104 protein-coding genes and 1 tRNA gene (2 of these 105 cut by a window edge) are annotated in these 115,343 nt (G+C 63.8%); 60 read left to right on the forward strand and 45 right to left on the reverse strand.

Translation table 11 applies throughout. From position 1 onward, the window contains the following. The 4 genes from tkt to GGR23_RS01565 form a co-directional block, all read left to right on the forward strand. On the forward strand, positions 1-1,719 hold the 3' portion of the coding sequence (gene tkt / locus GGR23_RS01550; RefSeq protein WP_183364347.1) for a transketolase. 258 nt of this gene lie to the left of the window's left edge; 1,719 of the gene's 1,977 nt are visible here — the last part of the coding sequence; its start codon lies off the left edge, out of view; it ends in the stop codon at positions 1,717-1,719. An 80-nt stretch (positions 1,720-1,799) separates the two neighbouring features. Then, positions 1,800-2,801, forward strand: a complete 1,002-nt coding sequence (gene gap / locus GGR23_RS01555) for a type I glyceraldehyde-3-phosphate dehydrogenase (protein ID WP_183364348.1) — start codon at positions 1,800-1,802, stop codon at positions 2,799-2,801. 203 nt (positions 2,802-3,004) lie between these two features. Continuing rightward, on the forward strand, positions 3,005-3,955 hold the full coding sequence (locus tag GGR23_RS01560; RefSeq protein ID WP_183364349.1) for a flagellin N-terminal helical domain-containing protein: 951 nt from the start codon (positions 3,005-3,007) through the stop codon (positions 3,953-3,955). 136 nt (positions 3,956-4,091) lie between these two features. Further along, positions 4,092-5,294 (forward strand): phosphoglycerate kinase, encoded by a 1,203-nt coding sequence (locus tag GGR23_RS01565; protein WP_183364350.1) that lies wholly within the window; start codon positions 4,092-4,094, stop codon positions 5,292-5,294. A gap of 67 nt (positions 5,295-5,361) precedes the next feature. Here the strand turns inward: GGR23_RS01565 and GGR23_RS01570 are convergent, their stop codons facing one another. Beyond that, positions 5,362-7,683 carry a methyl-accepting chemotaxis protein gene (locus GGR23_RS01570; protein ID WP_183364351.1) on the reverse strand — a complete coding sequence of 774 codons (2,322 nt, stop codon included), beginning with the start codon at positions 7,681-7,683 and terminating at the stop codon, positions 5,362-5,364. A 243-nt stretch (positions 7,684-7,926) separates the two neighbouring features. Here GGR23_RS01570 and ruvC point away from each other — a divergent pair, with 243 nt between their 5' ends. From ruvC to GGR23_RS01685, 23 genes are all read left to right on the forward strand, one after another. Beyond that, positions 7,927-8,442, forward strand: a complete 516-nt coding sequence (gene ruvC, locus GGR23_RS01575; RefSeq protein WP_183364352.1) for a crossover junction endodeoxyribonuclease RuvC — start codon at positions 7,927-7,929, stop codon at positions 8,440-8,442. 12 nt (positions 8,443-8,454) lie between these two features. Then, positions 8,455-9,075, forward strand: coding sequence for a Holliday junction branch migration protein RuvA (gene ruvA / locus GGR23_RS01580; protein WP_183364353.1), 621 nt, complete (start codon positions 8,455-8,457; stop codon positions 9,073-9,075). Between the two features lie 54 nt (positions 9,076-9,129). After that, entirely contained in the window at positions 9,130-9,390 is a 261-nt protein-coding gene (locus tag GGR23_RS01585) for an AbrB/MazE/SpoVT family DNA-binding domain-containing protein (protein WP_183364354.1), read from the forward strand. Beyond that, positions 9,387-9,785, forward strand: a complete 399-nt coding sequence (locus GGR23_RS01590) for a type II toxin-antitoxin system VapC family toxin (protein WP_183364355.1) — start codon at positions 9,387-9,389, stop codon at positions 9,783-9,785. Before GGR23_RS01585 ends, GGR23_RS01590 begins: the two co-directional genes overlap by 4 nt. Then, positions 9,782-10,825: a Holliday junction branch migration DNA helicase RuvB gene (gene ruvB, locus GGR23_RS01595; RefSeq protein ID WP_183364356.1), complete on the forward strand. Its 1,044-nt coding sequence runs from the start codon at positions 9,782-9,784 to the stop codon at positions 10,823-10,825. The genes GGR23_RS01590 and ruvB overlap by 4 nt, the downstream gene beginning before the upstream one ends. Further along, positions 10,822-11,730 carry a metallophosphoesterase gene (locus tag GGR23_RS01600; RefSeq protein WP_183364357.1) on the forward strand — a complete coding sequence of 303 codons (909 nt, stop codon included), beginning with the start codon at positions 10,822-10,824 and terminating at the stop codon, positions 11,728-11,730. The genes ruvB and GGR23_RS01600 overlap by 4 nt, the downstream gene beginning before the upstream one ends. Next, on the forward strand, positions 11,727-12,230 hold the full coding sequence (locus GGR23_RS01605; RefSeq protein WP_183364358.1) for an NUDIX hydrolase: 504 nt from the start codon (positions 11,727-11,729) through the stop codon (positions 12,228-12,230). Before GGR23_RS01600 ends, GGR23_RS01605 begins: the two co-directional genes overlap by 4 nt. Before the next feature lie 73 nt (positions 12,231-12,303). Beyond that, complete coding sequence (gene ybgC / locus GGR23_RS01610; protein ID WP_382340602.1) at positions 12,304-12,768, forward strand: tol-pal system-associated acyl-CoA thioesterase; 465 nt, start codon at positions 12,304-12,306, stop codon at positions 12,766-12,768. A 263-nt stretch (positions 12,769-13,031) separates the two neighbouring features. Beyond that, positions 13,032-13,751, forward strand: a complete 720-nt coding sequence (gene tolQ, locus GGR23_RS01615; RefSeq protein ID WP_183364359.1) for a protein TolQ — start codon at positions 13,032-13,034, stop codon at positions 13,749-13,751. A 23-nt stretch (positions 13,752-13,774) separates the two neighbouring features. Then, positions 13,775-14,227: a protein TolR gene (tolR, locus tag GGR23_RS01620; RefSeq protein ID WP_183364360.1), complete on the forward strand. Its 453-nt coding sequence runs from the start codon at positions 13,775-13,777 to the stop codon at positions 14,225-14,227. Between the two features lie 8 nt (positions 14,228-14,235). Beyond that, positions 14,236-15,354, forward strand: coding sequence for a cell envelope integrity protein TolA (gene tolA / locus GGR23_RS01625; RefSeq protein WP_183364902.1), 1,119 nt, complete (start codon positions 14,236-14,238; stop codon positions 15,352-15,354). Positions 15,355-15,499: 145 nt separating this feature from the next. Further along, positions 15,500-16,774, forward strand: a complete 1,275-nt coding sequence (gene tolB, locus GGR23_RS01630) for a Tol-Pal system beta propeller repeat protein TolB (protein WP_382340597.1) — start codon at positions 15,500-15,502, stop codon at positions 16,772-16,774. A gap of 190 nt (positions 16,775-16,964) precedes the next feature. Continuing rightward, the gene (gene pal / locus GGR23_RS01635; RefSeq protein ID WP_183364363.1) at positions 16,965-17,507 is read left to right on the forward strand and encodes a peptidoglycan-associated lipoprotein Pal; all 543 of its coding nucleotides are present in this window, start codon (positions 16,965-16,967) and stop codon (positions 17,505-17,507) included. A 192-nt stretch (positions 17,508-17,699) separates the two neighbouring features. Next, complete coding sequence (gene ybgF / locus GGR23_RS01640) at positions 17,700-18,605, forward strand: tol-pal system protein YbgF (protein ID WP_183364365.1); 906 nt, start codon at positions 17,700-17,702, stop codon at positions 18,603-18,605. A 1-nt stretch (position 18,606) separates the two neighbouring features. Continuing rightward, complete coding sequence (tilS, locus tag GGR23_RS01645) at positions 18,607-19,917, forward strand: tRNA lysidine(34) synthetase TilS (protein ID WP_183364367.1); 1,311 nt, start codon at positions 18,607-18,609, stop codon at positions 19,915-19,917. Between the two features lie 181 nt (positions 19,918-20,098). After that, on the forward strand, positions 20,099-22,039 hold the full coding sequence (gene ftsH, locus GGR23_RS01650) for an ATP-dependent zinc metalloprotease FtsH (protein ID WP_183364369.1): 1,941 nt from the start codon (positions 20,099-20,101) through the stop codon (positions 22,037-22,039). Positions 22,040-22,290: 251 nt separating this feature from the next. After that, positions 22,291-23,643 carry a phosphoglucosamine mutase gene (gene glmM / locus GGR23_RS01655; protein ID WP_183364371.1) on the forward strand — a complete coding sequence of 451 codons (1,353 nt, stop codon included), beginning with the start codon at positions 22,291-22,293 and terminating at the stop codon, positions 23,641-23,643. A gap of 256 nt (positions 23,644-23,899) precedes the next feature. Further along, entirely contained in the window at positions 23,900-24,736 is an 837-nt protein-coding gene (locus GGR23_RS01660) for an outer membrane protein (protein ID WP_183364373.1), read from the forward strand. A 268-nt stretch (positions 24,737-25,004) separates the two neighbouring features. After that, a complete protein-coding gene (locus GGR23_RS01665) occupies positions 25,005-25,772 on the forward strand; it encodes an outer membrane protein (RefSeq protein ID WP_246364834.1) in 768 nt (255 codons plus the stop codon). Positions 25,773-25,970: 198 nt separating this feature from the next. Next, positions 25,971-27,146, forward strand: coding sequence for a phosphoserine transaminase (locus GGR23_RS01670; protein WP_183364377.1), 1,176 nt, complete (start codon positions 25,971-25,973; stop codon positions 27,144-27,146). Positions 27,147-27,237: 91 nt separating this feature from the next. Next, complete coding sequence (serA, locus tag GGR23_RS01675) at positions 27,238-28,833, forward strand: phosphoglycerate dehydrogenase (protein WP_183364379.1); 1,596 nt, start codon at positions 27,238-27,240, stop codon at positions 28,831-28,833. 614 nt (positions 28,834-29,447) lie between these two features. Continuing rightward, positions 29,448-30,644 (forward strand): tRNA 2-thiouridine(34) synthase MnmA, encoded by a 1,197-nt coding sequence (mnmA, locus tag GGR23_RS01680; protein ID WP_183364381.1) that lies wholly within the window; start codon positions 29,448-29,450, stop codon positions 30,642-30,644. 154 nt (positions 30,645-30,798) lie between these two features. Further along, positions 30,799-30,875, forward strand: a tRNA-Met gene (locus GGR23_RS01685). Between the two features lie 204 nt (positions 30,876-31,079). Here the strand turns inward: GGR23_RS01685 and GGR23_RS01690 are convergent. The 3 genes from GGR23_RS01690 to GGR23_RS01700 all read right to left on the reverse strand — a co-directional run bounded on the left by GGR23_RS01690 (position 31,080) and on the right by GGR23_RS01700 (position 32,368). Further along, positions 31,080-31,415 (reverse strand): hypothetical protein, encoded by a 336-nt coding sequence (locus tag GGR23_RS01690; protein ID WP_183364383.1) that lies wholly within the window; start codon positions 31,413-31,415, stop codon positions 31,080-31,082. A gap of 75 nt (positions 31,416-31,490) precedes the next feature. Continuing rightward, positions 31,491-32,045: a L,D-transpeptidase family protein gene (locus GGR23_RS01695; RefSeq protein ID WP_183364385.1), complete on the reverse strand. Its 555-nt coding sequence runs from the start codon at positions 32,043-32,045 to the stop codon at positions 31,491-31,493. Further along, on the reverse strand, positions 32,042-32,368 hold the full coding sequence (locus GGR23_RS01700; RefSeq protein ID WP_183364386.1) for a hypothetical protein: 327 nt from the start codon (positions 32,366-32,368) through the stop codon (positions 32,042-32,044). The genes GGR23_RS01695 and GGR23_RS01700 overlap by 4 nt, the downstream gene beginning before the upstream one ends. A gap of 147 nt (positions 32,369-32,515) precedes the next feature. On the opposite strand from GGR23_RS01700, the gene GGR23_RS01705 reads away from it, so the two are divergent. From GGR23_RS01705 to GGR23_RS01730, 6 genes are all read left to right on the forward strand, one after another. Beyond that, a complete protein-coding gene (locus tag GGR23_RS01705) occupies positions 32,516-32,806 on the forward strand; it encodes a hypothetical protein (RefSeq protein ID WP_183364387.1) in 291 nt (96 codons plus the stop codon). Beyond that, positions 32,791-33,126, forward strand: coding sequence for a hypothetical protein (locus GGR23_RS01710; RefSeq protein ID WP_183364388.1), 336 nt, complete (start codon positions 32,791-32,793; stop codon positions 33,124-33,126). The genes GGR23_RS01705 and GGR23_RS01710 overlap by 16 nt, the downstream gene beginning before the upstream one ends. Positions 33,127-33,203: 77 nt before the next feature. Further along, positions 33,204-35,273 carry a M13 family metallopeptidase gene (locus GGR23_RS01715; protein WP_246364837.1) on the forward strand — a complete coding sequence of 690 codons (2,070 nt, stop codon included), beginning with the start codon at positions 33,204-33,206 and terminating at the stop codon, positions 35,271-35,273. Positions 35,274-35,302: 29 nt separating this feature from the next. Beyond that, on the forward strand, positions 35,303-35,989 hold the full coding sequence (aqpZ, locus tag GGR23_RS01720; RefSeq protein ID WP_183364389.1) for an aquaporin Z: 687 nt from the start codon (positions 35,303-35,305) through the stop codon (positions 35,987-35,989). A gap of 73 nt (positions 35,990-36,062) precedes the next feature. After that, positions 36,063-36,590: a hypothetical protein gene (locus tag GGR23_RS01725; RefSeq protein ID WP_183364390.1), complete on the forward strand. Its 528-nt coding sequence runs from the start codon at positions 36,063-36,065 to the stop codon at positions 36,588-36,590. 198 nt (positions 36,591-36,788) lie between these two features. Further along, positions 36,789-37,685, forward strand: coding sequence for a LysR family transcriptional regulator (locus GGR23_RS01730; RefSeq protein ID WP_183364391.1), 897 nt, complete (start codon positions 36,789-36,791; stop codon positions 37,683-37,685). Positions 37,686-37,762: 77 nt separating this feature from the next. Here the strand turns inward: GGR23_RS01730 and GGR23_RS01735 are convergent, their stop codons facing one another. Further along, the gene (locus GGR23_RS01735; RefSeq protein WP_183364392.1) at positions 37,763-38,650 is read right to left on the reverse strand and encodes a DMT family transporter; all 888 of its coding nucleotides are present in this window, start codon (positions 38,648-38,650) and stop codon (positions 37,763-37,765) included. A gap of 195 nt (positions 38,651-38,845) precedes the next feature. Here GGR23_RS01735 and GGR23_RS01740 point away from each other — a divergent pair, with 195 nt between their 5' ends. After that, the gene (locus GGR23_RS01740; RefSeq protein ID WP_183364393.1) at positions 38,846-40,144 is read left to right on the forward strand and encodes an adenylosuccinate synthase; all 1,299 of its coding nucleotides are present in this window, start codon (positions 38,846-38,848) and stop codon (positions 40,142-40,144) included. Between the two features lie 57 nt (positions 40,145-40,201). After that, positions 40,202-43,003: a ribonuclease E domain-containing protein gene (locus GGR23_RS01745; protein WP_183364394.1), complete on the forward strand. Its 2,802-nt coding sequence runs from the start codon at positions 40,202-40,204 to the stop codon at positions 43,001-43,003. Between the two features lie 90 nt (positions 43,004-43,093). On the opposite strand, the gene rpoH is transcribed toward GGR23_RS01745, so the two are convergent. Next, positions 43,094-43,996, reverse strand: coding sequence for an RNA polymerase sigma factor RpoH (gene rpoH / locus GGR23_RS01750; protein WP_183364395.1), 903 nt, complete (start codon positions 43,994-43,996; stop codon positions 43,094-43,096). 173 nt (positions 43,997-44,169) lie between these two features. Then, positions 44,170-45,192, reverse strand: a complete 1,023-nt coding sequence (locus GGR23_RS01755; RefSeq protein ID WP_183364396.1) for an RluA family pseudouridine synthase — start codon at positions 45,190-45,192, stop codon at positions 44,170-44,172. A gap of 87 nt (positions 45,193-45,279) precedes the next feature. Here GGR23_RS01755 and GGR23_RS01760 point away from each other — a divergent pair, with 87 nt between their 5' ends. Together GGR23_RS01760 and GGR23_RS01765 are read left to right on the forward strand one after the other, a co-directional pair. Continuing rightward, positions 45,280-45,660, forward strand: a complete 381-nt coding sequence (locus GGR23_RS01760; protein ID WP_183364397.1) for a hypothetical protein — start codon at positions 45,280-45,282, stop codon at positions 45,658-45,660. A 4-nt stretch (positions 45,661-45,664) separates the two neighbouring features. After that, entirely contained in the window at positions 45,665-46,498 is an 834-nt protein-coding gene (locus tag GGR23_RS01765) for a TrmH family RNA methyltransferase (protein WP_183364398.1), read from the forward strand. A 9-nt stretch (positions 46,499-46,507) separates the two neighbouring features. Here GGR23_RS01765 and GGR23_RS01770 read toward each other — a convergent pair whose 3' ends face one another. Both GGR23_RS01770 and GGR23_RS01775 read right to left on the reverse strand, forming a co-directional pair. Beyond that, a complete protein-coding gene (locus tag GGR23_RS01770; RefSeq protein WP_183364399.1) occupies positions 46,508-47,650 on the reverse strand; it encodes a coiled-coil domain-containing protein in 1,143 nt (380 codons plus the stop codon). A gap of 126 nt (positions 47,651-47,776) precedes the next feature. After that, positions 47,777-48,388: a DUF1134 domain-containing protein gene (locus GGR23_RS01775; protein WP_183364400.1), complete on the reverse strand. Its 612-nt coding sequence runs from the start codon at positions 48,386-48,388 to the stop codon at positions 47,777-47,779. Between the two features lie 301 nt (positions 48,389-48,689). Between GGR23_RS01775 and chpT the strand changes: the two genes are divergently transcribed. Together chpT and GGR23_RS01785 are read left to right on the forward strand one after the other, a co-directional pair. Continuing rightward, positions 48,690-49,334, forward strand: coding sequence for a histidine phosphotransferase ChpT (chpT, locus tag GGR23_RS01780; protein WP_183364401.1), 645 nt, complete (start codon positions 48,690-48,692; stop codon positions 49,332-49,334). 113 nt (positions 49,335-49,447) lie between these two features. Then, complete coding sequence (locus GGR23_RS01785; RefSeq protein ID WP_183364402.1) at positions 49,448-49,810, forward strand: response regulator; 363 nt, start codon at positions 49,448-49,450, stop codon at positions 49,808-49,810. 164 nt (positions 49,811-49,974) lie between these two features. Here GGR23_RS01785 and ctrA read toward each other — a convergent pair whose 3' ends face one another. Next, positions 49,975-50,676, reverse strand: coding sequence for a response regulator transcription factor CtrA (ctrA, locus tag GGR23_RS01790; protein WP_183364403.1), 702 nt, complete (start codon positions 50,674-50,676; stop codon positions 49,975-49,977). Positions 50,677-51,118: 442 nt separating this feature from the next. On the opposite strand from ctrA, the gene GGR23_RS01795 reads away from it, so the two are divergent. Then, positions 51,119-51,469, forward strand: a complete 351-nt coding sequence (locus tag GGR23_RS01795; protein ID WP_183364404.1) for a flagellar export protein FliJ — start codon at positions 51,119-51,121, stop codon at positions 51,467-51,469. Between the two features lie 266 nt (positions 51,470-51,735). Here the strand turns inward: GGR23_RS01795 and sciP are convergent, their stop codons facing one another. The 3 genes from sciP to cysQ all read right to left on the reverse strand — a co-directional run bounded on the left by sciP (position 51,736) and on the right by cysQ (position 54,367). After that, positions 51,736-52,011, reverse strand: a complete 276-nt coding sequence (sciP, locus tag GGR23_RS01800) for a CtrA inhibitor SciP (protein WP_018327815.1) — start codon at positions 52,009-52,011, stop codon at positions 51,736-51,738. A gap of 409 nt (positions 52,012-52,420) precedes the next feature. Then, complete coding sequence (locus GGR23_RS01805; protein ID WP_183364405.1) at positions 52,421-53,455, reverse strand: DUF2793 domain-containing protein; 1,035 nt, start codon at positions 53,453-53,455, stop codon at positions 52,421-52,423. Positions 53,456-53,560: 105 nt separating this feature from the next. Then, a complete protein-coding gene (gene cysQ, locus GGR23_RS01810; RefSeq protein ID WP_183364406.1) occupies positions 53,561-54,367 on the reverse strand; it encodes a 3'(2'),5'-bisphosphate nucleotidase CysQ in 807 nt (268 codons plus the stop codon). Positions 54,368-54,762: 395 nt separating this feature from the next. Between cysQ and GGR23_RS01815 the strand changes: the two genes are divergently transcribed. From GGR23_RS01815 to GGR23_RS01875, 13 genes are all read left to right on the forward strand, one after another. Beyond that, positions 54,763-56,016, forward strand: a complete 1,254-nt coding sequence (locus tag GGR23_RS01815) for a sarcosine oxidase subunit beta family protein (protein ID WP_183364407.1) — start codon at positions 54,763-54,765, stop codon at positions 56,014-56,016. A 12-nt stretch (positions 56,017-56,028) separates the two neighbouring features. Continuing rightward, on the forward strand, positions 56,029-56,316 hold the full coding sequence (locus GGR23_RS01820; protein WP_183364408.1) for a sarcosine oxidase subunit delta: 288 nt from the start codon (positions 56,029-56,031) through the stop codon (positions 56,314-56,316). Next, a complete protein-coding gene (locus GGR23_RS01825) occupies positions 56,313-59,312 on the forward strand; it encodes a sarcosine oxidase subunit alpha family protein (RefSeq protein WP_183364409.1) in 3,000 nt (999 codons plus the stop codon). Before GGR23_RS01820 ends, GGR23_RS01825 begins: the two co-directional genes overlap by 4 nt. Beyond that, positions 59,309-59,857, forward strand: a complete 549-nt coding sequence (locus GGR23_RS01830) for a sarcosine oxidase subunit gamma (protein WP_183364410.1) — start codon at positions 59,309-59,311, stop codon at positions 59,855-59,857. The genes GGR23_RS01825 and GGR23_RS01830 overlap by 4 nt, the downstream gene beginning before the upstream one ends. Before the next feature lie 280 nt (positions 59,858-60,137). Beyond that, on the forward strand, positions 60,138-62,564 hold the full coding sequence (locus GGR23_RS01835; RefSeq protein ID WP_183364411.1) for a GcvT family protein: 2,427 nt from the start codon (positions 60,138-60,140) through the stop codon (positions 62,562-62,564). Between the two features lie 466 nt (positions 62,565-63,030). Next, complete coding sequence (locus GGR23_RS01840) at positions 63,031-63,939, forward strand: branched-chain amino acid ABC transporter permease (RefSeq protein ID WP_183364412.1); 909 nt, start codon at positions 63,031-63,033, stop codon at positions 63,937-63,939. A gap of 100 nt (positions 63,940-64,039) precedes the next feature. Continuing rightward, positions 64,040-65,320, forward strand: a complete 1,281-nt coding sequence (gene livM / locus GGR23_RS01845; RefSeq protein ID WP_382340797.1) for a high-affinity branched-chain amino acid ABC transporter permease LivM — start codon at positions 64,040-64,042, stop codon at positions 65,318-65,320. Continuing rightward, complete coding sequence (locus tag GGR23_RS01850) at positions 65,320-66,201, forward strand: ABC transporter ATP-binding protein (protein ID WP_183364414.1); 882 nt, start codon at positions 65,320-65,322, stop codon at positions 66,199-66,201. The genes livM and GGR23_RS01850 overlap by 1 nt, the downstream gene beginning before the upstream one ends. Then, on the forward strand, positions 66,198-66,926 hold the full coding sequence (locus tag GGR23_RS01855; protein ID WP_183364415.1) for an ABC transporter ATP-binding protein: 729 nt from the start codon (positions 66,198-66,200) through the stop codon (positions 66,924-66,926). Before GGR23_RS01850 ends, GGR23_RS01855 begins: the two co-directional genes overlap by 4 nt. Positions 66,927-66,950: 24 nt before the next feature. Then, a complete protein-coding gene (locus GGR23_RS01860; protein ID WP_183364416.1) occupies positions 66,951-67,304 on the forward strand; it encodes a DUF6867 family protein in 354 nt (117 codons plus the stop codon). A 118-nt stretch (positions 67,305-67,422) separates the two neighbouring features. Continuing rightward, a complete protein-coding gene (locus GGR23_RS01865) occupies positions 67,423-68,541 on the forward strand; it encodes a branched-chain amino acid ABC transporter substrate-binding protein (RefSeq protein WP_183364417.1) in 1,119 nt (372 codons plus the stop codon). Positions 68,542-68,693: 152 nt separating this feature from the next. After that, positions 68,694-69,119, forward strand: a complete 426-nt coding sequence (locus GGR23_RS01870) for a lysozyme inhibitor LprI family protein (protein ID WP_183364418.1) — start codon at positions 68,694-68,696, stop codon at positions 69,117-69,119. Positions 69,120-69,799: 680 nt separating this feature from the next. Next, entirely contained in the window at positions 69,800-70,645 is an 846-nt protein-coding gene (locus GGR23_RS01875) for a GGDEF domain-containing protein (RefSeq protein WP_183364419.1), read from the forward strand. Between the two features lie 66 nt (positions 70,646-70,711). Here GGR23_RS01875 and GGR23_RS01880 read toward each other — a convergent pair whose 3' ends face one another. The 11 genes from GGR23_RS01880 to GGR23_RS01930 all read right to left on the reverse strand — a co-directional run bounded on the left by GGR23_RS01880 (position 70,712) and on the right by GGR23_RS01930 (position 84,233). Continuing rightward, positions 70,712-71,401: a Crp/Fnr family transcriptional regulator gene (locus GGR23_RS01880; RefSeq protein ID WP_183364420.1), complete on the reverse strand. Its 690-nt coding sequence runs from the start codon at positions 71,399-71,401 to the stop codon at positions 70,712-70,714. A 278-nt stretch (positions 71,402-71,679) separates the two neighbouring features. Then, positions 71,680-74,979, reverse strand: a complete 3,300-nt coding sequence (locus tag GGR23_RS01885; RefSeq protein WP_183364421.1) for an efflux RND transporter permease subunit — start codon at positions 74,977-74,979, stop codon at positions 71,680-71,682. Between the two features lie 12 nt (positions 74,980-74,991). Further along, positions 74,992-76,185 carry an efflux RND transporter periplasmic adaptor subunit gene (locus GGR23_RS01890; protein WP_183364422.1) on the reverse strand — a complete coding sequence of 398 codons (1,194 nt, stop codon included), beginning with the start codon at positions 76,183-76,185 and terminating at the stop codon, positions 74,992-74,994. A 558-nt stretch (positions 76,186-76,743) separates the two neighbouring features. Then, complete coding sequence (locus GGR23_RS01895; protein ID WP_183364423.1) at positions 76,744-77,736, reverse strand: ABC transporter substrate-binding protein; 993 nt, start codon at positions 77,734-77,736, stop codon at positions 76,744-76,746. 25 nt (positions 77,737-77,761) lie between these two features. Continuing rightward, positions 77,762-78,646 (reverse strand): ABC transporter permease, encoded by an 885-nt coding sequence (locus tag GGR23_RS01900; protein WP_183364424.1) that lies wholly within the window; start codon positions 78,644-78,646, stop codon positions 77,762-77,764. Beyond that, a complete protein-coding gene (locus GGR23_RS01905) occupies positions 78,643-79,527 on the reverse strand; it encodes an ABC transporter permease (RefSeq protein WP_183364425.1) in 885 nt (294 codons plus the stop codon). Before GGR23_RS01905 ends, GGR23_RS01900 begins: the two co-directional genes overlap by 4 nt. 3 nt (positions 79,528-79,530) lie before the next feature. Continuing rightward, positions 79,531-79,866, reverse strand: a complete 336-nt coding sequence (locus GGR23_RS01910; protein WP_183364426.1) for a hypothetical protein — start codon at positions 79,864-79,866, stop codon at positions 79,531-79,533. A gap of 10 nt (positions 79,867-79,876) precedes the next feature. Then, positions 79,877-80,665 (reverse strand): ABC transporter ATP-binding protein, encoded by a 789-nt coding sequence (locus GGR23_RS01915; RefSeq protein ID WP_183364904.1) that lies wholly within the window; start codon positions 80,663-80,665, stop codon positions 79,877-79,879. Between the two features lie 167 nt (positions 80,666-80,832). Continuing rightward, a complete protein-coding gene (gene hydA, locus GGR23_RS01920; RefSeq protein ID WP_183364427.1) occupies positions 80,833-82,287 on the reverse strand; it encodes a dihydropyrimidinase in 1,455 nt (484 codons plus the stop codon). A gap of 134 nt (positions 82,288-82,421) precedes the next feature. Beyond that, positions 82,422-82,814, reverse strand: coding sequence for an endonuclease domain-containing protein (locus GGR23_RS01925; protein WP_183364428.1), 393 nt, complete (start codon positions 82,812-82,814; stop codon positions 82,422-82,424). Positions 82,815-82,979: 165 nt separating this feature from the next. Next, on the reverse strand, positions 82,980-84,233 hold the full coding sequence (locus GGR23_RS01930) for a Zn-dependent hydrolase (protein WP_183364429.1): 1,254 nt from the start codon (positions 84,231-84,233) through the stop codon (positions 82,980-82,982). Between the two features lie 379 nt (positions 84,234-84,612). Here GGR23_RS01930 and rutR point away from each other — a divergent pair, with 379 nt between their 5' ends. After that, the gene (gene rutR, locus GGR23_RS01935; RefSeq protein ID WP_183364430.1) at positions 84,613-85,275 is read left to right on the forward strand and encodes an HTH-type transcriptional regulator RutR; all 663 of its coding nucleotides are present in this window, start codon (positions 84,613-84,615) and stop codon (positions 85,273-85,275) included. Between the two features lie 6 nt (positions 85,276-85,281). Here the strand turns inward: rutR and GGR23_RS01940 are convergent, their stop codons facing one another. Beyond that, the gene (locus GGR23_RS01940; protein ID WP_246364841.1) at positions 85,282-86,193 is read right to left on the reverse strand and encodes a DMT family transporter; all 912 of its coding nucleotides are present in this window, start codon (positions 86,191-86,193) and stop codon (positions 85,282-85,284) included. A 106-nt stretch (positions 86,194-86,299) separates the two neighbouring features. Next, on the reverse strand, positions 86,300-86,494 hold the full coding sequence (locus GGR23_RS01945; RefSeq protein ID WP_183364431.1) for a CopG family ribbon-helix-helix protein: 195 nt from the start codon (positions 86,492-86,494) through the stop codon (positions 86,300-86,302). Positions 86,495-86,687: 193 nt separating this feature from the next. Here GGR23_RS01945 and GGR23_RS01950 point away from each other — a divergent pair, with 193 nt between their 5' ends. Beyond that, positions 86,688-87,233, forward strand: a complete 546-nt coding sequence (locus GGR23_RS01950) for an NADPH-dependent FMN reductase (RefSeq protein WP_183364432.1) — start codon at positions 86,688-86,690, stop codon at positions 87,231-87,233. Between the two features lie 31 nt (positions 87,234-87,264). On the opposite strand, the gene GGR23_RS01955 is transcribed toward GGR23_RS01950, so the two are convergent. The 3 genes from GGR23_RS01955 to GGR23_RS01965 all read right to left on the reverse strand — a co-directional run bounded on the left by GGR23_RS01955 (position 87,265) and on the right by GGR23_RS01965 (position 90,492). Then, on the reverse strand, positions 87,265-87,492 hold the full coding sequence (locus GGR23_RS01955; protein WP_183364433.1) for a helix-turn-helix domain-containing protein: 228 nt from the start codon (positions 87,490-87,492) through the stop codon (positions 87,265-87,267). Positions 87,493-87,795: 303 nt separating this feature from the next. Next, entirely contained in the window at positions 87,796-89,112 is a 1,317-nt protein-coding gene (gene preA / locus GGR23_RS01960) for an NAD-dependent dihydropyrimidine dehydrogenase subunit PreA (RefSeq protein ID WP_183364434.1), read from the reverse strand. Between the two features lie 27 nt (positions 89,113-89,139). Next, entirely contained in the window at positions 89,140-90,492 is a 1,353-nt protein-coding gene (locus GGR23_RS01965; RefSeq protein WP_183364435.1) for an NAD(P)-dependent oxidoreductase, read from the reverse strand. A gap of 414 nt (positions 90,493-90,906) precedes the next feature. Between GGR23_RS01965 and GGR23_RS01970 the strand changes: the two genes are divergently transcribed. Further along, entirely contained in the window at positions 90,907-91,299 is a 393-nt protein-coding gene (locus tag GGR23_RS01970; protein WP_382340552.1) for a DUF2325 domain-containing protein, read from the forward strand. A 6-nt stretch (positions 91,300-91,305) separates the two neighbouring features. Here the strand turns inward: GGR23_RS01970 and GGR23_RS01975 are convergent, their stop codons facing one another. The 3 genes from GGR23_RS01975 to GGR23_RS01985 all read right to left on the reverse strand — a co-directional run bounded on the left by GGR23_RS01975 (position 91,306) and on the right by GGR23_RS01985 (position 92,949). Continuing rightward, entirely contained in the window at positions 91,306-91,620 is a 315-nt protein-coding gene (locus GGR23_RS01975; RefSeq protein WP_343066593.1) for a DUF423 domain-containing protein, read from the reverse strand. Further along, positions 91,617-91,976, reverse strand: a complete 360-nt coding sequence (locus GGR23_RS01980) for a group II truncated hemoglobin (protein ID WP_183364436.1) — start codon at positions 91,974-91,976, stop codon at positions 91,617-91,619. Before GGR23_RS01980 ends, GGR23_RS01975 begins: the two co-directional genes overlap by 4 nt. A 109-nt stretch (positions 91,977-92,085) precedes the next feature. Continuing rightward, positions 92,086-92,949: an FkbM family methyltransferase gene (locus GGR23_RS01985; protein WP_183364437.1), complete on the reverse strand. Its 864-nt coding sequence runs from the start codon at positions 92,947-92,949 to the stop codon at positions 92,086-92,088. 73 nt (positions 92,950-93,022) lie between these two features. Here GGR23_RS01985 and GGR23_RS01990 point away from each other — a divergent pair, with 73 nt between their 5' ends. Together GGR23_RS01990 and GGR23_RS01995 are read left to right on the forward strand one after the other, a co-directional pair. Continuing rightward, the gene (locus GGR23_RS01990) at positions 93,023-94,108 is read left to right on the forward strand and encodes a glycosyltransferase family 4 protein (RefSeq protein WP_183364438.1); all 1,086 of its coding nucleotides are present in this window, start codon (positions 93,023-93,025) and stop codon (positions 94,106-94,108) included. Then, on the forward strand, positions 94,105-94,851 hold the full coding sequence (locus GGR23_RS01995) for a polysaccharide deacetylase family protein (RefSeq protein ID WP_183364439.1): 747 nt from the start codon (positions 94,105-94,107) through the stop codon (positions 94,849-94,851). The genes GGR23_RS01990 and GGR23_RS01995 overlap by 4 nt, the downstream gene beginning before the upstream one ends. Here GGR23_RS01995 and GGR23_RS02000 read toward each other — a convergent pair. After that, positions 94,848-95,678 (reverse strand): MBL fold metallo-hydrolase, encoded by an 831-nt coding sequence (locus GGR23_RS02000; protein ID WP_183364440.1) that lies wholly within the window; start codon positions 95,676-95,678, stop codon positions 94,848-94,850. The two genes, GGR23_RS01995 and GGR23_RS02000, sit on opposite strands and share 4 nt — an antisense overlap. A 229-nt stretch (positions 95,679-95,907) precedes the next feature. Between GGR23_RS02000 and GGR23_RS02005 the strand changes: the two genes are divergently transcribed. After that, on the forward strand, positions 95,908-97,557 hold the full coding sequence (locus tag GGR23_RS02005) for a metallophosphoesterase family protein (protein WP_183364441.1): 1,650 nt from the start codon (positions 95,908-95,910) through the stop codon (positions 97,555-97,557). 7 nt (positions 97,558-97,564) lie between these two features. On the opposite strand, the gene GGR23_RS02010 is transcribed toward GGR23_RS02005, so the two are convergent. The 12 genes from GGR23_RS02010 to GGR23_RS02065 all read right to left on the reverse strand — a co-directional run bounded on the left by GGR23_RS02010 (position 97,565) and on the right by GGR23_RS02065 (position 114,441). Continuing rightward, a complete protein-coding gene (locus GGR23_RS02010) occupies positions 97,565-98,026 on the reverse strand; it encodes a cyclic nucleotide-binding domain-containing protein (RefSeq protein ID WP_183364442.1) in 462 nt (153 codons plus the stop codon). Between the two features lie 76 nt (positions 98,027-98,102). Next, on the reverse strand, positions 98,103-100,817 hold the full coding sequence (locus GGR23_RS02015) for an ABC transporter transmembrane domain-containing protein (RefSeq protein WP_183364443.1): 2,715 nt from the start codon (positions 100,815-100,817) through the stop codon (positions 98,103-98,105). A gap of 111 nt (positions 100,818-100,928) precedes the next feature. Further along, a complete protein-coding gene (locus GGR23_RS02020; protein ID WP_210296806.1) occupies positions 100,929-102,071 on the reverse strand; it encodes a glycosyltransferase family protein in 1,143 nt (380 codons plus the stop codon). Next, entirely contained in the window at positions 102,068-103,318 is a 1,251-nt protein-coding gene (locus GGR23_RS02025; RefSeq protein WP_183364445.1) for a glycosyltransferase, read from the reverse strand. The genes GGR23_RS02020 and GGR23_RS02025 overlap by 4 nt, the downstream gene beginning before the upstream one ends. Positions 103,319-103,326: 8 nt before the next feature. Then, entirely contained in the window at positions 103,327-104,541 is a 1,215-nt protein-coding gene (locus GGR23_RS02030; protein ID WP_183364446.1) for a glycosyltransferase family protein, read from the reverse strand. Between the two features lie 13 nt (positions 104,542-104,554). Then, the gene (locus tag GGR23_RS02035; protein WP_183364447.1) at positions 104,555-105,745 is read right to left on the reverse strand and encodes an ABC transporter permease; all 1,191 of its coding nucleotides are present in this window, start codon (positions 105,743-105,745) and stop codon (positions 104,555-104,557) included. Beyond that, positions 105,742-106,740 carry an ABC transporter permease gene (locus GGR23_RS02040; protein WP_183364448.1) on the reverse strand — a complete coding sequence of 333 codons (999 nt, stop codon included), beginning with the start codon at positions 106,738-106,740 and terminating at the stop codon, positions 105,742-105,744. The genes GGR23_RS02035 and GGR23_RS02040 overlap by 4 nt, the downstream gene beginning before the upstream one ends. Positions 106,741-106,742: 2 nt before the next feature. Continuing rightward, on the reverse strand, positions 106,743-108,653 hold the full coding sequence (locus tag GGR23_RS02045; protein WP_183364449.1) for an ABC transporter substrate-binding protein: 1,911 nt from the start codon (positions 108,651-108,653) through the stop codon (positions 106,743-106,745). Beyond that, positions 108,650-110,560 (reverse strand): ABC transporter ATP-binding protein, encoded by a 1,911-nt coding sequence (locus GGR23_RS02050; protein WP_183364450.1) that lies wholly within the window; start codon positions 110,558-110,560, stop codon positions 108,650-108,652. Before GGR23_RS02050 ends, GGR23_RS02045 begins: the two co-directional genes overlap by 4 nt. A 242-nt stretch (positions 110,561-110,802) precedes the next feature. Beyond that, entirely contained in the window at positions 110,803-111,780 is a 978-nt protein-coding gene (locus tag GGR23_RS02055) for a polysaccharide lyase family 20 protein (RefSeq protein ID WP_183364908.1), read from the reverse strand. Continuing rightward, complete coding sequence (locus GGR23_RS02060; RefSeq protein ID WP_183364451.1) at positions 111,780-113,129, reverse strand: adenylate/guanylate cyclase domain-containing protein; 1,350 nt, start codon at positions 113,127-113,129, stop codon at positions 111,780-111,782. The genes GGR23_RS02055 and GGR23_RS02060 overlap by 1 nt, the downstream gene beginning before the upstream one ends. 154 nt (positions 113,130-113,283) lie before the next feature. Beyond that, positions 113,284-114,441, reverse strand: coding sequence for a DUF3095 domain-containing protein (locus GGR23_RS02065; protein ID WP_183364452.1), 1,158 nt, complete (start codon positions 114,439-114,441; stop codon positions 113,284-113,286). A gap of 172 nt (positions 114,442-114,613) precedes the next feature. Here GGR23_RS02065 and GGR23_RS02070 point away from each other — a divergent pair, with 172 nt between their 5' ends. Then, positions 114,614-115,343, forward strand: the 5' portion of a protein-coding gene (locus GGR23_RS02070; RefSeq protein ID WP_183364453.1) for a DMT family transporter. It continues 161 nt past the right edge of the window; only the first 730 of its 891 coding nucleotides appear in the window; it begins with the start codon at positions 114,614-114,616; the stop codon falls past the right edge of the window.

A 115,343-nucleotide genomic window follows, 5' to 3' on the forward strand; every position in this document is an offset into this window, starting at 1 on the left:
ACCATCGACGAGATCAAGAACTTCCGTCAGATGGGCGCAAAGACCGCCGGTCACCCGGAATATGGCCATGCCACCGGCATCGAGACCACCACCGGCCCGCTCGGCCAGGGCATCGCCAATGCCGTCGGCATGGCAATTGCCGAGAAGAAGCTTTCGCAGGAATTCGGCTCCGATCTGCAGAACCACTTCACCTTCGTTCTCGCCGGCGACGGCTGCCTCATGGAAGGCATCAGCCAGGAAGCGATCTCGCTTGCCGGCCACCTGAAGCTCAACAAGCTGATCGTCATCTGGGACGACAACAACATCTCCATCGACGGTCCGATCTCGATTGCCGACTCCACCGACCAGCACATGCGCTTCCGCGCCTCCGGCTGGAACACGGTTGCCATCGACGGCCATGATCCGGATGCGATCTTCGAAGCCATCGAAAACGCCAAGAAATCCGACAAGCCGACCCTCATCGCGGCCAAGACCGTGATCGGCTTCGGTGCGCCGAACAAGGCGGGCACCCACAAGGTGCACGGTTCGCCGCTCGGCGCGGAAGAAATCGCCGCAACCCGCGTGGCGCTCGGCTGGGATGCGGAAGCCTTCTCGGTTCCCGAAGACGTGACCGCCGCCTGGCGCGAGGCCGGTGCCCGTGGCGCCGCCGTTCGCGCCGACTGGGAAACGCGCCTTGCCGCCTCCGACAAGAAGGCCGAGTTCGAACGCCGCTTTGCCGGTACGCTGCCCGGCACGCTTGCCGGCGCGATTGCCGACTACAAGAAGAAGCTCGCCGAGGCGAAGCCGACCGTCGCCACCCGCAAGGCCTCCGAGGATGCGCTCGAGGTGATCAACGGCGTGCTGCCCGAGACCATCGGCGGATCCGCCGACCTCACCGGCTCCAACAACACCAAGACCAGCCAGACCAAGTCGATCACGCCGACCGATTTCTCCGGCCGCTACCTGCATTACGGCATCCGCGAGCACGGCATGGCGGCTGCCATGAACGGGATTGCGCTCCACGGTGGCCTCATTCCCTATTCCGGCGGCTTCCTGATCTTCTCGGATTACTGCCGTCCCTCGATCCGCCTCGCCGCGCTCATGGGCATCCGCGTCATCCACGTGCTGACGCATGACTCCATCGGCCTTGGCGAAGACGGCCCGACCCATCAGCCGGTCGAGCACATGGCGGCGCTGCGCGCCATCCCGAACCTCCTGATGTTCCGCCCGGCCGATGCGACCGAAACCGCGGAATGCTGGCAGATCGCTCTGGAAAACCAGCATCGGCCGTCCGGCCTGGCGCTGACCCGCCAGAACCTGATGGCAATCCGCACCAGCTATTCCGAGCGCAATCTCTGCGCGCTCGGCGCCTATGAGGTCGCAAGCGCCGACAACGCGCCTGTCACCATCTTCGCCTCCGGCTCGGAAGTGGAAATCGCCATCAAGGCGAAGGATCTGCTCGCCGCCAAGAACATTGCCGCCCGCGTGGTATCGGTGCCCTGCTTCGAGCTCTTTGCCGAGCAGGACGAGGCCTACCGCAAGTCGGTGATCGGCAATTCGCCGGTCAAGATCGCGGTGGAAGCCGCCATCCGCCAGGGCTGGGATACCTTCATCGGCTCCGACGGCACCTTTGTCGGCATGAGCTCCTTCGGCGCCTCCGGGCCGTACAAGGAGCTCTACAGCCACTTCGGCATTACGCCGGACCACGTCGCGGAAGCCGCGATCGCCAAGCTTGCATAACGGAGCGCGCGGGGCCAAAAGCCCCGCGCGTTTTGCCATCGACCCAAGACGAAGCTTTGATTAAGCGGGAGAGTGTGAACATGACTGTTAAAGTAGGCATCAACGGATTTGGCCGTATCGGCCGCAACGTGCTGCGCGCCATCATCGAATCCGGCCGCACCGACATCGAAGTCGTTGCCATCAACGACCTGGGCCCGGTCGAGACCAACGCTCACCTCATCCGCTACGACTCGGTCCACGGCAAGTTCCCGGGCACCGTCACCGTCTCCGGCGACACGATCGATGTCGGCCGCGGCCCGATCAAGGTCACCGCGATCCGCGATCCGAAGGAACTCCCCTGGCAGGGCGTCGACATCGCCATGGAGTGCACCGGCCTCTTCACGACGAAGGAGAAGGCATCGGCCCACCTCTCCAACGGCTCCAAGCGCGTTCTCGTTTCCGCGCCCTGCGACAATGCCGACAAGACGATCGTCTTCGGCGTCAACCACGGCACGCTGACGAAGGACGACCTGGTCGTCTCGAACGCCTCCTGCACCACCAACTGCCTGGCGCCGGTCGCCTATGTCCTGCACAAGGCCTTCGGCATCGAGAAGGGCTACATGACGACGGTTCACTCCTACACGGGTGACCAGCCGACCCTCGACACAATGCACAAGGACCTCTACCGCGCCCGCGCAGCCGCGCTGTCGATGATCCCGACCTCCACCGGTGCCGCCAAGGCCGTCGGCCTCGTGCTGCCGGAACTGAAGGGCAAGCTCGACGGCTCGGCCATCCGCGTTCCGACCCCGAACGTCTCGGTCGTCGACCTGAAGTTCATCCCGTCGAAGAGCGTCACCGCCGAAGAAGTCAACGCCGCCGTGAAGGCTGCCGCCGAAGGCGAGCTGAAGGGCATCCTCGGTTTCGTGGAATCGCCGCTCGTTTCCGTCGATTTCAACCACGATAGCCATTCCTCGAGCTTCGCCGCCGACCAGACCAAGGTACTCGAGGGCAACCTCGTGCGCATCCTGTCCTGGTATGACAACGAGTGGGGCTTCTCCAACCGCATGTCGGACACCGCAGTTGCCATGAGCAAGCTCATCTGACCGCAAGGCTGAAAAGCACTGGAAATACGGATTGGCGGGGTCGCAAGATCCCGCCAATTTTATTTATTTCCTTTAATAATTCTTCACTGAGAAAGTAGATCTCCGCTCGCTACAGTGTTCCCGGGCCTCTTCCTAAAAACAAATTAACCTCTACACATTAGATATTCCAAACATAATAAAACATAAAAACAGGGAATATTTAGATGTATACGTTGTCCGTTCCAAGCGGCGCATATAATGCGCTCCGCATACTCGCAGGTATTGACCGGGAAAAAAACGAAAACATCAATCGGCTGTCGACGGGCCTCAGAATACGCGAGGCCTCGAACAATCCGTCCATGTGGTCCGTGGCAACAGCGGCCCGCAGCCAGGTCAACCTCACCAGCACCGTGGCCGAATCCATGAACACGACGATCGGCGCGGTGACCGTCGCCAGCCAGGCCACGGAACGGCTCCTTCCGTTGCTGAACCGTTTCCGGGATCTTCTCGTGGCGGGCCGGGACGAGACCACCGGTCGCCGCGCGATGCAGACCGAGATGGACGATCTGAAACAGCAGATGCTCAGCATCGTCAGGAGCGCAAGCTTCAACGGCGTCAACCTGCTCTTCCACCGGACCGGCCAGAGCTACAATCTGACGACATCGACAGGTGTCAGCAGCAGCGGCGAGGGCAGCGTGCCCATTACGGAGACCATCGACACCACGGGGCTGACGCTGGTGGACGAGGTGGCGACCAACGGGGTCATGTCGCGGCCATACAATTATGGCGCCGGCACCTGGCGGCGCCTGTTCGATGAGTATGGCGGCAACGCCTTTCGCATCGGGCTTTTCCAGAACGCCACCACCCCGGCCACCGGCTTCTCCTATGAGGCCTCGCTGGGCCTCACGAACCGGATCATCACGGACGTGAATACGGTTGCTGCTCGGCTGGGGGCGATGAAGGCCCGTTTCGAGGGGCAGCAGTCCTTCCTCAAGCAGCTGTCCGACATCCAGACCACGGCCATCGGCCGCATGGTCGATGCCAACATGCTGGAGGAGCAGACCCGCTCCAAGGCCATCGAGGCACGCGAGAAGCTGGCTTACGAGGGCCTCGCCATCGCCAACAACCGGCACAAGCTGGTTCTGCAGCTGTTTTCGCCAACGCCGTCCAGCTGACGCCAGCCATCAGACCAAAGGCACAGGCGCAAGCGCCGCTTCCGCTTCCAAAAAGCGGCAGGGTAGGCTTGCGCCGCGCCGCTTCCGGTGTATGGTCCCGCCCGTTCCCATTCTTTCAAAGGAGCGGATGCTTCCCATGGCGGCTTTCAAGACTCTCGACGATCTTTCGGATCTATCTGGCAAGCGCGTGCTCGTGCGCGTGGACCTCAACGTACCGGTCAGCGATGGCAAGGTGACGGATTCCACCCGTATAGAACGCGTGGCGCCCACCATCCTCGAACTGGCGGACAAGGGCGCAAAGGTGATCCTGCTCGCCCATTTCGGCCGTCCGAAGGGCGGTCCGGATGCGTCGATGTCGCTCGGCCTCATCGTTCCGGCGGTTGAGGCCGTGCTCGACCGGTCCGTGGCCTTCGCGTCCGATTGCGTCGGTGCTGCGGCTTCCGAAGCCATAGCGCGCATGAATGCCGGTGACATCCTGCTGCTCGAGAACACCCGCTTCCACAAGGGAGAGGAAAAGAACGAGCCGGGCTTCGTCGCCGAACTCGCCGCCAATGGCGACCTCTACGTCAACGATGCCTTCTCTGCGGCGCACCGCGCCCATGCCTCCACCGAGGGTCTCGCCCACCATCTGCCCGCCTATGCCGGCCGCACCATGCAGGCCGAGCTGGAGGCGCTGGAAAAGGGTCTCGGCAAGCCGGTCCGCCCGGTTGTCGCCATCGTCGGCGGGGCGAAGGTCTCGACGAAGATCGATCTGCTGTCCAACCTGGTCAAGAAGGTGGATGCGCTGGTGATCGGCGGCGGCATGGCCAACACCTTCCTGGCCGCCCGCGGCACGGATGTCGGCAAGTCGCTCTGCGAGCACGATCTCGCCGCGACCGCCAAGCAGATCATGATCGATGCGGCGTCCGCCAATTGCGCGATCGTCCTGCCGGTGGATGGCGTCGTCGCCCGCGAATTCAAGGCGGGTGCAGCCAATGAGGTCGTCGACATCAACGCCATTCCGGCCGATGCCATGGTGCTCGACGTCGGACCCAAATCCGTGGCCGCGGTCAATGACTGGATCTCGAAGGCCGCGACGCTCGTCTGGAACGGACCGCTCGGCGCCTTCGAAATCGAGCCTTTCGACAAGGCGACCGTCGCGGCTGCCCGCCATGCGGCGGACTGCACGAAGGCCGGCAAGCTCACCTCCGTCGCCGGCGGCGGCGACACGGTCTCGGCGCTGAACCACGCCGGCGTGGCGGATGATTTCTCCTATGTCTCGACCGCAGGCGGGGCCTTCCTCGAATGGATGGAAGGCAAGGAACTGCCCGGTGTTGCCGTGCTCTACGGCGCCCGGTAAAACTCGTTTCCATGCAAAGGAAAAAGGGGCCGCAAGGCCCCTTTCTCATGTCTGCCGTGGCGGGATCTCAGCTTGCGCGTCGGTAGCCGTCGTGATGGCCGCTTGACCGCGCATGGCCAGCGGTGAGCACGAACTGGCCCAGCTGCTCGTCCATGTCGCTCGCTTCCGCGGCGAGCTGGTGGATCGCGGCCGTGGATTCCTGAACCATGTTGGCGTTCTGCTGGGTCATCTGGTCCAGCTCGGAGACGGCGATGTTGATCGACTTCAGCGTCTCTGCCTCCTCGCGGGTGGACTCGATGATCTCGTGCAGGCGCCCGTTGATGGCCTCCACGTAATCGCCGATGCCGCGCAGCGCGTTGCCGGCCTTTTCCACCAGCGCCACGCCGTTCTCGACTTCGCCTGTGGATTTCTGCAGCAGACCGGAGATTTCCTTCGCGGCCTTCGAGGAGCGCTGGGCAAGCTCGCGCACTTCCTGGGCGACGACGGCGAAGCCCTTGCCGCTTTCGCCGGCGCGGGCTGCCTCTACCCCTGCGTTCAGGGCCAGCAGGTTCGTCTGGAAGGCAATCTCGTCGATCACGTTGATGATCTGGTTGATCTGCCGCGACGACCCTTGGATGGCCTCCATGGCAGAGATGGTTTCCTGCATGATCCGGCCGGACTCATGGGCGCCCTCCTTCGCATCGCGGGCGATCTTTTCCGCCTGCTCGCTTCGGGTGATCTGCATGCGCACGGCTTCCGTGATCGCATTGATGGCGCTTGCGGTCTGGGTGATGGAGGCCGCCTGCCGTTCGGTGCGCACCGCCAGCTGGTCGGCGCTGCCGCTCATGTGGTGCGAGCTTTCGCGAACGGCATTGGAATTGCCGCCGATCGACGACAGCGTGCCGTTGAGCGTCGCGATCGCGCGGTTGAAGTTCTGGCGCAGGCTTTCGAGTTCCGGCGGGAAGGCGTCCTCGATCTGGAAGGCGAGGTTGCCGCCCGCAAGCTGGCTGAGACCGGTGTCGAGCTGCTCCACGACCCGTTGCAGGGTGCGGGCTTCGGCTTCCTTTTCGGCCATGCGCTGCAGGCGCTCCTTCTCGGTCAGGCTGCGGTTGGCTTCGGTTTCGGCCTCCAGCGCCCGCTGGTCCAGCAGCGACTGGCGGAACCGTGCGAGCGCACGGGCCATCGTGCCGATCTCGTCCTTGCGCTCCCCGTAGCCGATTTCCGTTTCCAGGTCGCCTTCGGACACAGAGCGCGTCAGGCCGGCGAGCTTGGCGAGCGGTGCAAAGAGGCGGTTGGCGAAGAAGGCCGTCGCCACGCAGAGCACCGCGAGCACGCCGAGCCCCATCAGCAGAAGGCTTCGGGCGATTTCGAGCGATCCTGCCTGCAGCTCTTCCGTCGCCACGGTTTCCCCCATCAGGAAGGTGCGGCCTTCGAAATCGAGCGGGCGGAAATAGCCTGCCGCCTGCGCACCGCCGATGCTGACGACGTGTTCCGTGACCTTGTCGAGGCCGGCGGCATTGGCGGCTGCCACGGCCTGTTCGTAGGGGGCGGCATCCATGAGCGCAAGCCTGCCCCCGGCAACGCCGATGGCCTGGCCCGCGTCGTTGATGATGAAGGCGGCTTCGCTGCTGCCCTGACGAAGGCCCTTGGTGAGCGTGGAGACGAGCGTTTCCTCGCGGACCTCCAGGATGATGACGCCCTTCACCGAGCCGAGCTTCACGATCGGCACCGCATAGTAGATCGCGGAGTGCTGGGTGGACGGGTCGATGGCGATCCCGGAGAAGGCAGGCTTTGCACCCTCGTCCGTGGCTGCGGCCGCATTTTCCATGGCGCGGGCAAAGGTCTTGCCGAGCGGGCTCTCTGCCCAGACGGCGCCCTTCAGATCCTGTGCGAAGGAGGGGCCCTTCTTGTAGGAGTAGATCACGTTGCCGTTGCCGTCCGCGATCATCAGATCGAGGAAGTCGGTCCCGTCGAGAATGGCGGCGACATCGTTCTGGGTCTTCTCGTGGGCGGTGTAGTAATAGATGCTCGCGCCTTCCGGCTTCACCAGTTTCTCGCGCTCGCCTTCCGGATAGGGATTGTCCGTCACGAAGGTCTTCACCAGCGTATCGGCGGCCTTCTTGCCGCCGGTTTCAAGCGTCTTCCAGCCGCTGCGCAGGGAGACGATGGCGCTCTGCATGGCCTCGATCTTGGCTACCGAAACCGCCTGGCTTTCCATCTGCGCGAGGGCGGAATGCACCATGTCGCCGCGGAACGTCAGGATGCTGTTCATCGAGTTCAGCGTCTGCCGCTCGAAGATCCTGTTGCTGCTGACATAGGCCATGAAATTCAGGGCGCCGACCGAAAGGATGGTCAGCGCAATAAAAATGGCGATCACCTTGAAGGACAAGGAATGAAACTTCGAAAGCATGTCGATACCCGCGTTTCTACTCATTCGGACCGGCGGCATCCGTCCAGCCACGCGTTCGATTGACAGGCAGACCCGACGGCGCGGAGGGGCCGGCAACGCTCATGTTGCTCCCAGCGGGCAAAGATGGCTCATGTTGTGACTGCTGTCTTAATTGCGAGTAAAGAATAATTATTATTCGAACCGTGTTTTTGTTTTGTTCACTTTTCTCTGGCCCTTCTGCTTTCAAAGACCCTATGGTGAACCATGCAGGAAGCGATTCGTATCATTGGAATTGACCCGGGACTGCGCCGCACGGGCTGGGGCGTGATCGAGAGCCTCGGCAATTCCCTCAAGTTCGTTGCCTCGGGAACGGTGACGTCCGACGGGGATGCCGATCTGGCATCCCGCCTCTGCCAGTTGCATGACGGGCTGGCCGAGGTTGTGCATGTCTACCGGCCGGACGAGGCTGCCGTGGAGCAGACTTTCGTCAACAAGGATGCGGTGGCCACGCTGAAGCTTGGCCAGGCGCGCGGCGTCGCCATGCTGGTGCCCGCCCGCGCCGGCCTTCCGGTGTCGGAATATGCGCCGAACGCCGTCAAGAAGGCGGTCATCGGCGTCGGCCATGGCGAGAAGCAGCAGATCCACATGATGCTGAAGATCCTGATGCCGAAGGCGACATTCACGGGCAATGACGCCGCCGATGCGCTGGCGATCGCCATCTGCCATGCGCATCAGCGGGGCGGGCAGAAGCTCCGGCAGGTCATGGCCATGAAGGCGTAAGGGGGAAGACGCGTGATCGGGAAGCTCAAGGGAACCATCGACGAGATCGGCGACGACCACGTGCTCGTCGACGTGCACGGCGTCTGCTATGTGGCGCATTGTTCTGCGCGCACACTCTCGCGCATCGGCTCGCCCGGCGAGGCGGTGGTGCTGTTCATCGAGACCTATGTGCGGGAGGACCAGCTGAAGCTGTTCGGCTTCATGAGCGCGCTGGAGCGCGAATGGTTCAATCTCCTGCAGAGTGTCCAGGGTGTCGGCGCGAAGGTGGCCCTCTCCGTGCTCTCGACGCTGACACCATCCGAACTCGCCAATGCCATCGCATTGCAGGACAAGACCTCCGTCTCCCGCGCTCCGGGCGTCGGGCCAAAGGTGGCAGTCCGCATCGTCACCGAACTGAAGAACAAGGCGCCCGCCTTTGCCGGCGATGCCGGGCAGAACATCGGCCTCAAGCAGGAACTCGGCGAGGGCGTTGCCTCCGCCCCGGTCTCCGACGCGGTCTCGGCGCTGACCAATCTCGGCTACAGCCGCGACCAGGCCGCCAATGCCATTGCGGCGGCGCTCAAGAATGGCGGCGAGGGCGCCGACAGCGCCAAGCTGATCCGTCTCGGCCTGAAGGAACTGTCCCGTGGCTGATTCCTTGTTTCTGCCGACATTCCTTACTACTCTGGAAAAGTAAGGAGAGGCGAGATGGATATATCGGTGGGAACCCTTACATCCAAGGGACAGACGACGGTACCGGCGGAGGTGCGGGAGTTTCTCGGACTGAAGCCCGGGGACAAGATTCGCTATATCCGGCGGGGCGATGAAATCGTCATCAAGGCAAAGAACCGGCGGGCCGCCGAATTTGCCGGAATATTGCAGGATGCGGCGAGGCCTCCCCTTTCGACCGAAGAACTCGAAGATGCAATCGGCCAATCGGTTGCGGCACATGTCGTGGACGAGCCATGATCGGCCTCGACACCAATGTCCTGCTGCGGCTTTATCTTGCTGACGACGACAGCCAGTGGGACAGTGCACGCCGCCTTGTGGAAACGTTGAGCGAGGCCCGTCCTGGCTATGTCAATGTGATTACCCTGATCGAGCTTATCTGGACGTTGCGGAAACGCTATGCGATCTCGCGCGAACGGGTTCTCGATCTCGTCTCCGGTCTCCTGGAGTCGCGCGATATCGTGCTTGAGGATGAAGCGCTGGTGGAAATCGCCGTAGATCGTGCCGCCGGGCTCTCCGGTGAGCTGCCGGATCTCCTGATTGCGCTTCGCAACGGCGAGGCGGGATGCCGCGTGACTATGACCTTCGACCGGAAAGCCGCACAGCACTTTCCCGGAATGGAACTTCTGACGTGACCGAACAGAACAGACTGCTCTCTCCCGAAAAGCGTGGCGAGGACCTGGATACGGCGCTTCGCCCGCAGACGCTGGACGATTTCACCGGCCAGGCGGAGGCGCGCGCCAACCTGAAGATCTTCATCGAGGCGGCGAAGAATCGCGGCGAGGCGCTGGACCACGTGCTGTTCGTCGGCCCGCCCGGCCTCGGCAAGACGACGCTCGCGCAGATCATGGCGAAGGAGCTCGGGGTGAATTTTCGCTCCACCTCCGGTCCCGTGATTGCCAAGGCGGGGGATCTCGCGGCGCTGCTCACCAATCTCGAAGAGCGGGACGTGCTGTTCATCGACGAAATCCACCGTCTCAATCCCGCCGTCGAGGAAATCCTCTATCCGGCCATGGAGGATTTCCAGCTCGACCTGATCATCGGGGAGGGGCCGGCGGCGCGGTCGGTAAAGATCGATCTCTCCAAGTTCACGCTGGTGGCGGCAACCACCCGCCTCGGGCTTCTGACAACCCCGCTCCGCGACCGCTTCGGCATCCCCGTCCGGCTGAACTTCTATACGGTCGAGGAGCTGGAACTGATCGTGCGGCGCGGCGCGCGGCTGATGGGGCTGCCGATGACGGACGAGGGCGCACGCGAGATCGCACGGCGCGCCCGCGGCACGCCGCGCATCGCCGGCCGGCTCCTCCGCCGGGTGCGCGATTTTGCCGAGGTGGCGCGCGCCGAGGCGGTGACGCGGGAAATCGCCGACGAGGCCCTGACCCGCCTGCTCGTCGACAATATCGGCCTCGACCAGCTGGACAAGCGCTACCTCACCATGATCGCGGTGAATTTCGGGGGTGGTCCCGTGGGTATCGAGACGATTGCGGCCGGCCTTTCCGAGCCGCGGGACGCGATCGAGGACATCATCGAGCCCTACATGATCCAGCAGGGCCTTATCCAGCGCACCCCGCGTGGCCGCGTGCTGACGGCCAATGCGTGGAAGCATCTCGGTCTTACACCGCCCAAGGATCTGGAGGCCGCGCAGTTTCGCCTGTTCCAGGACGACGGGGAATGATAACCCGGCGCGGGGTCCTTAAACTTTTGGCCGGTGGCTGGTTCGCCGGTCTTGCCCTTCTGGGCTATGCCACCGGCGCGGAGGCCATGGGCCGTCCGCGTGCGACCCGCATTCGGCTGGCGCCGAAGCGGTGGGCGCCGGGGCTGAGGCTCCGGGTCGCCGTGCTCAGCGACATCCATGCCTGCGACCCCTGGATGGGGCCGGATCGCATCCGCGCCATCTGCGCGGAGGCCAATGCGCTTCAGGCCGATCTGATCCTTCTGCTGGGCGATTATGCCACCAGCATGAAGCTCGTCACCGGCTATCCTCCGTTTGCGGAAACCGCGGCCGCCCTGTCGACCCTCCGGGCGCGGCTTGGCGTGCACGCCATCCTCGGCAACCATGACTACTGGGCGGACCCTGACTTTCAGGAGGAGAGAAGCGAAACCTCCGTGATGGGCGAGGCGCTGACCGAGGCCGGCATTCCCGTCTATGTGAACCGTGCCGTGCGGATCGACAATGACGGCCAGCCCTTCTGGCTGGCCGGGCTGGGAGACCAGATGGCCTACAGGCCGAGCCGCCGGTTCAACCGCAGGGGCTTCGTCGGGATTGACGATCTCGAGACGACGCTTTCCGGCATCGCCGACGATGCGCCCGTGATCCTCATGGCGCATGAGCCCTATGTCTTCCCGGCCGTTCCGGAGCGCGTTGCCCTGACCCTGTCGGGGCACACCCATGGCGGGCAGATCAACTTCTTCGGCTGGGCCCCCTTTGTCGACAACCCCGCCGACCTCGCCCATCTCTACGGGCATTACCGGGGAGAACATGGCGATCTCGTCGTGTCGCGCGGCATCGGCTGCTCCGCCATTCCGATGCGGATCGGCGCCTGGCCGGAAATCGTCCTGCTGGAGCTTGGAGAAGCATGACCGAACGCACCATGATCCGGATCGACGCCCGGCCGAAGCTTTTCAATTTCCGCATAGCGGGCATTGCGTTGCGCGAGGGGCATGTGCTGGTCCACAGGGCCACGCACGAGCTTTTCTGGACATTTCCCGGCGGCCGGGCCGAGATCGGCGAGACGTCCGAGGAGACGCTGCGGCGCGAGATCGTAGAAGAGCTTGGCGTGGAGGCGGAGATCGGCCCGCTGCTCTGGACGGTGGAGAACTTCTTTCATTTTGAGAAGCGCGACTATCACGAGCTCGGCTTCTACTACCGGATGGAGCTGCCGGCGCGGTTCGCCTTTGCAGAACGGGGCATTGTCCACCGGATCGTGGACGGGCCGAACGAGATCGAGTTCATGTGGGTGAGGGCGACGCCGGAGGCACTTGCAGCGCTGCCGTTGCAGCCGGATTTCATCGCTCCCCGGATCGGAGACCTGCCCGAGCGGACCGAGCATCTCGTCTGGCGCGAGACGGTGCCGGAGTGAGGAGCGCTTGCCGGGAAGGCGCGGCTTGGCTAAACAGCCAGCCGTCCCGACACCACCGACAATGATGGCCGACATGCAGACTTTCCTTTCCGGCGAACTGACCGACGCAGGCCACCGGCTCGTGCAGCGGGTCTATTACGAGGACACGGATTTCTCCGGCCTCGTCTATCACGCGCGCTACCTCCATTTCATGGAACGCGGGCGCACCGATTATCTCCGCTGTCTCGGCGTCGAGCAGAGTTCGCTCCTCGCGGCGGACGAGGAGGGGCTTGTCTTCGTCGTCCACCGCATGGAGATCGATTTCAGGGCCTCGGCGCGCATGGACGACATCCTCACCATCCTGACCTCGACCGAAAAGGCGGGCGGCGCCAAGATGGTGCTCAACCAGGAAATCCGCCGGGACGATACGCTGCTCATCAAGGCGAAGGTGATCATCGCGGTGATCAATGCGCGCGGCAGGCCGCGCCGCCTGCCGGAGGCGCTCGCCCTCAGCTTTCTCGGAAAAGCCGCAGACGGCGAACAATCCGGCGAAAACTAACACTCTTTTAACCATAATGGCGTCTTACTCGGTTTAGAAGGAATCGTGCGCCGAGCGCCTTCCTTTAACCAAATTTTGCAGCAAGAAGGCATTTCAGGAAGGGTGGGCTTGACACCACCGAAATGCGCTTCTGGCGGCGAAGGAAGCAGCGACCGGCCCGGCAGCCGCAAGGAAGGCATCCGGTCGGAAGAGCAAGCATATTGCTTTGTTTTAAACCGCCCGGTCCCCAGCGCCGGGCGTTTGGATTCGAGGGTGAAAGATCGATGGAAACGATTGAGTTGGCGGCAGCGCATACGGATGTAAGCCTCTGGGCCCTGTTCATGCAGGCGGGCTTCATCGTGAAGCTGGTCATGATCGGTCTCTTGGGCGCCTCGGTCTGGACCTGGGCAATCGTGATCGACAAGTACATCAATTACGGCCGCGCGCGCCGTCAGTTCGACCAGTTCGAGCAGGTCTTCTGGTCCGGCCAGTCGCTGGAGGAACTCTATCGCAGCCTGTCCGAGCGGCCGACCGGCGGTCTTGCCGCCATGTTCGTCGCGGCGATGCGCGAATGGAAGAAGAGCTTCGAGCGGGGTGCGCGCTCGCCCATCGGCCTGCAGATGCGTATCGACCGGGCCATGGACGTGACGCTGGCGCGCGAGTCGGAACAGCTGGAAGCCCGGCTTTCCTCGCTTGCCACCATCGGCTCCGCAGCGCCCTTCGTCGGCCTCTTCGGCACCGTTGTGGGCATCATGACCTCGTTCCAGGCGATCGCCGGCTCCAAGTCGACCAACCTTGCGGTCGTGGCGCCGGGTATTGCCGAGGCGCTGCTCGCAACCGCCATCGGCCTCGTGGCCGCCATTCCGGCCGTTATTGCCTACAACAAGTTCTCCGGTGATGCCGGCAAGCTGACCGCCCGGATGGAAGGTTTCGCGGACGAATTTTCCGCCATCCTTTCCCGCCAGATCGACGAGAAGCTCCAGCCGCGCGCGGCTGCCCAGTAAGCCAGGAACGGGAGTAACCTACCATGGGAATGGCAGTAGGCGGAGCAGGGGGCAAGGGCGGACGCCGCCGCCGTGGCGGCGGCAAGCGCGGCCCCGTGAGCGAAATCAACGTCACGCCGCTGGTCGACGTCATGCTGGTGCTGCTGATCATTTTCATGGTCGCTGCACCGATGATGACTGTCGGCGTGCCCATCGACATGCCGGAAACCTCGGCCAAGCCGCTGAACTCCGACACGCAGCCCATCACCGTTTCGGTCAATCCCGCGGGAGAAATCTTCCTGCAGGAAACGCCGATCGCGCTGGAAGAGCTGGTGCCGAAGCTCGAGGCCATCGCCAAGACCGGCTATAACGAGCGCATCTATGTGCGCGGCGACACCAATGCGAATTACGGCGGCGTGATCAAGGTCATGGCCCAGATCTCCGCTGCCGGTTTCAAGAATATCGGTCTGATCACGCTTCCGGACAACAGCCAGTGAACGATCTTTTGAAGCGCAGTCTCGTCGCATCGGCGGTGCTCCATGCCCTGCTTCTGGGCTGGGCGCTGGTGAAGCTCGGTGCGCCCGAAGACTTCGACATGGCGAATTCGGAATCGCTGCCGGTCGAGTTCGTCCCGATCACCGACATCACCCAGATCCAGCAGGGCGACAAGGAAGCCCCTGTCAAGGAAAAGGCAGCCCCGGTTCCCACCAAGCGCCCCGATACCGTGCAGAACGCGGAGAATGTCGGCGATAATGATGTCGACCTGAAGAGCGCGCCGAAGCCCATCGAGAAGCCCTCGAAGACGGAGGCCGCCGCCGCGCCGAAGCAGACCGAGAAGCCTGTTCCCACGCCGGACGAGAAGTCGAACGACGTGAAGGAGGTGGCGAAGGAAGAGACCGACGTCGCCGATCCGACGCCGAAGCCCGAACCGAAGCCCGAAGAGGCAAAGCCTGTCGAAAAGCCGGCCGAGAAGCCGCCTGAAGAGGCCAAGCCCGAGGAGCCGAAGCCCGAGGAGCAGGCGATGCCGGAAAACGTGCCGGTTCCCGCGCCGAAGCCGAAGGTCGAGAAGCCGAAGCAGCCGGAAAAGAAGCCGGAGGAGACGAAGACCGCCGAGGCCAAGGCGGAATCGAAGGCCTCCGACAAGAAGAAGGCGGAAACCAAGCAGGACAAGGCCAAGTCCCAGGCGACGCAGAAGTCCGATTTCAACGCCGACGAGATCGCCGATCTCCTCAACAAGACCGACTCGCAGGGTGGCGGCGCCAAGCGCTCCTCCGGCGAAAAGGCCTTCGGCGGCAAGAAGACCACCGGCGGCGAGAAGCTGTCCCAGTCGGAACTCGACGGCCTTCGCGGCCAGATCACCGACAAGTGGACCTATACCGCGGGTCTCGAAGGGGCCGAGGAAGTGGTCATCGAGGTGCGCTTCTCGCTGGACGAGAGCGGCAACGTGGTGGGTGACATCGAGGCGACCGCGACCGGCGGGCCGCCCTCCACCCAGCAGGCGCTGCTGTCCGCCGCCAAGCGCGCGATCCGCAAGGCGACGCCCTTCCAGGGGCTGCCGCCGGAGAAATACGACACCTGGAAAGATGTCATTGCCAGCTTCACGGTTGCCGATCTCGGTGGCTGAGAAGAAGGGGAGCGAAGGTTTGGCCCGGCAACGGGCATGGTTTGAACATGTATGGCGCCCGCGATGCCGTCCCTTGCCGGCGGCCACGGGCGATAAGCTGAAAGGCTGATCAAAGATGATGAAACTGATTATCAAGAGATGCGTCATGGCGCTTCTCGTGCTCGCGGCGGCTGCGCCGTCGGTCTTCGCGGAAGTGCGGATCAACATTCGCGGCGGCCGCGCAGAGCCGCTGCCGATTGCCATCTCGGACTTCATGTCGAACGGCAATCTCGGGCCGCAGATCTCGGCGGTGATTGCCGCCGACCTGCAGCGCTCCGGTCTCTTTGCGCCCATCGACAAGGCGGCCTTCATCGAGAAGATCAGCAATCCCGATGCCCAGCCCCGCTTCGAGGACTGGAAGGCGATCAATGCGCAGGCTCTCGTCACCGGCCGCGTCACGCAGGAAGGCGACGGCCGCCTGCGTGCCGAATTCCGCCTGTGGGACACGTTCGGCCAGAGCCAGATGATCGGCCAGCAGTTCTTCACCCAGCCGGAAAACTGGCGTCGCGTGGCCCATATCATTGCCGATGCGGTCTACAAGCAGATCACCGGCGAGGATGGCTATTTCGACACCCGCGTCGTGTTCGTGTCCGAAAGCGGCCCGAAGACGGACCGCAAGCGCCAGCTGGCGATCATGGACCAGGATGGCTTCAACGTCCGGACGCTGACCAACTCCAACGACATCGTGCTGACGCCCCGCTTCTCGCCGAGCAAGCAGGAAATCACCTACATGTCCTTCGAGAACAACCAGCCGCGCGTCTATCTGCTCCAGCTGGAGACCGGGCAGCGCGAAATGGTCGGCAACTTCCCGGGCATGACCTTCTCGCCGCGCTTCTCGCCGGATGGCCAGCGGGTCATCATGAGCCTGCAGCAGGAAGGCAACGCCAACATCTACACGATGGACCTGCGCTCGCGCACCACGACCCGCCTGACCTCGACGGCAGCCATCGACACCTCGCCCTCCTATTCGCCCGACGGCAACCGGATCGTTTTCGAAAGCGACCGTGGCGGCAAGCAGCAGCTCTACGTGATGAATGCCGATGGCTCGGGCCAGACCCGCATTTCCTTCGGCGACGGCTCCTACTCCACGCCGGTCTGGTCTCCGCGCGGCGATCTGATCGCCTTCACCAAGCAGGCGGGCGGCAAGTTCTCGATCGGCGTCATGAAGCCGGACGGTTCGGGCGAGCGGATCCTCACCACGGGCTTCCACAACGAGGGCCCCACCTGGGCGCCGAACGGCCGCGTGCTGATGTTCTTCCGGCAGGCAGCCGGGGCCGGCGGTCCGCAGCTCTACTCGATCGACCTCACCGGTTACAACGAGCAGCTGATCAAGACGCCCGCCTTCGCATCCGACCCTGCCTGGTCACCGCTTCTCGAATAGCCGATGGAACCGTGGGGGAGGGCTTTGCCCTCCCTTTCTCTTTTGCGCCTCTTTCTTGCCTCATTCGGGGTCAAAGAGGGCCCAAACATCGTAAATTTGGCGATTTGTTAACCATAGGCGTTGAGCACCCGTTAACCGCAAATCGTTAGGGTCTGGCAACGCTAATTGAAAGTTCAAGGAGACAAGGCCGATGAGCCGCATCACTTCCCCGGCGACCAGCCGTCTGCAGACCCTCGCACGCAACCCGGTCATGATCGCGCTCGCGCTTTCGCTGACGCTTGCCGGCTGCGCCTCCAAGAAGAACCTGCCGAACAACGCCAATGACCTCGGCCTGAACGGCGCGAACGGAGCAGGTGCAGCAACGCCCGGCTCGCCGCAGGACTTCACCGTCAATGTCGGCGACCGCATCTTCTTCGACACTGACAGCTCCGCGATCCGCGCCGATGCGGCCCAGACGCTCGACCGTCAGGCCCAGTGGCTCGCCCAGTATCCGAACTACGCGATCACGGTCGAAGGCCATGCCGACGAGCGCGGCACCCGCGAATACAACCTGGCGCTCGGTGCACGCCGTGCGGCCGCCGCCAAGAACTACCTCGTCTCGCGTGGCGTTCCGGCCAACCGCCTGAAGACGATCTCCTACGGCAAGGAACGTCCGGTCGCCGTTTGCGACGATATCTCCTGCTGGTCGCAGAACCGCCGCGCCGTCACCGTTCTCGGTGGCGCCGGCCTCTGATCCGTCCTCGAGAAGGGCGCATCTCTTCGAAAGGGCGGCTCCCGGCGGGGCCGCCCTTTTTCATAGTTTGGCCGGGATTGGCTGCCAGTGCTGGGATCAGGCAGGACCCTGAAGCGGGGAAGCGCCGACACCGATATTGGCAAAAGCCGGGCTTCGTGCCATGGGAATGACTTGTTCACGAGGGTAATGGACATGAGGAAACTACTGATGGCAGGCGTGCTCGGTGTCGGCATGCTGTCGGGCTTTCAGGCTGCCTGGGCGCAGAGCGCGGATCCGGAGGTGCAGCAGCTTGAGGAGCAGGTCCGGCAGCTGAACGGCCGCATCGAGGAAATGAGCTTCCAGCTCCTGCAGATGCAGGAGCAGCTGCGAAAGGCGCAGGAGGACAACGAGTTCCGCTTCCAGGAACTTGAAAAGGGTGGCGGCGGCGCGAAAAAGAGCGGCGCGCTGGAACAGCCGGCCGGTGCCGATGGCACCGCCACTGCCGATGCAGGAACGGATCCGGCCGATGCCGGGTCCGCCGCCGGCGACGACGTGGCCAAGATCATCGGGCAGCCCGGCGGCCAGGACGCAGGCAGCACCGACGGCGGCGTCGGGCAGCTGGGCTCCATCGAGATGGATGCGAGCGGCAACCCCGTGAAGGCGACCATCGATCCGGGCGCGGCCAATGGCGGCAATGCGGCTGCCAACCAGACGGCATCCACCGGCGGTTCCGGCGGAAGCGAAGGCGACAGCTACCAGATCGCCTACAGCCATGTGCTCTCCGGCGACTACAGCCTCGCGGAACAGGAATTCCGCTCCTACATCGCCAATTATCCGCAGGGCAAGAAGATTGCCGATGCCAATTTCTGGCTGGGCGAAGCCTACTACTCCCAGGGCAAGTACAACGAGGCCGCCAAGACCTTCCTCAAGGCGCACCAGACCTATGGCAAATCGCCCAAGGCTCCGGAAATGCTGCTGAAGCTCGGCATGTCGCTCGCCGCCCTCGACAACAACGACACCGCCTGCGCCACGCTGCGCGAGGTGAGCAAGCGCTATCCGAAGGCATCCCGCACCGTCATCAACAAGGTGGCGAGCGAGCAGAAGCGCCTCGGCTGCTGACATGCCACAGTCGGCGGAGCCGGGACCATATTCGCCCGACGATCCCGCCCTTCCGGTCGTTACGGCCGTCCATCATTTCCTTGATTCCTTTGTCCTGCCCGGCCCGCTCCTCATCGCCCTTTCCGGCGGAAGCGATTCAACGGCCCTTTTTCATGCTCTCCGCCACGCCCTTTCTGAGCGCGAACCCCATGGCTTCGCACTCCGCGCCGCTACCGTCGATCACGGCCTCCGGTCCGGGTCGCGGGAGGAGGCGCTTGCCGTGGCGGCTCTTTGTGCCCGGTTCGGCATTCCGCACCGCATCCTTCGCTGGGAAGGCGAAAAACCGGCTTCCGGCCTTCAGGCAGCCGCGCGCGCGGCCCGATATCGCCTTCTGGCAGGGGAGGCAGAACGGACCGGCGCCGTGGCGATCGTGACCGGCCATACCGCCAACGACCAGCGGGAGACCATTGCCATGCGCGCCCGCCGCGGCCCCGGACCGGGGCTTGCGGGAATGGCCGAGGCCGTGCTGGCCTGCGAACGGGCCTGGGTTCTGCGGCCCCTGCTGCATCTCGAAAGAGAGGATCTGCGGGCGGCCCTTCGCCGATGGGGCGAGGAATGGCTCGACGATCCGAGCAACGGGAACATGCGGTTCGAGCGGGTGCGCCTGCGCATGGCGGGCGAGGGGGAGGCTCGGGGCCTTTCCGCCGGGGAACGCCTTCGCTCCTCCGGATCGGAGGCGGACTGGCTTTCGTCGGCGGTCCGGGTGAGCGAGGGCGCCGTTGCCTTCCTGTCGCCGGATGCCATCACAGAGGCGGCCGAAGCCGGTCTGTTCCGTCTGTCGGCAGCGATGGGCGGACGGGCCTATCCTCCCGAAAGAGACGCGCGGTCGCGCATGATGGCGTGGCTTGAAACCGGCATGCTTGGCCGCCGCACCCTCGGCGGCACCGTTTTCGACCGGCGCCGGGACGGTCTTTACCTGTATCGGGAGGCAAGGGGCCTCTTGCCCGCGACCCTTTCGCCGGGCGAGGTCCTGGACGGGCGTTACCGGCTGGCCGGGCCGGAAGGCGCGCGCCTTTCGATCGGCTGGCCAACGGAGCCGGAGAGCGCTGTGGTCCGCCGCCTCGAAGCGGCGGGCATTCCGTCCGGCGTTGCGCGGCGGGCGGCGCTGGCCGTTCCCGTCGTTGCGGAGGAGCGGCAGGACGGCCCCTGCCGTCTCATGCGCATTCTGGCCGGCCAGGCGGATTTCGTTCCCGGCTTCGACCGTCCGGCGGCTGAGGCGCTGCGGCAGCTCTTCGATCTGCCACCCCTTCCACCGCTGCCGGTGCGGCAATAGGTCAGCCTTCTGCTGCCCGATTCATTCCTATCTAAGGAGCGATGGCAGTGAAGGGCGCGGCAAGGGGACAAAAAACCGGCACCGCCAAGCCGCTTGCCTTGGCAAGCGTGTCCGGCATGCCTATGTTAAGGGTCAATATTAGTCCGTCCAGGACGGGCGACCCATCATTTCGGGGAGTTCAATGAACCCAAACTTTCGCAACTTGGCCCTGTGGGCGATCATCGCCCTGCTGTTGATCGCGCTGTTCAGCATGTTTCAGTCCGCGCCAGCGCAATCGGGCTCCCGTGACATCCCCTATTCGCAGTTCCTGCGGGAGGTGGATTCGGGCCGCGTGCGCGATGTGGTCGTGACCGGAAACCGGGTGCTCGGCACCTATGTGGAAAACGGCACCGCCTTCTCCACCTATGCTCCCGTCATCGACGACAACCTGATGAAGCAGCTTCAGGCGAAGAACGTCACGATTGCAGCCCGTCCGGAGACCGACGGCTCGTCCGGCTTCCTGTCCTACCTCGGCACGCTGCTCCCGATGCTTCTCATTCTCGGCGTCTGGCTGTTCTTCATGCGGCAGATGCAGGGTGGCTCCCGCGGCGCCATGGGCTTCGGCAAGTCCAAGGCCAAGCTTCTCACCGAAGCGCATGGCCGCGTGACCTTCGAGGACGTCGCAGGTGTCGACGAAGCCAAGCAGGATCTCGAGGAAATCGTGGAATTCCTGCGTGACCCGCAGAAGTTCCAGCGCCTCGGCGGCCGCATTCCGCGCGGCGTGCTGCTCGTCGGTCCGCCCGGCACCGGCAAGACGCTGCTTGCCCGCTCGGTTGCCGGTGAAGCCAACGTCCCCTTCTTCACCATCTCCGGTTCCGACTTCGTGGAAATGTTCGTCGGCGTGGGTGCATCCCGTGTCCGCGACATGTTCGAGCAGGCCAAGAAGAACGCGCCCTGCATCATCTTCATCGACGAAATCGATGCGGTCGGCCGTCATCGCGGCGCCGGTCTCGGCGGCGGCAATGACGAACGCGAGCAGACGCTGAACCAGCTCCTCGTGGAGATGGACGGCTTCGAGGCGAATGAAGGCATCATCCTGATTGCCGCCACCAACCGTCCCGACGTGCTCGACCCCGCCCTGATGCGTCCGGGCCGCTTCGACCGCCAGGTCGTCGTGCCGAACCCTGACATCGTCGGCCGCGAGCGCATCCTCAAGGTTCATGTCCGCAACGTGCCGCGCGCGCCGAATGTGGACCTCAAGGTTCTCGCCCGCGGGACGCCCGGCTTCTCCGGTGCCGATCTGATGAACCTCGTCAACGAGGCCGCCCTGATGGCCGCCCGTCGCAACAAGCGCATGGTCACCATGCAGGAGTTCGAGGACGCCAAGGACAAGATCATGATGGGCGCGGAACGCCGCTCCTCCGCCATGACCGAGGCCGAAAAGAAGCTGACCGCCTATCACGAGGCCGGCCATGCGATCCTTGCGCTCAACGTTCCGGTGGCCGATCCGCTGCACAAGGCGACGATCATTCCCCGCGGCCGGGCGCTCGGCATGGTCATGCAGCTCCCCGAGGGCGACCGCTATTCGATGAGCTACAAGTGGATGGTCTCCCGCCTCGCCATCATGATGGGTGGCCGTGTGGCCGAAGAAATCACCTTCGGCAAGGAGAACATCACCTCCGGCGCTTCCTCCGACATCGAGCAGGCCACCAAGCTTGCCCGTGCGATGGTCACGCAGTGGGGCTTCTCCGACGAGCTCGGCCAGGTCGCTTACGGCGAGAACCAGCAGGAGGTCTTCCTCGGCCATTCCGTGGCCCAGACGAAGAACGTCTCCGAGGCCACCGCCCAGAAGATCGACAAGGAAGTGCATCGCCTGATCAACGAGGCCTATGAAAGCGCCCGCAAGATCATCACCGAGAAGCACGACGAGTTCGTGGCGATCGCAGAAGGCCTCCTGGAATACGAAACCCTGACCGGCGAGGAAATCCGGGCCCTCATGCGCGGCGAGAAGCCGAGCCGGGACCAGGGCGACGACGGCGTACAGACCCGCTCCTCCGCCGTGCCGAAGGCCGGCAGCAAGAGCGACGGCTCGGCCAAGCCGAGCGGCGAGGAGCCCGAGGGCTTCGAGCCCCAGCCGCGCTGACACGAACGGCAGTTACCTGATGCAAAACCCGGCCATGGCGCCGGGTTTTTCTTTTTGGGGAAAGCCCGGGCGAAATAACGCTTTGTAATAGTCATGCACGTTTTTTTACGTGCCGAAGCCTTCTAGTTGTGGCATGAGCGCATCTGATGACGGACCCCGGGGGTCGGCGGGAGGATGCTTCCCGCCCTGGCAGCCGGATGTCCAATGGAACGGCCGGCCTGCATCGCCGGCCCCGAGGATCGGGAGTACCCATGAAGCGTCGCTATTTTGGAACCGACGGGATTCGCGGAAAATCGAATGCCCATCCGATGACGCCGGATCTCGCCATGCGCGTGGGCATCGCGGCCGGCACGCTGTTCCGCCGTGGCTCGCACCGCCACCGCGTGGTGATCGGCAAGGATACGCGCCTGTCCGGCTACATGCTGGAAAATGCGATGGTGGCCGGTTTCACGGCCGCCGGTGTCGATGCCTTCGTTCTCGGCCCCATTCCGACGCCTGCGGTTGCCATGCTGACGCGCTCCCTGCGCTGCGATATCGGCGTGATGATCTCCGCCTCGCACAACCCCTACGAGGACAACGGCATCAAGCTGTTCGGCCCCGACGGTTACAAGCTTTCCGACGCCATCGAGATGCAGATCGAAGACCTGATCGAGCAGGACATCGGCCCGCAGCTGGCCGCCTCCGACGATATCGGCCGTGCCAAGCGCATCGACGGCGTGCATGACCGCTATATCGAATTCGCCAAGCGCACCCTGCCGCGCGACGTGACGCTGCACGGGCTGCGCGTTGCCATCGACTGCGCCAATGGCGCTGCCTACAAGGTGGCTCCGGCCGTCCTCTGGGAGCTTGGTGCGGAAGTCGTCACCATCGGCAACGATCCGAATGGCACGAACATCAACAAGGGCTGCGGCTCCACCCATCCGGAAGCGCTGCAGAAGAAGGTGCACGAAGTGCGCGCGGACATCGGCATCGCCCTCGATGGCGATGCGGACCGGGTGATCATCGTCGACGAACACGGCACCATCATCGACGGCGACCAGCTGATGGCCGTGGTGGCGGAAAGCTGGGCGGACGACAATCTCCTCAAGGGCGGCGGCATCGTGGCCACGGTGATGTCGAACCTCGGCCTCGAACGCTTCCTGGAAGCCAAGGGCCTCTCCCTTGCCCGCACGGCAGTCGGCGACCGCTATGTGGTGGAGCACATGCGCCGCCACAACTTCAATGTCGGCGGCGAGCAGTCGGGCCATATCGTGCTGTCCGACTACGGCACCACCGGTGACGGCCTCGTGGCTGCCCTGCAGATCCTTGCCTGCGTCAAGCGCTCCGGCAAGACGGTCAGCGAAGTGTGCCGGCGTTTCGAGCCGGTGCCGCAGCTCCTGCGCAACGTGCGCTTCTCCGGCGGAAAGCCGCTGGAAGACAAGACCGTCAGGCAGGCGATCAGCGATGCCGAGAGCGAACTTGCCAGCCGCGGCCGCCTGGTGATCCGACCCTCCGGTACGGAACCGCTGATCCGCGTGATGGCCGAAGGCGACGACCGGAGCCAGATCGAGCGTATCGTCAACGACCTGATCGGCGTGATCGCGTCTGTACCGAACGCCGCCTGACGAAAAGGGCAGTCCCGATGCAGGAGGCCGGCTGTTCAGCCGGCCTTTTTCTTTGTTCTTAAATATTAATTGTGATTAACCTTATACGCGGACTTGGTTACTCATAGTTGAAAAATCGCGGTGTAAATTCCCTCAACAAACAAGGTGAAGAAGTTTAGTTAATCGCTGTTTAACCTTTGTTCTTTATTTTCCATATCGATCTTTGGATTGGCTGGCCATAGCCCGGCCTGGCAACCGAGACTTTGGAGATAAAGTCATGAAACATTTCCTGTTGGGCGCCTTCGCTCTTCTGGCCGCCAATGGTGCCGCGATGGCCGCCGATCTGTACCAGCCTGCCGAACCGGTTCCGGTTGCCCCCCCGCCCGTCGTCGTCAGCGAGGCCAGCGGCTGGTACCTCCGCGGTGATGCCGGCTACAGCTTCAACCGTTCGCGCGGCGCCTGGTACTTCCAGGGCTCCAATGACACGGAGACGGATTTCACCACCGCCGGCCTGCGCAACTCCTTCACGCTGGGTGGCGGTGTCGGTTATCAGGTGAACAGCTACCTGCGCACCGACCTGACCCTGGACTACATGTTCAAGGGTGACTTTACCGGCTCCACCCGCGGCGCCTGCGGTGTGGCCAATGCCTGCACCTCCACCGATATCGCCTCGATGAACGCCCTGAGCCTGCTGGCCAATGCCTATGTCGATCTCGGCACCTACGGCTCGATCACGCCCTATGTCGGCGGCGGTCTCGGCGGCACCTACGTCAAGTGGGGCGACCTCAGCAACACGTCCTGCGACGACAGCGACAGCACCAACTGCGATCCGACCCAGACCCATGGCGGCAACGGCAACTGGCGCTTCACCTATGCGCTCATGGCCGGCGCTTCCGTCGACCTGACCTGCAACCTGAAGGCCGATGTCGGCTACCGCTATCGCCGCGTCGAAGGCGGCCGCATGTTCGACTACAAGTCGTTCGGCGGTCCGGGCTACGACAAGGGCTTCGACAGCCACGAAGGCCGCGTCGGCCTGCGCTACATCTTCAGCGGTTGCGAACAGGCCTACATGCCGCCGGTCGAAGTGCCGGTAGCGCCGATCGTCTACAAGTAAGGCACACCGCCTCACCCATCAGAGAAGGCCGTCCTGCACCCGCAGGGCGGCCTTTTCGCGTCGCCGCGGGCCTGCGCCGCAGAAAAACGCTCTGGTCATACTGGTTAACATCTATGCTTAACGGCCTTTTAACCGGTTTGGTTAAAAATTGTCGAATATGACAACCGACGCCGTGACCGGGTCACGGATGAAGAGGGTAAGGGCGATGATCCGTCAGCCGGTATTAGCAATTCTCCTGACCTTGGGCCTCACGGGCAGCGCGGCGGCGATGGACCTGCCGCCCCAGGTCTATGCACCCGAAACCACCATCGACGGGGTGGGGCAGGGGTGGTACCTGCGCGGCGATCTCGGCTACACCGGCTGGACCAGCAACGATGCCCCGAGCTACAGCTACGTGACCGGTGCCGGTCCGACCTACGGCAACGAGAGCTTCGACGATTCCCGCTTCGGCAAGCACATGTCCTATGGCGCCGGCATGGGTTACCAGTTCAACGAGTTCCTCCGTTCGGACGCGACCCTCGACTTCTTCTCCTCCGACATGACCGGCTCCTCCAACATCGCCTCGCCCTGCGCCGTTTCGGAAGTGGCCGGCACCAGCTGCGGCTTTACCCATTCCGGCGACTTCAAGGCTATCGGTGCGCTCGCCAACCTCTATGCCGATCTCGGCACCTATGCCGGCATCACGCCCTATGTGGGCGGCGGCGCGGGCGTGACCCACGTCAGCTGGAGCGACATCACCACCAACACCTACTGCGTGAACGGTTCGGCCTCCTGCTCGGGCGACACCTACAACAGCGGAACGAATGCCGGTCTCGACAGCTGGCGCTTCACCTATGCGCTCATGGCCGGCCTCAGCTACGACATCACCAGCAACATGAAGCTCGACTTCGGCTACCGCTTCTCCAAGATCGCCGGCGGCGACATGTTCGACTACAGCGCCGCTTCCAAGGCCCTTGGCGCAACCGGTGCGCAGGCAACCGACGAGGGCCTTTCGCGCCACGAGATCCGCGCCGGCATCCGCATCAACACCTGGTGAGGCGCTTCTTTCTTTCCCGCTCTAAATGCAAACCGCCGGCAGCCGCCGGCGGTTTTTCTTATACGGCCGGATAGCGCGGCAGCGCCATTTTTCGCTCTTTCCGCGACTTCTTTCTTGACGGAGCGGGCACATTTCTATATCCACGGCGGCGGGCAACCTCTCCCCACCGAGAGGCTAACTATCTGGAAGGATAGATCTATGACGACGACCGTCCGTCCGGCCATCGCGCCGGCCAATCCCCGTTTTTCCTCCGGTCCCTGCGCCAAGCGTCCTGAATGGACGCCTGAAGCGCTCGCCGATGCGCCGCTCGGCCGCTCGCATCGCGCCAAGATCGGCAAGGCGAAGCTGAAGCTCGCCATCGACCTCACCCGCGAGGTGCTCGAAGTTCCCGCCGATTACCGCATTGCCATCGTTCCCGCCTCCGATACCGGTGCGGTCGAGATGGCCATGTGGTCGCTGCTCGGCGCCCGCGGTGTCGACATGGTGGCCTGGGAAAGCTTCGGTTCGGGCTGGGTCTCCGACGTCACCAAGGAACTGAAGCTCGCCGATGTCCGCACCATCAAGGCCGGCTACGGCAAGCTGCCCGACCTTTCCGCGATCGATTTCGACCGTGACGTGGTCTTCACCTGGAACGGCACGACGTCAGGCGTGCGCGTTCCGAATGCGGATTTCATCCCGGCCGACCGCAAGGGCCTGACCATCTGCGACGCCACTTCTGCGGCCTTCGCGCAGGCGCTCGACTTCGCCAAGCTCGATGTCGTCACCTTCTCCTGGCAGAAGGTTCTCGGCGGCGAGGGCGCGCATGGCATGCTGATCCTCAGCCCGCGCGCGGTGGAGCGGCTGGAAAGCTACACGCCTGCCTGGCCCATGCCGAAGATCTTCCGCCTCACCAAGGGCGGCAAGATCGTCGAGGGCATTTTCGAAGGCGAGACGATCAACACGCCCTCCATGCTCTGCGTCGAGGATTACATCGATGCCCTGCAGTGGGCGAAGGGTCTCGGCGGCCTGAAGGCACTGATTGCCCGGGCCGATGCCAATGCGCAGGTGATCCACGATTTCGTCGCGGCCAATGCCTGGATCGACAACCTGGCCGAGGTGGAAGCGACCCGCTCCAACACCTCCGTCTGCCTGAAGATCGTCGATCCTGACGTCCTGGCACTTGGCGAGGACGGTCAGGCGGCTTTCGCCAAGGGCATTGCCGCCACGCTCGAGAAGGAAGGCGTTGCCTTCGATGTCGGAGCCTATCGCGACGCGCCTGCCGGGCTTCGCATCTGGACCGGTGCGACCGTCGAGAAGTCCGATCTCGAGGCGCTGATGCCCTGGCTCTCCTTTGCCTACGAACAGCAGAAGGCCGGCCTGAAGAAGGCCGCCTGATCCGCCCGTTCCCGGCGCATCCCCATTCGCGGATGCGCCGCCCGATATCCGAGACATCATCCGTTTTTTCCAGACGTAGGGAGTGTGCCCCATGGCGCCACGCGTACTCGTATCCGACGAACTTTCCGAAACCGCCGTCCAGATCTTCCGCGACCGGGGGATCGAGGTCGATTTCCAGCCGCAGCTCGGCAAGGACAAGGACAAGCTTCTCGAAATCATCGGCAATTATGACGGTCTGGCCATCCGCTCGGCCACCAAGGTCACGCCGAAGCTGATCGAGGCCGCCGACCGGCTGAAGGTCGTCGGCCGCGCCGGCATCGGTGTCGACAATGTGGACATTCCCGCCGCCTCGCGCCGCGGTATCATCGTCATGAACACGCCGTTCGGCAATTCCATCACCACGGCTGAGCACGCCATCGCGCTGATGTTTGCCGTTGCCCGCCAGATTCCTGCCGCCGACCAGTCCACGCAGGCCGGCAAGTGGGAGAAGTCCCGCTTCATGGGCGTCGAGATCACCGGCAAGACGCTGGGTGTCATCGGTGCCGGCAATATCGGCTCCATCGTCTGCGCCCGCGCCAACGGGTTGAAGATGAACGTGCTCGCCTACGACCCCTTCCTTTCCGAGGCGCGTGCCAAGGAGATGGGCGTCACCAAGGTGGAGCTCGACCAGCTCTTCGCGCAGGCCGATTTCATCACGCTGCACGTGCCGCTCACCGACAAGACCCGCAACATCATCAGCGCCGATGCGCTGAAGAAGGTGAAGCCGGGCGTGCGGATCATCAACTGCGCCCGCGGCGGTCTGGTCGACGAGGCAGCCCTCGCCGAGGCGATCAAGGCCGGCCACGTGGCCGGTGCCGGCTTCGACGTGTTCGAGGTGGAGCCCGCCAAGGAAAGCCCGCTCTTCGGCCTGCCCAACGTGGTCTGCACGCCGCATCTCGGCGCCTCCACCAACGAGGCGCAGGAAAACGTGGCGCTGCAGGTGGCCGAGCAGATGTCGGATTACCTGCTGAAGGGTGCCGTTTCCAACGCCATCAACATGCCCTCCATCACCGCCGAGGAAGCCCCGCGCCTGAAGCCCTTCATCCGGCTTGCGGATGTGCTGGGTTCCTTCGTCGGCCAGGTGACCGACAGCGCCATCAAGGAAATCGAGATTCTCTATGACGGCTCCACCGCCGCCATGAACACCAAGGCGCTGACGAGCGCGCTGCTGGCCGGTCTCATCCGCCCGCAGGTCTCCGACGTCAACATGGTGTCGGCGCCGATCATGGTGAAGGAAAAGGGCATCATCCTCTCGGAAGCCAAGCGCGACAAGTCCGGCGTCTTCGACGGCTATATCAAGCTCACCGTCACCACCGACAACCAGACCCGCTCGGTCGCCGGCACCGTCTTCTCCGACGGCAAGCCGCGCTTCATCCAGATCAAGGGCATCAATCTCGATGCGGATGTGGGCCAGCACATGATCTACATCACCAACACCGACGTGCCCGGCCTTGTCGGCTTTATCGGCACGACGGTCGGCAATGCCGGCGTGAACATCGCGAACTTCCAGCTCGGTCGCTCCATCCAGGGCGGCGATGCGATCGCGCTGCTCTATGTGGACGGCGACATCTCGCAGGACCTGATCAAGGCCCTCGAAGCCCATCCGCAGATCCGCCAGGTGAAGCCGCTCGCCTTCAACGTCGAGTGACATTGCCCTCGCTCCCCTGCTTCGCCGATCCCGGAGCAGGGGGGATCCGACCTTCTGTCGGCAGGGCGTGGAGTTTGAGGTGCTGCACCCCCCTCTGCCTTGCGCTATGTCGAGTTTGCCGATGTGCACCCCCCTCTGTCGGCTTCGCCGACATCTCCCCCTCAAGGGGGGGAGATCGGGGCTGCCTCGCATCGCGTCGAGTTTGCCGCACCGCACCCCCCTCTGTCCCTGCCGGGACATCTCCCCCTCAAGGGGGGAGATCGACCTTGGTTTTAGGGTTTCCTCAAGCAATGAGCGCCTCATCCGCATAAACGGTGGCTGGGGACTTCCACGATAACGGCATCCTGATCTCCCCCCTTGAGGGGGAGATGCCCGGCAGGGCAGAGGGGGGTGCGGTACGTCAAACTCGGCGCCACGCAGGGCAGAGGGGGTACGCATCGTCAAACTCCACGCCACGCAGGCGCATGGGTGGTGCGGTGCCCGGGCAGCGCCGGTCTCCCACCTTGAACATGCCGCAAATCCGCTTTATATCCGCGAAAACCGGGTGAAATCCGGCAAGCGAGGGCCGCCGGGGCCTTGAACCCCGGGCGGATAAGCGGAAAGTGTGCCCTGAAATGAACAGTCTGGATTTCGACAAGAAGCCCGAGGATACCCGGGTGGTGGTCGCCATGTCGGGCGGCGTGGATTCGTCCGTGGTGGCCGGCCTGCTGAAGCGGGAGGGCTATGATGTCCTCGGCATTACCCTGCAGCTTTACGATCACGGCGCGGCCGTGCACCGGCCCGGCTCCTGCTGCGCGGGGCAGGACATCGACGATGCGCGTCGCGTTTGCGAGACGCTCGGCATTCCCCATTACGTGCTGAATTACGAGCAGCGCTTCCGCGAGACGGTGATCAACCCCTTCGCCGAAAGCTATGTGGCCGGCGAGACGCCGATCCCCTGCGTCGCCTGTAACCAGACGGTGAAGTTTGCCGATCTCCTGGCAACGGCCAAGGATCTGGGCGCCGATGCGCTGGCGACCGGCCATTACATCGCCTCCAGGGCCAATCCCCAGCCGGGACATCCGGAGCGGCGCGCGCTCTATCGTCCCGTCGACAGCGACCGCGACCAGAGCTACTTCCTGTTTGCCACCACGCAGGAGCAGATCGATTACCTGCGCTTTCCGCTGGGCGCCTATTCCAAAGCGGAGACGCGGAAAATGGCGGAGGAGATGGGGCTGACGGTGGCGGCCAAGCCGGACAGTCAGGACATCTGCTTCGTGCCGCAGGGCAAATATACCGACATCATCAACAAGCTGAAGCCGAATGCGGCCCTGTCGGGCGAGATCGTGCATCTCGACGGACGGGTGCTCGGCCGCCACGAGGGCATCCTCAACTATACGATCGGCCAGCGCCGCGGCATCGGCATTGCGACCGGCGAACCGCTCTACGTGGTTTATCTGGATGCGCGAGGTCGGCGCGTGGTTGTCGGCCCCCGCGAGGCGCTGGAAACGCGGCGCGTCTATCTGCGCGACGTGAACTGGCTGGGCGAGGGCACGGTCGAGGCCGCGGCAGACGGCGGTTTCGCCTGCTTTGCCAAGGTGCGCTCCACCCGGGCGCCGGCCCGCGCCCTGCTGAAACGCGACGAGGCGGGCCTCTATGTCGAGCTGGAGGAAGGCGAGGCGGGAATCGCGCCCGGGCAGGCCTGCGCGCTCTATTCCGGCGAGGGGGCCTATGCCCGCGTGTGGGGCGGCGGATTCATCGCCCGCTCCGAGCGCGCGCCGGCGGCCGAGGCCGCGCTGAAGGCGCTTCTGGAAGCCCCGGCGGCAGCATGAGGCTCCCCGAACCCTGGTTTCGCGCGGGCTTGTCAAAAACCTTCGCGCTTTGCCGAAGAGGTGCTTGACAGGCCCGAGCCGCCCGCCTATTAAGCCGCACATCCGAACGGCGCGCGGCGAATTCGCAAGACGAAACAAGGCGCGGCTCTGGTTTGGCGGGGTAGCTCAGGTGGTTAGAGCAGCGGAATCATAATCCGCGTGTCGGGGGTTCGAGTCCCTCTCCCGCTACCACTTTTTTCTCTTCGTAATGAAAGACACAGGCCAGCGTCTGCCGCTATAGCGACGCGCTGCCTTCCGGATGGCTTTCCTTGAAACGCCCGAACCTCAAACGGTATTGAGCATTGCACACTGCCCTGTCAGCGCCTCGTCCGTCGCCCGTATCGGCAGCCAGGCCGGACAGGGGCCTCGGGATCTCCCCCTTGCCTTGACCTCCTTTCAGCTCGAAATCACCGTAAAGCCGGGAGGTGTCCGGCTTTCTGCCGCGGCGGGCTGATCGGTCGTCAGGATGGTCATGCCGAGGTGAACGCGGTCGCGTAGCGAGGCGAGCACCCGCGGTGCGGGATCGAAGGAAGGGGCGTCCTGCGGGGCCAGTCCGGGCTTCAGATCGGTCTTCAGCCAGCGCAGGCCCCCCTGTCGATAGTCTGCACCGGCAAGGGTGAAGACGCGGTCGCCGAGGCCGGTGGCCTTGCCGCGGAAGCGGATGTCGCCTCGGGCAATTTCCCTTCCGTTTTCCAGAACCGCGATGCTGCGGTCTGCACTGCTGACGATCACGCTCGTCGTCCGTTCCGGCTGGTCCTGTCGGCGCGCATATTCCCGGCGCAGGACGCTGGTTTCAGCGGCCTTGTACTACCCGAGGGCCGCATCGCTGAGCATGAGGCTAGGATGAACGATCTCCGGCGGGAAGGATTGCTCGTCCGCCAGGATCACGGTCATGCCGAGTTGCGTGATGCCGAACAGAAGCTCGGAAAACTCCATCGGCAGCCGGACGCAGCCATGGGAAGCGGGATAGCCCGGCAAGTTGCCGGCGTGAAGGGCTATGCCGTCCCAGGTCAGGCGGTTCATGTTGGGCATCGCCGCACCATCATAGGTGGCGGAGCGATGATCCTTGTCCTTCTGGAGAATGGTGAAGACGCCGGTCGGGGTCTCATGCCCCTTTTTCCCTGTCGAGCATGTGGAGGCGGCTATGCGGATGCCGTTGCGGTAAACATGGACCTTCTGCTCGGGAATCGACACCACGATCACGATCGGGCCGCTGGGCGAGCGCTCCGGAAACCAGTTGAACTCGCCGTTCTTCAGCTCCTCTGCAAACTTACGGACCAGCTTGGCCGAAGCGGTGCCCGCCGAGGCCAGCCCGGCTGCGAGTGCCCCGGAGACCAGTAGAAAGCCGCGCCGGTCCATCATCCCTCACCCATGTAGGAGACGTTCCGGACGATGCCGTCGGGACCGGCGATGCAGAGCCAGGGCCGGGCGGCTCCCTTGAGCGCGATCCTGGCCGCCAGACCTGCGCGCGACGTCTCCGTCGACAGCAGGGACGTATCGGCAATCGGGCGCGCGGCGGTCGAGGCAACGGCCGCCCGGCAGGCCTCGGCGCCATCCGGTGAGGTGGCCAGGGCGGCCGGGGCCTTGACCGGCACGGAGGCCGGTGCCGGTTGCGGCACGCTGCTGCAGGACGCCGCCAGCAGCAGCGCCGCAAGGCCGAACGAAACAGTGACAGTTCTTGGCATGTGAGTTCCCCCCTCCGCATTGCCTTGCCCGACGTGATTTACTTTGTTTGCCCGAATTTCTTCGGTCAAGACGGGTCTTCCTGCTGTTCTAGTCATCCGCCTCCGGAGCGTCCACAGTATTGTTGAAGCAATCAGGCCGATATCTTCTTGACAGAATACAAGCCGGTCAAGCGGCAAGACCTGCTTCCGCTGGGAGGTCGCGCGTACATGCCGGCGTTTCAAGATGCTGATAAAATAGAGGAAAATCGAAGCGCTGAAGTGCCGCAGGGGCGTTTTCCGGCCGTTCATGTGCCTGTCTTCATCCGGCCTTTGATGACCGGATCTCATGTATCGGCAATTTTTTTCATTCGCAAAGCTTCTCCGGGCCATGCAACAAAAAGATGCATGGATGATCCATGCTGCTATCAGGGGAGCCTGCCGTCATGCGTATCCTTTTGAAACTGGCCTTTGTTGCCTGTGCAGGCGTTCTGGCCACCGGCTGTGAGTCTGCGGGGCCGGGCAACCCGCAGCCGACCGTTTCCTCATCGGCTCCGATCATGGATGAAACCGTGCCGCCGGTGGCACGCAGCGCGTGCCTCGGCGCCGTGTCGCGCCAGACGTCGAACCCGGATGTGGCGATCGGCAGCATGATGTACTCGGAAGCGAATTCGCAGATCACCGTCACGGTCGGTCCCGCCCGTGCGCCATGGCGTTGCCTCGTCTCCAACACGGGCGTTGTGCAAGAGGTCATGTCGCTGAGCGATGAGGGTGCGCTGTAGGCCGGCCGCGCGGGAAAGGCGGTGCCGGCGGGGGGTAGCTGCCGGCACCGTCATCGAACGGATGTGAGGGGACGATCATGTTCGCACGCATGTCGAGAGCCATCCTGATGGCTTCCGCAGCCTTTGTTGTGCCGACGCTCGCGGCCGATCCGGCCATTCCGCCGGTGGGGCCGAACGAGCTGTCCTTCTCCGTCGAGAACATGGATGGCGCGGCCAGTCCCGCGAAGGACTTCTACCGCTATGCCTCCGGCAAGTGGCAGGATGGCGCGGTGCGTCCCCCCGACAGGGCGTCGATCGGGATGTTCGATTTCATGAGCAAGCGCCTTGCCGCGCAGTTGCGCTTCGTGATCGACAAGGCAGTGGAAGATGCCGCGAGCGCACCCAAGGGCAGTCCTGCCCAGCAGGTCGGCGATTTCTACCGTTCCTACATGGATTTCGCCGCAATCGACGCGGCCGGAATGAAGCCGCTTGCCGCGGAGTTTGCAGCGGTGGATGCCATCGCGGACAACCGCGGTCTCTCGCAGTATCTCGGCCATTATCTGAAGGTCACGGGTGCACCCGTGATCGCGGCGGTGGTGCCATCCCAGGACCAGCTCGACTCGCAGAAGATCGTTCTTTACGCTGCAAGCGGTGATCTCCTCCTCCCGTACGAACAGCTTTACGCGCAACCGGCCGGTTCGAAGCTCGATCTGGCCCTTCGGGAAAACCTCCGCGATGTCCTGCTGGCGGCCGGATATGCCCCTGCAGAGGCGGAGCGGCAGGCCAATCTGGCCGCGGACCTGGAACGGGAGTTCCATGCCGGTCAGATGACGCCGGTCGAGCGGACCGACCCGCGCACCTCCTACATCCCGTCCACCGTGGCTGATCTTCGCCGGGAACTGCCCGAGCTCGACATGGTGGATATTGCCCGAGGCACGGGCATCACCCTCACCGACAGGCTCATCAAGCACGAGCCGCGCTATTTCCGCGAGCTCTCCGCGATCCTGAAGCGCAGGCCGCTCCAGGATTTCAAGGACTACCTCAAGATCCGGCTGATCGCGAAATTCAAGCCGTTCCTCGGCACCCGTTTCGATGCCTCCACCCAGGCGCAGGCGAAGCTTGTCTACGGCATTTCCGCCATGCCGCCGCGTGACGAGCAGGCCCAGTCGGCGCTTCAGCTGAATGCAGGCCAGCCCCTCTCGCAGCTCTACGTGCAGACGTGGTTCACGGCGGAAACGAGGGCCAAGGCCGCCGACATGGTGAGCCGTATCCGCACCGCCTTTCTCAACCGTCTGAAGACAAGGGCATGGCTGACCGAAGAGACGCGCAAGGCAGCCGTGGACAAGCTGGAGAGGCTGACCTTCAAGATCGGCTATCCCGATGCCTGGATCGACTACAGCGCGGTCGACATCCGTCCCGATGACATCGTCGGCAATGTCATGCGTCTGACCGCCTTCGATGTGGAGCGGTCGATCGCCAAGATCGGCAAGCCCTACGAGCACGAAGCCTTTGCCGATCCGCGCCATACGCTCCCGATCATCATCAACGCGGCCTATGACAGCCTGATCAACGGGTTCGAGGTCCCGGCCGCCATTCTGCAACCGGCTGCCTTCGAACCGGAACGGGATGCGGCGGTCAACTTCTGCCGCATCGGGGCGGTCATCGGTCACGAGATGACGCATGGCTTCGACAGCCAGGGCCGGCTTTTCGATGCCGCCGGCAACATGCGCGACTGGTGGACGGCAAAGGATGCGGATGCCTTCCTGAAGGAGGCCGCCAAGCTCGTCGAGCAGGGCAACAATTTCGAGCTGAAGCCGGGTTTGAAGGCAAACGGCGCTCTCAATGTGACCGAAAACATGGCGGATGTCGGGGGCATCAACTTCGCCTATGACGCGCTGATGGACTATCTGCGCGAGCATCCCGAAGAGAACGTCCCGATCGACGGCCTCACGCCCCAGCAACGCTGCTTCCTGTCCTGGTCGCAATTGTGGGCGACCAAGCAGACGGATCAGTCGCTCGCCGATCAGGTGCTTTCCGATCCGCATGCGCCCAATGCCTACAGGGCGGTGGCGCCGCTCAAGCATGTGGACGCCTTCTACGAGGCCTTTGGCATCAAGCCGGGGGATCCGGAATGGCTGGCTCCGGAAAAACGGGTTCAGGCCTGGTAGCCGCCCGACGACAGACAAGGGGGATCGCAATGAGAAACAGATTGCTTGCGGAAGCGCTCGGAACATTCTGGCTGGTGTTCGGCGGATGCGGCAGCGCGCTGCTGGCTGCGGCCTTTCCGCAGACCGGCATCGGCTTCACAGGCGTTTCGCTCGCCTTCGGATTGTCGGTCCTGACCATGGCCTATGCGGTCGGCGGTGTGTCGGGCGGACATTTCAATCCTGCGGTCTCGGTCGGCCTCGCCGTTGCGGGGCGCTTCTCCCCTGGCCATCTCTTGCCCTATGTGCTGGCCCAGCTCGCCGGCGCGATACTTGCTGCGGCAGCGCTTTACGTCATCGTGACGAGCAAGGCCGGTGCCGAAATCGGCGGATTTGCAGCCAATGGCTATGGCGACCATTCACCCGGGGGTTATTCGCTCGCGGCCTGCCTGGTCATCGAGGCGGTTCTGACGGGTTTTTTCCTGCTGATCATCCTGGGATCGACCCATGGCCGGGTGCCCGCCGGTTTCGCGCCCGTCGCCATCGGTTTGGCGCTGACGCTGATCCATCTCGTTTCGATTCCCGTTACCAACACCTCGGTCAATCCTGCCCGCTCGACAAGCCAGGCCTTGTTTGCCGGAGGCTGGGCGCTGCAACAGCTGTGGCTGTTCTGGGTCGCGCCGATAGCCGGCGCCGTCACCGGTGCCCTTGTCTGGAAGACGGTGGGCGAGAGCGATTGATCAACACCCTTTCCGGAAGGGCAGCCGCAGCGGTCCTCCGGCATAAGTCGATCCCAAGCAAGGAGCACAACCGATGAACACCCTCGTTTCCCCCGTCCGTCTTGGTCTTGCGGCTTTGCTGCTGGCTGCGGCAACCGGCTTTTCACCGGCGCATGCCCGCGTGGTCGGTGACGGCGAGCTGGAAAACTACTGTGCCGAAGAGGCGATGGTCCGGCTCAATGTGGATCGCTCGGCCATCACGACGCTTCCGACGGAGCTGTCGAAGGGCAACTTCTACGTCAACGGCGAAGCCATGACCGGCGAGGGGCTGGTCGGCTTCGAATGCAGGTTCGGCAAGAACCGGGTCCTGAAGGGGTTCAAGAGCAACGGAAGCGGCAACAGTGCCGCCTCCGCCCCCGCAGCGCCGGCCGGCGTGCCAAAGCCGGCCCTCGACAAGTGCCTCGAAACCTTTGGCCTGCCCGCAAAGGTGAAGATGGTCAGCCCGCTGAAGCCGGGCTATTACGAAATCATCCTGCGCGCCAAGAACGGAAGCCGGCAGGTTGCCTGCACCGTTTTCAAGACGGGCGAGCAGATCGAGGACTGGGTTGAAATGAAGCCCTGAGTTCAGGCCGCGGCGAGAGCCGCCTTTCATGGCGCAGGAAGGTAAAGGCGGACACAGGCAGCCCGCTTTTGCCTTTAATGCTTTATATTATAATGTTGGTCTGGCATATATACATAGCGGACGGTCGATGAACGTCCGGGATGCAAGGCATGGATGCCGGGAAGGCCGGCTTCTGTGCGGTGTCGGGCAGGGACATTCATGGAACACAGGCACAGGCTTCGGGCGCTTCAGACATTCGAGGCGGTGTCGAGGCTCCTCTCGGTTGCCGATGCGGCACAGGAGCTGGGGGTGACGCAAAGCGCCGTCAGCCATCAGCTCCGGCAGTTGCAGGAGGTCATCGGGGAGCGGCTGGTCCAGAAGAACGGCCGTGGAATCACCCTCACCGAGGCCGGGCGCAATCTGGCCCGCAGGCTCCAGCCTGCCTTTGCCGAGATCGACCGGTCGGTGGCGGAATCGATCGGCGGGATCCGCGGCCGGACACGCCTGGCGGTATGCAGCAGTTTCGGGCCTGCCTGGCTCGTGCCGCGGCTTGCCCGCTTCTATGAAGCCTATCCATGGATAGACCTGCAGATCCTGATGTATGCGCGCGATCCGGAACTGACCGATGCCATCGGTGACGCGTTCGTGACCACGCTGCCGAGGGACAGCGGATATCACGCGCAATTCCTCTGGGCGGAACGTCTGGTCCCCGTGGTATCCCGCCTGCTCTTGCAGCGCCATGGCCACCAGGGGCCGTTCAATCTCATCACCACCGAGCTGGAGGCGGGCCGGGAGGGGGCGGACTGGCGGATGTATGCACAGGCAAGCGGCCTGCCGGACATGAAGCCCGCCTGCGGACACTGGTATTACGCCTCGCATTACGTGATCGCCCGCGACATGGTGCGTCAGAACCTCGGCGCGGCCCTCCTGCCGGATTTCCTGGTGGAGGACGATCTGGGGGCCGGCCACATGGACCTTCTGGGAAATGGCTGCGTGTTCACCCAGGAAGATTACCACCTCTGCATCAAGCAGAGCCGCCGCCAGGAGCCGGCGCTGGAGGCCCTGAGCCGGTGGTTCAAGAGCGAAATGGGTGAAGCGAGGCGCGTGGCCGGCTGAGGCAACCGGCTTCGGCATCCCTTGACCTGCCAGCCGCTCCAGCGGAACGAAAGGCCAGGCCCGCCTTCGACCGGACGCTACCCGGTCTTCTGATTTCCCCATTCGGCAATCGCGATGCCGCCGAGGGCAAGCACCAGCGCGGCGATATGGAAGGTTTCCAGCCTTTCGCCGAGAACGGCCACGGACAGCAGGGTGCCGAAGACCGGGACGAGGTTGATGAAGAGGCCGGCCCGGTTCGCCCCGATGCCCTCGACGCCGAAGATATAGAGAACCTGTGCGACGAGAGACGCGAAGAGGCCGGTGTAAAGCACCACCGCCATCCCTTGCATGTCCGGCCAGACGGCCGCGCCGGATGCCACCTCCCAGAAGACCAGCGGCAGCGAGGCGAGAGCCGCCGCCAGCGCCGGAACGGCCATCAGGCTCTTCCAGCCGATGGCGGGCCGGTAGCGCAGGAAGATCGTATAGAGCGCATAGGCCGTTACCGCGACCAGCATCAGCGCGTCGCCGAAATTCAGTTCGAGTCCGACAAGGGTCGAAAGCTTCCCATGGGCGGCAATCAGCAGGACACCGACGAGGGTGAGGCCGAAACCGGCGATCTGCGCCAGGCTGACCCGTGTCTGGAACAGGGCGAAGTTGAAGACGAAGATGAGCATCGGAATCCCCGCCTGGACGATCGCCACGTTGATGGCGCTTGTATAGAGCAGGGCGGAATAGAGCAGCGCGTTGAACAGCGCGTAGCCGACGATGCCGTAGCCGAAGAGCAGGGGCAGGTTGCGGCGGATGACCGGCCAGTCACGGCGCAGTTCCGGCAGGGAAATCAACGCGATCAGCAGGACGGCGATCAGCCAGCGCCCGAAGGTGAGCACCATGGGGCTGACATGGCCGATTGCAAGCTTTCCCGCCACCGCATTGCCACCCCAGGCGAGAGTCGTGACGATCAGCGAGAGGTATGATTTGAGGCGCAAGGGATGACTTTCCGGGGTCGACTACGGCGGCGCAACGCCCGCCAGCGACGATTCTTTGCCGGTAAATTGGTGCAATGTCACGCAAAAACCCTGTTTCTCCCCGCATACGGAGTCGCTTTCCCGGAAACAAAATAGTATAGATGCGCGGGTTTGGCAGGACGTTTTCCCTGCCGCGGACTTTAAGGATTGAGAGAGATGACGAATGTCGTGGTGGTCGGCTCGCAGTGGGGCGACGAGGGCAAGGGCAAGATCGTGGACTGGCTTTCCGAGCGTGCGGATGTGGTCGTGCGCTTCCAGGGCGGCCATAATGCCGGCCACACGCTGGTGATCGATGGCGTCAGCTACAAGCTGTCGCTGATGCCTTCCGGCGTCGTGCGCCCCGGCAAGCTGGCCGTGATCGGCAATGGCGTCGTGGTCGACCCGCATGCGCTTCTCGCGGAAATCGACAAGCTGGCCGCCCAGGGCGTGACGGTGACGCCGGAAAACCTGCGCATCGCCGACAACGCGACCCTGATCCTCTCCGTCCACCGCGAACTCGACGGCATGCGCGAGGATGCCGCCGCCGCCAACGGCACCAAGATCGGCACCACCCGCCGCGGCATCGGCCCCGCCTATGAGGACAAGGTCGGCCGCCGTGCGATCCGCGTCATGGATCTGGCCGAGCCGGAAGCCCTGGCCGCAAAGGTCGAGCGCCTGCTTACCCATCACAACGCGCTGCGCCGCGGCTTCGGCGTTGCCGAGGTGGCCCACGAGACGCTGATGCAGGAGCTTTCCTCCATCGCCGAGCGCGTGCTTCCCTTCCGCGATACCATCTGGCTGCTGCTCGACAAGGAGCGCCGCCGCGGTGCCCGCATCCTCTTCGAAGGCGCGCAGGGTTCGCTGCTCGACATCGACCACGGCACCTATCCCTTCGTGACCTCGTCCAACACGGTGGCCGGTCAGGCTGCCGCAGGCTCGGGCATGGGGCCGGGTTCGCTGGGCTATATCCTCGGCATCACCAAGGCCTACACCACCCGCGTGGGCGAGGGGCCTTTCCCGACGGAGCTCAACGACGAGGTCGGCCAGTTCCTGGGCGAGCGCGGCCATGAATTCGGCACCGTCACCGGCCGCAAGCGCCGCTGCGGCTGGTTCGACGCCGCCCTCGTGCGCCAGTCGGTCGCCGCCAACGGAATCACGGGTATTGCGCTGACCAAGCTCGACGTGCTGGATGGCCTGGACGAGCTGAAGATCTGCGTCGGCTACATGCTGGATGGCGAGCGGATCGATCACCTGCCCGCCTCGCAGGCCCAGCAGGCCCGCGTGGAGCCGGTCTACATCACGCTGGAAGGCTGGAAGGAATCCACCGTCGGCGCCCGCAAATGGGCGGATCTGCCGGCTCAGGCGATCAAATATGTCCGCCAGGTGGAAGAACTGATCGGTGCGCCTGTCGCTCTCCTGTCTACAAGTCCGGAACGGGACGACACCATACTTGTGACCGATCCGTTTGAGGACTAAGGTCGCGGCTTGTTTATGGTTAGCAAGGTGTAAACCGTTGTTTACGAGAAATTTCTGATGGCGGATTTTGTAGCAGTCATTCGCAGGGCCGTTGACGGCCTTTCGGACAACACGCCGGAAATGCGGGCCAAGGTTTATGATAAGGCCCGCGGAGCCGTTCTCCGCCAGCTGGAGAGCATGAAGCCCCGCCCTCCGGAAGAAATGCTGCGCCGCCAGCTCGAAAAGCTCGAGACCGCCATCCGCGAGGTGGAGGCAGAGCACGCGGAAGCCTTGCCCCCGCTCGAAGAGCCGGAAAACGCCGAAGCCGAACTCGTTCCTGCGCCGATCGCCGCCGATGAGGCGCCACCGGCGCAGGATGTCCATGCCGCCGACGAAGAGGTTGCGCCTGCCGCCGCCGTCGATGACCGCACGCCGGAGGAATCTGCCCATCCGCAGCCGGTTTCTGCAGAAGAAACCCCGGAGCAGGCGGATTCCGTTTCCGCAGCACCGGCACCCGTCGAGGAGGCCGGCTATCCCGCGCCTCGGCAGGAGCTGTCCGAGCCCGCTCCCCAGCCGGCCGCAGAACCGGTGGTGCCGGCAGCACCTGCACCGGCGGTGCGCGTCATCCAGCCGGCCGCGCCAGCTTCCCCCTATCTGTGGGGCGACGAAAGCTGGGCTGGCGAGGAAGAGCCGCAGCCTGCCGATCCGGTGGCGCATGCGCCGTCCTACAGTCTGCCGGAGGTCGAGCCCGCTTCCGAACCCGCGCCGGTTTCCGAAGCCGCACCCGCGGTCGAACCTCCGCCGGTTTTCGCACCCGAACCGGCCGTCGAGCCGGTGACCGAAGCGCCGGCCGAAGCCCTGCCGGTCGAAGCGCCGCGCTGGGATGAGGTGCCGGCCGAAACCGCCTTCGCCGAGGTTCCCGAGCCGCAGCCTGCCGTCGAACCCGCAGTTCCCGTCGAACCGGAACCCGTCCGGGAGACCTACCCGGACTTTCCTGTCGAGGATCCGGTCGAGAAATATGCATCCATGGCGCCGGTTTCCGTACAGGAAACGGTGACCGAGACGCCTGCCGGCACAGCATGGCCCGAAGGTGGCGTCGAGGCAGAGGCGCAGGCCCGGATCGGCGAAGAAGAATGGGTGGCACCCGCCCATTACGAACCTGCCGCGGAAGCCGACCGCACGCCCCTGGAGGACAGCGGTTTTGCCCCCGCGGCCGAAACCCCCGTGGTCGATCCGCTGGCCTGGTCGCCGGAATCCCATCCCCTTGCTGCCGAACCCGCAGCTGCCGTAGAGCCCGTCGAGGAGCCGCGTGGCGAACTCGCCGCCCCCCAGCAGGGCTATTTCGATGCGCCGGTCCTGACCGCCCGGGTGACCGAAGCCGAACCTGCATACGAACCTGCCGGGGAGCCGGCGCCCGCCGCTTCGCCCGAGCCGGCAACTGCCGCAAAGGCGCCCACCTTCGAGGATGACTGGGATCTCGTGAATGCGGAGCTTGGCCCGGTTGCTCCTGTGGCCGCTGCCGCCGCTGCCCAGCCCGCTGCCGCGACCGGCCCTGCGCGTGCCGATGCCCGGCGCGACTGGGACGATTCGCCCTTCGACGACGTACCGCTTCCGGAAACCGACGATCTGGAGGCATCCCGCGCCCGCAGCCGTCAGGGCGACGAGGGCTGGGACCAGTTCGACGATTTCGAGGCCTATGATACGCCCACGGGCAATCGCGCCGAACCGCTGGAAGACGAGGACGATCTCCTTTATGCGCCGGTCGAGAAGCCCGCGCGCTCCTACCGTATCGAACCCAAGCGCCGGATGGATTTTACCTCGATCGGGCTCGGCCTTCTCGGGCTTCTGCTGGTGGCGGGTTCCGGTTATGGCGCCTGGGTGTTCCGCGACACGCTGAGCGGTCTCGTGACCGGCCTGGTTTCCTCGCCACCGGCCGAAAACAAGGCCCAGACGCCTGCCAAGACCGGCACGCCGGCAAAGACCGACGATGCGAAGCCTGCCGCGGATGCGCAGCCTGCGAATGGCAAGGCTCCCAGCCAGGAAACGGCCAGCGCCGAGCCGGAACTGCAGAAATTCACCCAGCGGCTGCGGCCGGACGGCTCGGAAGTGGACGAAGGCAAGGCCGATGGCGCCGCGTCCGGCGAGGGCAAGTCCGTCGCTGCCCAGACGGTGGCTTCCGCCAATCCGGAGGAAGCGACCGCCCCTGCGGGAACCACGCCGCCCGCTGCCAACAACACCCCTGCCGCCACCATTCCGGTGGGCGTCTCGCAGAAGATGTTCCTCTACGAGGAGCGCGTCGGCCAGACGTCTCCCGTCGCCATCGAAGGCGCGGTCGTCTGGTCGCTGAAGAAGGAACCGGCGGACAACGGTCGCACCGAATCGGTGGTCCAGGCGCAGGTCTCCGCGCCGGAGCGCGGTCTGTCGGCGCTCATCACCTTCAAGCGGAACCTCGATCCCTCGCTGCCGGCGAGCCATCTGATCGAGCTCGTCTTCTCGATCCCGAAGGAATTCGAGGGCGGTGCCATCGAGAGCGTGCAGCGCGTGGCCCTGAAGCAGACCGAGCAGGACCGTGGCGATCCGCTGATCGCGGTGCCGGCAAAGATCACCGACGACTTCCACATGATCGCGCTGAACGACTATGCGGATGCCCGCAAGTTCAACCTGAACCTGCTCGAAACCCGCGACTGGATCGATATCCCCGTGACCTATCGCAACGGTCGCCGCGCGCTCATCACCATGGAAAAGGGTGCAACGGGCAGCGAGGCCTTCAAGCAGGCGATCAGCGACTGGCGAGCCGAGGACGGGCCCGCTGCGGTGGTATCCCCGCCGGCCGGCCAGCAGCCCGCATCGACGGGTGGCGCCCAGCCGCAGCAGCCCTGATCGGCTTTATAAGGAACAACAAAAAGCCCGGCCTGAGCGATCAGGCCGGGCTTTTTTACGTCAGGGAACGGACGCGATGGCGGTCGGGGCTCAGGCCTCGACCACACGCAGCGCCTTCTGGCGCTCGGCTGCTTCCTTCTGCACCGCCTCCTGCACCTTCTCGAAAGCGCGAACCTCGATCTGGCGCACGCGCTCGCGGCTGATGTCGAATTCGGCAGAGAGGTCCTCCAGCGTGGAGGGGTCCTCGGAGAGGCGGCGGGCTTCGAAAATCCGGCGCTCGCGGTCGTTCAGCACGCCCATGGCGCGGGCCAGCATGCTGCGGCGGCTTTCCAGCTCGTCCTGTTCTATCAGCACGGTTTCCTGGCTGTCGTGATCGTCCACCAGCCAGTCCTGCCACTGGCCGGATTCGCCCTCGGAGGCGCGGATCGGGGCGTTCAGCGAGGCATCGCCGGACAGACGGCGGTCCATGGAGACCACTTCTTCCGGCGTCACATTCAGCTTGGTGGCGATCTGCTCGATCTGTTCCGGCTTCAGGTCGCCATCGTCGATGGCCTGGATGCGGCCCTTCAGGCGGCGCAGGTTGAAGAACAGCCGCTTCTGGTTGGCGGTGGTGCCCATCTTTACCAGCGACCATGAACGCAGCACATATTCCTGGATGGCGGCCTTGATCCACCACATGGCATAGGTGGCGAGGCGGAAGCCACGGTCGGGGTCGAATTTCTTCACAGCCTGCATGAGGCCCACATTGCCTTCCGAGACGACCTCGCCGATCGGCAGGCCATAGCCACGATAACCCATGGCGATCTTCGCCACGAGGCGCAGATGGCTGGTCACGAGCTTGTGGGCGGCGTCCCTGTCCTGATGCTCCTGGTAGCGCTTGGCGAGCATGTACTCTTCCTGCGGCTCCAGCATCGGGAACTTGCGGATTTCATCGAGATAGCGATTGAGACCGGCTTCTCCGCCGGAAATGACAGGCAACGAACCACGGGCCATAGAGCACCCCCTCTTCGATTTTTGCGGCCCCGCAAGAGACGTCCCGCGGCAGCCGAGCGCAGCGGTCTATTGCAAGCCCCGCCGCAACTTCGTCAGATAAGAATGGACTTATGGCCTTTCAAGGGCAAGAGACGCGATTTTGTTCCCGTTTTTTTCCGGTTACTTTTCGTGCCCTAGGCGCGCAGCGCTTCCACGAGTTCTTCCATGTCTTCCGGCATCGGCGCTTCGAAATGCATCACTTCGCCGGTGGACGGATGTTCGAAGGCGAGCAGGTAGGCATGGAGTGCCTGCCGGTGAAAGCCGTTCACGACAGCCTTGGCTGCCTCCGGCAGAAGGTTTGCCTTGGTGCGGAAGGCCGCGCCATAATCGGCGTCCCCGATCAGCGGGTTGCCGATATGGGCCATGTGCACGCGGATCTGGTGGGTGCGCCCCGTTTCCAGCTGGCACTCCACCAGGGAGGCGAGGCAGGAGGCATCCGGCTTTTCGTGGAAGCGTTCCACCACCTCGTAATGGGTGATCGCCTCGCGCGCATCCTCGCTTTCCTCACGCTTGACGCTGCGCTTGGTGCGGTCGCCCGCACGGCCGAGCGGCGCGTCGATGGTGCCGCGCAATTGCCGCGGCCGGCCCCAGACGACGGCGAGATAGGCGCGTTCCAGCGGCCCGGACCGGCCGTGATCGGCAAACTGCGCGGCGAGATGGCGATGGGCGGCGTCGTTCTTCGCCACCACCATCACGCCCGTCGTATCCTTGTCGAGCCGGTGGACGATGCCGGGACGCCGCACCCCGCCGATGCCCGAGAGCGACGCGCCGCAATGGTGGATGAGGGCGTTCACCAGCGTGCCGGTCCAGTTGCCGGCGCCGGGATGCACGACAAGACCGGCGGGCTTCACCAGCACGATCAGGTCGTCGTCCTCGTAGAGCACGTCGAGCGGAATGTCCTCGCCCTGCGGCACGGGATCTTCCGGCTCCGGCAGGTCGATCTCGATGCGATCGCCGAAGCGGATCTTGCGCTTCGGTTCGTCGATCACGGTCCCGTTGACCTTCACGGCGCCCTGCTCGATGAGCTGCTTGATGCGGTTTCGGGAGAATTCCCCTTCCAGCGTGGCCGTCAGCCATTGGTCGAGCCGCCCTTCGGCGCTTTCGTCGGCGGTCAGCACTTTCCTATTGGCCGCTGCTTGGGTAAAGGGGTCAGTCATCACTCTCGTTCCCGTGCTTTCTAGAGAGCATCCCGCGAGGCCATGTCATGAGGCTCCATGAAGGAACCGCCAGCCAGGAAATGCATCATGTCCCATGTTGAAGACGATGAACAGGAAGACAAGCCGCTCGATCCGGTCATGGAAAAGGTCCGGCGCAAGATGGTTCGTCTCCAGCTCGTGTCCGCCGGCATCATGGTCGTCATGCTTATGGCTGTCCTCGGCGCGATTGTCTACAAGCTCACGCGGCCCGATCCGCGCGCGGCGGCCGTCGCGGTCGCAGGGGCGGGCATTCCCGTCGGCGAGACGGTGAAGGCTGTCGCAAGCCTTCCCGCGGGCTTTGCCGTGCGCTCGGTCTCGCTCTCCGGCGGGCAGCTGCTCATCCACGGCAACACGGCGGATGCTCAACAGCAGGCGCTGGTGTTCGACATCGCGTCCGGCCGCATCGTCGCCGAAATCACGCTTCGCTGATCCCATGGCCGCACCGGTCATACGGATCGACAGCGCCGACGATCCCCGCGTAGCGGCCTTCCGCGACATCCGGGAGCGCGACCTGACGGGGCGTCAGGGGCGGTTCGTGGCCGAGGGAACGGTGGTGCTGCGCATGCTCGCCGCCCATCACGGCGGACGACAGGGCTTCCGCGCCGAAAGCATCCTGCTGCTGGAAAACCGCGTTGCGGGCGTCGAGGATATCCTCGCCGCCTTTCCCGATGACGTGCCGGTGCATGTCGTCTCGCAGGCCGTCATGGACGGCATTGCCGGTTTCCACATGCATCGCGGCGTGCTGGCCCTCGGGCAGCGGATCCCGCCAAGGGATCTTGCCGCCGAGATCGAAGCGCTTCCCGAGCGGGCGCTTGCGGTCGTGGCGGCTGGAATCTCCAACCACGACAACATGGGCTCGATCTTCCGCAATGCGGCCGCCTTCGGCGTTTCGCTCGTGGTGCTCGACGAAACCGCCTGTGACCCGCTTTACCGAAAGGCGCTGCGTGTCTCGGTGGGTTCGGTGCTGTCGGTGCCCTATGCGCGCGGCGGGTCGACGGCGGAATGCCTCGAGCGCCTGCAGGAAAGGGGATTTGCTGTCTGGGGCCTGTCTCCTGCCGGCAGCGCGGAAATCTCGAAGGTGGAGATATCGGCCCGGATGGCGCTGGTCCTTGGAACAGAGGGCGAGGGGCTGCCCGAAGCCATTCTCGGCCGCTTCCGGACGGCACGCATTGCGCAGAACCCGGGACTCGACAGCCTGAACGTGGCGACCGCGAGCGGTATCGCGCTTTATCAGATCGCCACACGGGGCGGCTTCATCGACGGATGAGGGCGCCGGTTACGGCATTGCGGCGCGAATGCGCTCTGCAAGGCTCGGGGAGGGGCCTTCGCCGGGTGGCGATGCCTGATCGAGGATATCGTGGATGGGGGAGGCCTCGCCCTCTTCCGCCGCGGTGATCGCCACCATGCGGGCGGCAACCGAGGCGAGTTCCTCGCGGAGCGCCGCATCCGAACCATTGCCGCGCGATTTCTGGAAGCGTTCCGCAAGGGCGGCTGCCTGGTGGCGCACTTCGTCCTTCACGCTGCCGACATTCTCGGCCGTGACGGCCGGTTCGGCCGGAAGGGGGTTGGCGGCGGGCTCTGCCTTGCGTCCGGTTTTCCGGTCCTGCGGGGCGGCCTTCAGCTGCTTGCGCGCCTCGCGGCTTTCGGCGGAAATCGCCTTGATCTTGTCCCGCAGGCGCTGGATCTCGTTGGCACGACGCTCGATCAGGCTTTCGCGGTCGGCAAGGTCTGCCTGCTCGCGCGCCAGCCGGTCCGAGAGGCGCAGCGCCTTGTGTTCTTCCTGCTCCAGCCGCTGTTCCGCCTGCTTTGCCCGGCCTGTGAGCAGCTTGACTTCCCGCCGCAGGCTGTCGCGCTCCTCGCGCAGCGACTGCACCCGGTAGCGGTCGTTCTCGGTCTGGGCATTGCGCGCGGCAAGATCGATCTTCAGGTTGTCCCTGTCCGCGGCCAGGCGGTGCATCTGCTTCTGCAGGTCCTCGAGCGCCGTGACCCGTTCCGAAAGCTCGAGCTCGAGCGTCGAGATCTTCTCCTGGGCTTCGGCAAGCCGGTTTTCCGCCTGGCGCAGCGCCGAGCGTAGGTCGCCGGCCTCCGTGTTCATCTCGCCGATCTGCACCTTGAGCTCGGCATTTTCCGCATGCAGGCGCCGCGCTTCTGCCGAAAGGGTTTCCTGCGCGACCTGCAGGGTGGCGCGCTTTTCGCGCTCCTGGTTCAGTTCCTGCTGGGTTCGCGACTGTTCCGCGGCAAAGGCGGCACGCGCCATGTCGCGCTGGGCGCGCACTTCCTGCGGTGAAAGCGGCATCGTGGCCTTCAGGCGGTTTTCCGCATAGATGACGATGCGCTTCTGGATGGCGGGCGCAACCAGCATTGCCAGGAAGGCCGCGGCAAGAAAACCCAGCCCGAAGAGAAGCGCATATTCGATCACGGCAACACCGACCACATGACGACCGGCCGGTAAAGGCCGGCCGGAAAAGTCTTACTCGCCATTAAACATTGTGAGAAACCACTTTCAAGCTGAAGTGGCATTCCCTCAGACAAAAACAAGTGCATCTCAGAAGGGATTCCAGGTCGGCTGGGAGGAGAGCTTGAGATAGCCGACATTGATGCCGAGACGGGCGCCGATGCCGGTGCGGATCGGCACGATCACCACCTGATGGCTCTTCAGCACCGTCATGCCGACGCCGGCGACCACATAGGCCGAGCCGCTGACGCCGCCGTACCGGTTATAGAGAGCATCGAGGCTCGGCAGGTCGTAGACGAGCATCATCACCCGGCTGCCCTGACCGCCGTAATCGAGGCCGAGCGACGGGCCCTGCCAGAAGACTTCGTGCTGGCCGACATTCTTGGTGTAGAGATCGCCCTCGCCATAGGTCAGCCCGGCGATGAAGGCGCCGGAGCCCTCCTGGCCAAGGATGTAGCCATTCGGCAGGCCATATTGCTGGAAGGCGTTCTCGACCACCTTGGCGAGACCGCCGCTGGTCGAGCCGAAGAAATCGTGACCGGCATCGACGATTTCCTGAACCGTATACTGGCTTGAACTGCCGGCGAATGCCTTGCCCTGCGGCAGTGCGAGCGCGATCAGCGCAATCGCGGCGAGGGTTGCGAGGCGGGCGAGACGATCCGCCACGGCCCGGAATTCCTTTAGACGCTTGCTGTGGTGCATCCGTTCCTCCGCTCCTTGGTCGTGCATGTTGACACCGCCCCCGTTTCTGCATTTTGCGCGGATGGGATTAACAATCGGTTTACCAAATATGGTGTCATTATGGCGGAAGGTTTTGCCATCGGGATAAGGTCACCGGCGCGGTCGATCGCACGCACCGGTTCCCTTTCGCAAGGGCACGCATCGGGTCACGGGATCTGCCGCCGCCGGATCGGAGGCGCACGTCCCCTGGCCCCGCATTATTTTGTTCCATTCCGCATGAGGCGGACATCGCGGTGGGCGATGCAGCAGTCAGGAGGGCGCCATGTCCAAGAACCCCAATCTTACGCTGAGCGGTGCGGATCTTGCCGCGCTTCTCTGCAGCCGTGTCTGCCATGACGTGATCTCGCCCGTCGGCGCGATCAACAACGGGCTCGAACTGCTCGACGAGAGCGGCAGCGATGCCGATGCCATGGATCTTATCCGCACCAGCGCGCTGAATGCCTCGGTGCGGCTGAAGTTCGCCCGCCTTGCCTTCGGCGCGTCCGGCTCCGTCGGGGCCTCCATCGATACGGGCGAGGCAGAGAAGGCCGCCAAGGACTTCGCCGCCGCCGAGAAGAAGACGGAAGTGGTCTGGAACGGTCCGCGCGCCATCATCCCCAAAAACCGGGTGAAGCTGCTGCTCAACCTCTTCCTGGTGGCCTATGGCTCGATCCCGCGAGGCGGTGTCGTAACCGTCACGCTCGAGAACCCGGAATTCGACGCCCGTTTCACCCTGACCGCCAAGGGCCGGATGATGCGCGTGCCGCCGAAATTCATCGAGATCTATGCCGGGACCGTGGAAGAGGCGATCGATGCCCATTCGATCCAGCCCTACTATACCGTGCTCCTTGCCGAGGAGACCGGCATGGTGCTGAACCACAGCGTCACGCCCGAGGAAATCACCTATACGGCGGTGCTTGAGTCCTGAGGCTCCGGGAAGGCCGGTAGAAATTGCCGGCAGGCGGTAACGAATCCTTAGCCGCATTTCGTTACCGTCGTCCCACTGTCGCATACGCCCATGCTGGGCCGGGAGGCGAAACGATGCAACGTCTGATGATAGCGGACGGATCCGATGTGGTCCGGAAGGTGGGCAAGCGGATCCTGACCGAGCTGAATTTCATGGTCTCGGAAGCCGGAAGCGCCACCGAGGCGCTTCACCGCTGCGAGGCGGAAATGCCCAACATCCTCATCGTCGATGCCGGCATGGAAGGCGCGATCGAGCTGATCACCACGCTGCGCGGCCTGCCGAACGGCAAGGATGTGCGCATCTATTACTGCGTCGTCGAGGCCGACCTGAAGAAGATGATGATGGGCAAGCGGGCAGGGGCAAACGACTTCCTGCTGAAGCCCTTCGACCGGAAGATCCTGACCCAGGCCTTTGCCGGACTTTCGGCCGCCGCCTGACACCGGCACCTTTGCTGCCCGACGCGATGAAGCCGCCGTTTTCCGGCGGCTTTTTTGTTGGCCGGTGGCTGGCTTTCGGGCGAGGCCAGGCGGAAACGAAAAATCCTGCCAGCAGGCTGGCAGGATCGGGAATACGGGAATTGTTCAGGCAGACGATCCCGGAATCAGGCGGTCTCGAGATAGTCGGAGCCATCCGGCTCGCGCAGCACATAGCCGCGGCCCCAGACGGTTTCGATGTAGTTCGCGCCGCCGGCGGCATTGGCCAGCTTCTTGCGCAGCTTGCAGATGAAGACGTCGATGATCTTCAGTTCCGGCTCGTCCATGCCGCCGTAAAGGTGGTTCAGGAACATTTCCTTGGTGAGCGTGGTGCCTTTGCGCAGCGAGAGCAGCTCCAGCATCTGGTATTCCTTGCCGGTCAGGTGAACGCGCTGGCCGCCGACTTCAACCGTCTTGGCGTCCAGGTTCACGATCAGGTCGCCCGTGGCGATGACCGACTGGGCGTGGCCCTTGGAACGACGAACGATGGCGTGGATGCGGGCAACCAGTTCGTCCTTGTGGAATGGCTTGGTCATGTAGTCGTCGGCACCGAAGCCGAGACCGCGCACCTTGTCCTCGATGCCGGCCATGCCGGAGAGGATCAGGATCGGCGTCTTAACCTTTGACAGGCGCAGTGTTCTGAGCACTTCGTAGCCCGACATGTCAGGAAGGTTCAGGTCAAGCAGGATGATATCATAGTCATACAGCTTGCCGAGATCCACGCCCTCTTCACCGAGGTCTGTGGTATACACGTTGAAACTTTCAGACTTGAGCATCAACTCGATGCTCTGCGCGGTCGCGCTGTCGTCTTCGATGAGTAGAACCCGCATGTTTATCCCCTTTACCGCCGCATTAAGGTCGTCTTGGCCCCCTTACGCGATACGGATCCAGTCGTTGCCTGATTTGGAAGCTGCCACCAAATGGTTAACAAATTCTGATTCCCTCTGACAAGGTGTACCGAACTTATTAAATATTTTTAGCACTCCCCTGATTTCTCATAGGAATCTGGTCCCGAGCTTGCTCACGTAATGGGTGAGAAAAACCCGCTAACCGATTCTTCTGACTCACCAATGCAGAACCCTGTTTTTCTGCATTCAGTATTTACCTACCCTTAAAACCTCCCCCCTATCATTGACGATGCCCGTAAATGAAAGGTTACCAGCGGTAGGTTTTTGTTAACGCCGCCCGATTTTTTTAACGAAGAAGGCGGTCCGGGCGTTCGGGTTAATGATTTGAGTGGAGCCGGGGTCTCGTATCACGGGAGTATTGCGTATGAAGACGCGTGAGAGCCTAGTGCGCCTGAAAGAATTTCAGGTGAATGAAAAGCGCCGGCAGCTGCAGCAGCTGCAGGTGATGATGGCCGAGTTCGAACGGATGGCGAAGGAACTGGAAACCCAGATCACGCTGGAAGAGAAGAAGTCGGGCATCACCGATCCGAACCATTTTGCCTATCCGACCTTTGCGAAGGCCGCCCGCCAGCGCGCCGACAACCTCCAGGTCTCTATCCGGGAACTGAAGGCGCAGCAGGATGCCGCCACCGCGGCGCTGGAAGAGGTGCAGGCCGAATATGATCGCGCCGCCGCTCTCGAGGAGCGGGACAGCGCGGTGCGCGCCAGGGCCTGATAACCAGGGCGGCCAGCCGCCGACATGCCGCCTTCCGGCAGGTAAGGCGGCCGGTGGCCGCTCATGCGCCATGGGCATGGAAAACAGAAAGCCGCCGGCACCGGATCGTTGTCCGGTGCGGCGGCTTTTCGCGTGTGTCCCGACAATAGGGCAGGGGCCGGCAAAACGGCGGACCGGAAACGACCGAGCTCAAGGCGCAAAAAAACCCGGCACGCTGGAAGCGTCCGGGTTATCGCATCCCTCGGGCGGGGACTGTCGCCGTTTCGTCAGTGACGATACTGCTGGATCCGCGTCGTCCGCAGGCCGGCAAGGCCATGGTCGTTGATCGACGACTGCCAGGAAAGGAACTCCTCGACGGTCAGGGTATAGCGCTCGCAGGCTTCTTCCAAGCTCAAAAGGCCACCGCGCACGGCCGCGACAACCTCTGCCTTGCGACGGATCACCCAGCGGCGCGTATTGGCCGGCGGAAGATCCGCAATCGTCAGCGGGCTGCCATCGGGGCCGATGACATATTTTACTCGGGGTCGAATCATTTCGGTCATTGGACTCTCTACACAAACTCAAGACCACATGAGCCGACTGTAGCCTTGCACCTTTAAAAATTGACTAAGCGCCCGCTGAAAATTTTCCCGAAATTGAACTCATCGTGCATCGGTTGCCTGCAACAAACATTGGCGAACAATATGAAAGAAATACGCGGATAGCGGGTTATGCGCGGACTATGATCTGGTTAACGGCAGGAAAAAATTTGCCGATATCGCCGCCCTACACTGTTTCACGCTGGACATCTACAAAGGCTTGCTGGGTAAATACGCGAAAAAAGCCGCGATCGACCACATTTTGTCGCTGATATAAATGCGGACAAGCCCGTCTCGCTTGGCAATACTGCTCCGGGCATATGCTTCAGCCATGCAAAAATGATGTATCATCACGAGTCAGAGGCGTGGCGATCTAGAGGAAATCGGCAAGAAGTTCGGTCTTGCCCGGGCCGAAATCCAGTTGCGCCGTTCCCGAATGCTGGAATTGCAGGGTGTCTCCGGCCGCAAGGCTTGCGATGGTGGAGGCCTGCTGGGGAATCGTTGCGAGCGAACCGAGCCCGCGGGCCGTCAGGAGGGGTGTCACGCCATTCTGCAACAGGGTCATCACATGTCCGGAGGAGGTCAGGGCCAGCATGGTGAACGTCAGGCGGTAGAGGCCGGTGGCCGGAACGACGAGCTTCTGCCCGATCCCGGGCGTCGCGGCGCCGCCCAGCGTAAAGCCGCCCTGATTGAGGCTAAGCGACTGGAATCCCGTGAACGTTCCCGCGGGTGGCGACATGGCCGTGGCATTCAGATGCGCCCGGCATGCCGGGTTGGAGGGCTTGCGGACCACACCATTCGGATCCACCTGGAATGCGCGTTTCCAGTTTGTGCCATCGGTGGAAACCTTTAAGCCGATGTTAAGATCTCCGAGCAGACCGAACTCGCCGCGCCCGGAAAAACCGGTCTGGAAGAGCAGCGATGCCGTATTGGCCTCGGCGGCGCGGTTGACCTTCATCTGGTGGCTGCCGCCCTGATGATTGAAGAGGCTCGCAGGGGCACTGACCGAAAGACGGTTGGTACTGTCGGCCGTGGCATTGATGCCGAGCTGGTCCATCTGCGAAAGGGAGATCAGCGGCTGCCACTCCGAACCGTCGTAATAGACCGGGCGGCGCGTGGCGGCATTCCACGCCAGCCAACCGGTGCGGGGACGGGCGAAGATCCAGCTTCCGTCGATGAAGCAGGCAATCTGGCCACCGCGATCCTGGAAGTCGCCGGTGGGTCCGGCCGTGCGGATGCCGAAGCACTCGCCTTCGGCGGGATTTGCCGGAGCGCCGGAGACGATGTCGGTCAGCACCAGCTGGACCAGGGCGTCGAGCCGCTGGAGCGCCTCGTTATGGGTGACGTGCTTCTGTGCCTGATCCGGCAGGATGTAGGGCATGTCCAGGGATGGTGTGGTCTCGCTCATGGGCCGGTCCTTCTGCCTTGTCGTGGCCAAAAGCATAGGGGCCCTGAGGGACAGGGGGATGAAAAGCGCCACTGCGGCCTGAAACCAAAGCGTTTTTCGCCTCGGTCATCCCCGTGCGAGATGGCGGTACTGGTGGGGGATGCGCCCCCAGGCGACAAAGTAGGGGTTGGCGTAGCCCTCGTCCGGGCCCTCCCGGCGCTCGCCATAGAGGAGGGGGCGTCCGTCGAGCTCCAGCGTTGCGCCGCCTGCAGCCCTCAGCACGGCGTCGCCGGCGGCGGTATCCCATTGCATGGTGCGAGTGAAGCGGGGATAGACGTCGGCCTCGCCCTCCGCGAGCATGCAGAATTTCAGCGAGCTGCCGATGGACTGGAAGCGGTCCGTGCCGAGACCGCTCAGATATTCGCCGGTCCGGGGACTGTTGTGGGAGCGGCTGGCAATGGCGACAAGCGGGTCCTGCGGGGTGCGCGTGCGGATCGTGCGCCGCGCGCCCGGCATTCCGTCGTCCCCGACGGCGATGGCCTCGGCGATGCCCGCGTCAGCGGAATAGAGCTTCCGGTAGGCCGGCGCATAGACGACGCCTGCAACCGGCCTGCCCTGATCGATGAGGGCGATGTTCACCGTGTAGTCCGGCTTGCCGGCGATGAATTCCTTGGTGCCGTCGAGGGCATCGACGAGGAAGAAGCGGGGGCAATTCACGGCTGGAAACCGGCCTGCCGCAATTTCTTCCTCTGCCACCACGGGAATGCCGGCGAAGTGCTCCGCAAGATGGGCGAGTACGATCGCCTCCGCCTGCTCGTCTGCCTCGGTGACCGGGGACTGGTCGGATTTGAGACGGATTCCCGGACCCTTTGCCGCAACGGCGAGGATGGCGCTGCCGGCTTCGAGCGCTGCCTGCTCCAGTGCGTGCCGCATCAGTGCCCGCGCTCCGCGGCGCGATGGGGGGACATGTTTCTCAGCAGCATTCCCGAAGCGTTTCCTTCAATCCTGTCCGATGGTTGGCAACGCTTCCGCGCTGCGGCTACCGCGCCTACACTAAACCAATCGGCAGCGCCACGGAATTGGCCGATGGGTCAAGATCTGGTCCGGCCTGCACGCCCTGGCGGTGCTGCCCGCTGCGTTTCGGAGTCCTGGCCGAAGCGGCACTTTTTGTCGCATTTCGCTGCTGACGGAACCTGCCATAGTTGCGCATATGTACCACCGGCAAGTCGTTCCCGGAATGCTCGTGATCAGCAGGCGGGAGGGTCTTGCCGTTTTCTGTGGCTGTGCGAATGTGCGGCCCATTTCACCATGTCCGGATCATTAATCCCATGCGCTATTCAGCCCTGTCGATCATCAGGAACGCATTTTCAGGCAACCGCGACTGGCAGCCCGCCTGGCGCGAACCCGAACCCAAGCCGCATTACGACGTGATCATCGTCGGCGGCGGCGGGCACGGGCTTTCGACGGCCTATTACCTCGCCAAGGAGTTCGGCATCACCAACGTGGCCGTGCTGGAGAAATCCTACATCGGCTCCGGCAATGTTGGCCGTAATACGACGATCATCCGGTCCAATTACGTCCTCGAGGGCAACGAGCCCTTTTACGAGCTCTCGCTGAAGCTCTGGGAAGGTCTGGAACAGGATTTCAACTTCAACGCGATGGTCTCCCAGCGCGGCATCATCAACCTGTTTCACGACGATGCCGGGCGCGATCACTATGCGCGGCGCGGCAATTCCATGATGATCCACGGGGTGGAGGCCGCCCTTCTCTCGCGCGACGAGGTGAAGGCGCTGGTGCCCTACCTCAACTACAATCACGCCCGCTTCCCCGTGATGGGTGCGCTCTATCAGAAGCGCGCCGGCACGGTGCGGCACGATGCGGTCGCCTGGGGCTATGCGCGCGGCGCCGACATGCGCGGCGTCGACATCATCCAGAATTGCGAGGTGACGGGCATCCGCCGCGACGCAACCGGCAAGGTGACGGGGGTGGAAACTTCGCGCGGTTTCATCGGCTGCAACAAGCTGGCGCTGGCGGCAGCGGGCAACACGTCTACCGTCGGGCAGATGGCCGGGCTTGAACTGCCGATCGAAAGCCATGTGCTGCAGGCCTTCGTGTCGGAGGGCCTTAAGCCCGTCATCCATCACGTGCTTACCTATGGCGGCGGGCATTTCTACATCTCCCAGTCGGACAAGGGCGGCCTCGTCTTCGGCGCGAGCCTCGATTTCTTCGGCTCCTATGCCCAGCACGGCAATCTCGCGACTGTCGAGGAAACCATCGAGGAGGGCGTGTCGCTCATCCCCGGGCTTTCGCGCTCGCGGGTGCTGCGCTCCTGGGGCGGCGTCATGGACATGTCCATGGACGGTTCGCCGATCATCGACCGCACCGGCATCGAGAACCTCTATCTCAATTGCGGCTGGTGCTATGGCGGCTTCAAGGCCACGCCCGCCTCGGGCTTCTGCTTCGCGCATCTGATCGCGAAGGGTGTGAGCCACGAGGTCAGCCGCTTCATGCGTCTCGACCGGTTCGAGCGCGGATATGCAATCGACGAAGCGGGCAAGGGCCCGCAGCCCAATCTCCATTGAGGCCTGAAACAGATGGCTAGCCTTATCACCTGCCCCCATTGCGGCTCCCGGCCGAAAGAGGAATTCTCGATCCGCGGCGAAGTGCGCAGCCGGCCCGAGCCCGCCGCACCCTTCGAGACCTGGTACCGTTACGTCTATGTGCGCGATAACCCCAAGGGTCGCCAGAAGGAATACTGGCACCATGTGCTTGGCTGCCGCCGCTGGCTGGTGGTGGAACGCGACACGCTGACCCACGAGGTCTACGGCGTCACCGATGCGGCCGCCTATCGTGCAAGCGAAGTGAAGGAGGCTGCGGAATGACGGCATCTCGTCTCTCCTCCGGCGGTCTCGTCGACCGCAGCCGGCCCGTGTCCTTCACCTTCGACGGCAAGAGCTTGAGCGGTTTTGCGGGCGATACGCTGGCTTCGGCGCTCATTGCCGAAGACCGGCTGCTGGTTGGTCGTTCCTTCAAGTATCACCGCCCGCGCGGGGTGCTGACGGCCGGCTCCTCCGAGCCGAACGCGCTGCTCACCATCGGCACCGGCGCACGCTCCGAGCCCAACACCCGCGCCACCGTGCAGGAGCTTTACGACGGCCTCGTTGCAAAGAGCCAGAACCGCTGGCCGTCGCTCGATTTCGACATCGGCGCCTTCAACAGCCTGCTCTCGCCCTTCCTCGGCGCCGGCTTCTATTACAAGACCTTCATGTGGCCGAAAGCCTTCTGGGAAAAGGTCTACGAACCCTTCATCCGCATGGCGGCCGGGCTTGGCAAGCTCACCATGGAGAGCGATCCGGACCGCTACGAGAAAGCCTGGGCCCATTGCGACCTGCTTGTTGTCGGCGGCGGGGCGGCCGGTCTTTCCGCTGCGCTGACGGCGGGACGGGCAGGACTGCGCGTCATCCTGGCGGACGAGGATTTCCTCCTCGGCGGGTCGCTCAATGCCTCGCGCGCTGCGGTCGGGGGTGTCAAGGCTCCGGATTTCGCAGCCAATGCGGTATCCGAGCTTTCATCGCTTGCGAATGTCACGCTCATGCCGCGCACCACGGTTTTCGGGTGGTTCGACGATATGGTGTTCGGTGCCGCCGAGAAGGTGCAGAAGCATGTGGCAGAACCGAGCCATGACCGGCCGGTCGAGCGCCTCTGGCGCATCGTCGCCAAACACGCGATCCTCGCCACCGGTGCCATCGAGCGCCCGCTCGTCTTCGGCGGCAACGACAAGCCGGGCATCCTGACGGCAAGCGCCGTCTCCACCTATGTCAACCGCTTCGGCGTGACGCCGGGAAGCCGCGTTGCGGTCTTCACCAGCGGCGGCACGGGCTATCGCACCGCACATGACCTCAAGGCCGCCGGCATCGAGGTCGCGGCGATCATCGACACGCGCGATGCGGCCGCCGACCGTGCGCCCGATGGCGTGAAGGTGCATTACAGGGGCGCCGTCGTCGACACGATGGGCGGCAAGCGGCTCACCGGCATCATCACCGAACGCTCCGGCTTCGAGGAGAAGATCGGCTGCGACGCGCTTGCGATGTCGGGCGGCTGGTCGCCGGTCATCCATCTCGCCTGCCAGCGCGGGGCAAAGCCCGTCTGGTCTGCGGAAAAGCAGGTCTTCCTCGCGCCCGAAAGCGATCCGAGGCTTGCCCTTGCCGGTGCTGCCGCCGGGCTCGAGACGCTGGGTGAGGCGATTGCCGATGGCGCGGCGAAGGCGAAAGCCGTGCTCTCCGCCCTTGGCAAGACTGCGGCAACCGCGGACGTTCCCGAAGTCGAGGAGCAGGATTTCGCCGGTCACCAGCCTGTCTGGTATGTGGGCGGCGCGCGCTCGAAGGCCTTTGTCGATTACCAGAACGACGTGCATGTGAAGGATCTGGCGCTGGCGCAGCGCGAGAACTACACGAGCATCGAGCTCACCAAGCGCTACACCACCTCGGGCATGGCGACCGACCAGGGCAAGATCGCCAACGTGAATGCGACCGGCATCGTCGCCTCCATGCGCGGCGTCGATCCTGCTGTCGTCGGCACGACCACGTTCCGGCCCTTCTATACGCCGGTTTCGCTCGGCGTCATCGCCGGCACCTCGCGGGACGAGCATGGCCGTCCGGTGCGGCGCTCGCCGCTGCATGGCTGGGCGGAGAAGAACGGCGCAGTCTTTGTCGAGGCAGGGCTCTGGTACCGTTCCTCCTACTTCCCGAAGGGGGAGGAAAAGACCTGGCGCGAGGCCGCCCATCGCGAAGTGATGGCCGTCCGCAAGGCCGCCGGCCTCTGCGATGTCTCGACGCTTGGCAAGATCGAGGTCTTCGGGCCTGACGCGGCGGAGTTCCTCAACCGGCTCTACTGCAATCCGATGCTGAAGCTTCCCGTCGGCAAGGCGCGCTACGGCCTGATGCTGCGCGAGGATGCGATGGTGCATGACGACGGCACGGTGAGCCGCCTTGCGGAGAACCACTTCTTCATCACCACCACCACGGCCATGGCGGGCGAGGTGCTCTCCCACATGGAATTCTACCATCAGGCCCAGTGGCCTGAGCTCAAGGTTCGCTTCGTCTCCGTCTCCGACCAGTGGGCGCAGATGGCGATTGCCGGACCGAAGGCGCGGGCCATTCTCTCGAGAGTCGTCGATGCAGACCTCTCCGACGAGGGTTTCCCCTATCTGTCGGCGCGCGACGTGCGGCTGAAGGGCGGTCTGTCTGCCCGGCTCTTCCGCATCTCGTTTTCGGGCGAGCTTGCCTATGAGCTGTCGGTACCGGCCGCCTATGGCGAGGCGGTGGCGGATTACATCATGGAATGCGGTGCCGAACACGGCATCACGCCCTACGGGCTCGAGGCGCTCAACATCCTGCGCATCGAGAAGGGCTTCGTCACCCATGCGGAGCTGAACGGCACCGTGACGGCCGACGATGCCGGCTATGGCAAGATGATGGGAATGCAGAAGCCCGATTTCGTCGGCAAGCAGATGGCCACCCGCTTCGGCCTGACGGCGGCGGACAGGATGCAACTCGTCGGCCTGAAGCCGGTCGATCCGAAGAACGAGATCCGCGCCGGCGCCCATCTGCTGCGGGAAGGAGCGGAACCCTCCATGGCGAACGACCAGGGGCTTGTGACCTCGAACTGCATCTCGCCCGTGCTCGGTCATCCGATTGCACTCGCGCTGCTGAAATCTGGCCGGGAGCGCATGGGCGAGACGATCATCGTCTTCGACCGGCTGCGCGGCGACGAATTCCCGGCCATTGTCTGCCCGCCTGTCTTCATCGATCCCGAAAACGAGCGGCTGAAGGGTGAGGCGCAGGTCTCGCCCCAGGCCAAGGAGGAGGCATCCCGATGAACGGACCCTTCACGCATCGCCATCCCCTCGATGGCGCGATCTCGGCCAATCCGGGCCGTTCGGAGAACCATGTGACGGTGCTTCCGGAGCCGATGGTGCTTTCGGTGGCCGCCCTTCCCGGCGAGGAGCAGGCGGTGGCCGCAACGCTTGGCGGCGTCTCCGCAACGGCGCTGAAGGCGGTCGGCCCCGGCGAATGGCTTGTCGTGCTCGAAAAGGCCGATCTTTCGCTCCAGCGGGACATCGCGGAAAGGGCAGGCGCCCTGGCGCTCGTCACCGACCAGTCCAGCGGCCGTGCGGTGCTGCGCCTTCAGGGGCCGAAGGCGCGCGCGATCCTTGCCAAGATCGTGCCGCTCGACCTCCACCCCGAAGCCTTCGCTATCGGCCAGTCGGGCAACACCCTCTTTGCCCATGTGAGCGCCAATGTCGGCCGCATCGGCGAGGATGAATTCGAGATCGTGCTGATGCGATCCTTCGCACTTTTCGCCTTTCAGGAGCTCATGGAAATGGGCCTGGAATTCCGGCTCACTGCCGGATTTGCGACCTGAGCTTATGGCGCATCGAGAACAATCTCGATGTCGTAATTGGGTATAGTGCGCTTATCTAAAGCATGTCGCGAAACGGGGTGAAATCGTCCCTTCCGCGACTGCCAACAAGAACGGGGGGAACGGAGCGCAGGACGGTGTGGCCCATCAGGCCCGATCCGGTGCTTCCTTCCACAGCGAGTTTTGAGAATGCCGAACGCGGCGGCGGGAAGGACCCGTTTCTGCGAACGTTATCCATTGTCTGTCTCATCCGGCGCTTGCCGGACCATTGCGGAGCTTCAACATGAAAAGTCATGCTCGGGTCGTCGTCATCGGGGGTGGTGTCGTCGGTTGCTCGGTTCTCTATCACCTGACCAAGTTCGGCTGGACCGATGTGGTGCTTCTGGAGCGCTCCGAGCTGACGTCGGGCTCCACCTGGCACGCGGCCGGCGGCATGCACACCATCAACGGCGATCCCAATGTCGCCAAGCTGCAGAAATACACGGTCGAGCTCTACAAGGAGATCGAGGCGCAGTCGGGCCAGGATATCGGCCTGCACCTCACGTCCGGTCTGATGCTCGCGGCCACGCAGGAGCGCTTCGACTGGCTGAAGTCGATCCTCGCCAAGGGTCGCTACAACGGACTTGAAGCGCAGCTGCTGACGCCGAAAGAAGCGCACGAGATGATGCCGCTTCTCGATCCCGACCAGTTCGTCGGCGCCCTCTACGATCCCGTCGAAGGCCATCTCGACCCCTATGGCACCACCCATGCCTATGCGAAATCGGCCAAGATGAACGGCGGCGAGATCTATCTCCACACCAAGGTGGAAGAGCTCGTTCAGCGCGAGGACGGCTCCTGGCGCGTGATCACGGACAAGGGCGAGATCATTGCCGAGCATGTGGTGAATGCCGCCGGCCTTTGGGCCCGCGAAGTGGGCCGCATGGTCGGTCTCGAGCTGCCGGTTCTGGCCATGGAGCACATGTATCTCATCACCGAGGACATGCCCGAGGTCGCCGAGTTCAACCAGAAGACCGGCAAGGAGCTGATGCATTGCGTCGACTTCGACGGCGAGATCTATCTCCGCCAGGAGCGCGGCGGCATGCTGATGGGTACCTATGAAAAGGCTTGCCGTCCATGGTCGCCGATCAACACGCCGTGGAATTTCGGTCACGAACTGCTGGCCGAAGACATCGAGCGCATCACGCCCGAGCTGGAAGTCGGCTTCCGCCATTTCCCGGCCTTCAACAATGCCGGGATCAAGAAGATCATCAACGGTCCCTTCACCTTCTCGCCTGATGGTAACCCGCTGGTCGGCCCGGTCCGGGGTCTCCGGAACTACTGGTCGGCCTGTGCCGTCATGGCCGGCTTCAGCCAGGGCGGCGGCGTCGGTCTCGCCCTCGCCAACTGGATGATCCACGGCGATCCGGGCTTCGACGTCTTCGCGATGGATGTTTCCCGCTACGGCGATTACGCGACGCTCGCCTATACCAATGCGAAGGTGCGCGAAAACTATTCCCGCCGCTTCTCGATCCGCTATCCGAACGAGGAGCTGCCGGGCGCGCGTCCGCTGCTGACGACGCCGATCTATGACAAGCTCAAGGATGCCGGCGCCATCTTCGGCGCCTCCTACGGTCTCGAGGCGCCGCTCTGGTTCGCGCCGGAAGGCGTGACCGACCAGTTCTCCTGGCGCCGTTCGAACGATTTCGAGGCGGTTGCCGCGGAATCGAAGTCCGTGCGCGAGAGCGTCGGCCTCATGGAGACCTCGGGCTTTGCGAAATATTCGGTCACCGGCCCGGGGGCCGAAGCCTGGCTCGACAGGATGCTGACGCCCCGTATTCCGGCGACCGGCCGCATGACGCTGGCGCCGATGCTCAAGGAAGACGGCAAGCTGATCGGCGATTTCACGCTCGCCAAGCTCGGGGAGGGAGATTTCCTCGTCATCGGCTCCGGCATTGCCGAAGACTATCACATGCGCTGGTTCGAGAGCCATCTGCCGAAGGACGGCTCGGTCAAGCTCGAGGCGCTCAACCTGCGCCTGACGGGCCTTGCCATTGCAGGACCCAACGCGCGCAAGCTGATCAGCAAGCTCACCCATCTCGACATGTCGAACGAGGCCTTCCCCTTCATGTCGATCCGCCGCATGGATCTCGGCATGGCGAAGACCATTGTCGGGCGCGTCTCCTACACCGGCGATCTCGGCTATGAAATCTGGATGAAGCCGGAATACCAGCGCTATGTCTACGATCTGCTGATGGCGGAAGGGGCGGAATTCGGGATCAGGCTCTTTGGTCTCCGCGCGCTCAATTCGCTCCGTCTCGAGAAGTCCTATGGCTCCTGGTCGCGCGAGTATCGTCCGCTCTATGGCCCCTTCGAAGCCGGCCTTGGCCCCTTCGTGGCGCTGAAGAAGGAAGCGGATTTCATCGGCAAGCAGGCCGCTGCCGCGGAGAAGGCCTCGGGTGGCGCGCTGCGTCTGGTCACCCTGATCGTCGACGCGCGGGATGCCGACGTGATCGGCGACGAGCCCATCTTCTTCAAGGGTGAGGTGCGCGGCTGGGTGACCTCTGGCGGCTATGCCCATGCCTCCGGCAAGTCGGTTGCGCTCGGCTACATCCCCAAGGAGATCGCCGGCGAGACGGACGGTTTCGAGATCGAGCTGCTCGGCGACATGCTGCCGGCAAGGCTTCAGTCCGCGGCGCTTTTCGACGGCAACGGGGAGCGCATGCGCGGCTGATCCGGGCAAGGCCGTCAACTGCGCTTTCAACGGGCATCCGTGCCAAAACTATGTGCAAAATGCACCCTCGGCCGCCGGTTTCCGGCGGCCTTCCTTTGCCGGTCAGGCGGTGGTTCTGGTCGCTTTTGTGCTGGAAGACCGTTCCGATCTGTGCGAAGCTGCACGCAGAAAATGATTTTCATCATGCCGCCCCGCCTGTTTTGCAGGTGCGCCGAGGGCGCATCGGTTCATTCGCAAAAAGTTATCCCCAGAGCTTTTCACCAAAGATGCCCCGGATTTTAGGGTTTTCGTCTAAATTTATACGCTAAAAGGTTCTGTTGCGCGATAAAGCCCGGAACTTGTCCAATTTTTGCCTTTCCGGCTTCACATTTATCGCGAAAGCGTTATGAAATCCCCTCATACGCAAGCCCCGCAGGGGGAAACAAGAGATGCGGCCCCAATTTGGCGCGCATCCGGGGGAAAGCTAATGGAGTATTTCGTCCAGCAGCTCGTCAACGGGCTGACTCTCGGGTCAATCTATGGCCTCGTGGCCATCGGTTACACGATGGTTTACGGCATTATCGGCATGGTGAACTTCGCCCACGGCGACATCTTCATGCTCGGCGCATTCGCGGCGCTGATCGTCTTCCTGGTCCTCTCTCCGATCATCGGCTTCACCGGAGTTGCAGTGCTCGTGCTGCTGCTGGCGATGCTCGTTGTCGCGATGCTGATGACCAGCCTCTGGAACTGGACGATCGAGCGGGTGGCCTACCGGCCGCTTCGCGGATCGTTCCGCCTCGCACCGCTGATCACCGCCATCGGCATGTCGATCTTCCTGTCCAACTTCATCCAGGTCGCCCAGGGTCCGCGCAACAAGCCGATCCCGGGTCTGGTGAACGATGTCTACACGATCGCCGGCATCTCGGTTTCGCTGAAGCAGATCGTCATCATGGTGGTCACGGCCGTGCTGCTCGCGATTTTCTGGTACATCGTGAACCACACGCCGCTCGGCCGCGCCCAGCGTGCGACCGAACAGGACCGCAAGATGGCCGCGCTTCTCGGCATCGACGTCGACCGGACCATCTCGATCACCTTCATCATGGGTGCGGCGCTCGCAGCGGTGGCCGGCTCCATGTACCTGATCTACTACGGCGTGGCCTCCTATAACGACGGTTTCGTGCCGGGCGTGAAGGCCTTCACGGCTGCCGTTCTCGGCGGCATCGGCTCGCTGCCGGGCGCCGTGCTCGGTGGCCTGCTGATCGGCCTCATCGAGAGCCTGTGGTCCGCCTACTTCACCATCGCCTACAAGGACGTCGCGACCTTCGCGATCCTTGCCTTCGTGCTGATTTTCAAGCCGTCCGGCCTGCTCGGCCGACCGGAAGTCGAAAAGGTCTGATCCGATGGCTGACAACAACGCCGCCTCCGTACGCGCTGACGACAGCCTGTTCCAGAAGGGCATCAAGGAAGGCCTCTTTGCCGGGGCCATCTCCTTCGGCATGTTCCTTCTCTACATCGGCATCGTCACCGAGCAGAACATCCACAACGAGCTTGTCTACCGCTTCCGCTGGGGCCTGCTCGCCGCCTTCGTGATCATCGCGGCCGTCGGCCGTTTCCTGATCGTGACCGTGGTGCAGCCCTGGGTCGCTGCCCGCAAGGCCAACGCCAAGCCGGCTGTCGAAGAAAAGGGCTTCTTCTCGAAGAACTTCCTGAAGATCGCCCTGGTCTTCCTCGTCTTCTACCCGATCCTCGCGGTGACGCTCGCCGGCACCCAGGGTTCGCTGAAATATGTCGACAACTTCGGCATCCAGATCCTCATCTACGTGATGCTGGCCTGGGGTCTGAACATCGTCGTCGGCCTCGCCGGCCTGCTCGACCTGGGCTATGTGGCCTTCTACGCCGTGGGCGCCTATTCCTACGCGCTGCTCTCCAGCTACTTCGGCCTGTCCTTCTGGCTGCTGCTGCCGATCTCCGGCATCCTGGCCGCCCTGTGGGGCATGATCCTCGGCTTCCCGGTGCTTCGCCTGCGCGGCGACTACCTGGCGATCGTGACGCTTGCCTTCGGGGAAATCATCCGCCTGGTGCTCATCAACTGGACGGATGTGACAAAGGGCACGTTCGGTATCTCGTCGATCCCGAAGGCCACGCTGTTCGGCATCAAGTTCGACGCCTCCAAGGAAGGCTTTGCAGCCCTTTTCGGCCTGGCACCGTCCTCCGCCTATTACAAGATCTTCCTCTTCTATCTCATCCTGGCGCTCTGCCTGCTCACGGCCTATGTGACCATCCGGCTTCGCCGCATGCCCATCGGTCGTGCCTGGGAAGCGCTGCGTGAAGACGAGATCGCCTGCCGTGCGCTCGGCATCAACACGGTGACGACCAAGCTGACGGCCTTCGCCACGGGCGCCATGTTCGGCGGCTTCGCTGGCTCGTTCTTCGCCGCCCGCCAGGGCTTCGTCTCGCCCGACAGCTTCATCTTCATGGAATCGGCCATCATCCTTGCCATCGTCGTTCTTGGCGGCATGGGTTCGCTGACCGGCATCGCGATCGCCGCGGTGGCCATGATCGGCGGCACGGAACTGCTGCGCGAAATGGAATTCCTGAAGCATATCTTTGGCGACGACTTCACCCCGGAACTCTACCGCATGCTGCTCTTCGGTGCGGCCATGGTGCTCGTGATGCTCTTCAAGCCCCGCGGCTTCGTGGGCTCGCGTGAACCGACCGCCTTCCTGAAAGAACGGAAGAACGTCTCCAGCAGCTTTACGAAAGAGGGCCACGGCTGATGGCACCCGGGAACCAGACGATGAGCAACGACGACATCATCCTGAAGGTGGAACATCTGTCGATGAAGTTCGGCGGACTGATGGCCATCAACGACTTCTCCTTCGAGGCCAAGCGCGGCGAAATCACCGCGCTGATCGGCCCGAACGGAGCCGGCAAGACCACGGTCTTCAACTGCATCACCGGCTTCTACAAGCCGACGATGGGCATGATCACGCTGCGCCAGAAGAGCGGCAAGGAGTATCTCCTCGAGCGGCTTCCGGACCACGAGATCACCAAGACGGCAAAGGTGGCCCGTACCTTCCAGAACATCCGCCTGTTCTCGGGCATGACGGTTCTGGAAAACCTTCTGGTCGCCCAGCACAACAAGCTGATGAAGGCATCCGGCTACACGGTGCTGGGTCTCCTCGGCATCGGCGGTTACAAGGCCGAGTCCAAGCGGGCGATCGAGATCGCCGAGCACTGGCTCGAGATGGCCGACCTGATCGACCGCGCCGACGACCCGGCCGGCGACCTCTCCTACGGTGCGCAGCGCCGCCTGGAAATCGCCCGCGCCATGTGCACGGAGCCGGAATTCCTCTGCCTGGACGAGCCTGCAGCCGGCCTCAACCCGTCTGAATCGCTCACCCTCAACAAGCTCCTCCGCTCCATCCGTGCAGACAGCGGCACCTCGATCATGCTGATCGAGCACGACATGTCTGTCGTCATGGAGATCTCGGATCACGTGGTGGTTCTGGAGTACGGCCGGAAGATCTCCGACGGCACGCCCGACCACGTGAAGAACGACCCGAAGGTCATCGCCGCCTATCTCGGCGTCGAGGACGAAGAGGTCGAAGAGGTGATTGCAACGGTGGAATCCCTGGAGGGAGGCGAAAACGCATGAGTGGTCAACCGCTTCTCAAGGTTCGGGGTGTCGAAACCTATTACGGCAACATCCGCGCGCTGAACGGCGTGGACGTCGAGGTCAACCAGGGCGAAATCGCCTGCCTCATCGGGGCCAACGGCGCCGGCAAGTCGACGCTGATGATGACGATCTGCGGCAGCCCGCAGGCGCGCACCGGTCAGGTGATCTTCGACGGCCGGGACATCACCCGCATGCCGACACACGAGATCGCACGGCTGCGCATCGCGCAGTCGCCCGAAGGCCGGCGCATTTTCCCGCGCATGACGGTCTACGAAAACCTTCAGATGGGTGCGAGCCTCGACAATCTGAAGTATTTCGACGAGGACGTGAAGCGCATCTTCAAGCTCTTCCCGCGTCTGGAAGAGCGCCAGTCGCAGCGCGGCGGCACGCTGTCGGGCGGCGAGCAGCAGATGCTCTCCATCGGCCGCGCACTGATGGCCCGTCCGAAGCTCCTGCTTCTCGACGAGCCGTCGCTCGGCCTCGCGCCGCTGATCGTCAAGCAGATCTTCGAGGCGATCAAGGAGCTCAACAAGACCGAAGGATTGACCGTCTTCCTGGTGGAGCAGAACGCATTTGCGGCCCTGCGCCTTTCCGACCGCGCCTATGTGATGGTCAACGGGCATGTCACCATGCAGGGCTCTGGCAAGGAGCTCCTGGCCAATCCGGAAGTCCGCGCAGCCTATCTGGAAGGCGGCCGCCACTAAAGGCGGGTGAGGGGAGTTTAAAAGATGCAGGGACTTTTCTTCGAAAGCGACGGCTCCAGCAAGGACGTCATCCGCCTGTTCGTCGTGCTCATCGGTTTCTGGACGGCCTGGCGGGCCGGCCGCGCGGCAGCCGAAGGCTGGTCGGATTATCCGATCGTCATCGTCTACTCGCTCCTTCTCGGCGTCATGATGCGCTTCCTGCATTATGCGCTGTTCCAGGGGCCGTTCATCAGCCCGTTCTACTACGTCATTGATGTCGCTCTGCTTTTGGTGTTCGCTTCGATCGGTTTCCGGATGAAGCGCACCAATCAGATGGTCAACAATTACTATTGGCTGTACGAGCGCACTTCGGCCTTTTCCTGGAAGAAGAAAGATTGACAGTCGGCTGAAAACTGTCTCAGATTATCTCTCAGAGGGAACTCTATACCGGGGCAATGGAGATGGGTATTGCACCGGGGAACATCAAAAACCCATCCAATAATTTGGGAGTAACAAGATGAAGAAGTCTCTTCTGTCGGCAGTTGCGCTCACGGCCATGGTCGCTTTCAGCGGCACGGCCTGGGCAGACCTGCTCGTAGGCGTCGCTGGTCCGCTGACCGGCCCGAACGCCGCTTTCGGTGCCCAGCTCCAGAAAGGCGCTGAGCAGGCTGCAGCCGACATCAACGCGGCCGGCGGCATCAACGGCGAAATGGTCAAGATCGTCCTCGGCGACGACGTGTCCGACGCCAAGCAGGGCGTTTCGGTTGCCAACAAGTTCGCCGCCGATGGCGTGAAGTTCGTTGTTGGTCACTTCAACTCCGGCGTTTCGATCCCGGCTTCGGAAGTCTATGCCGAAAACGGCATCCTCGAAATCACCCCGGCTGCAACCAACCCGCAGTTCACCGAGCGCGGCCTGTGGAACACGTTCCGTACCTGCGGCCGTGACGACCAGCAGGGTGCAGTTGCCGGCGCTTACATCGCCGAGCACTTCAAGGATGGCAAGGTTGCCGTCGTTCACGACAAGACCCCCTATGGTCAGGGCCTTGCCGACGAAACCAAGAAGGCAATGAACGCTGCCGGCATCACCGAAGTTGTCTACGAAGGCATCACCCCCGGTGAAAAGGACTACTCCGCCCTCATCGCCAAGATGAAGGACGCTGGCGTCAACCTCGTATACTTCGGCGGTCTGCACACGGAAGCCGGCCTGATCATCCGCCAGATGGCTGACCAGGGCATGAAGGCAACCCTGATGTCCGGCGACGGCATCACCTCGAACGAACTCGCTTCGATCGCTGGCGACGCAGTCAACGGCACCCTGATGACCTTCCCGCCGGATCCGCGTAATAACCCGAACGCTGCCGAAGCCGTGAAGAAGTTCCGCGACGCCGGCTTCGAACCGGAAGCCTACACGCTGTACTCCTACGCTGCCCTCCAGGTTATCGCTGAAGGCGCAAAGGCTGCCGGCGAAAACGACCCGCAGAAGGTTGCTGAAGCCATCCGCGGCAAGGGCCCGTTCAAGACCGTTATCGGCGACCTCGGCTACAACGAGAAGGGTGACATCACCCGCGCCGACTACGTCATGTACACCTGGCAGAAGGGTGAAGACGGCAAGTACACCTACAAGGAAAACAAGTAAGACCAGTCCCGCGTGCGGCTGCGTCGCACGCGAACAGGCTTCGCTTGAACCACGAAAACCCGGCCCTGTGCCGGGTTTTCTGCTTCTCCGGACTGCCGTTTTCGATAAACTTGCCGGACATTTCCCTCGCCAGCCGCAAACGGACCGATCCCATGATGAAGATGACCGCTCTCGCCCTCTGTTTCAGCCTCGCCGCCGGGTTTGCGCTGCAAGCCACCGCGCAGGAGCAGGCAGCGCCCGAGCCCGATTGCAAGGCGCCCGTGACGCAGAGCGACATGAACGAATACGCCGCACGCGATTCGCAGGCCGCCGACAAGGATCTCAACGCGCAGTACAAGCAGACGCGCGAGGCCGTGCGAAACCTCGACCGCGATCTGGACGATGCACTCAAGGGGGCGGAGAAGGCCCTTGTCGAGGCACAGAGGGCCTGGGTCACCTTCAGGGATGCGGATTGCCGTCTGCAGGGCTTTCAGGCCCGGGGTGGCACCATGGAGCCTCTGCTGGTTTCCTCCTGCCTTGCCGACAAGAGCCGTGAGAGGACGAAGCAACTGAAGGAGCTCGCCGACAGCCTGCGCTGATCTCCGGCCGCCTCCGGGGGGCGTCAATTCGGTCTGCGGGGAGGGGCAAGGTTCCGTTACCCGCGAGACCGATACCGGATGAACCGGCTGCCGCGAATCAGCGCCGTCTTCCCGTGTCCGGGGAACCTTCGGCGTTAACCAAAGACGCCTTGGGAAGAGGGATGCCGAAGGCCGGGCCGTCTTTCCGCGCGAGCGGCAAAAGCGGCGCTGGCCGAAGCCGTTTCATCCTGACGAAAGTCAAAATACCACCCGAAGTGGTTTTTCCTGCTCGGCATGTGCGGAGCTGCTGCAATGGCGCAAAAGGGAGGAAGTTATCCCTCCCACGGCCGGCTCCTGTCTTCTCTACGCCCCTCTGCGGCATGGGATATGGCCTCGAGAATGGCGGGTGCGGCTCTCTTGCCCGAGCCGCGGCTTGGAGGGGCCGCCTGCATGCCTGTCGCGGCCAGAGCAGCACATGCCGTTCCTGTAGTTGTAGCAATCCGCATGCGCTGGACCTAAAAAAGCAAGATATGCAACCTGAGGTGTGATGGCCCGCAGCGGGCGGTTCCGGCGGCCATGGCAGGCATCATTTTGGGGTCATGCCCCGATTGGTTCGAATTTGATCGATTGGATTAAAAGAGTCGGAAGGCTTGCCCACTATCTCCTTTGTCATCTTCAAACACCCCCGAAAGATCGGTCTTATGATGAGATGGATAGCGGATGGAGAGGGCGGCGACAGCTTCCGCAAGCGGCAGCCCCTCAAGAGCTTCGTGCACAGGATGACCCTGCGCGCCGCGCTCCTCGGCTTCACCGGCAGCTTTGTCGCGGTCTCGCTGCTCGCGGCACTCGGTCTCGTCGGGGCGACGGGCGAGGACGGCCTGCGGCTTGCAACGGCTTGCGGTCTGGTTGCGGCGGCGGTGGCTGCCTGGCTCGGCCTGCGCACGGGGCGGATGATCGATCGCCTCGCGCGATCCAATGCCCGCTTCGAGCAACTCAGCCGCACGGATGCGCTTTCCGGCCTGCTGAACCGGCGGGCGTTTGCCGACGTGCTTGCGCGGGCCAAGGCCGGCTGCTCGCTTGTCATCATCGATGTGGACCGTTTCAAGTCGATCAACGATACCTACGGCCACACGGTGGGCGACGACGTCATCCGCCGCGTAGCGGAGCTGATTGCGGAAACCGCAGGCCCGGGCGCGCCGGCCAGCCGCCTCGGCGGCGAAGAGTTCGGCTTCCTTCTGTCGAACGGTACCATCGAGGACAGGCTGGCGATGGTGGAGCGCTTGCGCGAACGCATCGAGGCGGAGGTCTTCCACGGCGGCCAGGCTGATTTCACCATCACGATTTCTGCGGGTCTCGCCGAGGTGGAAAGCGGGAAGGCCGGAGAGCTGACCTATGCCGCAGCCGACAAGGCGCTCTATCTGGCAAAGGCCGGTGGCCGCAACCGGGTGGTTCATGACCGGCAGGGGCTGACGCTGATCCTCGACATGGTGGCTGCCGAGCGCCTGGAGCTAGAGAATGAAGCGGCCATCGCACGGGGTGTCGCCTGAAAGGAAAAAGGCCCGGGTACCATATCCCGGGCCTGCCTATTCGGTGTACGCCTGAACGACCTGACCTCAGATCTGCTTCAGGGCATTCACGTCGTTGATCTGGATGAGCCGTCCGCGCACCGTCACGCCCGCGCGGCGAAGGGCGGAGAATGCGCGCGACAGGGCCTCGGGAGCCAGGCCGAGCTTGCCCGCCAGCAGGCTCTTCTGGAAGGGCAGGCGAATGGAGGCGGAGGTGCTTTCCTTCGGGCAGCTCGTCAGCAGGAAGTGAGCCACGCGCTGCGGCGCCGTCTGCAGCCGGTCGTTGGCCACGCAGTCCATCGTCGTCAGCAGATGGTTTGCCAGCGACTGCATGATGGCCCGGGAGATATCCACGTCCTGCTCGGCGGCGGCGCGCACCCGGGCGATATCGAATCGCGCAAGGGTGACGTTCTCTGCAGCCTGTGCATTGTAACGGTAGTTCGGCCCCAGATAGAGCAGGCATTCGGCAAAGGTGTCGCCCGGTCCGCAGATGCGGATGTCGGCTTCCCGGCCGTCCTTGTTCAGCCGATAAAGGCGCACATAGCCTGACAGGACGCAATAGAAGCTTTCAGCCTCCTCTCCCTCGCGGAAGAGAATGTCGCGGCTCTCGTAATTGACCGCGGTCGCCAGGTCCAGCATCTTCGTCAGTGCCGAAGGGCCCAGCGAGGCCATGATCGGCGTCTTGACGAGAATGTTTTTCTCGCGGCTGTTCAATCTCAAAAGCTTGTTCACCGTCATCACTCCCGAAGCCCGGCGGCCCCCGGCCGCCTGATGTGTCGCTTGAAACTGCCCGTCCCGGGCGCGATCCATCGCAGCGAGCGCCGCCCCTTGCCCCTCGGGAATCCGGCATTCACGCGTCTGGAACGGCTACAGGATAGGAAATTTCGGGGGAGGCGGTTTGATTTCGATCAAACAAGCGCAACGCCCGGCGATTTTTTTGGCATTTGTCAGACCGGCGCGCATAAAAAAAGCCGGGCTTTCTGAAGCCCGGCTCCGTCCTTGGATGGCTGAGGGGTTTACTCCGCCGCCAGCGGCGGCAGGCGAACCACATTGCTCTTCACCGTCTTGCCGCCCTGTTCCAGCTCGCTGAGGCGCTTCTCCAGCGTTTCCAGCTTGTCCTGGTTCTCGTTTGCCAGACGGGTGAGCTGCTCGTCGGAAAGCGGCAGGTCTTCCTCCTCCTTTTTGCCGACAAAGCGGCCGAAGATGCGGGCGAGCAGGCGCGACAGGTCGTCCATGATCAGGAAGAAGGACGGCACGACCACCAGCGACAGCACCGTCGAAACGATGATGCCACCGATCACGGCGATGGCCATCGGCGCACGGAACGAGCCGCCTTCGCCGACGCCCAGAGCGGAGGGCAGCATGCCGGCCGACATGGCGATCGATGTCATGATGATCGGGCGGGCGCGCTTGCGGCCGGCCTCGATCATGGCCTGCTTGTGGTCCATGCCGCGGTGGATCATCTCGATGGCGAAGTCGACCAGCAGGATGGCGTTCTTGGTCACGATGCCCATCAGCATCAGGATGCCGATGAGAACGGGCATGGACAGCGCATTGTTGGTGATGATCAGGCCCGCCGCCACGCCGCCGATCGCAAGTGGCAGCGAGAACAGGATCGTGAAGGGCTGGATCACGTCCTTGAAGAGCAGGATCAGCACCATCAGCACCAGCAGCAGGCCGAGCAGCATCGCATTGCCGAAGCTGGCGACCATCTCGTTCTGGATCTTGGCATCCCCGCTTTCCGCAAGGCGCACGGACTTCGGCAGGCCCGCATCCTCGACGCCCTTCTTGAAGGCGTCGGTGGCGGTGTTCAGCGCCACGCCCGGAGGCAGGTCGGCACCGATGGAGACCACGCGGTTGCGGTTGTTGCGCTTGATCGAGGAAACGCCTTCCGAATAGTCGATGTCGGCGACGCTCGCCAGCGGAACGATCGCACCGGCTGCGGTCTGGATCTTGAGGGCGCGGATTGCGGCCAGATCCTTGCGCATGTCGAGCGATGCCTGCGCACGGATCGGGATCAGCCGGCCATCGAGCGCGATCTTCGGCAGGGCCGCATCCACGTCGCCGATGGTTGCAACGCGCACCGTTTCGGCAATCTGCGCCGGCGTGATGCCCAGGCGAGCCGCTTCATCCTTGCGCGGGCGGATCTGCAGTTCGGGCCGCGGCAGCGAGCCCTCGGCGCTGACATTGGCCAGCTCCGGCAGGGAGCGCAGCTTCGCCTCGAGAAGCCCGACCGCCTTTTCCAGGGCATGCTCGTCCTTGGAAAGGAAGTTGAACGATAGGTCGCGCTCGCCGCGGTCATTCAGCTTCAGCACCCGGATATCGGGAATGGAGCGCAGCTTGGCGAAGACTTCCGACTCGATGTCCCACTGCGGGCGCTCGCGGCCCTGGGACTTTACCTTCGGCAGGTAGGGTCCGATAACAGGCAGGCGGCCGGCCACGTCGTTCACCAGCTTCTTGATGAGCGAGTGGTCGAGCTTGTAGAGGTTCAGCGTCACCGTTGCGCGGCGCAGTTCCAGGTCGCCCTTCGGCGAAGCGCCGCCGAGCACGAAGACCGTTTCAACGCCATCGATTTCCTTCACGCGCTTGTAGATCTCGTCGGTCGCCTTCTCCGTTTCGGCCAAAGACGCGTTCGGCGGCAGTTCCACCGAAAGCGTGATGCGCGAGGCATCTTCCGGCGGCATGAAGCTGCCGGGAACCTGTGCCAGGAAATAGACCGAGCCGATCAGGAAGCCGATGGCGGCAATCAGCGTGGTGTAGCGCCAGCGCGTCGTCACCCGCACGAGCCCGGTGTACTTCTTCAGCAGCGGGCTGTCATTGTCGTGGTGGTCGTCCACCGCATCCTCGGCCCGCATCAGATAGGCCGCCATCAGCGGCGTGATCAGACGGGCGACAAGCAGCGAGAAGAAGACCGAGAAGGCAACCGTGAGGCCGAACTGGATGAAGTACTGGCCCGGAATGCCCGGCATGAACGACACGGGCACGAAGACCGCGATGATGGTGAAGGTGGTCGCGATGACCGCCAGACCGATTTCGTCCGCCGCGTCGATGGCCGCCTTGTAAGGCGTCTTCCCCATCTTGATGTGGCGGGCGATGTTCTCGATCTCCACGATCGCGTCGTCGACGAGAATACCCGTGGCGAGCGTCAGGGCGAGGAAGCTGACGAGGTTCAGCGAGAAGCCCATCAGGTCCATGATCCAGAATGTCGGGATCGCAGACAGCGGCAGGGCCACGGCGGAGATCAGGGTCGCACGCCAGTTGCGCAGGAAGAGCCACACCACGATGACCGCCAGCACCGCGCCTTCAAGCAGCGTGTGCATGGCGGATTCGTAGTTGCCATAGGTGAAGTAGACGGAATCGTCGATCTTCTCGATGGAAACCTGCGGGTTCTCGGCCTTGACCTGCTCCAGCTGCTGGCTGATCGTCTCGGCCGCGGATACTTCCGATGCGCCCTTCGACCGGAACACGGCGAAGGTCACCACGGGAGTGCCATTGAAGCGCGAGAAGGACTTCAGCTCCTGGTAGGTATCCTTGATGGTGCCGATGTCGGAGAGCTTCACGAAGCGGCCGCCGGAAAGCGAGATGGTGGTGTCTGCCAGGCGCGCCACGTCGCGGGCGTCGCCGAGCGTGCGGATGGCCTGCTCGGATCCGGCGATCTGGCCGCGGCCCGAGCCGGCGTCGGCATTGGTGCCGCGCAGCTGGCGATTGATGTCGGAGGCGGTGATGCCGAGCGCGGCCATCTTGTCGGGGTTCAGCTCGATGCGGATCTCGCGGTCGGCGCCGCCGTAGCGGTCGACGCGGCCGATGCCGGGCTGGCCCTGAAGCGCACGCTTGATCGTGTCGTCTACGAACCAGGACAGCTCCTCCAGCGAAAGGTTCGGCGAGGAAACGGCAAAGGTCTGGATCGCCTGGCCTTCCACGTCGATCTTGGTCACGTTCGGTTCGTCGACAGAGGCGGGAAGGTCGCCGCGGATGCGGTCGATCGCATCCTTGACGTCCTGCAGGGCCTGGTTCGTCGGCACCTCGAGGCGGAACATGACGACCGTCTGCGAGTTGCCGTCGGTGACCGTGGAGTTGATTTCATCGACGCCGTTGATGCCGGCCACGGCATCCTCGACGACCTTGGTGACCTGCATTTCCAGTTCGGCGGGCGAAGCGCCGCTCTGCGTTACCGAAATCGCGACGAGCGGAACGTCGATGTTCGGGAAACGGGTGATCGGCAGCTTGTTGAAGGAGTTCATGCCCACATAGATGAGCAGGAAGAACACCAGAAGCGGCGCAATCGGATTGCGGATGGACCATGCGGAGAAGTTCATCTTGCCGTTCCCTTAGTTCGATGCGGCCGGTTCTTCGCGAACCGGCTGGATGCGGTCTCCGTCGCGCACATAGGCGCCCGCCTTGGCCACGACTTCGTCGCCGGCCTTCAGGCCCTTCCGGATCTCGATCATGTTTCCGTCCTGGATGCCGGTTTCAACGGAAACCAGCTTCACCGTATTGTTCTCCACCTTGCGGACGGTGGTGCCCTCTTCGCCTGTCGTGATCGCGGTGAGCGGCAGGGCGACGCCCTTTTCTTCCGCCGTCACGATGGAGGCGCTGCCATACATGCCGGAACGCGCCTGGTTGTCGTCATCGATGGCGATGTGCACCGTACCGAGACGGGTCGCGGGATCGATGGTGGGGGAGACCAGACGCACCGAACCGGAGATTTCCCTGGCAGCGCCGGCGAGCATGATGATGGCCTTCTGGCCGGCCTTCAGCGGCAGGATATCGCTTTCGGACACATCGGCCACCAGCTCGAGTGCGCCGTCCTGCTCGATGGTGAAGAGCGGCTGACCCGCGCCGCTGGCAATAGCGCCGACCTTTGCGTTGCGCACCGACACCAGGCCGGAGACCGGCGCGGTGACGCTGGTGCGGGCGAGCTTCAGGTCGACGTCGGCGATCTGGGCATCCACCACCTTGAGATCGGCCTCGGCGACGGCAACGGCCTGGGTCGCAGACTTGACCCGCGCTTCGGCGCCCACAGCGGCGGCCTCGAGCTGGTCGGCCTGCGCGGTGGAAAGCGTGCCCTTGCCGGACAGGGTGCGGGCGCGGTCCGCCTGGCGGCGGGCCTCGTCGGCATTCGCCTGCGCCTCGGAAAGCTGGGCCTTGATCTGCTGAAGGGCGGCTTCGCCCTTTGCCTTGGTCGCCAGAAGCTGGCTCTTGGAGAGCAGGAGCGCATCGTCGTTCAGCGTGGCAAGTACCGCGCCGGCTTCCACCCGGTCGCCGGCATCGGCCTTCAGTTCTCGGATCGAGAGACCCTCCACCTGCGGCTGGACGAGAACCTCGTTCACGGCCCGGATCGTGCCGGTGGCGAGAATCTTCTCCACCATCGGCTTCTCGGTCGCGCGGATGACGACGATGGCCGGCAGCTGCTGGCCCTTTGCGGGCGCTGCCTCTTCCTCGGCAAATGCCGGTGCCAATGCCGCCGAAGCCAGCAAGAGCGCGGCCGTCATGCTGGTGATGCTGAAATGAAAGCGTGCCATACCCGTTTTTCCGAATCCTGCTTGTCGGTTCGCCCGTGGAGGCATGCAATTCGCGTGCCTTTCGAACCGGTCATTGTTCCTCGGCTCATGAAAGCGCTGGATCTCCGGATCGGACGTCCGCTCTTCCCCTCAAGCCATGCAATATGCAATCGCAATGGGCGATGTGTGGGATTACCGCCTGCGACCATCGCAAACCATCGTGGCGCCCTGATGTCGGGCCGCAATGCGACAGCCTGCCTTGTGCCTGATGCGTATCTTCAATCGCGCTTCCCGCGCCGGCATTCCCCCGAAACTGGCATTTGTCAGAAACCAGCCCTATGTGGGGATCGAGGGCGAAAACCGCAAGACACTGCGGGGCGGCCAGGCATTGCACTGCAAAATTTCACGTATAGCCGTGAGGCCGTCCCAGTCAGACGAACTGTCTAATAACAGACATTTGTTAAATCAATGACCTAAAGGCAACACTCGTCTCCGGAAGCCATCAAAAGTTTTGATCCGGACATGACTGCCGCGCGGGGTTGCGCCACGCGGCAGTCCGGTTTGGGTTCGCTCTCCGGCTTATTTCAGCGCAGCGTCGGTGATCTCGTGGGTAAAGGCGCCTTCCGGCTCCTTGGAGATGACCGGCTCCGAGCCGCCGCTCAGCAGGGTGTCGACGGTGCGCTTGTAGTCGGCTTCGTCGAGCGCACCGTTAGAGCCTGCGGTGAGCTTTGCGACTTCGGCCATCATGCGCTTCTGGTGCTTTTCCGTCTGGGCGCCGGAGCTGTCGTTGTCGAGCACGATGCCGGCGGCTTCATCCGGGTTCTGCTCGGCGTATTTCCAGCCCTTCATGGAAGCGCGGACGAACTTGACCATCTTGTCCTTGAAGGCCTGGTCCTTGAGCTTGTCTTCCATGACATAGAGACCATCCTCGAGCGTGGCGACGCCCTGGTCCTCGTACTTGAAGGTGACGAGGTCCTCCGGCTTGATGCCGGCATCGATGACCTGCCAGTATTCGTTGTAGGTCATCGTGGAAATGCAGGCAGCCTGCTTCTGCAGAAGCGGGTCGACGTTGAAGCCCTGCTTCAGAACGGTCACGCCATCGGCGCCGCCCTCGGTGGAGAGGCCGAGCTTGCCCATCCAGGACAGGAAGGGATATTCGTTGCCGAAGAACCAGACGCCGAGGGTCTTGCCCTTGAAGTCGGCCGGAGACTTCACACCGGTTTCCTTCAGGCAGGTCAGCATCATGCCCGAGGTCTTGAAGGGCTGCGCGATGTTGACGAGGGGCAGGCCCTTTTCGCGGTTGGCGAGCGCATCGGGCATCCAGTTGACGATCACATCCGCGCCGCCGCCGGCCAGCACCTGCGTCGGGGAGACGTCCGGACCGCCCGGCTTGATCTCGACGTCGAGGCCTTCCTCTTCATAGAAACCCTTGTCCTTGGCAACGTAATAACCGGCAAACTGGGCCTGGGTGACCCACTTCAGCTGAAGCGTCACCTTGTCGGCTGCCATGGCCTGGAAGGCCATCAGCGTGGCGGCGCCTGCGAGAAGCATCGAAGTCAATTTTTTCGTCATTGTCGTCTGTTCCCTCTTTTCTTGTTTACGCCCGTCCACCGCGGACAGACGGATGCCAGAACGTGACCGCGCGCTCGATCAGCGCGACCACCCCGTAGAAGGCCGAACCGGCGAGCGCGGCCACCGCGATCTCCGCCCAGACCATGTCGACATTGGCACGCCCCACTTCCGTGGAGATCCGGAACCCCATGCCGACGATCGGGGTCCCGAAAAACTCCGCCACGATCGCGCCGATCAGGGCAAGAGTCGAATTGATCTTCAAGGCATTGAATATGAAAGGAGCGGCCGCGGGAAGCCTCAATTTTGTCAGCGTCTGCCACCAGCTGGCGGCATAGGTGCGCATCAGGTCCCGCTCCATGTGGCTGGCCGCGGAAAGCCCCTGAACGGTGTTCACCAGCATGGGGAAGAAGGTCATGATGACGACGACCGCCACCTTCGAGGGCCAGTCGAAGCCGAACCACATCACCATGATCGGCGCAACGCCGACGATGGGCAGCGCCGAGACGAAATTGCCGATCGGCAGCAGGCCCTTCTGCAGGAAGGGGGAGCGGTCGATCAGGAGCGCCACGACAAAACCGAGCCCGGAGCCGAGCACGAAGCCGGTCAGCACCGCCTTCAGGAAGGTCTGCCGGAAATCCGCCGCGAGAATGGGCAGCGAGTTGATCAGCTTCGCCCAGATGGCCGTCGGCGCCGGCAGGAGGATCGCCGGGATCTGGAAGCCGCGCACGATGCACTCCCAGATGACCAGCAGCGTGATGCCGAAGACCAGCGGCACGGCGAGACCGAGAAGCCGGTTGGCCGTCGCATTGGCCGGCTTCTGCCGCACGAGCCATTCGTTGAGCGTCCAGCTCGCGATCCACCAGACGACGGCAAAGACGAGATAGCCGGTTTTCCATTCCGCGCCGTTCATGGCTTTACCCCCATGCGCTTGAGCACCATCGTATGGGCCGCGCCGACAATGCCGACCAGCACCGCCGCAAGCGCAGCCGCCATGAAGAGCGCCGCCCAGATCTGCACCGTCTGCCCGTAATAGGAGCCGGAAAGCAGGCGTGCGCCAAGACCCGCCACGGCGCCGGTCGGCAGCTCGCCCACGATCGCACCCACCAGCGAGATCGCGATCGCCACCTTCAGGGAGGTGAAGAGATAGGGCATGGAGGCCGGCCAGCGGAGCTTCCAGAAGACCTGTGCCCGCGAGGCATTGTAGGTGCGCATCAGGTCGAGATGCATCATTTCCGGGCTTCTCAGGCCCTTCACCATGCCGACGACGACGGGGAAGAAGGAGAGGTAGGTTGATATCAGCGCCTTCGGCAGCAGGCCCGAAATGCCGATGGAGTTCAGCACCACGATGACCATCGGCGCAATGGCGATGATCGGCACCGTCTGGCTGGCGATGACCCAGGGCATCAGCGAGCGGTCGATGGCGCGGTTGTGCACGATGCCGATGGCGAGCAGGATGCCGAGCACCGTGCCGATGCCAAAGCCCGCAAGCGTTGCGGAAAGGGTGATCCACGCATGATAGAACAGGCTGCGCTTCGAGGTGATCGGCTTGTTGACGGTGGTGTCCCACAGCTCCGCGACGATCTGGTGCGGGGCGGGCAGCACGGGCCGCTCCTGGTTGAAGGTCTTCGGCAGGAGTTCGGAGAAGGTGATGGTCGTGCCGGCACGGGCGGCCTGGTCGCGTTCGAAGGGTGCGTTGAGCACGAAGACGAAGACATGCCAGATCAGCAGGATCGCCAGGACGACGACGAGCACCGGGAAAATGCGGTCCCTGAAGAGTTGCGGCTTTTCCATGGGTCAGGCTCCTCCCTGGCTCGGCCAGAGCATCAGTGCAATGGCTACCGTTCCCAGCATCATGCCGGAGAGCTGCATCGCGCCCAGCTTTTCGCCGTAGACGATGAAGGCTATCAGGTTGACGAGCAGGAGCTGCGTCACCGAAAGCACCGAGACCGTGAGGCCGAGCCCGGTTTCGCGCATCAGCGGCACCATCATCAGGTTGCCGGTGACGTAAAGACAGAGCGCCCCGAAGAGCGCGTAGAGCGGACCCCCGCCCACATAAAGGCGCAGCGTGGAGGCGGCGGCGATGAACACCCCCGTCGTCAGCCCCAGCATGGCCATGACCCAGAGTTTCATGGACGCGCTCCTATTCGTCGTAGGAGTGGCCGGCGCGCAGACCTTCGCGCACGCGGTGGGCGATGGCCAGGAATTCCGGCGTCTCGCGGATGTCGAGCGGGCGCTCCTTCGGCAGCGTGCTGTCGATGACGTCGGTGACCCGGCCGGGGCGCGGGCTCATCACCACGATCTTCGTCGACAGATAGACCGCTTCCGGGATCGAGTGGGTGACGAAGCAGATGGTCTTCTCGGTGCGTGCCCAAAGCTTGAGCAACTGCTCGTTCAGGTGATCGCGAACGATTTCGTCGAGCGCACCGAAGGGCTCGTCCATCAGCAGGAGATCGGCATCGAAGGCAAGCGCGCGGGCGATCGAGGCACGCTGCTGCATGCCGCCGGAGAGCTGCCAGGGAAACTTCTTGCCGAAGCCGGAAAGATTGACGAGCTCCAGGGTTTCCGCGATGCGCTTCTGCATCTCGGCCGCGGAATAGCCCATGATCTCCAGCGGCAGCGCGATGTTCTTCTCGATGGTGCGCCAGGGATAGAGCGCCGCCGCCTGGAAGACGTAACCGTAAGCCCGCGCCCTGCGCGCTTCCTCGGGCGTCATGCCATTGACGGTGATCGTGCCGCCCGTGTTGCGCTCGAGATCGGCGATCACGCGCAGGAAGGTGGTCTTCCCGCAGCCGGACGGGCCGATGAAGGATACGAAATCGCCCTTGGTGATTTCCAGATTGACGTTCGAGAGCGCATTGACGGGCCCGTCATTGGTCTCGAAGGTGAGACAGAGGTCCTTGGCGCTGACCACTGATGAATTCGAAGTCATGGACATGTGAAAGTTCGTCCCCGAAATGAGCGCCCTCTTGGCACCTTGTTATCGTTGTCGGCGGAGCGGGCGGCTTTCGCCGCGCCGTCTCCCGGATGAGGGCCCGGAACACCATGCAATCCCCATGCCGTTCCCCGGGCCCCTGCCTCTTGATGCGTGCGGGCGCCTCAGACGCCCGTGGCCGGAATGCCCGTGCGCTGCACCTTGCGCGGCGCGGTGATTTCCTTCCAGGTCGACAGCGCCTTGTTGGCCGGCGTTACCGGCGGGCGCTTGACGAACTCGCCATGGCCCTCGCGCGTGTCCACCTTGCCGTCGTTGATGGCGAGATGACCGCGGGTGAGGGTGAAGCGCGGCAGGCCGGTCACTTCCTTGCCCTCGAAGACGTTGTAATCGATGGAGGACTGCTGGCTGGCGGCGGAGATCGTCTTCTTCTTCGCCGGGTCCCAGACCACGATATCCGCATCCGCGCCGACAAGGATAGCGCCCTTCTTCGGATACATGTTGAGGATCTTGGCGATGTTGGTGGAGGTGACCGCCACGAACTCGTTCATGGTGATGCGGCCGGTGTTCACGCCATGTGTCCAGAGCATCGGCATGCGGTCCTCGAGGCCGCCGGTGCCGTTCGGGATCTTGGTGAAATCGCCGATGCCGAAGCGCTTCTGCTCGGAGGTGAAGGCGCAGTGGTCGGTCGCCACCACCTGCAGCGAGCCGGAGGAAAGGCCGGCCCAGAGGCTGTCCTGATGGGTCTTGTTGCGGAAGGGCGGCGACATCACGCGCCGGGCTGCATGATCCCAGTCGGGGTTCGAATATTCGCTCTCGTCCAGCGTCAGGTGCTGGATCAGCGGCTCGCCATAGACGCGCATGCCCTTGGCGCGGGCGCGGCGGATGGCTTCATGCGCCTGTTCGCAGGAGGTGTGCACCACATAAAGCGGCACGCCCGCCATGTCGGCGATCATGATCGCGCGGTTGGTGGCCTCGCCCTCCACTTCTGCGGGCCGCGAATAGGCATGCGCTTCCGGGCCGTTGTTGCCCTCGGCGAGCAGCTTCGCCTGCATCTGGGCCACCACGTCGCCGTTTTCGGCATGGACCATCGCGAGTGCACCCAGTTCGCCGACGCGCTGGAACGACGAGAACATCTCGTCGTCATCGACCATCAAGGCGCCCTTGTAGGCCATGAAATGCTTGAAGGAATTGATGCCCTTCTCGTTGACGATGGTCGCCATGTCGTTGAAGACCTGCTCGCCCCACCAGGTGACGGCCATGTGGAAGGAGAAATCCGCCGTCGCGCGGCTGGTCTTGTTGTGCCACATGCCAAGCGCATCGACGAGCGACTGGCCGGGCGAGGGGAGGGCGAAATCCACCACCATCGTCGTCCCGCCCGCAAGGCCCGCGCGCGTGCCGCTCTCGAAATCGTCGGCGGAATAGGTGCCCATGAACGGCATTTCCAGATGGGTATGCGGATCGATGCCGCCCGGCATGACATAGCAGCCGGTCGCATCCAGCTCCTTGCCGCCGGAGAGGTTCTGCCCGATCTCGACGATCTTCCCGCCCTCGATCTTCACATCCGCCTTGTAGGTCAGATCCGCCGTGACGATCGTACCGTTCTTGATGATGGTGCTCATGGATGTTCCCTCTTTTGTCTTTTCAAGTTCTGGACCCCCATCCCTAGCCCCTCCCCTCAGGGGGAAGGTGGACTTCCGCCCCATTCGCCTCCGCCTTGCGGAGAGAAGGTAAGGACGAGGGCATGTCCGAACACTCAGTCTGTCTTTGCCAAATTCTCTTCATCCATCAGGCCAAGCGCCCGCATGATTTCCTCGACGCAACCGTCGAAAGCCTGTTCCAGGTCTCCGGTGCTGATCCTGATCACGTGATAGCCCTGGCTCCGAAGCCACCTGTCGCGCTTCTCATCCCGGCTCATGCGCTCTGGAACCTGATGAAACTCGCCATCGATCTCGATCACCAGCTTCTTCGAATGAACGGCAAAATCCGCGATATATGGCCCGATCGGAACCTGGCGTCTGACGTGGATGTCGAAATGGTGGCGAAATTCCCTAAGTTCCGACCAGAGCCTCCTTTCCCCATCCGTCATCTCGCGCCGCAACTTTCGTGCGAAACGTATCGTTGACGGCTGGATCATCGAAGGCGTCATGGATCCGGATACCCCCACCCCTAACTCCTCCCCACAAGGGGGAGGGGGACGATCTGAGCCTGCCGGTTTTCTACCAATCCGGTGGAACGGACGGTCTGGGCACGTTCCCCTCCCCCTTGTGGGGAGGGGTTAGGGGTGGGGGTCCGACAGGGTATCACCATCCCCTTACTCCGCCACGCCTGCCGTTTCGACCACGGCGTGCAGGAGCACGTCGGCGCCGGCGGCGGCCCATTCTTTCGAGATGTCTTCCGCTTCGTTGTGCGACAGGCCGTCGACGCAGGGACAGAAGATCATGGCGGTCGGGGCGACCTTGTTCATCCAGCAGGCGTCGTGACCGGCGCCGGAGATGATGTCGCGGTGCGAATAGCCGAGCCGTTCTGCCGCATTGCGGATGGTGGCCGTGAGTTCCGGGCTGAAGGTAACCGGGTCGAAATGGCCGACCGGTTCGATGGCGATGCCGACGCCCATGGGTTCGACGATCTTCGGGGCTTCGGCCTCGAAGCGGGCCTTCATGGCATCCAGCGTCGCCTGGTTCGGCGAACGGAAGTCCACGGTGAAGACCACCTTGCCCGGCAGCACGTTGCGGGAGCCCGGCGAAACCTCGATATGGCCGACGCCGCCGACGGCGGAGGGCTGGTTGTCCATGGCGATCGTGTTGACGAGCTCGAGGATGCGGCCCATCGCCAGCGACGCGTTCTTGCGCATCGGCATCGGGGTGGAGCCGGTATGGGCCTCCTTGCCGGTCAGGGTGACCTGCAGCCACCAGAGGCCCTGGCCATGGGTGACGACGCCGATATCCTTGCCCTCGGCCTCGAGGATCGGGCCCTGCTCGATGTGATATTCGAGGAAAGCCTTCATCTTGCGGCTGCCGACGGGCTCGGTGCCTTCCCAGCCGATGCGCTTCAGCTCCTCGCCGAACTTCTTGCCCTTGGCGTCGGTGCGTTCCTTGGCCCAGGCCTCGTCGTGAATGCCGGCGAAGACGCCGGAAGCGAGCATGGCTGGTGCAAAGCGCGCCCCTTCCTCGTTCGTCCAGTTGGTAACGACGACGGGTGACTTCGTGCGGATGCCGAGATCGTTCATGGAGCGGATGACCTCGAGGCCCGCCAGCACGCCGAGCACGCCGTCGAACTTGCCGCCGGTCGGCTGGGTGTCGAGATGGGAGCCCACATAGACGGGCAGCGCATCCGGGTCGGTGCCGGGGCGCGTGAAGAACATGTTGCCCATGGTATCGACGCCCATGGTGAGCCCCGAAGCCTCGCACCAGCGCTGGAAGAGCCTGCGCCCCTCGCCATCCTCGTCGGTCAGTGTCTGACGGTTGTTGCCGCCGGCAATTCCGGGGCCGATCTTGGCCATCTCCATGAGCGTGTCCCAGAGACGGTCGCCATTCACGCGCATATTCTCGCCAGGTGCTGCCACCATGCGTTCATCCTCACCTTTTGGGCGGAGTTCGTCATCCGCTCTGTCGTTCCCTTGGGCCAGCGGCAGACGCCGCCTCCGCATCGCGCGGGTTCATCGACGGTTGCCTTTCCGGCTGGTCTCGTCGATAATTTGACCGATTGGTAAACATTACAGCTTCTCTATCCGCACTCAAGACCCTAAACCAAAAACTTCGCGGGAAATATATCCATCGCGTCACGGAAGGGTGCAGTATGAACAGGGAGCGTGGCGGAAAGCTGTGGATGTTTTACTCTATCAATTCAGTAGGGATTTAAATCTTTCAATTCCCTTCCGGATTTGATCTTGAACAGTTTTCCAATTGCTGAATGATAGTCGAGTGAGGAAGAGGATCGGGGCGGGAATGGAAGAGACCGACACTGCCGCGCCGCGTGCTGCGAAAACGCTTCGCCGCACGCGCATTCAGGAGGAGAAGGAGGAGCAGATCCTCTCGGCCGCGCTGGACGTTTTCTCGCAGCACGGCTTTCGCGGCACCACCATCGACCAGATCGCCGAGGTGGCGGGCATGTCGAAGCCGAACCTGCTTTATTATTTCCGCACCAAGGAGGCGATCCACCGCGCGTTGATCGACCGGGTGCTGCAGACCTGGCTCGATCCCCTGCGCGCCTTCAACGCGGAGGGCGATCCCGAACAGGAGATCCGCTCCTATATCCGCCGCAAGCTGGAGATGGCCCGCGACTTTCCGCGCGAGAGCCGCCTTTTCGCCAACGAGGTGCTGCAGGGAGCGCCCCATATCGAGGACGAGCTGAAGGGGCCGCTGAAAGCCCTGGTGGACGAAAAGGCGGAGGTGATCCGCGCCTGGGCGCGCGCCGGCAAGATTGCCCGGTGCGATCCCTACCACCTGATATTCTCCATCTGGTCCACGACCCAGCATTATGCGGACTTCGACGTGCAGGTGCGCGCGGTCCTCGGGCAGGACCATGCGGGCGAGGGGCGCTTCGACGATGCGGCGCGCTACCTGGAGCAACTGTTCCTCAACGGGCTTGCGGTGCAGCGGCGGGTCTGAGAGCGGTCAGTCCTTCAGCGCCGCCATCCAGGCAAGGCCGAGCGCCGTCACCAGCGCCCCCGCGACCACCGGCAGCGTGACCCAGCCGTGGCCCAGCACCCCTTCGAGCAGAATGATGAAGGACGGCGTCAGATAGCCGTAGGCCAGCACCTTCGGTGCGGGCAGGCGCATCGAGGCAAATTGCAGCAGCATGAAGGTGATCGCCGTCGTCACCACCGCCAGGTAGGCGAGCGACCACCAGACCAGCGGCGAAACGGCGGCATAGTCCACATCTGCCAGATAGGGGCCTGCCCGCAGGGCCAGGAAACCGGTTGCGAAGACTGTCACCCAGAAGCCGAAGACGACGGGATGTTCGCCCCGGTCGAAGGTGCGGATCAGCGGCACATAGATCGCATGGGCAAGCACGCCGGTGAAATAGATCATCTCGCCCTGGCCGACATCGAATGCGAGGATGGCGTTGATGTCGCCCCGGAAAATCACCCAGACGGCACCGGCGGCGGCAATTACCAGGCTGGTGAGAACCGCGGCCCGGGTCTTCTGGCGATTGATCAGCAGCGCGAAGCCCGCGCTCATCAGCGGCATCAGGGTGAAGACCGCGCCGGTCGACACCGGGCTGGTGAATTCCAGCGCCTTGAACATGGTCAGCATGTAGAAGCTGATGAGCCCGCCGAGAATGAGGAAGCGCCAGGCCTGTTTCGGCCAGGCGAAGGGCTGGCGGGAAACGCCATAGGCAAGGAAACCCATGACGAAGACGGTGGCGACGTAGCGCAGGAAGGTCAGCACACCCGTATCCATCGCGCGCGCCGCGAGCCCGCCGAAGGAGAAGGAGCCTGCGATCAGCGCTGCAAAGAGCAGCATGGCGAGATGGGCGAGAACACGGCCGCGCTTGACGTCCGACGGGGAGCTGACCTTTTGCATGAGGCACCTTAGGGGAGCAACCGCACCGTCCGGCCGGACAGGTGCCTGAAGCCTCAAGCGCTATCCCGTTCGGCCGGGGAAGTCCAGCCATGGACCGGCATGGCTGTCATTCCGCAAGCGCGCGGCCCCTGTCGGTCTCCTGCCGGCATTCTTCCCTGGCAAGCCCCAGCCGCTCCTCCTCGTCTTCGACGAAGCGGCGGATGGCCTCCACCATCAGCCAGTGGTTGCTGCAGCCCATCTGTTTTGCCAGCGCGCGCAGTCGGCGGTCGATCTTCGCGCAGAGCTTGACGGAAACGGCCATGATCCTGTTCCCCTATAGAATTCGAAAATAAAGTAAATCTAAATTACCATTTTGCAAGTAGCCCTTTGCGGATTAGTACAATTTTGGTTGCTGAAGCGGCCCGATTTTCCGGCCTTCACGGCAAAATGAGTGCCGGCAGCTGCCCCGGGTGCCTAAGATCGGGAAAGAATCGGCAAGGGGAGGGCGGTCGGCCTTGTTCAATCTACTGGCATTATCCGGCAGCCTCAGGGTGCGCTCGCTCAATACGGCGATACTGGAGGCGGCAAGAATTTGTGCGCCGGCCTCCATCGGGATCGAGATTTTTCGCGGTGTGGGCGGTCTCCCGCCGTTCACGCCGGATCTCGATCATTGCCTGCCTGCGTCCGTCGCGGATTTCCGCGACCGGACAGCCGCGGCCGATGCGCTCGTCATTGCCTGTCCGGAATATGCAGGCGGCATCCCGGGAATGTTCAAGAACGCGCTCGACTGGCTGGTCGGCTGCGACCGGTTCAACAGCCGGCCGGTCGTGCTCATCAATGTCTCGCCGCGGGCGGTAGAGGCGGAGGCGGCGCTTCGGCTGGTGTTGAAAACCATGTCGGCCCCGGTCGTCGAGGAGGCCTCGCGACGCATCCCGATCCGTGACCGTGAGGCGACGGGGGAAACGCTCGCCGCCGATCCGGCGGTCGCGGCGGAACTCGACCGCGCGCTCGCGGCGCTTGCCGCCTATCTCGGCCGTGCCGCAGCGGAAGGCCAGCCGTGACGACGGCCGGCCCTTGCGGCTGTTCCCGCGGTCAGGCGTGCAGGCGGCGATATTCGCGCATGGAATCGACGGGGAAGCGGAGGGCCGCGGCGATCCGCACCAGATAGGGCACGGCAACCACCTCGCCGGCCTCGATGCGGGCGATCTCCTGTTCGGTCAGGCCGCAGGTTTCGGCCAGGTCTGTGATGGAATAGCCGCGACGGCGGCGCAGCTCGGCTGCGGAGGCAAGGGTATCAGCGGCTTCAAGGGTGTGGCTCATGGTCTGCTCCTGTTTCCGGCGCGGTGGCCGTGTCGGTCTTCTTGTTGTTTTGGAAAACATGGCATTCCGTGGCGGTCGTCCTGTCCGTCCACCGGACCGGCGACGCGGGTCCGAAGGCGGGCATCGAGCCCGCACGCGAATGACCCTAGCAGAAGCCGCTTAACGCCCCGCCAACCGGTTGGGTAAGCGGGCCGTTTCCTGATGTGATTACTCTTTTGCTAAATTGTGCTGAAACATTACCAAATGCGCATAAAAAAGCCGGGCCCGAGGGCCCGGCAGGGAGGTCGTCCAGAGAACCGGCGCTTACTCGGCAGCCTGCCGCTGCGCCACCGGGTTGTTCGGATGGGTCGTCCAGTTGGCATAGGTCGGATCGACGGTCCGGCCGGTGCGCTGGTCAAGGGCGCCGGCGGCAAGCGGCACCATGGTGATGCAGTTCTCGACCGGGCAGACATTGACGCAGAGATTGCAGCCGACGCATTCCTCTTCCTTCACCTCGAAATGACGAACGCCGTTCACGAGATGGGTGATTGCCTGGTGCGAGGTGTCCTCGCAGGCGATGTGGCAGCGGCCGCACTTGATGCAGGCGTCCTGATCGATATGCGCCTTGGCCACGTAGTTGAGGTTGAGATACTGCCAGTCGGTGACATTGGGCACGGCGCGGCCGGTGATGTCGTCCAGCGTGCGGTGACCCTTCTCGTCCATCCAGTCGGAGAGGCCGGAGATCATTTCCTGAACGATCTTGAAGCCATAGGTCATGGCTGCGGTGCAGACCTGCACGTTGCCGGCGCCGAGTGCCAGGAATTCGGCCGCGTCGCGCCAGGTGGTGACGCCGCCGATGCCGGAGATCGGCAGGCCGTAGGTTTCCGGGTCGCGGGCGATCTCGGCCACCATGTTGAGGGCGATCGGCTTCACCGCCGGGCCGCAATAGCCGCCATGGGTGCCCTTGCCGTCCACGGTCGGGCTCGGGGCGAAGCTGTCGAGGTCGACGGAGACGATGGAGTTGATCGTGTTGATCAGCGAGACCGCGTCCGTGCCGCCGGCCTTGGCCGCGCGGGCGGGCTTGCGAATGTCAGTGATGTTGGGCGTCAGCTTGGTGATGACCGGCATGCGTGTGTACTGCTTGCACCAGCGCACCACCATCTCGATATATTCCGGCACCTGCCCGACGGCGGCACCCATGCCGCGCTCGGACATGCCGTGCGGACAGCCGAAGTTGAGCTCGATGCCGTCGGCCCCGGTTTCCTCGACGAGCGGCAGGATCGCCTTCCACTCTTCCTCGACGCAGGGCACCATGATCGAGGCGATCAGTGCGCGGTCCGGCCAGTTCATCTTCACCTGCTTCATTTCCTGCAGGTTGACCTGAAGCGGGCGGTCGGTGATGAGCTCGATGTTGTTGAGCCCGAGCAGGCGGCGGTCTGCGCCCCAGATCGCGCCGTAGCGCGGGCCGTTGACGTTGACGACCGGCGGGCCTTCGGAGCCCAGCGTTTTCCAGACCACGCCGCCCCAGCCCGCCTTGAAGGCGCGCTCGACGTTATAGGCCTTGTCGGTCGGCGGGGCGGATGCCAGCCAGAAGGGGTTCGGCGACTTGATGCCGACGAAGTTGTTGCGAAGATCAGCCATGTTCTTGTCCTCTCGTCGGGTGTGGCATCAGGCGGCAGAGCGGGCAGCACCCGCCAGCGCGCGGTTGATGGATTCGGCGGCGTCGCGTCCCTGGGCAACGGAGGTGACGGTCAGGTCCTCTCCGAGCTTCACGCAGTCGCCACCTGCCCAGACTTTCGGATGGGAGGTGCGGCCTTCCGCATCGATGGCGATGCGTCCACCCTTCATTTCCAGCGCTCCGAGCCCTTCCACCCGGAAGGTCTGGCCGATGGCCTTCAGCACCTGATCGGCACGGATCGTCACGGTTTCGCCCGTACCGGCGAGGCCGTTTGCCGTCAGCGCGGTGTATTCCAGTTCGATGGCGGTCGCCTTGCCGCCTTCGCCGAGCACGCGCTTCGGCTGGAGCCAGTGGCGGATGGTGACGCCCTTGGAGGCGGCAAGATCCTGCTCGAACTCGGATGCGTTCATGTTTTCCTTGCCGCGGCGATAGGCAATCGTCACCTCTTCGGCGCCGAGCAGCTTGGCCTGGACGGCAGCGTCGATGGCGGTCATGCCGCCGCCGAGCACGACGACCGAGCGGCCGACGGCAACGCTTGCCTTGTCCCTGGCCTGGCGCAGGCCTGCGATGAATTCGACCGCATCCTCGACGCCGGCGAGGTCTTCGCCTTCCACGCCGAGGCCATTGACGCCGGCAAGGCCGATGCCGAGGAAGATGGCGTCATACTGGCCTTCCAGATGGGCCAGGGTGAAGTCGCGGCCAAGCTTCTGGCCGTGGCGCACCTCGATGCCGCCGATGGAGAGGATGTAGTTCACCTCGTCCTGGGCAAAGTCGCCGGTCGACTTGTAGGTGGCGATGCCATACTCGTTCAGGCCACCGGACTTTTCGCGGGCTTCGAAGATGACCACGTCATGGCCGTGCATGGCGAGGCGATGAGCGGCGGCAAGACCTGCCGGGCCGGCTCCGACGACGGCAACCTTCTTGCCCGTGGACGCTGCCCGCTTGTAGAACTGGACGCCGCGCTCCATGGCAGTGTCCGTCGCGTAGCGCTGCAGGCGGCCGATTTCCACGGGTCGCTCTTCGGCCGTGTTGCGCACGCAGGCCTGCTCGCAGAGCGTTTCGGTGGGACAGACGCGGGCGCACATGCCGCCGAGAATGTTCTGATCGAAGATGGTGCGGGCCGCACCCAGCGGATTGCTCGTCGAGATCTGCCGGATGAAGAGAGGGATGTCGATGGAGGTCGGACAGGCCGTCATGCACGGCGCGTCGTGGCAGAAATAGCAGCGATCGGAGGCGACCAGCGCCTCATGCTTGTCGAGCGGCGGATGCAGATCGGAAAAATTGGCGTCGTAGTCGGCGGCGCTGAGGCGGCCTGAAGTGATACCCGGTGCCAGTCGTCCCATTGGTGGTTCCCCTTTTTTAGTAACGCACTGTGAGGGAACGGTACCGCAAAAAATTTATTTATCAAACGGTAAAATTTCTGCGCGGAAGACTTTTTTGCCTCGCGAAGCGGGGCCTTGCGCGGGCGCGCCAGATGGCAGGAAGTCTGCCGCAATGCAGCATGGAGCGCCCGAAATCCAAAAGCCATTGTTGCTGCTGGGTTTTACTTAAACACTACTGGATAGGTCGCGTAACTGTCTCTTTGCACTGCGGCAGGATTACCCGCTGCACTAAGGTGCGATCCCGGGAAGGCCTTTTTTGCGTAATGAGGACTGGAAAAGGCCGCAATAAAAGATGAGTGAAAATCTCCTCTTTTAACTTTACTCTGAAACTCATGTTTTGTAGCGTGGCGCAACGATAAACAGGAGACGGGTTCAGTGGCCTCGAAACGCAAGGGCAATCGCGACAGGACGGAGCGGAAGCAAGCGGCGGACACCGGTCCCCGCTCGGCCACCCGTCCGATCCGCAGCTTTCTCTATGTGGGCGGGCGGGATTGTCAGGTCGCGCACCTCCGGGAGATCGCAAGCGCCCATGGCGCGGAGCTTATCCACCACGACGGCGGCCTGCGCGAGGCGGTCAGCCGGATCGATACTGTTCTGCCGTCCGTGGATTGCGTCTTCTGCCCGATCGACTGCATCAGCCATGATGCATGTCTGCGGGTGAAGACGGGTTGCAAGAAGTTCGGCAAGACTTTCGTGCCGCTGCGCAACGGATCGAAATCCAGCCTCGACCGGGCGCTGCAGGAAATGCGGGAGCGGGGCCGCGCCTGAGGCGGTTCAGCCCTTCCGGGGAATGGCAACGCCGACGAGGATGCTGAACCAGCCGGCCATGATCATCATGCCGCCCGTGGGCGCCGCCCGCGGAAAGAGCGCGCTGCCGCCGAATTCGCGCATCATCATGTCGCCCGAAAAAAGCGCCACGCCCGCAATCATCAGGGCCGCCGCAAGTCGCCCGAGACGAAGCGGAAAACCGGCAACCGCGAGAAGCGCCGGACCATGGGCAAGGCACAGGAGGCCTGCCTGGGTGAGGAAGCGCGGGTCGGGGGAGTGGGCCGCTGCCGCCGAAAGGGCAACGCCGGCAAGACCGATCACTGCCGCGGCTGCCAGATGATCTCCCGCAGCTTCTCGTGCGACACGGTTTCGTCCAGGGCCCGGCGGAAGCAGAGAATCCAGCCGTCCCGCTCCTCCGGCCCGATGGCCGCCATGAAATGGCGCGAACGCAGGCGGGGATGGCCGTATTTCGCCACATAGACCGGCGGGCCGCCCAAATAGCCGATCAGGTATTCCGTCAGCTTTTCTTCCGAGCCGCTCATGTCGGAGGGATGAACCGCGCGGCAGGCGGCCGCCTCGGGCAGCGTGTCCATCAGCTCGTAGAAACGCTTCGTCAGCGCCCGGATCGTGCGCTCGCCGCCGATGGCTTCGAAAAGGGTGATGGTGTCGTCTGCCATGGGCCTGTTCCCGTGATTCCAGCCCCTATCTGCGCCTTCGGTGGTGCGGGATCAAGAGGCGAGAGGCGGATGCGGCGATTGGCCTTTGGTCGGATGGACGGCCGACGAATCAGGCAAGCAGCAGGAGGTCGTACTGGCCCCGGTCGAGCGGTACGGCTCCGGGGGCGACTTCCCGCACCGGTTCGTCCTCGATGAAGAGGAAGGCACGGCGGTAATGGCGGGCAAGTTCGGCGCGGAAGGCTTCCGCCTCGCCACCGTAGAAGGCGGGCGAGAACTCCATGTAGAGCGGAACCCCCCGTTTGAGCAGGGAGAGCATGGACCGGCATGCGACCGGTTCATAGCCCTCGATGTCCATCCAGACGAGCCCGACGGCATCGGGTGAGATGCCCGCCTCTGCCAGCACGGCCTCCACCGGTCGGACGGGCACCTCGATCTTCCGGTCCTTCGCGGAGCTTCTGAGGGCCGAGCTTTTTCCGTGGTTGTCCGGGTTCTGGAAGAAATCGATCACGCCTTCGGTCTCTCCTGCCGCAGCCTGCACAAGCGCCACCCGGTCCGCCAGGCCGTTCTGCCGGATGTTGCGCTTCAGCAGCGCGAAGTTTCTGGGATCCGGCTCCATCGAAAGGATGCGGGAGAACAGGTCCTCGCGCGCCCAGTAGATGGTTTGCGTGCCGATGTTGCCGCCAAGCTCGAGCAGCACGGTTCCCGCAAGCGGCACCTTCTCCGCCTCCAGCAGCGCCCGAAGCCGGCGAACGGCGCCGCGCTCGAAATGTCCCTTCCGGTACACCTTGCGGCCGATATAGTCATGCGGAGAGAAGGTGAGCACATGATCCCCGCAATCGGTGGTGATCTCCAGCACGCGCGGGGGCAGCGACTGAACAAGCATGCGCCGTCCGAGGCGCGTTTCGAAGAAACGCCGGGCCCATCGGTCGCGCCCCTTCGCAAGCCGCTTCTTCCATGCCTTCCAGATTGCCATCTCGTCCGCTTTTCCCTTGTTCCCGACGGCCCGCCGAATTGACGGGCGGCGGCCCCGGAAATAGGTATGCTATATGAAAATCGCATACTACGCGCCACTCAAATCCCCGAACCACCCGGTGCCTTCGGGCGACCGGCTGATGGCGCGGATGCTGCTGCAGGCGCTCCGCCTCGCAGGCCACGACGTGGCGCTTGTCTCCGAATTGCGCAGTTTTTCCCGTACGCCGGAGGGTCATGAAGGGCAAAGGGCGGAAGCGGAGCGGGAGCGGGCGCGGATCCTGGCCCAATGGAAGTCCGGTGGCCGTCCGGACCTCTGGCTGACCTATCATGTCTATTACAAGGCGCCGGACTTTCTCGGTCCTTCGCTCTGCGCCGATGCCGGCATTCCCTATGTGACGGTCGAGGCCTCCTGGTCGGCCCGGCGGAACCGGGAGGGGTGGGAAGAGGCGCAGGCCGCGGTGCTTCACTCCGTGCGTGCCGCAGCCGTCAACATCTGCATGACCGAGCGCGACCGCGAGGGCCTGATCGAGGCCGCTCCCGAAGCACGGACCGCACGGCTGAAGCCTTTTCTCGATGCCGGCGAATTTCTGGCGATCGAACCCGCACCGAAGCCCGGCCGGCTGGTGACGGTCGCGATGATGCGGGAGGGCGACAAACTTGCGAGCTATCGTGCCCTCGCTGGCGCGCTTCGCCGCATGCGCGAGCCCTTCGTCCTCGACGTGATCGGCGGCGGGCCCTGCCGGGCCGAGGTGGAAAGGCTTCTGGACGATGCCGCGCCGGGGCGGGTGATGCTGCACGGGGAGCTTTCGCGCGACGGGGTCATGGCCCGCCTCGCACGCGGATCGGTGTTCGTCTGGCCCGGGATCGGCGAGGCCTATGGCATGGTCTACCTGGAGGCGGCGGCGGTCGGGCTTCCCTGCATTGCCTATCGCACGGGCGGCGTGCCGGAAGTGGTGGACGATGGCGTGACGGGGCTTCTCGTGCCGGCCGGCGACGAACAGGCGCTCGCCGGTGCCATGGACCGGCTTCTGGCGGACGCGGATCTGCGGCTTCGGCTGGCGGGAGGCGCGCGGACGATGGTGGCCGGAGAGCGAAGGATCGAACAGGCGGCAAGGCAGCTCGACGCCCTGCTGAAGGCAGCAGGAGGGACAGGGACATGAGCGCCGAACCGGGCAGGACGAGGCTTCTCGACGCATTGGACCGCCGGGCGGAGCAAGGCCGGCCTGCTGCCTTCTGGCTCCGGGACGACGACGTGGTCGAACCGACGGATGCGCTGCACCGCTTCCTGAACCTCGCCGCTTCTCACGCCATTCCGGTGACCCTTGCCGTGATCCCGGAGGAAACGGGAATCGCGCTGGAGGCCTATCTGGCAGGGCGGGAGGGGGTGACCGTCGCTCTTCATGGCTGGTCGCACCGCAATTATGCGCCGGCCACGGAGAAGAAGCAGGAGCTCGGGCCGCATAGGCCGGAGGCGCTGGTGCTCTCGGAGCTGGCGTCCGGCTATTCGAAGCTCTCCGCCCTTTACCCGGATCTCATGCTGCCGATGCTGGTGCCGCCGTGGAACCGGATCGCGCCCTCGCTCCGGACGCGGCTCGGCTCGATCGGCATCGAATGCCTCTCGGTCTTCGGGCCGGAGAAGGACCGGGGCATTGCCGAGCTGAACACCCATGTGGACGTGATGGACTGGCATGGCACGCGGGGCGGCAGACCCCAGGATGTGCTGTTCGGCGAAATCGCCGGCCGGGTGGAAACGATGGGCGAAGGCGCGGCCATGGGCCTTCTCACGCATCATCTGGTGCATGACGAGGCGGTCGAGCATTTTCTGGAGGCGCTTTTCTCGCTGACGGCTGGCCATCCGGGCTGCCGCTGGATGAGCGCTTCCGATCTGCTGCCGTCCGTCTAGAGGCTGACGGCCTGCAGGTCCCGGGCGAAGAACAGGCTGCCAAGCTCGGCCTGGGCCTGTTTCTCCATGGCTTCCAGCGCCTCGTCCGTCCGGGTCGGCGCATGGTGGAAGATTGCCGTCTGCCTGACATCGGCCTGTCTGGCCAGACGGATCGCCTGTTGCCAGCTGGAATGGCCGAAGCCCTTGAACTTTTCCATCTCGTCTTCGTCGAAGGCGCCGTCATAGACGAAGAGGTCTGCCCCCTGGATCAGCGCGAGAACGGTCTCGTCCAGCTCACCGGGCTTGTGTTCCGTGTCGGTGATGATGGCGACCACGCGGCCCTGCCACTCGATCCGGTAACCGATCGCGCCGCCGGGATGGTTGAGCATGCCGGTCTTGAGGCGGGCGCCGGCAAAGGGTTCGATGACGTCGCCGGCCTTGAAGTCGTTGCAGCGCACGTGCGCAGCGCAGATGTCGGGGCTCACGGGGAAGAAGGGCGGACGCATGATTTCCTTCAGCGTCTCCTTGGTCGTCATCTGCCCGGCGAGATTGCCCGACCAGACATTCACCGAGGCGCGCGGATTGAACAGCGGGCAGAAGAACGGCAATCCGATGATGTGGTCGTAGTGGAAATGGGACATGAAAAGATGCAGCGGCTTCTGCCGGTTGCGGTCGATGGAAAGGCCTGCCACGGGCAGTCCGGAGCCCGCATCGAACAGCAGGGTTTCGTCCCCGCAGGACACTTCCACCGAGATCGTATTCCCGCCAAAGCGCGCATGTTCGGCGCCCGACACCGGCAGGCTGCCGCGCGTTCCCCAGAACTTGACCCGAAACTCGCTACTGCTCACGCTTCCCGTTCTGCCTTTCCTCGACGGATGCGCCGGTCTTGGCACGCCACGCCGTCCATACCCTACAGAAGCGCTAACCCTCCGAAAATCCTCGGGTTCCCGTCTGTTCGCCCCTTTTTTCCGTCATGCTAGCGGAAGTCTTCCGCACTGGCGAGAGGATTCGAGGCTTGGCCCGGATCATATTGCTCGTTATGTCTGAAAATTCTCTGATTGCACCAGGATTTACCGATTGAGCCTTGCTGACGCCTATCGTTTCGCGGTGATCGCGGATGCCCATTTTCATGATCCGCAGGCGGATTTCGGTTTCGCGGGCGTGGATGTGGGCGGGCATGGCCTTTGCCTGCGACTGCCCGGCGACGTGGCGCGCGCGCCGCGCATCTACAACGAGGCGGGTGCCGCTTTTCGCCACGCGCTGGCGATGGCGGCCGGGGAGGGTATCCGCGACGTGGTGCTCCTCGGCGACTATTCGGATGACGGGCAGGCGGCGACCATGGAGGCGCTTTCCGCCTGTCTCCGGGAAATGCGCGAGCGGTACGGCATGCGCTTCTTTGCCCTTCCCGGGAACCACGATGTCTTTGGAGACCGGGGCCGCCATCGGCGCAAGCGCTATGCGCGGGCGGACGGGCATGTCGTGCTTGTGACCAGCGATCCCGCCTTTACCGACCCCCGCGTGCCGGACCGTCTCGTCACCCCGCGCATGTATTGCGGCGGAAGCCCGTCCAACCTGCCGGGGGATTGCGGCTTCTTCGGCGTTCCCGATGCTCTCCACTGGGAAACGCCTTTCGGCACCGATCCGGATCCCGCGGCCCGCACCTATCCGCTGCTCGACGGCGAGGGCCGCGAGATTCGCCGGCTGATGGATGCGAGCTATCTCGTGGAACCGGTCCCCGGCGTCTGGCTGGCGATGGTGGATGCCAATGTCTTTGCTCCCGACCCCGAGGGCGACGACGGGCTTGCCGACAGCACCGCCGCGGGCTGGAATGCGGTCCTGCGCATCAAGCCCTTCCTCGTCGACTGGCTGCGGGATGTCGCGGACCGCGCGGGCCGGCGGGGCAAGCGACTTCTCGTCTTTTCCCATTACCCCGTTCTCGAAACGCTGAATGGCACGATGGCGGCGGAACGCGCGATGATGGGCGAGAACGCCTTTCACCGGCGCATGCCGGGGCCTGCGGTGGCAGACCGTCTCGGCGATGCGGGCGTGCGGGTGCATTTCAGCGGCCATGTTCATGTCGATGACGTCGCCCGAAGCGCCGGGGAGGGCACGTCCGGGCCGCGGCCGCAACTGGTCAACATCGCGGTACCGGCACTGGTCGCCTTTCCGGCCGCCTTCAAGTCGGTGACGGTTACGGAGGGGAGGGTGCATGTTCAGGATCGCCCGCTCGAGGGGATGCCGCTTCCTGCCGATATCCTTGCCGCAAGCCGGCGTCTGGCGGCCGTCACCGGCGCGGATACGGGCGGGATGCTCAAGGCAGCCGATTACGGCGCGTTCATCGACAGGCATCTCGAGCACGTGACGGCTCGCCGGTTCCTCAAGCGCGAATGGCCGGAGGATCTCGCCTCTCTGTTCCGCAGGGCTTGCCTTGCGGACCTGCTTCAAGGGGCGGGCCTTGCGGTTTCCCTTCCAGCGGCGGTTTCAGACCTGCCGGCTCTCGCCTTTCTGGCGGACTGGTACCGGCTGAGAGCCGGCGGCGCGCAGGCCGCCCGGTGGATCGCGCCGGAACGTCTGGAGGCCTACCGACAGATCGGGAAGCTTCCGCGGACAGAAGAGGTTTCCGATAGGCGGCTAGCGCTGCTTTTCGAGACGCTCTCGGCGCACCTCTCCGCCATGGCGGACGGCACCCTGCGCATCGATCTCGCCACAGGGGAAATCCTGCCGTAACACGCCTCTACTCGCTCGCCTTCAGCTGGCTCCGGGCGAGCGTAAGCTCCTGGGTGGTGTGGCTCAGCCGGTCCGCGAGGACACGCATCACCTCTATCGTGATTTCGGGGAAATCGATCAGAAGCTTGAGGAACTGGTCCTTCTTGATGCGCAGAACGTCGAGCGGCGAGGCGGCGCGGACGGTCGCGGTTCGGGAAACCTCGCACAGGATCGCGATCTCGCCGACGATGGAGGAATATTCCGCCTCCGCCACCTTGATCTCGCCCGAAGGCGTATCGACCAGGATATCGGCGGTTCCGTTGAGGATGACATAGGCTGCATCGCCGGAGTCTCCCTGATGGAAGATCTCCTCTCCCGCCGCATAGTTCACCCGGTCGGAGGTGAAGGCAAGCAGCTTCAGCTTGGCCGGAGCAACCCCGGCAAAGAGCGGCACCCGCCGCAACAGTTCCACTTCATCCTTCAGCAACATGGCCTGCCTCGTTCCCACTCTCTGTGCGCGGCTTTTAGCGAATACCGCTTATATAATTTATGACAGTCAATGCCTATCATGACACGAGTTGGCGGAAGGTGTCATTGTTCTCCCGCAATTCATGATGCGCCCCGTCCCCGACCAGCATGCCGCGCTCGAAGACCATCACGCGGTCGAAGAGCGGAGCGAGATTGGCGTTGGACAGAACCCACAGCACCGCCGGCTTGCGGCCGTCCTTTTCCATAAGCTTCAGCACGCTGCGCACGATCTCGTCCTGCAGGCGGTGATCGAGGCCGGGAAGCGGCCGGTTCAGGATGTAGTAATCCGAATGACGGATCAGGGCCCGCGCCAGGTTGAGCTTCTGGCGCTGCGTCGAGGTGAGGCGACGGCCGCCGGGGCCGACGTCGAATTCCAGGCCGATCTCCAGCACGTCGTCGTAGAGGCCACGGCTCTTCAGCATGCCGGCGACGATCGAGCGGATCCGGTTCGCCCCGTCGGGATGACGATGGCTGATGCGGCCGAAGAGGATGTTGTCGAGCAGCGTTGCGGAGCCCGAGTAACGCGCGGGATCGTAGGTCTCGAGCGCGCCCCTGAGTTCCTCCGGCAGGCCCTCGTGGAACTGCCGGCGTGCCTCGACGATTTCGGCCATCCTCTCCTGTGTCAGCAGGCCGAAGCGGTGGCGGGGCTCGATATAGAGGAAACTCAGCCGGATGATACTCAGCCTTTCCTCGCGGGTCGCCTCCGCGAAGCCTCTCCCCTTCAGCTTCTGCAGCATCACCTGGTAGTTGGGCAGATCGTCCGCCGTCATGAAGGTGAGCTGCTGGAAGAAGGGATGATCCGGCGGCAGGTCGCTGAAGAGCTCGACTGCGTTCGCCGCAATCTCGCGCCCCATCTCGAACAGCGTGTTGGAAAGGCCGGTGCTGGTCATCACCGACCGGAAATAGGCGTTGTCGGCGATCGCCGTGCCCGAGAGTTCCGGGCCGGTCGCCGTGCCGAAGAGCAGGTTTTCCCCGACGGTCGCTTCGGTGTTGTAACGTCCCGGCTCGAAGGGCACGACGAGGCCGCCGGCGCCTTCTGCCGCCAGCACCCCGCCCAGCGCCTGCCGCAGTTCGATCATGCGCTCGGCCAGATCCGGCCGGCGGGCCGGATCCATGGAGGAGCGCAGCGCGAGATCGAGGATGTCGGAGGAAAGCTGCACCGCATCCAGCACCTCGAGTATGGCATCGAAGAACTGGTCCGGCTCCTTCACGTTGGCGCTGGAATAGTCGATCCAGTCGCCGTTGATGTCATAGTCGGGGTTACCGGCCAGGCGTGCCTCGGCAATCTCCCAGCGGCGTTCCTTCATGCGCACGTCGTCGTAGGTGGCCGGACGAAGTGCCATGTGCTTGAGGCCATAGGTGAGGTTGTCGCGAAGGCTGCCGTAGAAGAAATAGGCTTCCGAGGAGACATAGGAGATGCGGCGGCCCGAAACCGATTCCGGCAGTTCCAGAAGATCGTCCGACCCCACCGCAACGCGGCCGCTTTCCGGCCAGATGATGCGACCGAAGGCATCGGCCAGCGCATCGCCGCCGGCGGCGGTCCGCCCGACGACCGCAACCGTTTCGCCGGGATTGATCTGTACCGAGACGCGCTCCAGAAGCTTGGCGCCGCTGTCGTCCACCAGGGAGAGGTTGATCGCGGAAAGGGGGTGGGTGAGGCGTGGAGGAGGCTCGGTCGCGGGGGCCTGGATCTTCGGGTCCATCACGCCGTCGACGGTGAACTGTTCGACCACCTGGACATATTTCACCTGCACGTCCTGTCGGATCTGGTCCCAGTCGATGAGATCCTTCAGCGGTCCCGGCAAATCCTTGTAGGCGCTGATGACCGCCACCAGCTGGCCGATGTCGAGCTTGCCCTTCAGCGCCAGATAGCCGCCGATGCAGTAGAAGAGAAAAGGCGTGAGCTGGGCCAGGAAATTGTTGATGAACTTCACCATGAATTTCCACTGGTAGAGATCGTAGCGGATCTTGAAGATCCGCCCCAGCCGGTGCGCGATGTCGGCGCGCTCGTAATTCGAGGTGTCGTAGGCGTGGATCGTGCCGATGCCGTCGACGATCTCGCTGACGCGGCCGGCAAGCTCGCGCGCGGTCAGCTGGCGCTCGCGCCCGAGGACCAGCAGCTTGCGGCGCATGCGCGGGATGACCAGTGCCTGGATCGCCACCATGAGCGCCGCGATCAGCCCCAGCCAGAAATTCTGCATCAGGATGAAGAACAGCGCCGTCAGCGCCTGCCCGCCGAGCAGGGCCGGCTGCACGAAGGCATCGCCGGTGAAGCCGCCCAGGGGCTCGATCTCGTCCTTCACCATGCTGGCGACTTCGGCGCCCTTGATCCGCTTGAACTGCTGCGGCGGGAAGCGGAGTATCCGGTCGACCAGCTCGAAGCGGATGCGGCGCAGAAGCCGCTCGCCGAGCCGGCCCTTGTAGGTGTTGATGTAGAGCTTGAAGAGGCCGTTCACGACCACCAGCACGAGAAACACCATGCTGAGCGCGAAAAGCATGTGCATCCGGTCTAGCGGAATGCCCTCGAACAGCTGCACCGTCCCGAAATAGGGGAGGTCGAGGGAGATCGGCATGAAAAGCTGGGTCGCACCCGGATCCTCGAAGCCCTTGCCCTGGATCGGCCCGTTGACGATCTGCTTCGGCAGGTCGAAGGAGAGGAAATAGGGCACCATCGACAACGCCACCACCAGCAGGATGTAGAGCTGCTGGCGCTTGGTGTGTTTCCAGATGTAGCGGGTAAGTCGCGATTCCATGGATGCTCCTGAAACGGCGCGCGGCGAGGCGGGCCGGAGGGCAGATTATATTCAGTGCTGAAACGATTCCATCCGATAATCATTGGTGGCTTCGTTGGAAAGTGGCAATCGCTATGGGGCGTCGAGAAGGGCCCGCAATTCCCTGGCGGTTCCCTCCGCGCCATGACGGTCGAGCACGATGGCGGCGGGATCGGGGAGCGCAAGCGCCCGGGTCACGGCCTGCGCCATCGTCTGCGCATCGGCCTTGTCTTCTTCGAGCATGACCGCGCGGCCGAGGGTTTCCAGCCGCTCGGCTCTCGCCCGCTGCTCGGTTTCGCCGCCGGTTTCGAAAGGAAGGAGAATGGAACGGCAACCCGCAAGCAGGATGTCGCCCACTGTGTTGTAGCCTGCCTGCGAGATCGACAGCCGGGCATTGGCAAGCACGCCGGTGAAATCCCTCCGGAAGCGGGCGAGACTGACATTCGGGCCGGCACGGGAGCTGAGCGCCTCGAAATCCGCCTCGGGCAGGTTCGGCCCCGTGATCAGCAACCAGCTGAGTGCGGGATCGAGAAGGCGTGCGGCGCCGGCCGCCGCCTCCATCACCCGCCGTCCCACGGCTCCGCCACCGGCGGAAACGACGATGTCGTGCCGGTCCGGCGCGGGGACGATCCTCGCCGGCGCGACGAGGCCCGTATAGCGCACCTTGTCTGCAATCTCGGCAGCGAGCGCGAAGCTGTCTTCCAGCCGGGCAAAGGCCGGATCGCCGTGGACAAGCACCGCATCGAAATGGGCCTTCACGATGTCGGCGGTTTCCCGGTCGCGGCCGGGCTTGGTGCGGGCCTGCAGGAGATCGCGGATGGACGAGACGAGCCGGGGACGCGGTCGCGACTTCTCGATCCGGTCGATCAGCGGCAGCAGCTCGAACCGCACCTGACGCCGTCCGAAGGGAAAGGCCTCGATCAGCACGATATCGGGTTTCAGCGCCTCGTAGAGCGAGAGCAGGCGCTCGCGGCGGGCAGCCTTGTAGACATCGGTGGCCGGACGCCCTTCGGCATCGTTGAGCGTCGAGAAGCCCTCCTCGCCGGCAACGAGCGGCGGCAGGCGAACCTCCTCGACCCCCTCCTCGAGAAATCCCTCGACCGGCAGGCCTCCTGTCACAAGCGTCACCTTGAAACCGTCCCGCGCAAGCGCGCCGGCGATCCGTCCCGCGCGCGCCAGATGGCCGATACCCAGCAGGTGCTGGACATAGAAGAGGACGCGGGGAAGCGCGCTCAACGGCGCCACTCCGCCCAAGCGGTTTCGAAAAGGGTGCTGAGTTCGCGGATGCTGACGTGATAGTCAAAGCTCGCGCGCACCTTTTGCTCCACCCGGTCGCCATAGGCCTGCCGAAGCGCGGGATTGCGGATCGCCTTTTCCAGTGCGCCCGCAAAGGCCTCGGGGCTTTCCGGCTCCACGAGAAAGCCGTTCTCGCCATCCGTCAGAAGCTCCGGGATACCCGATATGTTGGTGGAGACAGTGGCAAGCCCCTGGCTCGATGCTTCGACGATCACGTTGGGCAGCCCGTCGCGGTCGCCATCGGCGGTGATCCGGCATGCGAGGGCGAAGAGGTCGGACCGGCGATAATGGTCGAGCACCTCCAGCTGGTCGAGCGCACCCTTCCAGGCGATCCGGTCGGAAAGGCCGAGGCTTTCCGCCAGGGGCTTCAGCTTCTCCAGCTCTCCCCCGCCACCGATATGGTCGAAGCGCCAGTGGATGTCCTTCGGCAGAAGGCTGAGCGCCTTCAGCAGGATGTCGTAGCCCTTCTTTTCCACCGCGCGGCCGACGCTGATCAACCGGACCGGATCTGCCGGATCACTGCCGTCGCGGGAGGGGCGCGGGCCCTCGAAATGCGCGAAACGCGAGAGATTGAGGCCGTGATAGCTCAGATGCACCGGACCGCGCCCGGCGGCGAGATGCTTCAGGTGCTCGTAGCCGGAGGCCGTGCAGGTCACCGTCCAGCGGGCGCGGGCGAGCTTTTCGGCCAGCTCCCAGTCGGGCGAGGTCCAGATGTCCTTGGCATGAGCCGAGACGGTATAGGGCACGGCCGTCATTGCGCTGGCATAGGCGGCGACCGAACAGGGCGTATGGATGAAATGCGCGTGCAGCCATTCCCCGCCCTCCGGCCATTCCGCGACCAGCACCGCCGCCTGCCCGAGACGCCGAACGCGGTTGCGGCTGACATCGCGGGCGAGATCCTTCAGGAAGCGCGGCATCAGCGCCCAGAAACGCCGGTTGAGGAGCGCCTTGCCGAGGGCTGAGAGCACCCGAAGCGGCTCCTCGTGGAGATATTCCGGCAGGTACATCACCGGCGCCTCGATCTCGTCATGGACGGGATGGCGCTTCTTGTCCGTCGGGTGGCGCAGCGACACGAGGGAAAGGCGAAAGCCCGCCTTCTCCAGTCCGCGCAGCTCCTGCGCGATGAAGGTTTCGGAAAGCCGGGGATAGCCCTTCAGCAGGACGATCAGATGCGGTTTGTCGGGCATGGCCGTCCTCAGGATGCGGCGGTCTTCAGCGCGGCGCGCGTGGCCTCGCGCTCCTCGATCCATGGCAGGACCTCCGCCGAGATCTTGGCAAGACCCTCGAGCCGCAGGTTGGGCGAGGAACTCGACGGCAGCGGACGGACGAGCAGGGCTTTCAGCGCCGCCGACATCCGCACCGGGTCTTCCGCCTCTTCCGGACGCAGCATGTCCACGAGACCGAGTTCGCTTGCCCGCGTGGCGCGGATCAGCTGTTCCTCGCGCGGGACCACACGCGGCACGATGAGGGCCCGCTTGTCGAAGGACAGGATCTCGCAATAGGTGTTGTAGCCGCCCATGGCGACCACGGCGGTCGCCCCGGCAATCAGTTCCTCCATGCGGTTGTCGAATTCGATGACCTCGATCATCGGCACCTTTTTCGCCTTGCGGATCAGCTTCATCCGCTCCTTGGCCGGCATGTAGGGGCCAAGCACGATGAGGGCGCGGCAGGTGAGCGAGGCATCCTCGCGATAGGCGTCGATGACGTTATGGACGAGTTCCGCCCCGTCGCCGCCGCCGCCGGTGGTGACCAGCAGATAGTCGCCTTCGGGCCGCGGGGTGCGGGTTTCGTCGCGGGGCACGCTGCGCTGGAGGAAGCCCATGAAGCCCATCTTGTCGCGCACGCCCTGCGGCACGTCGAGACCCGTCAGCGGATCGTAGAAGTCCGGCGGTCCATAGACCCAGATCCGGTCGTAATAGCGGTCGATCTTCTGCATGATGTCGTTGCGCTTCCACTCGGCATCGAGCAGATGTGGCGCATCCATCACCTCGCGCAGGCCAAGCACCAGCTTCGTGCCGCGTTCCTTCAGGTATTGAAGCGTCGGCTCCACCTCGCCCCGCAGGCCCATCGGCTCCTTGTCGACGATGAAGACATCCGGATTGAAGGTCTCGGCCGTGTGGTGGATGATCGAGCGGCGGATGGACAGGGTGTCCTGCAGGTCGATATGCCGGTCGAGCGACTGGTATTCGCCGTTGCGCAGCTTGATGACGCTCGGGATCTTCACGAAATCCACGCGCGCGCGGTAGTCGAAGGCGCCGGCGATGGTGGCGCCCGAAACGATGAGCACGGAAAGGCCGCGGTAATCCTCCACCAGAGAATGGGCGATGGTACGGCAGCGTCTCAGATGCCCGAGCCCGAAGGTATCATGACTGTACATGAGGATGCGGGCGTCTTCGAAACGGCGAAGCATGGGGTCTTCCACTTCACTTGTAGGGGTCGGCGGCATCCCGCAAGCCATCGCCCAGGAAGTTGAAGGCGAGGATGACGAGGATGACGAAAAGGGTCGGGAAAAGAAGCCAGGGATAGAAGGCGATCACGCTGACCGAGCGTGCCTCGGTGAGCAGGATGCCCCAGCTGGTGATGGGCGGACGCAGGCCTAGGCCGAGGAAACTCAACGCCGTTTCCCCGAGGATCATGCCCGGTATGGCAAGCGTCGCCGTGGCGATCAGATGGGACATGAAACCCGGCACGAGATGCCGGCCGATGATGCGGGCACTGCCCGCACCCATCAGCTGCGCGGCAAGCACGTAGTCTTCCTCGCGCAGTGACAGAAGCTTGGAGCGCACCGCCCGTGCAAGCCCCGTCCAGTCCAGCAGGCCGAGGATCACGGTGATGCCGATATAGATGAGGATCGGGCTCCAGGTCACCGGCATGATGGCGGCCAGCGCCATCCACAGCGGAATGCTCGGGATCGATTGCAGCACCTCGATGAGGCGCTGGACGATCAGGTCGAACCATCCGCCGTGATAGCCGGCCAGGCCGCCGATCACGATCCCCAGGGTGAAGGAGATCGCGATGCCGAGAAGGCCGATGGTGAGCGAGATGCGGGCGCCGTAGAGGATGCGCGACAGCACGTCCCGGCCGAGGCGGTCGGTGCCGAGCAGGAACAGGGTGCCGCCCTTTGCGGGGCAGGCCAGATGGAAATCGGCCTCCTTCAGGCCCCAGAACCGGTAGCTGTCGCCGCTGCAGAAGAAGCGGATCGGCTGCACGTCGGCGGGGTTGTCGGTGTAGATGCGCTGGAGCGTGTCCATGTCGAGCCGCATGGTGCGGCCATAGACGAAGGGTCCGACGAAGCTGCCCTCGTGGAACAGGCGCACCCGCTGCGGCGGCTCGTAGATATGCTCCATGTGGCGGGTGTGCAGGTTATAGGGCGCCAGAAACTCCACGACGAGAATCATTGCGTAGAGAATGCCCAGGAACCAGGCCGAGGCGAGGGCGAGCTTGTGACGGCGGAACTTCCACCACATCAGCTGCTTTTGCGAGGCGCGCGCGAATTTCTTGTGCCGCGGCGTCGTTTCCTCGAGGCGATCCGGATCGAAGGGCGCGTCGGACACGTAATGGCCGAGCGGCGCGCCCGGTTCGGGAAGCGGGGAGCGGACGGTTTCCAGCGTCATTTCGTGCTCCTCCCGGCCAGCCGGATGCGCGGATCGAGGAGCGCGAGCGCGATGTCCGATATCAGCATGCCCACCACGGTCAGGAAGGCGAGGAACATCAGGAACGAACCGGCGAGATACATGTCCTGGCTCTGCAGCGCCTTGACCAGCATCGGACCGGTGGTTTCGAGCGAGAGCACGATGGCGGTGATTTCGGCACCGGAGATGATCGCCGGCAGGATGGAGCCGATGTCGGCCACGAAGAAATTGAGCGCCATGCGCAGCGGGTACTTCACGAGGGTGCGCATCGGCGACAGGCCCTTGGCCCTTGCCGTCACCACATATTGCTTCTGCAGCTCGTCGAGCAGGTTCGCCCTCAGCCGCCGGATCATGCCCGCTGTCCCGGCCGTGCCGACGATCAGCACCGGTATCCAGATGTGGGAGAGGATCGAGCGGGATTTTTCCCAGCTCATCGGCTCGGCCAGATATTTCTGGTCCATCAGATGCCCGATGGAGACGCCGAACCAGCGGTTGGCGAAATACATCAGGATCAGCGCCAGCATGAAGTTGGGCACGGCAATGCCGAGAAGACCGAGGAAGGTCAGGCCATAGTCCCCCCAGCTATACTGGTGGGTGGCGGAATAGATGCCGATCGGAAAGGCAATCAGCCATGTGACGATGATGGTGAAGAAGGAGACCAGGACCGTCAGCCAGAGCCGGTCGCCGACCACTTCGGAAACCGGCAGCTGATATTCGAAGGAATAGCCGAAATCCCCGGTAAGCATGCCGCCGACCCAATGGAAGTAGCGCATGACGGGCGGCTGGTCGAAACCGTACTGATGGCGCAGTTCCTCGATCTCGGCCATGTCCACATCCTCGCCCATGGCGGTGAGTTCGGACACGTAGCTTTCGAAATAATCGCCGGGCGGCAGCTCGATGATGGTGAAGACCAGCATGGAGATGACGGCCATGGTCGGTATCATCGAGAGAAGGCGCAGGAGGATGTAGCGCAGCATGGTCAGCCTTCCTCCCGCAGGAAGAACGTGTCGGGCTTGTAGACGCCGAGATAGGAGGTGGGCTCGAAGCCGAAGAGGCCCTTATCCGGCACGTTTACGAGCCGGGTTGCATGGACCATGGGCTGCAGCCCGCCATTGACGATGCCGATCGAGAAGACCTGATCGGTATAGATGTCGAGCATCTCGCCCCACACCCGGGTGCGGTCCGCGGGCAGGGCGGAGGCTTCCCATTCCGCCAGCAGCTGGACGAGGCGGCGTGCCTCCGCGAGCTCCGGCGGCTTGCCCTTCTTGCCGAGCGAAAGATAGTACATGCCCCAGACCGGCCACTGAAGCTGGTCGTCGGCCGTCGGGGCAAGCTGCGACGGGTTCATGTCGGCCGTCGGCACGCCGTTGTCGAGCCCGGTCCACATCGACATCATGATCTCGCCGCCCATGGCCCGGCTGCGGAAGACGTCACGCTGCGAGGTGCGCACGAAGAGCGAGATGCCCACCTCCCTCCAGTGATCGGTGACGAGTTCCAGCACGTCTGTCTCGAGCGTGCTCTCCCCGGCGGTCTCGACCACGATCTCTGCCTTGCGCCCATCGGGGAGCAGACGGATGCCGTCGCTGTTGCGCTGGGTGAGGCCCATCTCGTCGAGCAGGCGGTTCGCCGTTTCGGGATCGTAGGCGCTCCATGCGCGGGCGAGCTCATCCCGGTAGAGCGGGCTTTCCGGCAGCACCGTATCGGCGCTCTCGCGCGCAAGGCCGTAAAAGGCGGCAAGGTTGATCTCGCGCCGGTCGATGGCAAGCGAAAGCGCCCGGCGCATCCGGACGTCCCGCAGCAGGTCGCGCCAGGCTTCGTCCGCGCAGTTGAGGTTCGGCAGAAGCGCGACGCGCGAGCCCTGCGTGCGCTTCCACAGGCTGACCTTGACGGGGAACAGCTTCTCGCTGTCCTTCAGGAAGGTATAGTCGGCAAAATCCAGCGCGTTGATCTGCAGGTCGGCCTCGCCGGTGCCGGTCTTCGCGGCAATGATGTCGGGCGTGCTCAGCGAGAGGACCACGCGGTCCACATAGGGAAGCTGGAGCCCGTTTTCGTCCACCCGGTGGAAGAACGGGTTGCGCTCGAAGACAAACTGCTCCGCCGGCGGAGCCACGGTGTTGCGCCAGGGATCGAGCGTCGGCAGGTCCGGGTTCTCCGGGCGGTAGCTGCGCGACATCTTGATGTGCAGGTCCGCCCACTTCTTGACCCGGTACTCCTTCATCAGTGCCGAGAGGCGGAAGGGGTCCTGGTAGGACTTGTGAAATCTCCGCATGTAGCCGGAAGGCATGACGATGACGAGCGGCTGCGGGGCGGCGAGCTTCGGCAGGAAGTTCGGGTTCGGCGCATCCCAGCTGTAGCGGACGGTGTACTGGTCGATGATCTCGAAGCGCGGCGGCCGGTCGCGCGCCAGCAGCTCGCGGGGCAGGCCGCCCTTGCGCAGGTCGTCGTTGAGGATCACGTCCTCCCAGCAATAGCGGAAATCCTCCGCCGTCAGCAGCGATCCGTCCGACCAGCGGTGGCCCTTGCGGATGTGGAAGGTAAAGATCCGGTCGCCCTCGTTGTCGACCCGCTCCAGCACGTCCGGCTGGAGCTCCAGGTTCTCGTCATAGCCGACCAGACGTGCATAGCCGTTGATGGTCATCAGACGGATGTCCTTCTGGCTGCCGATCAGCATGCGCACCGTGCCGCCGTGGCGGCCCGGCTCACGGCCCATGGCCTTCAGGTCGATCACCCGGGGCTTTTCCGGAAGCCGGGTCGCGACATCGGGAAGAATGCCGGCATTGACGAGTTCGTCCAGCATGGGGCTGCCGGAAAAGCCTGTGCCGCCGGCCCGGGCAAGACCGGGCAGGGCCAGCGCGGCCATGATCTGAAGAGCGGTTCGGCGGCTTATCATGACACCAGCTCCGCAGCTTTCACATCGGAACGGGCAAGCACGAGATGGCCGTTGCCGAGGTCCGCGGCTGCAAGGCCCTCGCCATCTCCGTCGGGGCGGAAGGCGTCCGGCCAGCGCGCCGTGTCGGAAGCGCCATTGGCCGAGATGCGATCGAAATCGAGCGGCCGTTCGAGATCGGGGAAGGGCACCGCTGCCAGCAGCGAACGCGTGTAGGGATGGGCGGGCGACCGCATCAGCACCTCGCGCGGAGCGATCTCGACGATCCGGCCATTGCACATCACCGCGATCCGGTCGGCCATGTAGTCCACCACCGCGAGATTGTGAGAAATGAAGATGGTGGTCAGGCCGAGATCCTTCTGCAGGTCCTTCAGCAGATTGAGGATCTGTGCCTGGACGGAGACATCGAGCGCGGAGACCGGCTCGTCGCAGATCATCAGCTCCGGGCCGAGCGCCAGCGCGCGTGCGATGCCGATGCGCTGTCTCTGCCCGCCGGAAAAGGCATGCGGGTAACGGTTGAGCGCGGTCTCGTCGAGGCCGATTGCCGTGAGCAGGCGGCGCACCGTTTCGAGGCGGGTCTTCGCGGTACCGCGGCCATTGATTTCCAGCGGCTCCATCAGGATGTTCTGCACGGTCATGCGCGGCGACAGCGAGGAGACGGGATCCTGGAAAACCATCTGCACGCGGGTGCGCAGCCGCCGGAGATCGCTGCCCGATGCCCGGCCGATGTCGATATCCCCGTCCGCGCTGTGCAGGATGACGCTGCCCTCGTCCGGGGTGATGGCGCGCATGAGGATCTTGGAGAGCGTGGTCTTGCCGCAGCCGCTCTCGCCCACAAGCCCGAGGCATTCCCCACGCCGGACCGTGAAGCTGACATCGGACACCGCGCGGTGCCGCTTCCGCTCCCCCGCCTTGAAGAGCCCGCCCTTGCGGGTGGTAAAGGTCTTGCTGACATGGCGGACGGACAGGAGCACGTCGGGCGCGTCGGCCTTGCCGCTCCGGCTGGCCGCCGGTGCGATGTGGTCCATCAGCGTGGCCCCGCTCGCAGGTATCGAGCGCAGTGGCTTCAGCCGCTCGCCGGGTTCCATGTCGAAGTGGGGCACCGCCTTCAGCAGGCCCTTGAGATAGGGGTGACGGGGATCCCTGAAGATGGCCTCCACGGTTCCCGCTTCCATGATCTCGCCGCGATAGATCACCACCACCTCGTCCGCCACATTGGCGACGACGCCGAGATCGTGGGTGATCAGCAGCATGGCCATGCCGAGCTTCTGCTGGAGGTCGCGCAGGAGCTTCAGGATCTGCGCCTGGATGGTGACGTCGAGCGCGGTCGTCGGTTCGTCGGCAATCAGGAGAGCGGGCCGGCAGATCAGCGCCATCGCGATCATGGCACGCTGGCGCATGCCGCCGGACAGCTCGAAGGGGTACATGTCGAAGGCCCGGGCAGGGTCCTGAAAACCCACGAGCCCCAGCATCTCCTCCGTCTTGCGGCGGCGCTCGGCGGCATCGTCGGCCGTGTGGATCGCCAGCACTTCGCTGATCTGGTCGCCGATCGTGTGCAGCGGCGACAGCGATGTCATCGGCTCCTGGAAGATCTTGCCCATTCGGCGCCCGCGCAAGTGCCGGATTTCCCGCCCGTCGAGCGGCAGGCGAACGATGTCGATGGGACTGCCGGGTCTTTCGGGATCGGAAAACAGGATGCGGCCCTCGGCCCGCGCAATCGATGGCAGGATACCCATGATCGCCTGGCTGATGACCGATTTTCCCGATCCGCTTTCCCCGACGAGCGCGGTTACCTTCCCGGGCGCGACCCTGAGGCTCGCATCCTTGACGGCAAGAATGGTCCCGCTCGGCACGCGAAAGGAAATGCGGAGATTTTCGACCCGCAGCAGGTCGCTGGCCGGCGCCGTCATCAGGCAGGCCTTCCTGCGTGGTCGATCCTTGTCATGCGGCGATCCATCATGCCCTTGTCCGCGCGGCGTCGATGGCATCGCCATCCGGATGGCCGGTCAAGCCGGCATCCCGCCCGTTCCCCTGTCGTTTTTCTACGCCGATGAGCGCTTTCATAGAACCGATTAAACAGCATAACTGTTATACTTAATCAACAGCTATGGCTTCGGCAGGGCCGGATGCGAACAGGTCGATTTCGGGACCTTTACCGTGCGGCGGCACAGAGGGCCGCATCCTTCAGCACATCCATACAGTCGGGAGAGCGGCGATATTCGTCGTAATACAGCGTCCAGACGCCTTCGCCGGCCGCGCGATAGGGTCCGAACTTGAAATACTGGTTTTCCAGCAGGCCGAAATCGTTGTGGCCGATGGCGCCCTTGACCGTGACGATGGGCTTGCCGTTGGCAAAGAGCTCGATATGGCCGCTGCCGTCGGCTCCCGGGCGGGTATAGACGGCAAAGTCGATCCAGCCGGAGGAGGGAAGGGGTAACGGATTGCCGTGGCGTGTCACCCGGATGGCGCTCGAGCAGGCGGTGAATTCCTCGCCGTCGCCTGGCTGGAAGGCGCTGTCGGTCGCCACCAGTGCCCGGATCTGGTTCGTCTCCGGCCGGAGCCAGACCGGCGTCTGCCCGTCAGGGCAGGTGGCGACGGCATGGCTTCCGGAAGAGGCGCTCTCCGGCTTGTGGTAATTGGTCTCGACGGTCGCGAAGAGCTTGCCGTTTCGCATGCGCAGCGCCAGGAAGGGGCTGAAGTCGCCTTCCGCATCCGGCCCGATCTCCCGCTTCCACTGGGCGATCAGGTATCGGTGGTCGTTTTGGGGAATGGGATCGGCGAATTTCATGGCAAAGCCCACCCAGACCCCCTTGTCGTAGGGGACCCGAAGCTCCGGCCTTTCCCAGATTTCGGCGCGCTCGCTGCAATTCTCGATCTCGGAGGCGCAGTTCTCGCGCACGCTGAGCTTGAGGCCCTGCTTCCCGGCAAATTTCTCCTCGCTCTGGAAGGTAAAGGTGCCTGCGGCCTGCTCGTCGTTCTTCTTGTAGTAGAGACCGCCTTCGGGTGCGAAATCCTGGCCCTCGAAACCGTCGTAAAGGCGCTGTTGCAGGGCATCGGCGGCGCTGGCCGCAACCGCCGGCGCGGCAAGGCAGAGGGCGGACAGGGCAAGCGTGGTCGTCAGGCGTTTCATCATGGCAGCAGGCGGTTCCACGGGTTGTTGGAATGGGTCGGCCGGGCATTCTGGTAGAGAAGCATCACCTTTTCCGCCTCTGACCGGGCTTCGAGCGAGCGGCTTTCCAGCACTTCCTGGTGGTCGAGGCGCAGATGTTCGTCGGTGGGTTCGAGGACCTTCACCTTGGACTTGACGCCGCGAAGCTGTTCCTCGCCCACATTGAGCCAGCTGCCGCCGCAATAATTCACGAAGGCGCTGCTGGCGAGCACGGGTTTGGCATATTTCTTGGTCAGCCCCTGCAGGCGATGCACCTCGTTTACCGAGGCGCCGAAGGCGGAAAAGGTCAGCCGATCCTGTAGCCCCACATTGCCGAACATGACATTGCCCATGTGAAGCCCGATGCCATAGCGCACGTCGCCGAGAGACTGGCGGCCGCGCTGGCGGTTCAGCTCCTGCATGCGGCTCACCGCCTGCCGTGCGGCGGTCATGGCCGATTGCGCCGCCGATTCGGAGGGCTCGCGGTGGCGGCCGCAGGGGTAGATGGCCAGAAAGCCGTCGCCGACGAAGCTGAGGATTTCGCCGCCATTCCGATTGAAGGGAAGCGCCACCGCATCGAAGAACTGGTTCAGGGTATCGATATAGACCTGGCGGCCCTCGCGTTCGGCAAGCAGCGTCGAATCGCGCATGTCCACCATGACCAGCGCCGCCCGGATGCTCTCGCCATCGCCGCGGCGGATCTGGCCCGACAGCACGCGCTGGCCTGCATTGCCGCCCAGATAGGTGGTCAGCATGTTGTTGGCCAGCTTGCCCAGCACTGCCATCTTGGCCGCGACCGCCAGATTGGTCTGGATCTTCAGAAGCGCCGCAATCACCGCATCGTCGAAGCCGCCGGGCGCGTCCGTCGCCCAGGAGCCGATCATGCCCTGCCGGGAATCGCTGCCGAAGGACTGCACGAAGGCGATGTAGTCGGTCACTCCCATGCGCTTCAGGTCGCGGAACACGGGAAATTCGTCCGGCGTATCCGGGGTGAGCTGGCGGCGGATATGCCCCAGATTGTGGCTGAGCAGGTAGTAATAGGGGCTTTTGAGGAAACGGTCGTTGTCGTCGCTGTCCCGTTCGGCCCGATAGCCCTCGACCGTCGTGCCCTCGCCACGCATCCAGGTGAAGCCGAGCGCATCATAAAGCGGGTGGAGCACCGAAAAGGACAGGTGAACGCGGTTGAGCGGCAATCCGGACGCGGCAAGCCGCTCGCAGAATCCCTGCACGAGAACCTCGAGACCCTCGCCATTCAGCGCCGCTTCCTGCAGCCAGGTGGAAACGCGGTCGAGAAGCGTTTCCGAGACGGGTGCGCGATGGGTGATCTTCATGGAGAGTCCAGTCCTCGGAAACGGGCCTTTTCGGCCATTGATGCACCTGCCGCATCCTGCCATGGCCCGCTTCGTGGATGTAGAGAGCACATGGCCGGGGTTCAAGGTTGTCCGAGATAACTGTTCGGTGCAAATGCTTTCCAATCCGCTTGCATCAGGCGGCCAGATTTTTCTTCAGCCGTGATGCGGCCATGGCATAGCCGCCGGAACCGCCATCGATGAAGTGCATGTGATCGCGGCTGAGAGGCGTTGGAACCAGGCAGGTTACCAGGGCTGTTTCCTGTACGTGAATGCCGAACTGGCAGATGCCTGCCTGCTCCGCCTCCTCCAGCCGTCGCCGAATCCGCTCCAGCCTATGCTGATCGATGTCGACCGTCATCTTCAGCCCGTCGTCGTATTTCCGGAAGTCGCTGTTGGCGGATACATCCTCTCGGTAGCGGCGCGCATCGAAGGAGCCGGCCTTGCCGTTGAAGGCCGACAGGAGCGAGATCATCGTCACCTCGAAGGCGACGCGCATCATCTTCTTCAGGCGCGGCAGCCCCGGCGGTGCGGCGCGCACCTCCACACGGCAGGCGCCGGGCGAAAGGCTGACGGGCGGGCCCTCCCTGGGCAGGGGGTGGCCGTCGCGCTCGCCGCTTCCGGCTTCCGCAACCACGTCGCGGACCAGTCGACGGAAAGCGGCTTCATCGGCCCCGGGCCGGGGCAGGGCGATGATCGAGGCAATGACGCCATTGCGGGACCGTACGGGGTTCCATCGGCAGGAAAGGCCGGACAGATCGGGCGGGCCGAGGGACAGGCTCTCATCGATGCCATAGGCGCCTTCCTTCATGCGCCTCTCCGCCCAATGGGCTCCGCCGCCGGAAAACATCGCATAGCTCACCTGCTCGCTCGCCCGAAACCGCCCGACCCGGACATCGTGACCGGCGGCGCGGATATCGCAAAGGGGAACGAGGGCGACGCGCAGCGTCAGCTGCATGTTCTCGCGCACCCAGGCCCGGGTGGAGGCAAGCGCCCGGCGGGCCGCATCGGCTGCGGAAGGTGGAATGGCGACCGCGGCCCCGTCGCCGCCGAAGACGAAAGGCAGATCGTGCTCTCCTGCCGCGTTCATCACGGCGGAAATGACGCTCGCTCCCGCCATGTTCACCGCCTTGTAGCGTCCCGCCTCGATGGCTTTGGTGGAGTCGACGATGTCGGCCACCGCCAGCCACCAGTCAGGAGGAAGGGGCGTATAATTCTCGTCGCGCGTCACGCCGTCGAAATCCTCGAAGACGGGAAGGGTGCTGAAGAAGGACGTGCTTTGGCGGATTTCCATGGAATGATTATACTCCATTCCTGTCTACCGGCCAGCGTGCCGCCAGGCCGAATTTCTTTCGCGAGGGTGTGAGAATTTCGCAGTTTCCAACCGGGTTCCGCCGGTTTAAGAGAGCCTCGCAGCAGATCTCCATCTTGCCCCGCCTTCTCCTTACCATCCCGAGTACGCGCCCATGTCCAGCACATCCTTTTCCGTGGCCGAAAAGCGGCTTCCCCTGATCGCGCTTTTCGCCGGAGGCATTGCCATTGGCGGGTCGCCGATCTTCGTGCGGCTGTCGGAAGTGGGGCCGAGTGCGACCGCGTTCTGGCGGCTGGCGCTGGCAATGGGGCCATTCCTTCTTTACGCACTGGCCAGGCGCCGCGAGGCGCTTGCCATGCCGCAATCCGCGCGCGACCTTGCAAGTCTGACGCTGCCGGGCCTGTTCCTGGCCGCCGACCTGGTGCTCTGGCATCTGTCGATCCACTGGACCAGCGTGGCCAATGCGACGCTTCTGGTGAACCTGTCTCCCGTCTTCGTGACCTTTGCGTCCTGGCTTCTGTTCGGCGCCGTCATCACCCGTCGCTTCATCCTCGGGCTTGTCATCGCGGTTGCCGGTGTCGCGATCCTGAAGAGCGGCGGGGCGAACGGCTTTGGCGGCGGGCACTGGGTGGGCGATCTCAGCGCCATTCTCGGTGCCGTCTTCTACGCGGGATACATGCTGGCGCTCGGCAGGGCCCGCAACCGTTTCGAGACGTTGCAGGTCATGCTCTGGAACAGCGGCACGGCGGCGCTCTGCATCCTGCCGGTAGCGCTGATGACCGAGCCGGTCCTCTTTCCCTCGACACTGTCCGGCTGGGCGACGGTCGGCGGGCTTTCGATGATCAGCCATGTCGGCGGGCAGGCATCGATCATCTACGCGCTTG

The sequence above is a fragment of the Gellertiella hungarica genome, assembly GCF_014197145.1.
GTDB classification, from domain to species: Bacteria; Pseudomonadota; Alphaproteobacteria; order Rhizobiales; family Rhizobiaceae; genus Gellertiella; species Gellertiella hungarica.

Coding starts and splice junctions, on each gene's coding strand:
- GGR23_RS02055 (WP_183364908.1), bottom strand. CDS start 111,780: ATGAAACGCCTGACGACCACGCTTGCCCTGTCCGCCCTCTGCCTTGCC.
- GGR23_RS01905 (WP_183364425.1), bottom strand. CDS start 79,527: ATGGAAAAGCCGCAACTCTTCAGGGACCGCATTTTCCCGGTGCTCGTC.
- GGR23_RS01875 (WP_183364419.1), top strand. CDS start 69,800: ATGATGAGATGGATAGCGGATGGAGAGGGCGGCGACAGCTTCCGCAAG.
- sciP (WP_018327815.1), bottom strand. CDS start 52,011: ATGACCGAAATGATTCGACCCCGAGTAAAATATGTCATCGGCCCCGAT.
- GGR23_RS02025 (WP_183364445.1), bottom strand. CDS start 103,318: ATGCCCGACAAACCGCATCTGATCGTCCTGCTGAAGGGCTATCCCCGG.
- GGR23_RS01700 (WP_183364386.1), bottom strand. CDS start 32,368: ATGCCAAGAACTGTCACTGTTTCGTTCGGCCTTGCGGCGCTGCTGCTG.
- gap (WP_183364348.1), top strand. CDS start 1,800: ATGACTGTTAAAGTAGGCATCAACGGATTTGGCCGTATCGGCCGCAAC.
- GGR23_RS01850 (WP_183364414.1), top strand. CDS start 65,320: ATGGCACCCGGGAACCAGACGATGAGCAACGACGACATCATCCTGAAG.
- GGR23_RS01985 (WP_183364437.1), bottom strand. CDS start 92,949: ATGGCAATCTGGAAGGCATGGAAGAAGCGGCTTGCGAAGGGGCGCGAC.
- serA (WP_183364379.1), top strand. CDS start 27,238: ATGGCGCCACGCGTACTCGTATCCGACGAACTTTCCGAAACCGCCGTC.
- GGR23_RS01665 (WP_246364834.1), top strand. CDS start 25,005: ATGGACCTGCCGCCCCAGGTCTATGCACCCGAAACCACCATCGACGGG.
- GGR23_RS01930 (WP_183364429.1), bottom strand. CDS start 84,233: ATGGTGGCAGCACCTGGCGAGAATATGCGCGTGAATGGCGACCGTCTC.
- GGR23_RS01880 (WP_183364420.1), bottom strand. CDS start 71,401: ATGACGGTGAACAAGCTTTTGAGATTGAACAGCCGCGAGAAAAACATT.
- tolR (WP_183364360.1), top strand. CDS start 13,775: ATGGGAATGGCAGTAGGCGGAGCAGGGGGCAAGGGCGGACGCCGCCGC.
- GGR23_RS01840 (WP_183364412.1), top strand. CDS start 63,031: ATGGAGTATTTCGTCCAGCAGCTCGTCAACGGGCTGACTCTCGGGTCA.
- GGR23_RS02060 (WP_183364451.1), bottom strand. CDS start 113,129: ATGAAGATCACCCATCGCGCACCCGTCTCGGAAACGCTTCTCGACCGC.
- GGR23_RS01815 (WP_183364407.1), top strand. CDS start 54,763: ATGCGCTATTCAGCCCTGTCGATCATCAGGAACGCATTTTCAGGCAAC.
- GGR23_RS01855 (WP_183364415.1), top strand. CDS start 66,198: ATGAGTGGTCAACCGCTTCTCAAGGTTCGGGGTGTCGAAACCTATTAC.
- preA (WP_183364434.1), bottom strand. CDS start 89,112: ATGGCTGATCTTCGCAACAACTTCGTCGGCATCAAGTCGCCGAACCCC.
- GGR23_RS01565 (WP_183364350.1), top strand. CDS start 4,092: ATGGCGGCTTTCAAGACTCTCGACGATCTTTCGGATCTATCTGGCAAG.
- GGR23_RS01795 (WP_183364404.1), top strand. CDS start 51,119: ATGAAGACGCGTGAGAGCCTAGTGCGCCTGAAAGAATTTCAGGTGAAT.
- GGR23_RS01830 (WP_183364410.1), top strand. CDS start 59,309: ATGAACGGACCCTTCACGCATCGCCATCCCCTCGATGGCGCGATCTCG.
- GGR23_RS02065 (WP_183364452.1), bottom strand. CDS start 114,441: ATGGAAATCCGCCAAAGCACGTCCTTCTTCAGCACCCTTCCCGTCTTC.
- GGR23_RS01820 (WP_183364408.1), top strand. CDS start 56,029: ATGGCTAGCCTTATCACCTGCCCCCATTGCGGCTCCCGGCCGAAAGAG.
- aqpZ (WP_183364389.1), top strand. CDS start 35,303: ATGAGAAACAGATTGCTTGCGGAAGCGCTCGGAACATTCTGGCTGGTG.
- rutR (WP_183364430.1), top strand. CDS start 84,613: ATGGAAGAGACCGACACTGCCGCGCCGCGTGCTGCGAAAACGCTTCGC.
- GGR23_RS01590 (WP_183364355.1), top strand. CDS start 9,387: ATGATCGGCCTCGACACCAATGTCCTGCTGCGGCTTTATCTTGCTGAC.
- GGR23_RS01760 (WP_183364397.1), top strand. CDS start 45,280: ATGTCCCATGTTGAAGACGATGAACAGGAAGACAAGCCGCTCGATCCG.
- GGR23_RS01835 (WP_183364411.1), top strand. CDS start 60,138: ATGAAAAGTCATGCTCGGGTCGTCGTCATCGGGGGTGGTGTCGTCGGT.
- GGR23_RS01785 (WP_183364402.1), top strand. CDS start 49,448: ATGCAACGTCTGATGATAGCGGACGGATCCGATGTGGTCCGGAAGGTG.
- GGR23_RS01885 (WP_183364421.1), bottom strand. CDS start 74,979: ATGAACTTCTCCGCATGGTCCATCCGCAATCCGATTGCGCCGCTTCTG.
- GGR23_RS01560 (WP_183364349.1), top strand. CDS start 3,005: ATGTATACGTTGTCCGTTCCAAGCGGCGCATATAATGCGCTCCGCATA.
- ftsH (WP_183364369.1), top strand. CDS start 20,099: ATGAACCCAAACTTTCGCAACTTGGCCCTGTGGGCGATCATCGCCCTG.
- livM (WP_382340797.1), top strand. CDS start 64,040: ATGTTCCTTCTCTACATCGGCATCGTCACCGAGCAGAACATCCACAAC.
- GGR23_RS02040 (WP_183364448.1), bottom strand. CDS start 106,740: ATGCTGCGCTACATCCTCCTGCGCCTTCTCTCGATGATACCGACCATG.
- hydA (WP_183364427.1), bottom strand. CDS start 82,287: ATGAGCACCATCATCAAGAACGGTACGATCGTCACGGCGGATCTGACC.
- GGR23_RS01740 (WP_183364393.1), top strand. CDS start 38,846: ATGACGAATGTCGTGGTGGTCGGCTCGCAGTGGGGCGACGAGGGCAAG.
- GGR23_RS01995 (WP_183364439.1), top strand. CDS start 94,105: ATGAGCGCCGAACCGGGCAGGACGAGGCTTCTCGACGCATTGGACCGC.
- GGR23_RS02035 (WP_183364447.1), bottom strand. CDS start 105,745: ATGACGCTGGAAACCGTCCGCTCCCCGCTTCCCGAACCGGGCGCGCCG.
- GGR23_RS01890 (WP_183364422.1), bottom strand. CDS start 76,185: ATGGCACGCTTTCATTTCAGCATCACCAGCATGACGGCCGCGCTCTTG.
- ruvC (WP_183364352.1), top strand. CDS start 7,927: ATGCAGGAAGCGATTCGTATCATTGGAATTGACCCGGGACTGCGCCGC.
- GGR23_RS01925 (WP_183364428.1), bottom strand. CDS start 82,814: ATGACGCCTTCGATGATCCAGCCGTCAACGATACGTTTCGCACGAAAG.
- glmM (WP_183364371.1), top strand. CDS start 22,291: ATGAAGCGTCGCTATTTTGGAACCGACGGGATTCGCGGAAAATCGAAT.
- mnmA (WP_183364381.1), top strand. CDS start 29,448: ATGAACAGTCTGGATTTCGACAAGAAGCCCGAGGATACCCGGGTGGTG.
- GGR23_RS01910 (WP_183364426.1), bottom strand. CDS start 79,866: ATGAAACTCTGGGTCATGGCCATGCTGGGGCTGACGACGGGGGTGTTC.
- GGR23_RS01585 (WP_183364354.1), top strand. CDS start 9,130: ATGGATATATCGGTGGGAACCCTTACATCCAAGGGACAGACGACGGTA.
- GGR23_RS01955 (WP_183364433.1), bottom strand. CDS start 87,492: ATGAGCCACACCCTTGAAGCCGCTGATACCCTTGCCTCCGCAGCCGAG.
- GGR23_RS01745 (WP_183364394.1), top strand. CDS start 40,202: ATGGCGGATTTTGTAGCAGTCATTCGCAGGGCCGTTGACGGCCTTTCG.
- GGR23_RS01895 (WP_183364423.1), bottom strand. CDS start 77,736: ATGACGAAAAAATTGACTTCGATGCTTCTCGCAGGCGCCGCCACGCTG.
- ctrA (WP_183364403.1), bottom strand. CDS start 50,676: ATGCGGGTTCTACTCATCGAAGACGACAGCGCGACCGCGCAGAGCATC.
- GGR23_RS01755 (WP_183364396.1), bottom strand. CDS start 45,192: ATGACTGACCCCTTTACCCAAGCAGCGGCCAATAGGAAAGTGCTGACC.
- pal (WP_183364363.1), top strand. CDS start 16,965: ATGAGCCGCATCACTTCCCCGGCGACCAGCCGTCTGCAGACCCTCGCA.
- GGR23_RS01765 (WP_183364398.1), top strand. CDS start 45,665: ATGGCCGCACCGGTCATACGGATCGACAGCGCCGACGATCCCCGCGTA.
- GGR23_RS01965 (WP_183364435.1), bottom strand. CDS start 90,492: ATGGGACGACTGGCACCGGGTATCACTTCAGGCCGCCTCAGCGCCGCC.
- GGR23_RS02045 (WP_183364449.1), bottom strand. CDS start 108,653: ATGATAAGCCGCCGAACCGCTCTTCAGATCATGGCCGCGCTGGCCCTG.
- GGR23_RS01915 (WP_183364904.1), bottom strand. CDS start 80,665: ATGACTTCGAATTCATCAGTGGTCAGCGCCAAGGACCTCTGTCTCACC.
- GGR23_RS01600 (WP_183364357.1), top strand. CDS start 10,822: ATGATAACCCGGCGCGGGGTCCTTAAACTTTTGGCCGGTGGCTGGTTC.
- GGR23_RS01865 (WP_183364417.1), top strand. CDS start 67,423: ATGAAGAAGTCTCTTCTGTCGGCAGTTGCGCTCACGGCCATGGTCGCT.
- GGR23_RS01870 (WP_183364418.1), top strand. CDS start 68,694: ATGATGAAGATGACCGCTCTCGCCCTCTGTTTCAGCCTCGCCGCCGGG.
- GGR23_RS01710 (WP_183364388.1), top strand. CDS start 32,791: ATGCGTATCCTTTTGAAACTGGCCTTTGTTGCCTGTGCAGGCGTTCTG.
- tolB (WP_382340597.1), top strand. CDS start 15,500: ATGGCGCTTCTCGTGCTCGCGGCGGCTGCGCCGTCGGTCTTCGCGGAA.
- GGR23_RS01775 (WP_183364400.1), bottom strand. CDS start 48,388: ATGCACCACAGCAAGCGTCTAAAGGAATTCCGGGCCGTGGCGGATCGT.
- GGR23_RS01670 (WP_183364377.1), top strand. CDS start 25,971: ATGACGACGACCGTCCGTCCGGCCATCGCGCCGGCCAATCCCCGTTTT.
- GGR23_RS01605 (WP_183364358.1), top strand. CDS start 11,727: ATGACCGAACGCACCATGATCCGGATCGACGCCCGGCCGAAGCTTTTC.
- ybgC (WP_382340602.1), top strand. CDS start 12,304: ATGCAGACTTTCCTTTCCGGCGAACTGACCGACGCAGGCCACCGGCTC.
- GGR23_RS02015 (WP_183364443.1), bottom strand. CDS start 100,817: ATGGAATCGCGACTTACCCGCTACATCTGGAAACACACCAAGCGCCAG.
- GGR23_RS01945 (WP_183364431.1), bottom strand. CDS start 86,494: ATGGCCGTTTCCGTCAAGCTCTGCGCGAAGATCGACCGCCGACTGCGC.
- GGR23_RS01990 (WP_183364438.1), top strand. CDS start 93,023: ATGAAAATCGCATACTACGCGCCACTCAAATCCCCGAACCACCCGGTG.
- cysQ (WP_183364406.1), bottom strand. CDS start 54,367: ATGCGGCACGCACTGGAGCAGGCAGCGCTCGAAGCCGGCAGCGCCATC.
- chpT (WP_183364401.1), top strand. CDS start 48,690: ATGTCCAAGAACCCCAATCTTACGCTGAGCGGTGCGGATCTTGCCGCG.
- GGR23_RS02010 (WP_183364442.1), bottom strand. CDS start 98,026: ATGTTGCTGAAGGATGAAGTGGAACTGTTGCGGCGGGTGCCGCTCTTT.
- GGR23_RS01715 (WP_246364837.1), top strand. CDS start 33,204: ATGTTCGCACGCATGTCGAGAGCCATCCTGATGGCTTCCGCAGCCTTT.
- GGR23_RS01695 (WP_183364385.1), bottom strand. CDS start 32,045: ATGATGGACCGGCGCGGCTTTCTACTGGTCTCCGGGGCACTCGCAGCC.
- GGR23_RS01980 (WP_183364436.1), bottom strand. CDS start 91,976: ATGGCAGACGACACCATCACCCTTTTCGAAGCCATCGGCGGCGAGCGC.
- GGR23_RS01725 (WP_183364390.1), top strand. CDS start 36,063: ATGAACACCCTCGTTTCCCCCGTCCGTCTTGGTCTTGCGGCTTTGCTG.
- GGR23_RS01940 (WP_246364841.1), bottom strand. CDS start 86,193: ATGCAAAAGGTCAGCTCCCCGTCGGACGTCAAGCGCGGCCGTGTTCTC.
- GGR23_RS01660 (WP_183364373.1), top strand. CDS start 23,900: ATGAAACATTTCCTGTTGGGCGCCTTCGCTCTTCTGGCCGCCAATGGT.
- GGR23_RS01570 (WP_183364351.1), bottom strand. CDS start 7,683: ATGCTTTCGAAGTTTCATTCCTTGTCCTTCAAGGTGATCGCCATTTTT.
- tilS (WP_183364367.1), top strand. CDS start 18,607: ATGCCACAGTCGGCGGAGCCGGGACCATATTCGCCCGACGATCCCGCC.
- GGR23_RS01825 (WP_183364409.1), top strand. CDS start 56,313: ATGACGGCATCTCGTCTCTCCTCCGGCGGTCTCGTCGACCGCAGCCGG.
- GGR23_RS01730 (WP_183364391.1), top strand. CDS start 36,789: ATGGAACACAGGCACAGGCTTCGGGCGCTTCAGACATTCGAGGCGGTG.
- ybgF (WP_183364365.1), top strand. CDS start 17,700: ATGAGGAAACTACTGATGGCAGGCGTGCTCGGTGTCGGCATGCTGTCG.
- GGR23_RS02030 (WP_183364446.1), bottom strand. CDS start 104,541: ATGCTTCGCCGTTTCGAAGACGCCCGCATCCTCATGTACAGTCATGAT.
- rpoH (WP_183364395.1), bottom strand. CDS start 43,996: ATGGCCCGTGGTTCGTTGCCTGTCATTTCCGGCGGAGAAGCCGGTCTC.
- GGR23_RS01805 (WP_183364405.1), bottom strand. CDS start 53,455: ATGAGCGAGACCACACCATCCCTGGACATGCCCTACATCCTGCCGGAT.
- GGR23_RS01860 (WP_183364416.1), top strand. CDS start 66,951: ATGCAGGGACTTTTCTTCGAAAGCGACGGCTCCAGCAAGGACGTCATC.
- GGR23_RS02050 (WP_183364450.1), bottom strand. CDS start 110,560: ATGACGGCGCCGGCCAGCGACCTGCTGCGGGTCGAAAATCTCCGCATT.
- tolQ (WP_183364359.1), top strand. CDS start 13,032: ATGGAAACGATTGAGTTGGCGGCAGCGCATACGGATGTAAGCCTCTGG.
- GGR23_RS01900 (WP_183364424.1), bottom strand. CDS start 78,646: ATGAACGGCGCGGAATGGAAAACCGGCTATCTCGTCTTTGCCGTCGTC.